We start from the raw sequence: 115,343 nt of genomic DNA, 5'->3' as shown, positions 1-115,343 counted from the left end.
AAATATGCCGAGAAAGAATGGTCTTCGAGAAATGTACCGAGTGTGATCTCGGAATCCGCCGAGTCCGGGCCGTCCAGAAGTTCGGTCGCCAGCCGATGAAAACGCTTGATATCGAGCAACATCGACACGAATCGTGGTTTGAACACCGCCGTACGTTGCGCCAGTATTCCGCGCATGCCCTGGCCGCCCGAGTACTCGAGCCCGCACCCGTCGCAGCGCACGGACATGCTCATGTCCGAATCCTGGGTGGGTACGTCGAGTTCGGCGAACAGCCGAAGCAGCGTCGGATACGTGCGGTCGTTGTGCACGATGAACCCTGTGTCGACGCCCACCGGACCACCGGGGCTGTCCACGAAGTGGGTGTCCGCATGGCCGCCGAGCCGAGTGTCGGCCTCGTACAACGTCACCGACGAGTTCTTGGACAGCGCGTATGCCGCCGTGAGGCCGGCCACCCCGCTGCCCACAACGGCAACACGGCGGGTCACGACGATTCTCCCCTGCGGCCCGTCGACGCACCGGATTCGCTCGAATCGGTTCGCACCCTCGGCTCGTCGGCGATTCGGAGAACGAAGTCACGGGTGACGCGCGACCACACGCGCGGATCACGCAGCATGAAATGGCCTCCAGGCACCGAGAGATATTCGGCGTCAGCACCGTTCGCCATCGCGCGTTCGGTCGCGCGACGGGAGGTTCGCGGGTCGGTCCACCGGTCGGCAGTTCCGTGCACCACGAGCAGCGTGCGATTTTCGTCGAACCCGTCGGCCTCCGTACCCTGCGGCCACCACGGAGCAAGCGCAACGACACCCGCGATCGACGGGTCGTCGATCAGCGCAGCAGCTGTGCGCCCGCCCATCGAGTGCCCCACGACGACCACAGGAACTCCGGGATTGCGGTCATGAATGCGGCGCAGCGCCCACCGCGCGTCCTCTACCGGCGTCCGTTCGGGGGCGTTCCAGCCGCGGAATCGATATCTCAGTTGTCGGACCGAAATATCGCGGCTGCGTCCGGCCCGCCGAAGCATCCAGGTGAAGGGCCACATTCTCAACCCCGCCAGGTGCCACGGCCTGCTGCGCGCGCGACTCACGTCCTTGCCACCGCTCAGAACCAATACCACCATCGACGGCGACGACAGCCGCTTCCCCGTGTAGAGAACTGGGGTCCGCTGGTTGCTCATGCTCTCTATTCGGCACCGAGCCCCCTCCGGGTGGGACCGGGTCGACAGCAGTGTTTGTGAAGTGTCCGACACAAAAAAAGACCGGGCCGAGAGAAAGTCTCTCGGCCCGGCCTTCACAGTGGAGCTGCCGGGAATCGAACCCGGGTCCTCTGCTGCATTGCCAGGGCTTCTCCGTGTGCAGTCCGCTATGTCTCTACTTGGATCTCCCGATCTCGCGAACAAGTCAGGATGACGATCCCAGCCACTGTTTGATGTTCCTCATCATCCCGCGGCCGGATGAATCGGTGAGCCCTCTAGCTGATGCCAGTACCCGGGCCGAGGGCAAGCCCGGACTGACAGACACGCAGTCGCTACTTAGGCAGCGAGTGCGTAGTCGCGCTGATTGGAATCGGCGCTTATAAGGTTGCGATGACGCTTACGGTGGTCTCTCGCCTGCACCGACACGCTTCCCCTGACTCAACATACAAAGTCGAAACCGTTCAGCCCCGTATGTTCCCGGACACCGTGCCCGGGCTGTTCAGTGTAACGCGTCGATCGGCCATATTCATCCCGTCAACGGCCGGCAGGTCCCTGCGCCGCGGCTGCACCGGCGTCGGACTCGACTCGATCCACTACTGTCCGCAGCATTCGACGAGCAACGGCCCTGCGTACGGGCAACGACGCGTACCACACGGCTCGCCCGGCCAGTCCGCGAGGAAAGAACACGAGTCGTTGTTCGATCGTCGGCTGCTTGGCGGTGCCACCGACCGTGAGATCCAACCACGCCTCTCCCGGCAGCCGTCGCGACGACTTCAGCCGGGTGGTGTGTTCGGTTCCCGAGGCGGACGCATCCGGCCCCGTGGCGTCACGGTGCCAACCGGCGAGCACCTCGGCGTCGGCCAATCGTTCGAGCGCAGGCCGAATGGTGCTCGAACGCGCGCCGCTTCGGGCAACCCGGGTATCGGTGTAGACGACCTCTCCAGCCCAATCAGGGTCGGAGGGAAGCGGATCCGACGGGGCCGCAGTTCCGGTGGCGTCGGTCCACCGTGTCTCGACTTCGCCGTCGTCGATCTTGCGTAGAGCCAGCCGCACCGAATCTCGGTAGCCCGTCAAACCTTCGGCCGGACGTGGAACGACGGCGTCGATATCCATCTCGTGACCGACGGCGTCGTACTGCAACGATTCGATCAGCGGCATCGCCAATCCGCGCGGAATCGGCGTCACCAACCCGATCCAGTGACCGGCCAGACGAGGCGTCAACACCGGCAGCACGATGATGCGACGCTGGCGCAGACCGGCCACGTCGGCGTAGATGTTCATCATCTCGCCGTACTGCATGACGTCCGGCCCGCCGATGTCGTACGTGCGGGATTCGGTGACCGGAGCACTCGCGGCCCCGATGAGGTAGTGCAGCACGTCGCGTACGGCAATCGGCTGAATACGGTTGTGTACCCACCGTGGGGTGGTCATCACCGGCAACCGATTGGTCAGGTGGCGAATCATCTCGAACGAGGCCGAACCGGAACCGATCACGACGCCTGCCTGCAGCACGATCGTCGGGACACCCGACTCGATCAGAATTCGACCGACCTCGGCGCGTGACTTCAGGTGTGGCGACAGCTCTCCCGTCGGCGGATGCAGGCCACCGAGGTACACGATGCGGCCGACGCCGCAATCCGCAGCGACGGCGGCTACGTTCTCGGCGCTGTCGCGTTCGGTGTCGGCAAAATCGGAATGGCCCGCGGTGCCCATCGAGTGCACCAGGTAATACATGACGTCGACGTCGCTGAGCGCCTCCTTCAGTGACTCCCGATCACTCAGGTCGCCCTGGACTATCTCGACGTCCGCCGCCCACGGAACGTTGTCGAGCTTGCTCGGGGTCCGAGCCAAAACGCGAACCCGGTAGCCCTCTTCCAGCAGACGCGGTGCCAGACGACCGCCCAGATATCCCGTAGCACCGGTGACCAGCACACGCGGCCGAGACGAAGCGTTCTCGGACGTGGGGACATCGGAGGTAGAACCGGAAGCAGTCATAAACGGGTTCATTACCCGTGCGCGGGCAAGTTCAACCCGCGAGCGCGATCATCGCGATTGCCCCGAGCGCCAACGCCATTCCCACCTTCTGTAGTGCGCCGACCCGTTCGCCGAGCATCACCATCGCCAGCAACACCGTCGCAGCCGGATACAGCGAGGCGATGACGCTCACCAACGACAGCAGACCGCCCTCGTACGCGTAGATCATCGCGGCGTTGGCGACCACGTCGAGCACGCTGACGAACGCGGCAAGTTTGAGCACGCTGCCGTGTGGCGGTACGAAATGCCCCGACGCCAACGCGACAGCCCACACCACCGCGGTGGCCGATGCTCGGGACGCCGCGAGGGGCCACAGCCCACTGCCGTCACCGATCTGATGCAGGAAAATGAACGCGAAGGCGAACGTCACACCCGACCCGACCGTCAGCCAGGCCACGGTGCGGGTGAACTTCATGTCGCGGCCGCCCGCGACCTCGCCGGTCACCTCGTCCGGTGACTCCTTGCTGACCAGCACGACGGCCACCAGGGCAACGGCGATGCCCACGAAGGCGATGACGCCGGGACGCTCACCCATCGACAACCCGACCAGAACGGGGATTCCGGCGACCAGCACTGCCGTCACCGGGGACACCACTGCCATCGGCCCGGCCGCGAGCGCGAGATAGAACCACCACACGGCGACGCCGCCCGCCACACCCGACGCCAGGCCCCACAGCATCGCGGGGAGTTCGATGGTCCCGCCGACGAACGGAGCGACGAGCAACACGATGACGAGCGACAGCGGGTAGGACACGATGACCACCCGCAGGGCTGCGACTCGACGGGACGCGACACCGCCGACGAAATCGCTCACCCCGTAGCCCACGGCAGCTACCAGAGCGAGCAGGACAGCGGTCAGCGCATGCCCTTCACTCGACGCCCGAGCTCACGAGTGACTTCGCGTTCGGCGGTGCGCTTGGCCAACGACTGCCTCTTGTCGTAGTCCTGCTTGCCCTTGGCCAAAGCCAGTTCGACCTTGACCTTGCCGTCCGAGAAGTACATCGACAGCGGTACCAACGTCAGGTTTCCCTCTTTGACCTTGCCGGCCAGGCGGTCGATCTCGCGACGATGGAGAAGAAGTTTGCGGTTTCGACGCGGCGCATGGTTGGTCCAACTTCCGAGCGTGTATTCCGCGATGTGCAGCCCGCGCAGCCAGATCTCGCCGTCGTCGACGGTCGCGAAGGCGTCGACGAGGGAGGCCTTGCCGTCGCGCAGGCTCTTGACCTCGGTGCCGACGAGCGCGACTCCGGCCTCGACGACGTCGAGTATGGAGTAGTTGTGCCGTGCCTTGCGATTGGTCGCAATGGCCTTGCGGCCCTTCTCTCTCACTGCAGGGCCCTTTCTCGAGCGTTCGATGCGTGACGCCGTATCGTCGGCAACCGCTCCAGCATAGAACCGATCGGCAACCGAATTTATTCGCGCACGTAGAGGCGCAATGTGATGTAGGCGGTGACCGCCGCCATTCCCACCCCGACGAGTGCCAGGAACGGCGAGACCAACAGCACGTCACTGTTCGATATCCGAGCCAGAATATTGGCCTGATAGACGTCGGAGAGGACGTCGTCGATGAACATGTTCTTGGCGGTGAACAGCCCGGCAATGGCCAGCGCAGAACCGACCAGAGCTGCGACCACGGCTTCGAGGAGGAACGGCAGCTGGGTGTACCACCGGGTGGCACCGACCAGCCGCATGATTCCGACCTCGGTTCGTCTGGTGAACGCGGCGATCTGAACCATGTTGGCGATCAGAAGGATCGCAGCGATCGCCTGCACGGTGGCAATCGCGAACGCTGCGTTGCGTACTCCGTTGAGGACACTGAACAATCGCTCCACCAGGTCTCGCTGGTTGAGCACGCTCTGCACACCCGGACGGTTCTCGAAGTTGTCGTTGATCACTCCGAATCGTTCCGGGTCGCTCAGACGCACCTTGAACGAGGCCGGGAAACTGTCGGCACTGACCAACTCGGCCAGTTCGGGTTGGTCCTTGAACACTCGCTCGGTCGCGTCCTTCACCGCGTCCTCGCGGTTGAGGTACTGCACCGAGACCACCGACGGTGTGTTCTCGAGATCCGAGCGCAACGTAGCGCACGTTTCCTGGGCACAATCTGCGTCGGTGGCAGAGATGTCGTCGGTGAGGAAGATCTGAACCTCCACCCGGTCGAGGAAGATCTGCTGTGTCTTTCCTGCCATCTGCACCACGAGCAATCCGCCGCCGAACAGACCGAGGGAAATAGCGGTCGTCAAGATCATGGCGATCGTCATGGTGATGTTGCGGCGAAGGCCGGTGAAGACCTCGCTGAAGATGAAACTTGCGCGCATCGCGGAATCCGAGCCCTTCGATTCGTTCGGTCGAGAAGTCTGAGCGGTCGAGTTCGGTCGTCGGCGTCAGCGGCCGACGCCGTAGACCCCTCGGGCCTCGTCACGAACGACTCGTCCGTTGTCCAGTTCCACGACGCGTCGACGCATGGAATCGACGATGTGATTGTCGTGGGTCGCCATCAGCACGGTGGTCCCGGTGCGATTGATGCGTTCGAGCAGCAGCATGATGTCCTGGCTGGTGTCCGGGTCAAGGTTTCCGGTCGGCTCGTCGGCGAGCAATACCAGCGGGCGATTGACGAACGCCCTGGCGATCGCCACGCGTTGCTGCTCACCACCGGACAGCTCGTTGGGCAGACGGTCGGACTTGCCGCCGAGTCCCACCAGATCCAGCACTTCGGGAACAGTGCGCTTGATCATCGATCGAGGCTTGCCGATCACCTCGAGCGCGAACGCGACGTTCTCCACCACGGTCTTCTGTTGCAGCAGTCGGAAGTCCTGGAACACGCACCCCATGCTCTGTCGAAGCCGCGGGACGCGACGAGCAGCGAGCCGGTTGACGTGAAAATCCGCTACGTGGATATCGCCGGACGTTGGCGTTTCTTCTTTGAGCAGCAAGCGCATGAATGTCGACTTGCCCGAACCCGAGGGCCCGATCAGAAACACGAACTCGCCTTTGTCGATGGAGACCGTCACCTTGTCCAGAGCGGGCCTGGTCGAGGTCTTGTAGGACTTGGACACATTCGAGGTGCTGATCACGGGTCGCCAGTGTAGTCCTTACCCGCCGGTAACCGCCGGAAGCGAGCGGGTGCCGCGGCGAGTCCCGAGGGCCGGTAAAGGATGCCTCAGCGCGATGACGTCGGCGCAGGCCGGGACGGGATGAGCGACTGAATCGCGGGCGGGATGGGCACGCCGAACGGGGCGGTCGTCGTGGTTGGCGGGGCGGTGGTCGTCGTCGACTGGGTCCCGGTGTCGTCGGCGCTCGTCGAGGACTCCGGTTCGGTCGTCGCGCTTGGTGTGGTGGTGGTCGACAGACGTGAGGGGGTCGGGACGTACGTCTGCGATTCGCTCGGTTGATTGAGCTCTTCCGGGCTCACCGCAACCGGACCCTGGACCGCTTCCTTGTCCCTCTCGGCGATATCTTCGCTGACCTGCCCGTACAACAGGCCGGTGAGCACGAAGCAGATTCCGAACGCCACGGTGGAGGTTCGGACGCGGCCGTAGATCTTTGCCGGAATGCGCCAATGACGCCAATTTCGTTGCGAGCGTTCGGTTCCGGTATCGGGTGTACTCACTGGTCTTCCGTCCGATCTCGTCCCGATGATTCCGGTGCAACTCCGGCCGTACTGACGTCGGGGGCAACGTTGATGCCCTCGGGCTGCAGCGCAGCGGCGACTCTCACTCGAAGCTCTCGTCCCACCTGGAACTGCTTGCCCGGCAGCGTCCGCGCGACCAGGCGCACGTTGACCTGCCCCACCTCGATGCTCTCCACGCCCATCACGGTCGGTTCGTCGAGCAGGAGCGGACGCAAGTGTGAATCTGCGAACGCATCGCGGCCGACCGCACGCAGCAGCGCGTTCACCTGAGTCAGATCGGCGGTACTGGGCACTGGCACGTCGACGACGGCGCGAGCCCAATCCTTCGACAGGTTGATCGCCTTGACGATCTGCCCGTTCGGCACGGTGATGACCTCGCCGTCGACGCTACGGACCCGCGTCACTCGGAGCGTGACGTCCTCGACGGTGCCCTCGGCATCCTCGGCGGAACCGTTGACGGCGATCTGCACCACGTCACCGAAGCCGTACTGCCGTTCGGTGATGATGAAGAATCCGGCCAGGATGTCTTGAACCACGCGTTGGGCACCGAAACCGAGGGCAGCACCGATAACCGTTGCCGGTGCCACGAGTCCACCGACCCCGAAGCCGAAGCGGCGCAACACCTCGATGGTGACCAGGATGTAGATGAGCGTGACCAGCACCCAGGTGATGACCTGAGCCAGGGCATGACGGTGTTTGGCGGCCTCCGACCGGACGAGCGCATCGCTGTGCTGATAGTTCTGGTCGATACGGGCCGTGATCCGGGAGCCGGTCCACGTGACGAACCGCGCGGCCAGCAGTCCACCGAGGATGTACAGCACGATTCCGAGTGCGTTGAGCTTGAAGTCGAGCGTCGGGTCGAGCCAGGACGTCATCGGTTACTGCTCCCCTCGCATTCGCCAGCGAATTCCCGATTCCAGGAAGCCGTCGATGTCTCCATCGAGAACAGTAGACGGATTGTTGACCTCGTACTCGGTACGCAAATCTTTGACCATCTGGTACGGGTGCAGGACATACGAGCGCATCTGATTGCCCCAGGAGCTGCCGCCGTCACCCTTGAGCGCGTCCATTTCGGCCCGCTCTTCCTTGCGCTTGACCTCCAGCAGCTTGGCCTGCAGCACGCGCATGGCCGACACCTTGTTCTGCAGCTGCGACTTCTCGTTCTGACACGTCACGACGATTCCGGTCGGAATATGCGTCAACCGGACAGCGGAGTCGGTGGTGTTGACCGACTGCCCACCTGGCCCGGACGAGCGATAGACGTCGACCCGAATGTCGTTCTCGGGGATTTCGATGTGGTCGGTGGTCTCGACGACCGGAAGCACCTCGACCTCGGCGAACGACGTCTGGCGTCGACCCTGGTTGTCGAACGGGCTGATCCGGACGAGCCGGTGCGTGCCTTGCTCGACCGAGAGCGTTCCGTAGGTGTACGGGGCCTTGACGGCGAACGTCGCGCTCTTGATTCCGGCTTCTTCGGCGTAGGACGTGTCGTAGACCTCGACGCCGTATCCGTGCTTCTCGGCCCATCGGATGTACATGCGCATGAGCATCTCCGCCCAGTCGGCGGCGTCGATTCCGCCGGCACCGGAGCGAATGTTGACGAGGGCGTCGCGGGCGTCGTACTCACCGGAGAGCAGCGTTCGAACTTCCATGGCAGCGATGTCCTCTCGGAGCGAGGCGCGTTCGGCGTCGGCGTCAGCGGTGGCGGATGCGGCGGCCTCGCCCTCTTCTCCCTCGGCCAACTCGTACAGAACCGGCATGTCCTCGAGGCGCTGCCGGAGTTCCTCCACTCGGCGAAGTTCGGCCTGCGCATGGGAGAGCTGACTGGTCACCTGCTGAGCGTGTTCCTGATCGTTCCACAGGTCGGGTGAGGCGGCCTGATGTTCCAGCTCGTCGATGCGTCGCCGCAGCTCCTCGACGTCGAGAACGGACTCGACTGTGGACAGAGTGGTGTCGAGCTCGGCGAGGTCTGCAGAAACGTCGGGATGCACGAGAGTCAAGGTTACCGGCACACGAACCCGTCCCCGACCGCCCCCGAAGACGGGTGGTCATCCAGGGGTTCGAACCGCGCTGATTCGAACCCTGTTCGGGCACCTCGCCCGCTGTTAGCTTTCGACGCGTCGACATATGCGCACGTCGACATCACTGCCGCCGCACGGTGCCAGCGACATTCGATGGACACAGGAGTCTCGTATGACCGTCACCGACCAGTACCTCGAGAACAACAAGGCATACGCCGCCCAGTTCGACGGCCCTCTACCGCTGCCGCCGTCGAAGCACGTCGCGGTGGTCGCGTGCATGGACGCCCGGCTCGACGTCTACCGGATTCTCGGCCTGGCCGACGGGGAGGCACACGTGATCCGCAATGCGGGTGGGGTGATCACCGACGACGAGATTCGTTCGCTGGCCATCAGCCAGCGGCTGCTCGGCACCAAGGAGATCATCCTGATCCACCACACCGATTGCGGCATGCTCACGTTCACCGACGACGAGTTCAAGAACGACCTCCAGGAAGAGACGGGTCTGAAGCCCAACTGGGCTGCCGAATCGTTCCCCGATCTGAACCGCGACGTTCGGCAGTCCTTGGCGCGCATCGAGCTCAGCCCGTTCGTCACGAAGCACGAGTCGCTTCGCGGGTTCGTCTTCGATGTTGCCACCGGAAAGTTGAACGAAGTCACCGGATAGGCCCGGCCACCCGTATCGCCGCGTACGAGCAGGCCCGTGCGCGGCGATAGTCTTCTGCGGTGACCGACTACTCTGCCGATCTGCATCTCGCCCTCCGGCTCGCCGACGAAGCCGACGTCATCACCCGTGGACGATTCCTCGCCATGGACCTGACGGTGGACTCGAAGCCGGATCTCACACCGGTCAGCGACGCAGACCTGGCCGTGGAAACGATGATTCGGGCGGAGCTCGGTTCGGAGCGTCCCGACGATGCTCTGCTCGGCGAGGAGTTCGGTGGCACGGCTACGTTCAGCGGCCGCCAATGGGTCGTCGATCCGATCGACGGCACCAAGAATTTCGTGCGCGGCGTACCCGTGTGGGCCACGCTGATCGCGCTGCTCGAGGACGGCGTTCCCACCGTCGGAGTGGTCAGCGCCCCGGCGTTGCATCGCCGATGGTGGGCCGCCGACCAGCTGGGATCGTGGACGAGCGTCGGCGACGAAACCGCCCGTCGAATCCACGTGTCGAAAGTCGACTCACTTTCCGCGTCGAGTCTGAGCTTCTCCAGCCTGTCCGGCTGGGCCGACCTCGGAACGAGAGACCGCTTCATCGGACTGACCGATGACGTGTGGCGAGTCCGCGCCTACGGCGACTTCTTCTCGTACTGCCTGCTCGCCGAAGGAGCCCTCGACATCGCTGCCGAGCCGGAGGTCTCCCTGTGGGATCTGGCGGCACTCGATGTTCTGGTGCGCGAGGCGGGCGGGACGTTCACCTCGCTCGACGGACGCGTCGGGCCGCACGGCGGGAGCGCGGTAGCCACGAACGGGCTGCTGCACCAGGACATCCTGGGCCGCCTCTCCCCCGCTGTGTGATTCGGTCGGCACTCACCGGAGACGGACCGTGAGAGCAGCGCGGAGTCAGAGGACTGCGGCCAGGACCAGGGCCAGGAGCGGAGTGATTCCCTGCACGAACGCGGGCCGGAAGTACTTCGCTCCGCCGGTGGCGAGTACCAGAGCCGCGCCGACGATGCTGGCGCATGCGAAGTAGACGATCGCGTCGCCGGCCGAACCGCCCACGATGAGGCCGACCACGATGCCGATGCCGAGAAACAGGTTGTAGAACCCCTGATTGAAGGCCATCGGTTTGGTGATGTCTGCGTCGTTCTGACTGGCGACACCGAACTTCGCCCACACGGCCGGCTTGGACCAGAGCACGCTTTCCATGACGAAGATGGCGACATGGAGTACCGCGGCGAGGGCGGCGAAGACCTGAGCTATCGGATGCACGGGAAACAGCCTGTCACATCGGTACGACGCAGGATACGAAAGACCCGCCACGGTGTCGTGCGCCACCAGTACTTACTCGACAGTAGACAGCTAACTTACTCGGGAGTAAGATCTGTGAAGTCCGTGCCCGACGCCGAGGAACTGGTGATCATGAGCAAGCAAGACAGTGTGGTCGACGCGAAGGCCCCCAAGGTGCCCCGCGATACTTCTGCGGTTGGCCTCAACCCGTTCAAGAGAGATGCGATCGGAACCGCCATGCGCGTTCTGACGGCCATCACCGGGTCCGAACTGGCGGAGAAGTACAACCTTCGACAGACGATCGACCGCGTTACGTACGAGAGCACCAAGACCGGGTTCAAGACCCTCGGCGCTGCCAACCGTACGTTCGCCAAGGTCACCGGAGGCGGCAAGCCCAAGCGTCTCGACGACGGTGCCGCGAAGAACCTGAGCTACTTCGACCTGACCCCCGACGACGAGCAGCGCATGATCGTCGAAACGGTCAAGGAGTTCGCCGAGGAGATCCTCCGGCCGGCCGCCTTCGAGGCCGATCACAACGCCTCCTCGCCCGAGGACCTGGTCCGCCGATCCGCCGAACTCGGCATCACGCTGATCAACGTCCCCGAGGAGCTCGACGGTGCCGCCAGCGAGCGCGGTGCGGTCACCAATTCCCTCGTCGCCGAGGCTCTCGCCCACGGCGATATGGGCCTGGCCCTGCCGATCCTCGCGCCCAGCGGTGTCGCTGTCGCCCTCACTCAGTGGGGAACGGATGCGCAGCAGAAGACGTACCTTCCGGCATTCGTCGGCGAGAAGGTGCCGAACGCAGCAGTGGTCGTCAACGAGCCCCGCGCACTGTTCGATCCGTACGCTCTGCAGACCAAGGCGGTGCGCTCGCCCAGCGGATACAAGCTCAACGGAGTCAAGAGCCTCGTACCCGCGGCCGGCAGCTCGGAGCTGTTCGTCATCGCGGCGGAACTCGAAGGTCGCCCGACTTTCTTCATCGTCGAGTCCGACTCCAAGGGCCTCGTCGTCGAAGCGGATCCGAGCATGGGTCTGCGCGCCGCGGGCCTGGGTCGCCTGATCCTCACCGACGTGGCAGTGCCCGAGTCGGCTCTGCTCGGTGATGGTGACGCCGACCAGCGCGCCGCCGAGTACAGCGCCGCCATCGGTTTGGCCCGTCTGGGCTGGGCCTCCTTGGCCGTCGGTACGAGCCAGGCCGTACTCGACTACGTCGTTCCGTACGTCAACGAGCGCGTTGCGTTCGGCGAGCCGATCAGTAACCGCCAGGCCGTGGCCTTCATGGTCGCCAACATCGCCATCGAGCTCGACGGCATGCGGTTGGTCACGCTGCGTGGCGCGTCTCGCGCCGAGCAGGGACTGTCGTTCACTCGTGAATCGGCCCTCGCACGCCGCCTGGCGTCCGAGAAGGGAATGCAGATCGGCTCCGACGGTGTGCAGTTGCTCGGTGGACACGGCTTCACCAAGGAACATCCGGTCGAGCGCTGGTACCGCGATCTACGGTCCGTCGGCGTCGCCGAAGGCATCGTTCTCATCTAGCTCGCCGACCCGAATTCCATGGCACTCACCCAAGGACACACACGATGATCAATCTTGAACTTCCCAAGAAGCTTCGGGCGCAGGCGAATCAGGCTCACCAGGTCGCTGCCGAGATCTTCCGCCCCATCTCCCGCAAGTACGACCTCGCCGAGCACGAGTACCCGGTGGAGCTCGACACCATGGCGTCCATGGTCGAAGGCATGTCCGACGCCGGTGGCGAAATCGGCGGAGCCGCTGGTGGCCGCGAGAAGGACAGCGAGTCGGCCAAGCCCAGCAAGACAGCCAATTCCAACGGCGGCAACATGTCCGCTCTGGTGAACGTCATCGAAACCTGCTGGGGCGACGTCGGCCTCACGCTGTCGATCCCGTACCAGGGACTCGGCAACTCGGCCATCGCCGCGGTTTCCACCGACGAGCAGCTCGAGCGCTTCGGCAAGGTGTGGGCTTCTATGGCCATCACCGAGCCCAGCTTCGGCTCGGACTCCGCGGCAGTCACCACTACCGCTGTCCTCGACGGCGACGAGTGGGTGCTCAACGGCGAGAAGATCTACGTCACCGCCGGTGAGCGTTCCACCCACATCGTGGTGTGGGCAACGGTCGACAAGTCTCTCGGCCGCGCGGCCATCAAGTCGTTCGTCGTCCCGCGTGACGCTCCGGGCCTGTCGGTTGCCCGCCTCGAGCACAAGCTGGGCATCAAGGCCTCCGACACCGCAGCCCTGCTGCTCGAGGATTGCCGCATCCCGAAGGACAACCTGCTCGGCACCGCCGAGGTCAATGTCGAAAAGGGCTTCGCGGGCGTCATGCAGACGTTCGACAACACTCGCCCTCTGGTTGCTGGAATGGCAATCGGAGTCGCACGTGCCGCACTGGAAGAGTTGCGGTCGATCCTGGTCGATGCCGGAGTCGACATCTCGTACGAGACTCCCGCCTACAACCAGCACGCGGCGGCCGCAGAGTTCCTGCGACTCGAAGCAGACTGGGAAGCCGCCCACCTGCTCGCGTTGCGCGCGGCGTGGATGGCGGACAACAAGGAGCCCAACTCGCTGCAGGCGTCGATGTCGAAGGCGAAGGCCGGACGCTCTGCTGTGGACATCACCCTCAAAGCAGTCGAGTTGGCCGGTACCTACGGCTACTCCGAGCGCCCGCTGCTCGAGAAGTGGAGCCGTGACTCCAAGATTCTCGACATCTTCGAGGGCACGCAGCAGATCCAGCAGCTGATCGTTGCCCGTCGCGTACTCGGAAAGTCCTCGGCCGAGCTGAAGTAAGCAGTGGCTCGTCATCGAGTCGGCACGTGATCGACAAGCGGCACCGGACTGTGCGTCCGGTGCCGCTTTCGTGCGCTTCGAAGAAATGTCGAGGGTCGGTGTCGATATCGTGATGTCTCGATCGTCGTCTTCGTGTACGGCGAATTGCGCCGCGACACCGAGGTACCGAGCCAAGGAGCGCACCATGAAGTACATCCTGTTGATCAACGCCGACACCTCCCCCGGTGCTGCACCCGGCTGCAGCAGTGTGGAGGACTGGATGACCTACGAGAAGGAACTGAAGGAGGCCGGGGTCTACGTTGCGGGGCACGCTCTGGCCGACTTGACCACCGCTACCGCGGTACGCGTCGATCCGAGCACGGGCGAACGGACCGTCACGGACGGCCCGTATGCCGAGTCGCACGAGGTACTCGGGGGTTACGACGTCATCGACGTTCCCGACCTCGATGCCGCGCTCGAGTGGGCGGCCCGCTGCCCCGGCTCCAAGGACGGCGGCACCGTCGTCGTGCGCCCGCTCGCAGAATTCTGACGCGCGGGATCGTTGGGTGAGCGAGGTCGAGGTCAGTCGAACGATCGGATCGGTCTTCCGTGCCGAGCGCTCGATGCTGCTTGCGTCGTTGGTGCAGCGCTACCGCGACCTCGACCTCGCGGAAGAGGTGACGTCGGATGCCATCGAGGCGGCTCTGACGCATTGGCCGATCGATGGCATACCGGCCAAGCCCGGGGCCTGGTTGCTCACCACAGCCCGGCGCAAGGCAGTCGACCGCCTCCGACGCGATGAGACACTGGCTGCGAAAGTGGCCTTGCTGCAGATCGACTCGGACCGCGGCAACCCGTCTGGCACGAATGCGCTCGACGACCGTATGCCCGACGATCGCCTCCAGTTGTTCTTCACGTGCTCCCACCCGGCTCTTGCTGCCCAGGACCGACTCGCCTTGACGCTGAGGTGTCTCGCGGGTCTGTCCACGGCAGAGGTGGCGCGCGCGCTGCTCATCCCTCCCGCCACGGCGGCACAGCGAATAGTGCGGGCCAAGAACAAGATTCGCACGGGGCGTTTTCCGTTTCGCGTTCCAGGACCGGACGAGCTGGCGGAGAGAGTGCCCATGGTGCTCGAGGTCGTCTACTCCATCTTCACCGAGGGGTACTCGGCGACATCCGGCGATGGGGTCGGACGCGTCGATCTCTCGGACGAAGCGATCGGTATGGGCAGAGTTCTGCACGCGGCTCTACCGGGCACGTCCGAGGTGACCGGCTTGCTTGCGCTGATGTTGCTGACCGACGCCAGACGCCGCGCTCGGATCGACGAACACGGCGAGATCGTGCTGTTGGCCGATCAGGACCGGCGCGTATGGAATGCCGCGTTCATCGCCGAGGGAACGCAACTCGTGAGCGAGGCCCTGACCCGCGGAACGGCCGGCCCGTACTCCGTTCAGGCCGCCATCGCGGCATTACACGACGAGGCTGCTGACGCCGCGAGCACGGACTGGCCTCAGATCGTGGCTCTGTACGACGTGTTGATGACACTCACACCATCACCGGTCGTCGAGCTCAACCGGGCCGTCGGCGTCGCAATGACCGAGGGGTTCGAGGCCGGGCTCGAGTTGTTGGACGCCATTGCCGCTGAGCCGGCCCTGCGCCGTTACCACCCGTTCGCGATGGCGAAGGCCGATCTGCTGCACCGACTGGGCCGGATGGACGCGGCCGCCGTGCACTACCGGAGAGCATTGGATTTCGCACGAACGGCGCCGGAGAAGCGTTTGCTGAGAAGACGACTGGCCGAGGTTGCCGACGCACGGGATCAGGCGGACAGCACAGCATCCACCTGATCGGCCGTGAGCGGTCGGTCTGCGTACACCAGCCGGATGGCCTCGGGATCGGGGTTGCCGATGTCGGGTCCACGGGATACCAGCTTCAGGCCGGCGCGCTCGGCCACGCGAGCGGATGAGAGGTTGTGTTCGAGAAGATATGCCACGACCGGCATTTCGGGCCGAGTTCGGTACGCGCACTCGATTGCGGATCACTGCAGATCTCGTACAGGCGTCGAGATCCGCATCTGCAGGCTCGTCGAGAACCAGTCGTTGGGTCTGCATTCGCACACCGGTGATCCTAGAGGGCTCGAGTCTGGTAGACCGGTGGTAGACGATCGAGCGAAGGGTGGCAGTCATGGCCGAGTGGATCAAAAAGGTCGAAGAGAACGCCAAGGGCCTCATCGCAGAGGCAGAACAGGAACTGACGGCTCTCGAGGGCGCGGACACCGTCGACCTCACCGCAGACGAGCCGGAGGATGCCGCGACCACCGACGATGATGACATTGTCACCAGTGACGATGCACGGGAGCAGGTCTCCGACTGACGTCGGTGCCCGAGCCCTCCGTGTCCGGCCGACGCACCTGGTCCACCACGACGCACGACTGGTCGATGGATGTCGATCGAGATCACCTCTCGCACATCAGAAGCCACCCCGGTGAGTACTCGCCGGGTGGAGTGCTGCACCTGGTTCTCGAAGTCCTCGCGTATGCGGTGGACGAAGCCGAGGATCAGGGAGGCGGTCACGCAACCATCACGTTCGACTCGGACGGCACGATCGATGTGACGGACCTCGGACGAGGCACCGACACACGATTCGACCGCGGACTCGCGATTCGCAAGCCCGTTGTGAGCACTGCAGATGTTCGCTTCTTCGACCGGCTGGAGCCAGTGCTGTTGGCGGACGGACATGCCCGCCGCGGAATGTCTACTGTCGCAGCGCTGTCGGACGTGCTCGAGCATACCAACCGTCGCAGGGAGGGCTCGTGGACCCGCCGGTACCAGTACGGCTTGCCCGTCACCGAATCGGTGTCGACTGCCCCTATGGATCGGACCGGTACCACGATCCGGTTCCGTCCCGATACCTCACTGCTCGCCGCAGATCATTTGAGCCCGCGCGATGTTCGCGCTCTGGTCGTCGACACGCAGTCCTTCACGGTCACGGTTCTGTAGATCTACTCGAACACGTACCAGCAGATGCTGTTTCTCCTGTGCCGGTCCTCCAACACCAGAGCCCGCACGCTGTCCGGCAGCTGTTCCCTCTGCCACTCATTTTCCGCAAACGCCGCGGCTGCTGCATTCGACGACGGTGCCGCAGCGCGAACTGCCTTGATGGCGTATGCCGCGGCTCCCAGGTCGTGTTCGGCCACGTGCGCCACGCATGCGGCCTGGCCTGCGGCGTAGGCGGCGAATCGAGCCGCTCCGCGAAGGGGACGCGCTGCGCCCATCGCGTGTCCGCCGAGGGCGCGGGTCTCCATCATCGGCAGCTCACCGCGTACCCACGCGCCGATCGCGTCGATGGCTTCCCTCGGTCTGGTGTCGGACGGAACCGAGCTCTCGAACAGGGGCAGCACGTGTTCGGCACAGGCAGCAGCCCAGAGTGCCAGGGCCCGATGATCGTCATCGGACAGCAGTCCCCCGCGCCGGGCGGTGACGAGCCGGGGATCTCGAACAGCGGGCAGGATCATCCTCGGCCGCACTCTTCGAACGAGTATCGGGCAGTCGAACGTGATTGCACGGTGGATATCAGAGCACAAAAAAGCCCGAGACCGTATGGTCTCGGGCTTTTTCAGTGGTAGCGGGGACAGGATTTGAACCTGCGACCTCTGGGTTATGAGCCCAGCGAGCTACCGAGCTGCTCCACCCCGCGTTGCATCTATGAAGTTACCCCCGCGTGTACGGCGAATGCAAATCACGTGACCACGGGGTGCCCGACGATGTCGACCGGGTTCGATATCCGCGCGTGCCGACCCTCGTAGCACGTACGAAGCCCCCAAAAATAGTGCTCCGCGTCTCTTTTCCAACGTGTTTCGAATCACATAACGGTCGGGTCACGAAGGTGAAACATTAACGCCACAATGCAGCTTGACCTGCACGAATAGGGGGCACAATCCCACTATGTGGACGGGTGGCATCCCATATCCGCACAGTGACGGTGGATGAATCCTCGACTACCTTCACGGACGGCCCTAAACCGCTGGGCTTGCACCACCCCGCCGCTTCTTTCGCTCTGCCCCGCGGGTGTGGTCCCCAATACGCACGGGGGCAGAGCCGCGACGATACGAAGTGCCTGGTCGCCACCGCCATCACCACCGGCGTAACGATTCGCAGGCCAGTCGCGCCAGTCGAGCGCGGAGAGGATTCACCCCGCATGACCACTCAGAACAACTTCGGTAAGCGCGCACTCGGATTGGCCGCCATCGCCGGCGCAGCCGTCGCCATTCCGCTCGGCGTTTCTGCCGGAACCGCCAACGCAGCCACCCACAACTGGGACGGCGTCGCACAGTGCGAGAGCGGTGGCAACTGGAACATCAACACTGGAAACGGCTACTACGGTGGCCTGCAGTTCTCGCAGAGCACCTGGACGGCCAACGGCGGAAGCGGATCGCCCGCCAACGCCTCCAAGGCCGAGCAGATCCGCGTCGCAGAGAACACCCTGCAGAGCCAGGGACCGGGCGCATGGCCCGTCTGTGGTCAGCAGCTGACCACCGGCACCTCGGCAGCCGAGCCCGAAGCGGCACCGGCACCGGCTCCTCAGGCAGCTCCGGCACCGGCGCCCGCGCCTGCCGTCGCACCCGAGGCCGCAGCAGCCGCACAGGCCGCTCAGGGCGCATTCGATGCGGCATCCAAGCTCGCCGACCAGTACGGCCTGAGCACCCAGTTCCAGCACTTCGTTGCTGCGAACGCTCCGGTGCTCGCGCCCATCGGACGCTGATTCACCGGCAGTTCGCTAGAACTGCCTCGTTCCGCTCGCAGTGATGCCCAGCGCATCCGGCTGTAGCGAACAACGACAGAGCCGCCTCACCGATTCGGTGAGGCGGCTCTGTCGTTGCAGTCAACCCGGTGGAACAGTGCCGATCAGCTACCGGCCCCGTTGTACGCGTCGACCGCCTTCTGCAAGTTCTCCAGCGCTGTGCCGAGCTGCGCCAGGTTGCCGCTCTGCTGTGCAGTGCGCACGGCGGAGAGTGCGTCGTTCAACCCGCTGACGGCGGCGTCCCTGGCCGCAGATCCGCCTGCGGACGGGGCCGGACTCGGTGACGCCGGAGTACTCCCCTCTGATCCCTCAGTGCTTCCCGATTCCGCCGGCTGCGGATTCTCCGGGGCACCGCCCGGAGCAGTAGCAGCAGAACCGGTTCCTGCCCCGAACACCTGATCCAGTGCCTCGGACAACCGAGCGGCGTAGCCGACGCGGACGCCACCTTCTGCTCCCGGCTCGCGATAGCTCACCAGAACCTTCGTCAACTGCGGGAAGGTCGACGTCGACGCGTTCTTACGTGAGGTGTACAGCGGCTCGACGTACAGAATTCCGCCGTCGGCGATGGGCAAGGTCAGCAGGTTGCCGTACTGCAGTTCGTTCGATTGCTCCAGGAGCGTTCGGTCCGACGCGACGCGTGCATCCGATGTCATGGAGTTCTGTGCCTGCTGCGGACCCTGTGTCTGAGTCTGGGTAGGCAACTGGAGAACCGTGAACTTCCCATAGTCGTCGGGATCGGAACCGACCGAGATGTACGAGGCCAGCAATTCACGATTGAACCCGACCATGGCACTGGTCAACCGGAATGACGGCTTTCCTGTTTCCGGATCACCGATGAGTACGTAGTACGGGGGCTGGTTCAATTCACTCCCCGCGCCGCTGTTACTGGTCGGATCGCTCGGCACGGACCAGAACGCGTTGTTGGTGAAGAACTCGTTGGGGTTGTCCACGTGATACTTCGCCAACATCTCTCGCTGGACCTTGAACAGGTCCTCCGGGTAGCGGAAGTGTGAGCGTAGCTCGTCGGAGATCGCGGACTCCGGCTGAACCGAACCGGGGAACACACCCATCCACGCCTTCAACACAGGGTCTTTGTCGTCGACCTGGTAGAGCGTCACCGTTCCGTCGTATGCATCGACCGTTGCCTTGACGGAGTTCCGGATGTACGACACTTCGTCTCGTGGGAGCGGTCGGCCTGTGGTCGGCTCGTTGCTGTCGACCGTGAGCCCGCCGAGAGACGCCCGCTGAGCGTAGGGATACGTGTCCAGCGTGGTGTAGCCGTCGACAATCCAGACGATCTTGCCACCGACCACTGCCGGGTAGGAATCGGTGTCGGTGGTCAGCCACGGCGCTACCTTCTGCACTCGATCGCGGGGATCGCGATCGAACAGAATTTTCGAGTCGCTACCGATTGCTCCCGAGAACAGAATGTTTCGCTCGCCGTACTTTGCCGCAAAGGCCAGGCGATTGAACCAGTTACCCACCGAGACACCGCCGGCACCGTCGTAGGTGAAGTTCGACTCGTCAGTGTCGTACTCACGATTCTCGCCCTCCGCAGCACCGACGATTGCGTAGTCGGGGTCTGCCTGAGCGATCACCTCGCCGTAGTAAATTCGCGGCTGATCCACCGGGATCACCTGGTTGGAACCCTGGGAAGCGATGTCGCTCACCGTGTAGATCGGGTAGCCACTGTTACTGCTTGCACCCTCGGCCGTCGGATCCTGCACCGCTGCGTTCACTCTGTTGGCAGGAGCAGCGACGAAGCCGTTTCCATGTGTGTACACCGTGTGACGGTTGATCCAGTCCGTCTGGTTTCCGGTCAACGACTGCGGGGACAGCTCGCGAGCGGCGACGATGTAATCCTGCAACTGCCCGTCGATCTCGTATCTGTCGATGTCGAGTGTGTCGGGGAAGCCGAAGAAGTTCTTCAGCTGCTGCTGCTGGGTGAATGTGCGGGAGAGCACGTTCGGGTCGAGCAGGCGAGTGTTTGCGATAGTGGTCCGGTCGGCCTCGCTCTCGCGCGGATTCTGCGAACTCTCACCCGAGTAGGCCTGATAATCGACGACATCGTCGCCGATTCCGTACGCATCACGGGTCGCCGTGATATTTCGCTGAATGTATTGGCTTTCTTTCTGGGCCGCGTTCGGACGCACCGAGAACTGTTCCATCACCAGCGGCCAGACCGCACCGATGAGGATCGACGACAGCACCAACAGCGCTGTGGCCAAGGCGGGGATTCTGAGGTCGCGGAGGAAGATGGCCGCAAAGAAGGCCACGGCACAGATGACTGCGATGGCCAACAGAATCAGCTTCGCCGGCAGCACCGCGTTGATGTCGGTGAAGCTGGCACCGGTGAACGTCGGCTCCTTACGACTGCTCGACAACAGCGTGTATCGGTCGAACCAGTAGGCGATGGCCTTGAGCAGGACGAAGGTGCCGGCCAGAACCGCGAGCTGAATCCGCGCCGCGCGGGTGAGCGCTCCTTCTCGGCCGGCGAGACGAATGCCGCCGAACACGTACTGCGTCACCAGGTTTGCGAAGAACGCCACCAGGATTGCAACGAACAGCCAGTTCAGGATGAAGCGGTAGAACGGCAGATCGAACGAGTAGAACCCGACGTCCAGGCCGAACTGCGGGTCGGTCTGCCCGAAGTCGCCGCCATGCAGGAACAGCTGCACGGTGACCCAGTTCGTCTGGGCGATCATGCCGGACAGGAAGCCGAACACGACCGGGATTCCGATGCCGAACAACCGCAATCGGCTCATCACCGTGGTGCGGTATCGAGCGATCGGATCGTTGGGTCCGGCCACCGGAACGAACACTGGGCGATTGCGGTACGCGACGACCAGCGCGCCGAAGACGATGAGCCCGACGACGACAGCGACGACGAGGAAAATCACCAACCGGGTCAGCAGAGTGGTGGTGTAGACGCCGCGGAAGTCGACTTCTCCGAACCACAACCAGTTCGTGTAGATATCGATCAACCGCGGACCGATGAGCAGCAAAGCTGCTACTACCAAGGCCAATACGAGCAAGATCCGGCTTCGCCGCGACAACGACGGCATACCGGTGGGGGGCCTCATGCCCACGTGCCACACTCCAACTTCGGGCGACGCCGATGGCGCCGCAGATGACTGTCACGGCGCACCTCGCGTGCGCCGCATGTCCGTTTCGCCCTACTGTACGTACGTTGATCCTACGGCTGTGACGCCCGTACTGCGGCCCCGCCGGACCGCAGGTCAGGAGCATCGACATTCGTGGAACCATTCGGATGCGAGGATAGTGCGGTGAGCAACGACAGTGACGGACTGCCCGGCCAGGAACATTTCGGAGACGACTTCGACCCCGAGTCGGGTGGACCCGACGTCGCCGAGGCCTTGGCTCGGTGCGCGCGTGAGGTGGCGGACTTCGTCGACGCGGGCGGGTGGGGCCAGTCGCCCCAGATGTTCGCGCTGGTGCCCACCGCTGCCCTCGCCGCGGCAGAACCCGGTCTGCTCGACGATCTGGCCGACGGTGCCGCACTCACACCGATCCAGCAGCATTCGTTGCCCGAGGACATCACCGGCGGCTCCCCCGCCCTCGACGAATTCCTCGCCACGTCGACGTGGCCCGAGGGCGTCGTGGGATGCGCACTCGTTCAGGAGATCGTCGTACTCCCCCCGGCTGCGGAGTCGGCGCTCGACGACGCACTGATGCCGCTGCTCGCAGATCCCGACGCGGCCGACAATGCGGCGCGATCGGCCGCCGAGAACCATCCCGAGAAGCGTGACGCGCGACTGATCGTGGCAGTGCTGAAAGACGGGCCGTCGTTGACGTTGTTGCAACTGCATCCGGACGAAGACGCCGATCCGTTCGCTCCCATCGACCTTCGCATCGCCGAGGACCTGGCACCCAACGTCGTCCACGGTCTGTACGCGACGTTCGATGTGGTCGACGACGAGTAAATACGACCGAGCGGGTCAGCTACAGGTCGGAGCGTCTTCGCCCGACCCGATCGCCCGAAGCGAATCGATCGCGTTGTCCAGCGATTCGACTCGCACCAAGCGCAGACCGTCGGGCACATTCTGTTGCGCCTCACCACAATTGGCGTCCGGCACCAGGAACGTCGTGGCCCCTGCCTCGCGAGCTGCGATCAGCTTGTAGGGAATACCGCCGATAGGGCCGACCGTTCCCGTTGCGTCGATCGTGCCTGTTCCGGCCACGAATTCGCCGTTGCTCAGCTCGCCGGGACTCAGTTTGTCCACGACCGCCAGGCTGAACATCAAGCCGGCGGACGGACCACCGACGTCGGCGAGATTGAACTTCACGTCGAACGGAACGTCCGGCTGTTCCTCGGGCGTCACACCGAGATACCCCTTGGACGGATCATCCGGCCTGGCCCCGAGCACAACGGAGCCCGTACGAGGGGCACCATCGCGCACGTAGTCGATGTCGAGCGAATCGCCGGGTGCCTTGGCGCTGACGGCCTCGCGAACCGCGCCGGCCGTCGAGACGGGGGCGCCGCCCACCGCAACCAGAGTGTCTCCGATGTCCAGCACGCCTGCGGCGGGGCCGTCCTGGGCCACGCTGGTCACCGACAGCGACACCGGGAGGTCGAGGTGATGCAGAGCGGCGAGTTCGGCACTGGATTCCGATTGCTCGAAATCGGCCTGATTACCCTCCTGCACTTCCTCTTTCGACTTGTCCGGTGGGTATACCTCCTCACGAGGTACCAGTCCCTGACGCCCACTGGCCCAGAACCCGAGAGCCTCGAAGAGATTGAGCTGATCCCGCACGGCCACCGTCGTCATGTTCAGATGGCCTGCGGTGGGGTCGACGTCGGTGCCGTCGATCTGGACTACGGGCACGCCGTCGACGTCACCGAGAGTGTTGTAGGTCGGCCCGGGGCCGAGTGCCGCGAACGGAACGGTGACGACCGAGCCGGTGACGCCCAGCACCACGACCGGTACCAGCGCTGCGACGAGTGTGGCGATCCTTCGGTTCACTCGGTAGACACTAGATCCGAACGTGCGGCGGCGTGGATACCGCCCCTGCCGGAGCCCGACGCACGATGCGACGAAGCCGTTCTGTTCGCCGTCAGCGTGACGATCTTTCGCGCTCCGAGTGCTCATGGCTTGTACCGTTGAGCCATGAGCAATTTTGGTTTCGGTGCTTCCGACGACGACCCGGACAAGAAGAAGGATCCGGACGGGTCGGGTAACCCCGCCGGTTTCGGATTCGGGGCCGAGGGCTTCGACCCTGCACAACTGGGCCAGATGCTCACCCAGTTCGGCCAGATGCTCAGCGGCATGGGTGCCGCGGGGTCGGGCGGATCGTCGGCCGGACCGGTCAATTACGACCTCGCCAAGCAATTGGCCCGACAGCAGATGGGCGATTTCAGCCCGGTGTCGGCCGGGGAGCGTGAGGCCATCACCGAGGCCGCCCACCTCGCCGAGCTCTGGCTGGACGGTGCCACCACATTGCCTGCCGGTGCCACCAAGACTGCAGCGTGGACGCCGGTCGACTGGCTGGACAACACCATCGACACCTGGAAGCGGCTGTGCGATCCGGTCGCCGAGCAGATTTCGGGCATGTGGACCTCGGGGCTGCCGCCGGAGGCTCAGCAGATGGCCGGACCGATGATGGGCATGCTGACCCAGATGGGCGGAATGGCATTCGGCTCGCAACTCGGTCAGGCACTGGGCCAACTGTCGAAGGAAGTGCTCACCTCAACCGACATCGGTCTCCCGCTCGGCCCGTCGGGCACCGCCGCGTTGCTACCGTCGGCGATCGAGTCGTTCAGCGAAGGTCTCGAACAGCCCGAGCGTGAGGTGCTGGTGTTCCTGGCCGCCCGCGAAGCTGCACACCAACGGCTGTACAGCCATGTCCCGTGGCTGCGCCAGCGGGTTCTCGCCACTGTCGAGGAATATGCTCGCGGCATCCGCATGGATTTCTCGGCAATCGAGGAAGCCGCTGCCGGGCTCGACCCGTCGGCGCTGACGGATCCGTCGAAAATCGAAGCGCTGCTGCAGCAGGGTTCGTTCGAGCCGCAGACCACACCCGAGCAGAAGCACGCTCTCGAACGTCTCGAAACGTTGCTGGCGCTGGTGGAGGGCTGGGTGGAGACCGTGGTCACTGCCGCACTCGGCGACCGTCTCCCCGGCACAGTTGCCCTCGCCGAGACCATTCGCCGTCGCCGCGCTTCCGGCGGCCCGGCAGAGCAGACGTTCGCGACGTTGGTCGGTCTCGAGTTGCGCCCCCGCAAGGTGCGCGAGGCCGCCGATCTGTGGCGCCAACTACTGGCCGCCGCGGACGTGGAGGGCCGCGACGGGGTGTGGGCACACCCGGATCTGCTGCCCGACGCATCCGACCTGGACAACCCAGCAGCGTTCATCGACCGAGTCGTCGGCGGCGGCACCTCCAGCTTCGACGACCCCATCGCGCAACTCGAGGCGATGGAGGCAAAGGAGGCCGCCGAACGAGCGGAACACGGCACGGACGACGCCTCCGGGGACGGCGACGACCATCCGGACAAGGGCTCTTCCACACCCTGAACCCGGACGGCGCACACCAATGCCGTCGGACCCGTCGAACGCCTGCTCGAAGCCCATTTTCCCCTGTGGATAACGTGCTCCGAGCGGGCGTTTGCCGTTCGACCGAGTGTCACAGTGTGCTTCATGATCACATCGACCGTGCGACTCGATCCTGCGGTGGCCATCCTGCCGCGACGGGACGGAACTGTTCGACTGGGGTGGAGCCCCGAGACCAGCGTCGTCGTCACTCCCCCTCCCGGTGCGGAACTGGGTTCGATACTCGAGATCCTGCGGCTTCTCGCTGCAGGACGTTCCAGGCCTCACATCGTCTGTCACGCAATGACGTTGGGTTTGTCCGCGAACCGAGTGTCGTCGATGCTCGCCGAATTGGACGATTCCGGCCTTCTCGTGCACGGCACGAATGGCCCGACGGCGAGCAATGCAAACGCTCCGTCGAGTGAACTGCGCGACATTCGTTCCGTGCATGTCGTGGGCCGCGGGCCGCTCTCGGATGCGCTGACCGCCGGGTTGCGGCGCACCAGCGTCGCGGTGACCAGAACGAGCCTGACCCCGACACGCTATCCGCACCTCGCCGTGAACTCGTGGCAGTACGACGTGGTCGTGCTCACCGACGACCTCGTCGCCGAGCCCCGCCTGGTGACCGATCTGGTGCGGAAAAGGATCCCGCACCTGCAGGTGCGATTGCGGGACGGGAAAGGAATCGTCGGCCCGTTCGTGGTGCCCGGACAGACGAGTTGCCTGCGCTGCGCCGATCTCACCCGCTGTGATCTCGATCCGGAGTGGCCGCACCTGTCCGCACATCTGCTCGGCACGGTGGGCCAGGCGAGTACCGCCACGGTGTTGGCCACGGCAGCGTTCGCGTTCGCGCAACTCGAAACCCTCATCGATCGCACGGACGGAACGATGCCCGAAACCACCGACTGCACGATGGAGCTGAGTTTTGCGGCAACCGGCACGTCCGTGCACAAACGGCAGTGGACTCGGCATCCGCATTGCGACTGCTGGTACTGACGACACGGTCACTCGACCACCCGCCCACCTCGGCCGGCGGAGCCACGGTTTCACCGGTCCGAGCATTTGTCGGAAGGTTCAGCCATGATGGAGCTGTGTCAGACATACCGCGCCGTGGATCCACTCGTACCGCGAAACTAGCCAGCATTCCCCTGGGAATGGCCGGACGTGCCGCGATGGGCTTCGGAAAGAAGCTCGCCGGCGGAAACCGCGACGAGATCGACGCGGACATGGCCGCCAAAGCAGCCGAGCAACTCTTCTCCGTACTCGGAGAGCTCAAAGGCGGGGCCATGAAGCTCGGTCAGATGCTGTCGGTGATGGAAGCCGCCGTCCCCGAGGAGTATTCGGAGCCCTACCGTGAGGCACTGACGAAGCTGCAGGCTCAGGGCCCGCCCATGCCGGCCAAGACAGTGCATCGCGTACTCGATCAACAACTCGGGACGGCGTGGCGATCACGGTTCGAGAGTTTCGACGACACCGCAATCGCCTCGGCAAGCATCGGCCAGGTCCACCGAGCCACGTGGGCGGACGGGCGCGACGTCGCGGTCAAGATCCAGTATCCGGGTGCGGACGACGCCCTGCGGTCGGACCTCAAGACTCTGTCTCGTTTCGCGAATCTGTTCAGCACGGTGCTCGCGGGTACGGACGTCAAGCCCGTACTCGAAGAGCTGACGGCTCGCACCGAGGACGAGCTCGACTACCGCATCGAGGCAGCCAATCAGCGCGCCTTCAGCAAGGAATTCGCGGGCGATCCTCGGTTCGCGGTACCCAAGATCGTCGCCAGCGCCCCGAAAGTGGTTGTGAGCGAATGGATGACGGGCAGGCCCCTGGCCGACGTGATCGCGCACGGAACTGCGAACGAGCGTAACCGAGCCGGCGAACTACTCGCGCGGTTCGCGTTCGAGTCTCCTGCGCGCGCGAAGTTGTTGCACGCGGACCCACATCCGGGAAACTTCATGATGCTCGACGACGGCCGAATGGGCGTCATCGATTTCGGGGCATGTGCTCCGATGCCCGACGGCCTGCCTCCGGTCCTCGGCCGGATGGTCGCACTTGCTCGTGACGACAAGTTCGACGAACTGGTCGAACTGTGCACCGAAAGTGGCTTCGTGGTGCCGGGGCGCACGGTGACGGAGAAGGAAATTGCCGATTACCTTCGCCCGTTCACAGACCCGATCCACACCGAGTCGTTTCACTTCACTCGGGCGTGGCTGCAGAAAGCGGCAGGCACTGCCGCCGATTTCAACAGCGCGCAGTTCCGCACCGTTCGCTCGCTGAACATGCCGCCGGAGTACGTGATGATCTTCCGGGTACTGGGCGGCCTGGTGGGAATCTGCGCGCAGCTCGACGCCTATGCGCCGTACATGGCAATTCTGACGGAATGGTTGCCCGGCTTCACCGAGTGAGTCACTCGGTGAAGCCGGACCTCCGGACCGAGCTTCATGCCGCGTTCTTACGCGGCCGTCCGCGAGGACGCTTGCGTGCGATGACAACACCCTGTTCCAGGATCTCGCCGCCCCATACGCCCCACGGCTCGGCGCGATCCAACGCGGCGCTGAGACAGGTACGGCGGATGGGGCATTCGGCGCACAGCGCCTTGGCCTGCTCCAATTCGGCAGGGGTGTCGGCGAACCACATGTCGGGGTTCGCCGCTCGGCAGGGCACCGACAGCTCGAGCTCCGCCGATTCGGCGAAACTTGTTGCTGCGTAGGTGCTTTCGGACTCTGGTCGGCATGTCGTCCGGATCGTGGCGGTTGACACGTCGGTCTCCTCTACTTTTCGTGCGGCGTCGTTATCGGTTCGAGGGGTGATGCGAACCATGTCGGCCTCACGCTCGGGTAGAGGATCTACCTGAACGACAAAGGCCACGGTCCGCGAGTGCGGGTCCGTGGCCTGGTGGGCAAATCGAAGCGTCTACCTACAGTGAAGTCGGTATCTGCTGTCGAACACGGACGCGCGTGGTGCGCGGTGACGTCGATGGGTGTACACAGCGGCTGCTGCCAACGCCAGGACACCGGGGGCGGAATTCGACCCGAGGGCTTCCGATGCGGACTGGTGCATCGGGCCGAAAGCGGTGGGACGAATCCACGTCTGCGCAACCGAGCCGGCGGCTACGGCCGCAGCAGCGGGCGTACCGACCAGCGCATCGCCGAAGGGCGTTGCACCGAAGACAGGGCTGAGCACGACGGTTGCTCTTGCACCGGCGATGTCGAATGTGTCGATCATGTTCTTCAGCTCCTGTTCTGGTCTCGTGGGCGGACTGGGCAGTGTGCGGTCTCCCGCGACACGAGAAACAGACTAAGCCCCCCGCCGAGATCTGCACAAGTTATTTTTGACCAGCAGTTTTACGGCAACTGTTCGACGGACGGTTACCGGTCGGAAGACCGCACCACCGTCAGCACGTCCTCGCCGAAGCGCTCGAGCTTCTTGGCCCCGATTCCCGGTATCGCAACGAGCCCACGCTCGTCCTGCGGTTGCTGTTCCGCGATAGCAGTCAACGTGTTGTCGCTGAACACGACGTATGCGGGCACCTTGAGTTCACGAGACTTGTCCAAGCGCCACGACTTCAACGCGTCGAGCAGGGCGATGTCCACGTTGGACGGGCAACTGTCGCATCGTCCGAGCATCGTGGCCGACGTGCCGATCAGCGGCTTACCGCAGATTCTGCACTTGGGCCCGGACCTCTTGGCCGCGGGTGCCGCGATGCGCGACGCGGGCGAATCCTCGGGCACCAATCCGATCAGGAATCGGGAGCGCCGACGCGACTTGCGCCCACCCTCGTTACGGGCCAGGGCCCACGACAGGTGCAGGTGGACCCGCGCCCGGGTGACACCCACGTAGAGAAGGCGACGTTCCTCCTCGACGGCGGCCTCGTTGTTCGCACTGGGATCGTTGCCGATCGCATGGGATATCGGCAGCGTTCCGTCGGCAAGCCCGACGATGAACACTGCATCCCACTCGAGCCCCTTCGCCGCATGCAACGAGGCCAGAGTCACGCCCTGCACCGTCGGTGGATGCCGTGCCTCGGCGCGAGCCGCGAGTTCACCCAGAAGTGAGTCGAGGGTCAGTTCGGGGTCGTGCACCAGCAATTCCTCGGTGAGTTGCACGAGACCTCCCAGGGAGGCCCACTTCTCCCGCGCCTGCGCACCGGTCGGCTCGGTAGCGGTCAACCCCAGTGGAGCCAGCACGGCCCGAACCAGACCGGTCAGGCCGTCGCCGGCACGAGAGCCGTCGGGTAGATCGTCTCGGCCCGCAGCCTGGCGCAGTGCATTGACTCCCTGCCGCACTTCGGGTCGAGTGAAGAAACCCTCGCCGCCGCGAACCTGATAGGGAATCTTCAGCTCGGTCAGGGCCTGCTCGTGCGCCTCGGACTGCGCATTGATGCGGTACAGAATTGCGATCTCGGCAGGCTCGACGCCTTTCGAGATCAACCTCTTCACCGCGCGCGCCACTCCGTCTGCTTCGGCGGGCTCGTCGTCGTACTCGAAGAACTCCGGCTCCGGACCGGAATCACGCTGACCGATCAGCTGCAGCCGAGTGCCCGCAATGCGACCCCGCGCGGCACCGATCACGCGATTGGCCAACGACACGACCTCAGGTGTCGATCGGTAGTCGCGTTCGAGACGGACAACCGTGGCCTCGGGATACTTGCGAGAGAAGTCGAGCAGGTAGCGAGGGGATGCTCCGGTGAACGAGTAGATCGTCTGATTCGCATCCCCGACGACGGTGAGATCGTCACGATCGCCCACCCAGGCGTCGAGAACCCGCTGTTGGAGCGGCGTCACGTCCTGATACTCGTCGACGACGAAGCAGCGATAGCGTTCGCGGAATTCGTCGGCCACCGAGGAGTGCTGTTCGAGCGCCGCGGCCGTGTGCAACAGCAGATCGTCGAAGTCGAGCAACATGCCGTCGCCGCCGCGAGATTTGAGTTCTTCGTATCCCGCGTACACCGCAGCGACCTTGGCTGCGTCCATGGGCACGTCGCGTCGGTTGCTCGCCGCTATGCGCGGGTAGTCCTCCGGAGCGATCAACGAGCCTTTTGCCCACTCGATCTCGCCCGCGAGGTCGCGGATGGCGTCCGTGGAGGTGGATACGCCGGCCCGGTTCGCCGCCTGCGAGACCACGGTGAACTTACGGTCGAGCAACTGCCATCCGGTGTCGCCGACGACCTGTGGCCAGAAATATTTGAGCTGACGCATCGCGGCAGCGTGGAAGGTACGAGCCTGCACCGGAGGGCCCTCTCCCCCGACGCCGAGTTCTCGCAGACGGCCCCGCATCTCACCGGCCGCCCGCGCGGTGAAGGTGACCGCCAGTACCTGGCCGGAGGACACGTGTCCCGCGGACACGAGATGCGCGATGCGTCGAGTGATCGTGCGAGTCTTGCCCGTTCCGGCCCCGGCGAGCACACAGACCGGACCACGAGGTGCCAGCACCGCCGCGGATTGCTCCGGATCGAGCCCGGCAGTCATCGCGTCGTCAGCCATGGGGTCCATTGTGTCAGTGCCTACCGACAGCGATGTCCGGGCCCGACGCCGCCGAGACTCGCCGAGGCGGACGTCACGGAACAATCACCTGCGCCCTGCTGTTGACTGTCTGCGTGACCACTACCGAGAACACTCCACAGACCCCGGCCGCGCTGACCGTCTACTCCACCACCTGGTGCGGGTACTGCCGCCGGCTCAAGACTCAGCTCGACGAGGCGGGAATCGCCTACTCCGAGATCGACATCGAGCAGAACCCCGAGTCTGCGGAGTTCGTCGGCAGCGTCAACAACGGAAACCACATCGTGCCCACCGTGCAGTTCGCGGACGGATCGACGGCAACCAATCCCAGCCTCGCCGAGGTCAAGCGCGCTCTGTCGCTCTGATCGGGCGTCAGGTCGTCGCTGCCCACGCCTCGAGCATTCCGCGGGCGATAGAGATGGACCCGGGAAGCAGCAATCGAGACGTCGAGTCCGATCCCCAGTCGCCCAGTTCGAGGGCGGCGACGACCTCGGTCCGCTCGAACCAGTGCGCCTCGGCGATCTCACCGTCCTGGAACGCGAGCGGCTGATCCGGGTCGGCGACGGCCGAGAAGCCGATCATCACCGAACGCGGAAACGGCCACGGCTGACTGCCCAGGTATTCGATGCCGGAGACGTCCAGCCCCACTTCTTCCTTGATCTCTCGCGCGACGCAGGTCTCAAGCGATTCGCCGGCCTCGACGAATCCCGCCAGCACCGAGAATCGACGTTCGGGCCACATCGGTGCGCGCGCCAACAGCACTCGATTCGCGCCGTCGTGAACCAGGCAGATCACCGCGGGATCGGTGCGCGGAAATTCTTCGTGACCCGAGGACGTGCTGGTCCGCGACCAGCCTGCGGCCGACGGAACGGACGGAGCGCCGTCGAGCGAGCTGAACCGCGCACTGGCGTGCCAATTGAGGATGGCCAGAGCCCCGGTGACCATCGACAGCGACACACTGTCGAGGCGCTCACCGTCGGTTCGCAGGTCTCCCAGCGTGCCCTGAAGTAGTTCGACGCGTCGGGTCCACAGGTGCCGGTCGCCATGAATTCCGAGGAAGACCACGTCCTCGGTCGGTTCCGTGGCCACGTCTGCGGCGTCGACGAAGACCAGACCACCCTCGTCTACTGCGAATCTGCCGCGACCGTCCACGTCGAGTACGCGAGCAGTGGGCCAACCGGCGGCCAGTGCCGCTGTGTCGCGGCGCAATTCCTCGGCCCGGTCGAGCGGTGATCGAGACAGTCGAGGTGGATGGACGAGCTGAAAATTCGGCACGCTCACGACCCTACTGGGCCTGCTCAGTCGGCCACGCGACGGATGTACAGCAGTCGGTCGGTTGCCTCGATCGCGTCGACCTCGGGTGATCCGACCCGGAACAGCTTGCCGCCCCGGACCACTCCCAACACGATGTCGGCCAGATGACGCGGTGAACCGCCCACCTCGTCCCGCTCCACCTCTCGCTCTGCGACAGCGAAGCCTGCCTCCGGGGTGAGAAGATCTTCGATCATCTCCACGACCGACGGAGTGGACGTGGCGATACCGAGCAGCCGTCCCGCTGTCTCGGACGAGACGACGACCGAGTCTGCGCCGGACTGGCGGACCAGGTGCGTGTTCTCTGCCTCGCGGATGGCCGCGACGATCTTGGCCTTCGGGGCGATCTCCCTGGCCGTCAGCGTCACCAGGACTGCCGTGTCGTCGCGGTTGGTCGCCACGATGATCGCCGCGGCATGTTGAGCGCCCGTGAGCCGAAGCACATCGGATTTGGTGGCCGAGCCGTGGACGGTGACCAGACCCATCGCCGAGGCCGCGTCGAGCACGGTCTGATCCGTGTCGACCACGACGATGTCCGAGGCCGAGACTCCGTCGCCGAGCATCGCGTCGACTGCGGTTCGGCCCTTGGTGCCGAAACCGATGACCACGGTGTGATTGCGCACGCTGCGTCTCCATCGCTGAATTTTGAATGCCTGCCGAGACCGCTCGGTGAGAACCGACAGCGTGGTGCCGACCAACAGAATGAGGAACAGGACTCGTAGGGGGGTGATGACCAGAATGTTGACCAGCCGCGCAGACGGGCTCATCGGCGCGATGTCACCGTATCCGGTGGTCGACAGCGACACCGTCGCGTAGTAGAACGCGTCGAGAAACGACAGCTCGCCGTTCTGATTGTCGCTGTAGCCGTCGCGATCGAGGTAGACGACGAACGCCGCGAGAAAGAGAATTCCCAACGCCATAAGAACCCGCTTGTAGATCGCGCTCCACGGGCTGGATTCGATTTCCGGAACCCGCAGCACACCTACCAGCGCGAAATCGGGCTTGTCGGTCAACGCGCCGCTGTCCCCCAGGCGCGTGCGCAACCTACCTCCCACGTCGCCCACCGAGGTGCTCACCGAAGTCGAGATCATTCACGGCACGCAGCGTAACCCCATGCCGCGCTTCCGCGTCGACAACCGACCGCATCGAGCGGACCGGATGGGCGGATGCCGCACCGTGTGGCACGGTGTGTGCATGACACAGAGACCGAGTCAGGCCGCAGCGCTGCGTCTCGCGGGATTGCTCGCCGGCGCCGGAGTACTCCATTTCGTCACGCCCCAATTCTTCGATGCGCAGGTACCGACCGCCCTGCCCGGTTCGGCGCGGACGTACACCCAGGCATCGGGAGTGGCCGAGCTCGCTGTTGCTGCCACGTTGGCCGCACCCCGCACCCGTCGAGTGGGCGGTGCGTTGGCAGCGGGCCTGTTCGTCGCAGTCTTCCCCGCCAACATCAACCTCGCATGGAAGTACGTACGCAGCTCCAAGACGTCACCGGCCTTGAAGGCCGCCATGATCGCTCGTCTCCCCCTGCAGATTCCACTGGTCACCGAGGCTCTGAAAGCTCGTCGACTGGCTCCGTAGTGCCGATGTCGTCCACGACGGATCGACCTTCGAGCAGCGCCGCCAAAGCTGTTGCGTCAGGCAGCTTTTCGGGCGAGATGGTACGGCCGCTGCGGACGTAGTGGAACGCCGCACGGACGCGATCGAGCGGTACCGGCTCGGCACGACCGACGGACATCAACTCCGCCCACGCCAGCCGGTACGCCGCCAGCTGCATCGCCACCGCCTGCTGCTCGGACGCCGACGGTTCGGCTCCGGTCTTCCAGTCGACGACGGTCCAGCCGCCGTCCGGGTCGGCGAACACCGCGTCGATCCGACCGCGCAGCACTGTTCCTGCCACCGACGTCTCGAACGGCACCTCTACCTCCACCGGGCTGCGCAGAGCCCAATCGGAGGCCTCGAACGCCCGCTGAAGAGTGTCCAGGTCCACATCGGCAGAAGCACCGGTATCGGCCGAGCCCGGCAGTTCGTCGAGATCGAGCAGGCGGGTCGCGCCGAACCGGCGCTCGATCCACGCGTGAAACGCTGTTCCCCGGCGCGCCAACGGATTCGGGGGAAACGGAAGTGGCCGGCGCAGTCGCGAGGCGAGCGCATCCGGATCTGCCGCCAAGTCGACCAGCTGAGTCACCGACAGGTTCTCGGGTAGTGCGACATCGACCCCGGCAACGGCCCGCGCCGAGCGCTCGGCCAGCAAGGTCCGGACGTCGAAGCCCCACTTCTCCGGGTCGTCCTCGTCCTCGTCTTCGTCCGAATCATGTTGGGAGCCGGCCCCGTCGGCCAAGGCCCGCAGAACCTCGGCCGCACCACTCTCGATCGCGCCTCGCCTCGGCCCGAGCGGATCTCGCGGCCAGGATGCCGTATGCGGCTCTGCCCCCAACGGGTTGACGGCTCCGGCTTCGGGGGCCGGTGCCCACTGCTCGACCACCGCAACGGTGTCCTCGGCCGTCGAGGTGTACCGGTGGAGCTCGTCGAGAAACTCGGACGGGCCACGGGGCTTCGTGGACGTCTCGTCCCACTGATGTGCCGAGACCAGCAGCACCCGTTCGGTTCTGGTGAGTGCAACGTAGAACAGTCGACGATCCTCCGCGAGCCGACGCCGAGCGAGTGCATCCTTGTGCCGCTTGACGGCGTCCTCGAGGTCCTTTCGGTTGTAGAGGTCCTCGAGCTCGAGTACCGGTACCCCCTCGGAACCTTCACCGTCGAGAGCGCGGTCACCGCGTAGCGACGGCGGCAGTTCGGCCATCGCCCCGAGCCAGGTCGACGAGGCGTTCGAGGACGGGAACACCCCGGTCGCCACGTGTGGTACGGCTACGACCTCCCATTCGAGGCCCTTCGCCGAATGCACCGTCAGCACCTGTACTCGATGCGGGGCGACCTCGACCTCGCCCGGAGCCAACCCGTCCTCGACAGTCTCCGCGGCCGCAAGGAACGACAGGAATCCGGTGACCGTGGCCGTTGGGTTGTCGGCGTAATCGGCCACCACATGGGCGAATTCGTCGAGATGCTCGCGCCCGACCGCACCATCGACACCGAACGGTGTCCGCGCCTGCGCTTCGACGCCGATGCCCATGATCCGTTCGATGTCGGCGACCAGTTCCGTCACCGGCTGCCCGATTCGGTCGCGCAACAGATGTAGTTCCCCGGCGAGCGCAGTGATGCGTCGGTGCCCGGCCTCCGAATATCGTTCGGCCGAACCTGGATCGGCGATGGCGTCGGCCAGACCGGCCTGCTCCGATTGTTCCCCCGGCAGGGCACTTTCGAGCGCGGCGTCGAGCGCCTGTGGGTCGTCGACGCGGCCCGCGGTGCCGTAGCCGCCCCGAATCTCGAGTTCCTTGGCGCGCTGAGCGAGCGCCCGGAGATCGGCGGCACCGATCTGCCACCGGGAGCCCGTGAGGATGCGCATGGCCGAGCTGCCTGCAGTCGGATCGGCAACCAGACGCAGCATCGCGATGATGTCGGCGACCTCCGGCACATGCAGCAATCCGCCGAGCCCGACCACCTCGACGGGTAGGCCACGGCTACGCAGCACCTCGGCGATCGGCTCGGCATCGGCGTTGCGTCGCACGAGTACCGCGGCACTGGGCGGTGGCCGGTCCAGTTCGAGGGCGGCGCGGTAGTGCTCGGCGATTCGGTCGGCGATCCATTCCCGTTCGTCGAGGACGGTGTCGGTGACGGCCAGCCGTACATCGCCGGGCACCGCGCCCGGCCGGGCCCGCAGGGTCGGCACCGGTACACCGACGCGGCGTAGGGGGTCGGTGATCAGATTGGCGAGAGCGAGTGCCTCGGGCGGGTTGCGCCAACTGGTGAGGAGTTCGAGCCGCGGTGCGGGAGTGCCATCCGCCTGCGGGAAATCGGTGGCGAACCGCGGCAGGTTCGCCGCCGACGCCCCTCGCCACCCGTAGATCGACTGCATCGGATCGCCCACGGCTGTCAGCGCCAGGGTGGCATCGCTACCGGATCCGAACAGTGAGGACAGCAGCACCCGCTGGGCATGACCGGTGTCCTGGTATTCGTCGAGCAGAACGAGCCGAAAACGTTGCCGCTCTGCGATTCCCACTTCGCGGTGTTCGGCCGCGACCCGGGCCGCCATCGACATCTGCGAACCGAAATCCAGTGCCCCTTCGTGCCGAAGCGTCTGCGCGAGCCGTTCCACCAAGGGCAGTAACGCGATTCGTTGATGTTGGGCATCGAGGATGTTGAGCAGCTCCTTGGTCGGCCCGCCACGTTGACGTGGACCGGGGCCGAGTGTGTGCACCAGTTTCTCGAGTTCCACATGCGCCTCGCGCAGCTGGTCGGGTTCCACCAGATGTTCGGCCAGCTGACCGGAGAGGGCGAGTACGGCCTCGGTCACCGAGGTGGGACTTCGGTCGGTGTCGAGATCGCCGTCCCAGGTGCTGACCACACGATGCGCGAGCTGCCACAGTTCGGTCTCCGACAGCAGCGTCGCGGAGGGCTCGATGGGCAGCAACAGGCCGTGCTCGGTGAGCAGTCGCCCGGCATACGAGTGGTAGGTGCTCACCTCCGGCTCGGCCGCGAGAATCCGTTCGCGCAGCGCCAGGCTCGGATCCAGCGCGCGCACCAGATCCGACCCGGCGAGCCGGGCCAGCCGAGCGCGGATTCGGGACGTCAACTGCTGCGCGGCCTTTCGGGTGAACGTCAGTCCGAGTACCTGATCCGGATCGACGAACCCGTTGGCCACCATCCACACCACTCGGGCGGCCATCGTCTCGGTCTTTCCGGCACCTGCGCCTGCCACCACGAGTGTCGGACCAGGTGGGGCGGCGATCACGGCCGCCTGCTCGTCCGTGGGTGGGTGCTTCTGCCCGAGGGCTCGGGACAGTTCGACGGGTGAGACCCGCGCGGTTGCGGTGCGCGTCGCCGAGGCGGTCACTGCTCGGTCACCTGCCGTCCTGTCTCATGCGCCGGGCAGCTGGATTTGACGGGGCAATGTCTGCACCCGTCGTTGACTCTGGCTTCGAAGACGGGACCCTGCGTCGCCGAGGCCGCCCGGTAGACGGTGTCTCGCCATTCCTCGAGCTTCTCCGGTGTCGGCACCTCCTGGATCCGCTGCGTCGCGCCGTCCTTGTTGTGCGGTTTGGCCACGAACACCAACCGGGCACCCCCGGGTTCGCCCGCGGGCTCTCCCTCGATCGCACCCGCGGCAGCGGCGACCTGATAAGTGGCCAATTGATGGTGGTTGCGCGCGTCTTCCTTGGACATCACCGTTTTGGCCGTCTTGACGTCGATCACGACCGGGCGGCCGTCCGGATCGTGTTCGAGCCGATCGATCCGGCCACGCAGGGCGACCGCAGGCTCGTCCTCGGATCGGGCGGCCAGAATGCCGTCGACCTGCACCTCGACGCCCGCCTCGGTGAGCTCGCCTCGGGTGCCCTGCAGCCAATTCTCGAACGTGTCGAGCATCGCCCCGGTTCGATCGAGCTCGTGACGCGAGAACCACTGCGATCCGAGATCGACTGCATCCCACGCCGTCTCGAGTGCCCGCCTGAGCTGGTCCGGTGGGATCCGGCCTGCCACCGCCTGCACCAGAGTGTGCACGAGAGTTCCGGTGACGGCGTGAGTGTTGGTGCCGTCGTTTCCTCCGTGACGTTCGAGCATCCAGCGCAGCGGACAGGTGGTGAGCTGTTCCACCGTCGATGGCGAGAGCGGGACCGGCCCATCGCCGAGGTGCCACAGGGGCTCGCTGGTGCTGAGGCCCGCAATCCCGAACCACTCGTCGGGATGTGCGCCTCGGACGCCGGCCTCGGCGAGTGTGGCCAGGTGCCGCGCGGCGCGTGCTCGCTTGTCCGGATCATGTTCGGCGACAACGGGATCGCAGACGACCCCGCGAAGCTCCGCGACCAACATGGGTAATGCCAATACCCGGTGCGGGGTCGGCGGCTCGGAACCTTCGGGCAGCGGGACGGCATCTGCGTCGCCGTCGACTCCCCGGAGTTCGTCGACGAATCGGGAGCGGACCAGATCGGTATCGCCCGTGCTCGAGTCCACGGCGGTGACGATCAGAGTGGAGCGCGCGCGACTGCACGCCACGAGGAAGAGCTTGCGTTCCTCGGCGAGTAGCGGTGCAGCCTTCGACAGTCGTCCGTCGAGGGCCGCAGCCGCGTCGACCTTGCCGGACACCAGATCGACGAGGGTGTCGGTTCCGAGGAGGCTGCCGCGCGCTCGCAGACCCGGCCACAGCCCCTCCTGAACCCCGGCGACCGCCACCAGTTCCCATTCGCGACCGGCTGCCGAGTGCGCGCTGAGAAGCGTCACCGCATCGGCCGGCGCGGTCGAACGGTTCGAGCTCGAGGTAGGAATCTGTTGCTGCGCAATGTAATCGAGAAATCCGCCAAGCTGCGCACGCGGCAGCCTGTCGACGTAGGCCGCCGCGGCGTCGAAGAGTGCGACCACCGCGTCGAGGTCTCGATCGGCTTGAGCACCTGCGGATCCACCCCACGCGGACGCGGCGGACCAACGCCGCTCGAGTCCTGACGCCTGCCACGCAGCCCACAGCACGTCCTCGACTCCGCGGCCTTCTCGAGCCACCGCTCGCGCCTTACGAACGACGCTCAGTGCTCGTCGCAGCGGTGCCGCTTCCACGTCCGACAGACCAGTGATCCACCCGAACTTGTCTCGCGTCTCGCCGGTGAGAACGACTCTGAGCAGCTCGGCCGAATCGCGCTCGCCGCCCGAGGCCAGTTCGAGTCTGCGGACACCGCGGCGCAGCCGCCGCAGACCCACCGGATCGGCACCCCCGATCGGGCCGGAAAGCAGAGCCAGCGCATCTTCTCCGTCGAACGACGGGTCGGAGATCGCCCGCAGCACCAGCAGCAAGCCCACCGCTCCGTGCTGGCGATGCAACGGCAACTCCGACGCCGGGGTGATCATGGGGACACCGGCCGCGTGCAGAGCGCGACGCAGCGGCGCGACGGTGCGCGGGACCGACCGCACGACGATTGCCATCTCGGACCAGGGCATTCCGTCGATCAGGTGCGCGCGTCGCATGGCGTCGGAGATGATCGCGGCTTCTTTGGCAGGCGACGACACGACGTGTACCCGCGCCTCCGGTTCGCCGAACCGAGCTGTGGCCACCGGTTCGGGACTACGGTGCCGACCGAGCCCGGGCAGTCGCCCTGCCACGATGTCGGTCAGTTCCGCCACCGCAGGCACCGATCGAAAGTTCCGCGTCAGTGCCACCCGTCGAGGCGAGTCCGCGTCGAGCAGATCGGCCACGAACGTGGGATCCGCTCCACGGAACGTGAAGACGGATTGATCGGGGTCCCCGGCGATCACAGTCGATTCGGTATCGGTGCCGATCAGCCGAATCAGCTGCGCAGCTTGCGGATCCAGGTGCTGAGCATCGTCGACGACGAGGTGCCGGATGCGGGCGCGCTCACTGCGCAGCAGATCCGGGTCGGTGGCGAACGCCATCAGTGCGCTGCCGATGAGCTCGGCCGCGTCGAGGCCCGGTGCCGTGGCCCCTGCGGCCTCGACACCGACTGCGCCGCGCAACAACATGGCTTGTTCGTATCGAGCCGCGAACTTGCCGACGGCGATCCATTCGGGTCTGCCGTGCGTGCGGCCGAGCTTGACCAGATCTTCGGGTCCGATTCCGCGTTCGGCGGATCGGAGCATCATGTCTCGCACCGCGGTGACGAATCCTGCGGTACCGAGAGCCGGGCGCAATCGATCCGGCCAGTCGATTGCTCCGTCCTCGATGTCGCCCCGCAGCATCTCGCGGACCACCGCGTCCTGCTCGGCACCGGTCAGCAGTCGAGGAGGCGGATTGCCGTAGAGGGAGGCCTGCAACCTGAGTACCGCGAACGCATACGAGTGCACCGTGCGTACCAGCGGTTCGCGCGTGGCGCGCAGCGCGTGATCGCCGCTGAACAGACCGGCGGTGATCTGCTCGCGGAGCGTGATGGACGCACGCTTCGACTGGGTGAGGACCAGGACCGATTCCGGATCGCCGGACACGATTCGGGAGACTGCGTAGTCCGCCACGAGCGCTGTCTTTCCCGAGCCGGGCCCGCCGAGCACCTGCCAGGGGTTCCATCGAGGAGCGCCCTGAGCGGCCTCCGCCGCCGAATCTGGAATCCACGCCAGCAACCGGGCAGCGGAATCGGTCCACCGGCGGGCCGGCTGCGCCACCCTCGGTGCACGGACGAGGGTGACCGTCGCGCCGTGTCTGCCGTCCGTGCTCATGCGGGACATGCAATCACGACCCACCGACACGAAGGGCCATGCCCCGATCCGGTGACCCCGCAGGCGGCAGCCGACCCGTCCATTTCGGAACGGGGGCCTTCGATGCGGCATAGTGGTTCACGTGCCCGAGTTGAATCTGCATACGTTCGGACCCGCAGACGGTCCCGAAATCCTCGCCGTTCACGGTGTGACCGGCCACGGTGCCCGTTGGTGGGACCTCGCCGAGAATCACCTGCCCGAGGCCCGCATCCTGGCTCCCGATCTGATCGGCCACGGCCATTCTCCATCCGTTCCACCGTGGGACATCGACGCTCAGGTCACCGCGCTGAAGGCCGTGCTCGACGCCCATGCGCGCGGTCCGGTGCTGGTTCTCGGTCACTCGTACGGCGGCGCGTTGGCCGTACATCTCGCACAGCGGTTCCCCGAGGTGGTGCGCGCGCTGGTGCTGCTCGATCCTGCGATTGCCTTGCCGCCGGAGGAACTGCTCGAGGTCGCCGAGGCCACTGCCAAGTCCCCCGATTACACCGACGCCGACGAGGCGCGTTCGGAGAAGATTCACGGCGCATGGGCGGACGTGCCCACCGAGTTGCTCGACCGCGAGGTCGCCGATCACCTGATCCCCGCCGACGGCGGGAAGGTCGCGTGGCGAATGTCGATTCCGGCCATCGTTGCGACGTGGGGCGAGCTCGCTCGTCCGATCGTGGTGCCCGCCGAGAGCGTCCCGACCATCGTGGTGCGGGCCATGCGCGTCGAACCTCCTTATGTGACCGAAGAATTCGTGTCCGCGCTCCGAGACAAGCTCGGTGAGAACCTGCGCACCGTCGAACTGGACTGCGATCATATGGTCGGCCAGGCCAAGCCGGCCGACGTGGCCGAGCTGGTGCGATCCCTGCTGTAGATGGCTCCGATCACCGAGGCGCAGGTGGAGCGGGTGCGCGCGTTGGTCGCGTCGATTCCCGTCGGGTCCGTTGCCACCTACGGGGACATCGCGGCGGCGGCCGACCTGTCCAGCCCCCGCATCGTCGGGTGGATCATGCGGACCGACTCCGCCGATCTGCCGTGGCATCGTGTCCTGGGTGCCAGCGGAAAGCCTGCGGCGCATCTCGCGACGAGACAACTCGAGAAGCTACGCGGAGAAGGTCTCGAAATCCGCGACGGGCGAGTGTCGCTGAAATCCGTTCGCTTCGACTTCGGGGCGCTCCCCCAGCCGCCGACGTCGACCACTAATCTCGAAGGATGAACATCGGAGATCGGCTCGGGCAGTTCGATCCACGCCCTACGTCGAAGTTCGCCCTGTCCAAGGCGAGCACTTTCGTCGCCGCAGCCGGCCTGGTGATCGACGAGGTCTCGGGCACACGGGTAGCGGGGCACATCGAGTTGACCGAGGAACATTTCACGCCCTGGGGCGTCGTGCACGGTGGGGTCTACACCAGCGCTGTGGAAAGCGCCGCGAGCATCGGTGCGAGTGAGGCGGTCAAGGACCGCGGTGAGTTCGCGGTCGGAGTGCACAACGGAACCGATTTCCTGCGCGCCAGCAAAGGTGGTCGGGTGGATGTCCTCGCGGAACCGTTGCAGCAAGGCCGCGTTCAGCAACTGTGGCTGGTCACGATCACCGCGACCGACAGCGGTAAGACCATCGCACGCGGCCAGGTTCGACTGCAGAACGTGCCGCTGCCGACGTGATGGGACCGCACCGGTGAGCGGCTCGTCGACCGACCCGATCTGCGACGCCATCGTGCTCGCGGGTGGTCGCGGCTCGCGAATGGCAGGCCTCGCCGGCTCACCATCCGCGGAGGTCGACAAGCCCGCGCTCACGGTCGGCGGACGACGACTGGTCGACATTGCGGTGGCGGCCGTCTCGGGCTGTCGCCGAACAGTGCTGGTGGGACCCACCCGCGACGCCGTATCGGGTTCGGTGGTGCAGACCCGGGAGTCCCCCGCCGGCGGCGGCCCGGTGGCAGCTCTGGCCGCGGGACTCGAATTACTCGACGGCACAGCCGATCTGGTGGCGGTCGTGGCGTCGGATATACCGCTGCTGAACGCTTCTGCGGTGCAGTCACTGATCGGTCACGTCGACCGCATCGAGACCGACGCAGTGTTCGCGGCCGACGCCACCGGCCGCACCCAGTTCCTGCTCGGAGTCTGGCGCTACAGCGCGCTGCGCTCGGCGGTGGCGGCGCTCGATACCGTCGAGGGCGCCCCGATGCGCGCACTCGTCCCGAACGAGCACCGCATCGTCACGGTGGCCGATATCGAGGACTGCGATACCCCTGCCGATCTGGTTGCCGCGCGCGCCGCAGCCGCGTCGAGATCGGAGGATGTACTCGACATCGACGCCGCCCACGAACGAATTCGACAGCGAGTAGCCGCCCTCCCGGTTCATCGAATTCCGTTGCAGGACACGGCAGGGACCGTGCTCGCGCAACCGTTGGTGGCGGCAACGGCGCTGCCCGCGGTCGACATCTCCGCGATGGACGGATTTGCCGTGAGCGGACCCCCGCCGTGGACGCTGAGGCCCGATATCGCCTACGCCGGGACGTCCGGCATCGCCCGACTCGCCGACGGCAGCGCGGTACGCATCGCGACCGGCGCAGCGCTTCCTCCCGGTGCCACTGCGGTCGTTCGCGACGAACACGCAATCACCACGCCGGACGGGGTCGTGGAACGCGCACCGACGGCGACGGCGACCGACGACACGCGTCGCCGCGGTGAGGACTGGCTTCCCGGAACGGAGTTGGTTGCCGCGGGTACAGCCATCGACGCTGCTGTTCGGTCACTCGCCGCAAGCGCGGAGCTGACCGAACTCGACGTGCGGGGGCCGGTTCGCGCACGAATTGTGATCAGCGGAAACGAGATTCGGGTATCAGGTCCGCTGGCACCCGGTGAGACCAGGGATGTACTCGGATCGGCGCTGCCGGAGTATTTGGCGCACTGTGGAATCGCCGTCGTGGACGCGCTGCTGCTCGACGACACGGCGACCGCATTCGCTGACCTGTTGGGGAGTACCGAGAACATCGACCTCGTGGTCGTGGTCGGAGCCACCGGAGGAGGCGCCGCCGATCAGCTACGCTCCACGCTCGCAGCCCTCGGTGCCGAGACCGTGGTCGGGCGAGTGCGCGTGCGTCCCGGCGGATCCCAGATCACCGCGACCCTACCCGCGGGCACGGTTGTCCTGGGCCTCCCCGGCAATCCGCTCGCGGCCGTGAGCACGGCGCTGCTCACCGCACCGGCGATCGTCGACGCGCTCACCGCTCGCATTCCGCGGTCACCACGAACGGGGTTGTTGTCCAACGCTTCCGAGGTTCGAGCCCCGGTCGCTCGAATCGTTCCCGTGGTGGCCGACGGTACCCGCTGGCGAGCCGACACCAAGGTCAGAACAGCTCATCTGGCGCACCTCGTCGGCCGTGATGCTCTCGCCGTGATACCCGCCGATGTCAGCGCCGACGAGCCGGTGACAATTCTTCCGTTGCCGTATTGAATTCCGAACCGGCCAGCAGCCGAACACCCTCGTGGTACCGCTCGACGACGAGATCGACGATGGCGGGATGCACACCGAGCGGCGCACCGACACCGTCGGCTCCCACGTCGGCCAACCGATTGTGGAAGAGCCCACGAGCCAGCAGATAGCTCGCCACGAACACTCGATCGTGCCCGGCTTCCCGCAGTCCGGACACCGCCTGCGCGACGGTCGGCGTGCTGGTGGCCACATATCCGATCTTCACCGGTGCTCGAGCCGCGTCCGCGAGCATGGCTGCTGCAATCCGATGTTCTTGCAGCGCACGAGGATCGGATGATCCTGCGGCCGCGAGCACGATGCTCTGGCCGGCTCGCCAGCCGGCGTCCCGGAGCCGATCGACCATCACTCGCGCGAGCACCGCGTCCGGCCCGAGAGCACGGGTGACGGCGACCGACGAGTGCGCACTGTCCGCGATCTCACGCGGTACGTCGGTATGGACGTGATAGCCCGATGCCAGAAAAGCCGGAACGACGACCGCCGATTCCGGAGTGTCGCGCAGCACCTCGGACGGGGACGGTCCCAGCACGTCGACGAAGGCGACACGCGTGGTACCGATCTGCTTCGAGACGGCGTCGGCGAGCGCGGCGACCATCTCCACACCGCGCGGGTTTCGGGTGCCGTGTGCAACCAACACCAGGGTGGGTTCCATCAGTACTTGCTCCCCTCACTCACGGCAACCGTCCCCGCGGGTTCGCTTGCATCGCAATCGGATTCGGTCTCGATATAGTCCAACGCGATACGATAGCCGCGTTTGACCACGGTCTGGATCGCCTTGGGTGCCCCGAGTGACGAGCGGAGTCGGGTCATGGCCGTCTCCACCGCATGGGTGTCCCCACCCCCTCCGGGCAGCGAGGCCAACAGGTCCTCACGGGAGACCACGCGCCCCGGATTACGACTCAGCGTCTTCATCAGTGCCATCCCGGCCGGGGACACGGGCCGCACCTCCCCGTCGACCACCACACACCGACCCCGAACACTGACCACGTGCCCGCCTGCGTGCAGGCGACCGGTTCTCCTGGGCAGCTCCTCGGCGATGTGACGGGCGAGCGCACCGAGCCGCGCACGAGCAGGCGCAGTGGTGGCAACCGACAACTGTTCGAGCGGGGCTGCAGTGACCGGTCCGACGCACACCGGAAGCACCCGCGAACGCAGCGACTGCAGCAGAGGCTCGAGTACGCCGTTCTCGTCGGCACGCATCAGCATCGACGCGACCGCCGGTGCCGAGGTGAAGCTGATGGCGTCGAGATCGCCGACGACGACCGACTCGATCATGCGATCCATCGGACCCTGATCGTCGGGAGCCGTCCAGCGGTATACGGGCACCGGCACCACTTCGGCTCCGGCGCAGCGCAGTACCTCGCAGAAATCCGGAACCGGCTCCCATTCGGTGGTCGCGCCGTGCAGTTGGACCGCTATGCGCTTGCCCTCGACGCCCTCGGCGAGCAGATGTTCGAGCACCTCGGCGGACGACTCGGAGGCAGGTGACCATTCCTCGCGCAGATCCGCTGCTCGAATGGCACCGGTGGCCTTGGGACCGCGTGCCAACAGCCGCGACGCTCCGAGAGCGCGGCCGAGTTCCTCGGCTCGCCCCCAACCGTCGGCGGCCTCGATCCAGCCACGAAAACCGATTCCCGTGGTGGCGACGGTGATCTCGGGTGGCGCAGCGATGATCGCCGCGGTGACGCGTTCCAACTCTGCGTCGTCGGCGAGCGGGATGATCCTGATCGCAGGCGCGTGCATCACGGTGGCCCCACGCCGCTCGAGCAAGGTCGCGAACTCCTCTGCGCGACGCGACGCCGTCACCCCGACGGTGAACCCGGCCAGAGGCATGTCCGCCCCGGCGTTTTCGGTCACGTAGATCCACCACGGACGAGCACGACACCCTCGACCGTGGCGACCTCGAACGAGCCGAGTGACACCTCCGCGTCGTCGAGGCAGCGTCCGTCGACGAGAGAGAAGACCTGCTTGAGCAGCGGCGACGCGACCGTGGGCTCGCCGCCGCGGTCGCCGACCAGACCACGCGACATCACTGCGGCCCGGCCGTAGGGATCGATGTTGCCCACGGCGAACAGTCGTCCGTCGTCGAGCAAGAACAGTGCCGCCTGGGTGCCGCCGCGCAGCAGCACCGCCACCCCGCGGCCCGGGATGAGAGCGTCGAGGGTGCAGGCCGGGGTCCAGTCTCGCGAAAGATCGTTCGGTACCGAAGTATGTGAATCGATGACAGTCATGGCGTACCTCCTGGTCAGCTATTTCACGCTGCCCGTGTTACTTGGCCGTTAAGCGGCGATTACCCACCTGTGCACATGCGCTCAGGTTCATGACCTGTCGGTTGTCAGGAACTCGTCACTCGAGCACGTCACGCGCCGATGCGCGGCATCCCCATCAGCACTGGCACCTTGCGTGCGCCGGACTCGTCGAACGCGATGGTCGGATCGGCCTCGGCCGGAGCGTTGACGAAGGACACGAACCGGCCGAGCTTCTCCTCGTCCTCGAGCACCCCTGCCCATTCGTCCTTGTAGCCGGCGACGTGGCGTGCCATGTCTGCCTCGAGTTCTGCGCCGATGCCCAGGCTGTCCTCGCAGACGACAGCTTTGAGGTGGTCCAATCCCCCATCGAGCGATTCCAGCCACGGTGCGGTGCGTTGCAGGCGGTCCGCGGTGCGGACGTAGAACATCAGATAGCGGTCGATGTAGCTGACGAGTGTGGCGTCGTCGAGGTTGGACGCGAGCAACTGGGCGTGCTTGGGCGACTGTCCACCGTTGCCGCCGACGTAGAGATTCCAGCCGCCTTCGGTCGCGATGATGCCGACGTCCTTGCCGCGGGCTTCGGCGCATTCACGTGCGCAGCCCGACACTCCGAACTTGATCTTGTGCGGCGAGCGCAGTCCGCGGTACCGGTTCTCGAGGTCGACGGCCATTCCCACCGAGTCCTGGACACCGTAGCGGCACCAGCTGGACCCGACGCAGCTCTTGACCGTACGTAGCGACTTTCCGTACGCCTGACCCGATTCCATGCCTGCGTCGACGAGCCGCTTCCAGATTTCGGGGAGCTGTTCGACGCGGGCACCGAACATGTCGATGCGTTGTCCGCCGGTCACCTTGGTGTACAACCCGAAATCGCGAGCGACCTCACCGATGACGATCAACTGCTCGGGCGTGCACTCGCCTCCCGGCATCCGCGGCACCACCGAATAGGTGCCGTTCTTCTGAATGTTGGCCAGGAAGTGGTCGTTGGTGTCCTGCAACGACGCCAGTTCACCGTCGAGAATGTGATCCGACGAGGTGGACGCGAGAATCGAGGCCACGACGGGCTTGCAGATGTCGCAGCCGGCACCCGATCCGTACTTGGCGATCAACGACGAGAAAGTTCGGGTGTTCGTCGCCCGCACGATCTCGAACAGCTCGGCCCTCGACTGAGAGAAATGCTCACACAACGACTTCGACAGCACCACCCCCGATGCCGCCAGCAGCGATTTGATCGACGGCAAGCATCCTCCACAGGTGGTGCCTGCCGTGGTGCAGCTCTTCACCGCGGCCAGATCGCACGCACCGTCGGAGATGGCCGAGCAGATCGCACCCTTCGTCACACCGTTGCACGAGCAGATCTCGGCGTCGTCGGGAAGCGCTCCGATGCCGACCTGCTCGGCCGCCGGAGAGATCAACGAACCCGGATCGCCCGGCAATTCGCGTCCGACGAGCGGCCGTAGCAACGAGTACGCCGATGCGTCGCCGACGAGGATGCCGCCGAGCAACGTCTTGGCGTCGTCGGTGACGACGAGCTTGGCGTACGTGCCCTTGGGCGCGTCGCTGAAGACCACCTCGAGCGCACCCGGAGTTGCGGCCATCGCGTCACCGAAGCTCGCCACATCGACGCCCATGAGCTTGAGCTTGGTCGACATGTCCGCTCCGGGGAATTCCGCTGCGCCGCCGAGCAATCGGTCGGCCACCACCTCGGCCGTCGAGTATCCGGGCGCGACGAGTCCGTAGCATCGGCCTTCGACCGCAGCACATTCGCCGATGGCGTAGACGTTGGGATCGGATGTAGTGCAGCCGATGTCGACCAAGATACCGCCACGCTCGCCGACGTCGAGGCCACTTTCGCGAGCCAGCCGATCCTGCGGTCGTACCCCGGCGGAGAACACCAGCAGGGCCGCGTCGATCGTGTCGCCGTTGCTCAGCTCGACCGTCAATCCGGCACTGTCGTTCTCGGTGATCGACGACGTGCCCACTCCCACATGCACGTTCAATCCGAGGTCAGTGACGAGGCGGGCCAGTAGCGCACCGCCGCCCTCGTCCACCTGGAGCGGCATCAACCGCGGCGCGAACTCGATGACGTGCGGCGTCATGCCCATCTTCTTCAACGCGTTTGCCGCTTCGAGGCCGAGCAGGCCGCCGCCGACGACCACGCCCACGGCTCCCGGTCCAGCGGCGTCGGCACGCGCGCGGATCCTGTCGAGGTCGTCGAGGGTGCGGTAGACGAAGCACGCGGGCAGGTCGTGTCCGGCGATCGGCGGAACGAACGGATAGGAACCGGTGGCGAGGACCAGCGCGTCGTAGTCCACGGTGTCGCCGGCCGAGGTGACGACGGTTCGGCCGCCGCGGTCGACACGTTCGGCGCGCACGCCGGTACGCATCTCGACGAGGGCGTCACCCGGGTAGTCGTTGCCCGCCAACGCGAGTTCCTTGTGGTCCCAGGCACCGACGTAAGACGACAGACCCACCCGGTCGTACGCCGGCAGAGCCTCCTCGCACAGGATCGTGATCTTCCACTCGGCTGCCTCGTCGCGCGCCCGCAGCGCTTCGACGAACCTGTGCCCTACCATTCCGTGCCCTACCACTACCGCGTTCTTCATTGCGGGTCCTTCCGATTTTCGTTGCCGTGCGGAGTGTTTCGAGTGCGCCTGCGCTGGGGCGTCAGACGGCTACCGGTGCGTCGGCGTCGGCAGAGTTGGTTCTGCGCAGGTAGACCGCCCACGTGACGATCGCGCAGACCACGTAGAAGCCCAGGAACACCCAGAAGGCGGTGGTTGCCGACTTCGCACTACCCGAGTACGAAGCCCGCAGCACCAGGTTGATGGCGACGCCACCGAGTGCGCCGATGGCACCCGCGATTCCGATCAGCGCGCCGGACATCTTGCGAGACCAGTGCTGCTGCTCCTCGACCGTCATACCCTGCAGTGCAACCGATTTCGCGGCGAAGATCGCAGGGATCATCTTGTACACCGACCCGTTGCCGAGGCCCGAGAGCAAGAAGAGTGCGATGAATCCGATGACGAAAAGGACCATCACAGTGCCGCTGGCCGCCCCGGGCGTCGAGTCGTCCCAGGTGCTGGCCGCTACCAGAATCCCGGTGGAGAAGGTCATGGCCACGAAGGTGTACAGAGTGATCTTCCCGCCGCCGATCTTGTCGGCGAGCTTGCCGCCGAAGGGTCGCGACAGCGATCCCAGCAGTGGCCCGAGGAACGCGATCTGTGCAGCGTGCAGCGAGGCCTGGGCCTGCTGAGCCGCCGTGGCGGGTGCCCCGTCGGTCAGTCCCGCGAGGAAGTTGATCTGGAGTACCTGCCCGAACGCGAAGCTGAATCCGATGAAGGATCCGAACGTGCCGATGTAGAGGAAGGCGATCCACCATGCGTCGGAGAACTTCAACACGTCGATCATGGAGCGGCCGTTGGTCTTCTGGTTGTCGAGGTTGTCCATGTACAGCGCGGCCCCGACGGCGGCGATCGCGATGAACACCAGGTACACGGCGCAGACGATTTCGGGCGCGGTGTTGCCGATGGTGGCGATGACCAGCAGACCGATGAGCTGGATGACGGGTACGCCGATGTTGCCGCCGCCGGCGTTGAGTCCGAGGGCCCAACCCTTTTCGCGCTGCGGATAGAAGGCGTTGATGTTCGTCATCGACGAGGCGAAGTTTCCGCCGCCCACTCCGGCGAAGGCCGCCACGACGATGTACGTGGTGTACGAGGCCGGGTTCAGCATGAAGTACATCGTCATCAGCGTGGGGATCAACAGCACCAGTGCGCTGAAGATGGTCCAGTTGCGCCCGCCGAATTTTGCCGTGGCGAACGTGTACGGAATGCGCAGGACCGCACCGACGAGGGTGGGGACGGCCACCAGGAAGAACTTGCCCGCCGCATCGATGCCGTAGACCGACAACGGCATGAACAGCACCATCACCGACCAGATCGACCAGATCGAGAAGCCGACGTGTTCGGCGACGACCGACCAGATCAGGTTTCGCTTGGCGATCTGCTTACCGCCGCCTTCCCACGCCTGCACATCCTCGGAATTCCAGTGCGCAATCCGGTGATTCACCGAGACGGGAACGGTTCCGGGCGGAACGGGGCTGGTGGCAGCAGAGCCGGTATCGGCTGAAGCGCTGCGAGAAAGGCTGGTCACGTATGGCCTCCTGGTTTGGTGAGTGAAACCAAGATAGGAAAGCCATGTTGCAGCGGCGCTGCCTGCGGTGACCCGTTGATTAACTCGGTCTCACCCGCTCGTCGACGAGCACGTGAGATCGAACGCGTCCACGGGCCGGGTCACCAGGAGTCTTCGAGCATCCGAGGTCGACAGCACAGGTAGCCGCCGACCAGCAGAATCACAACGCATCCGGTGAGCAGCGTCAGCGGCAGTCCCCAACCGCCGGACGCGGTGTGCAGGAAGCCGAACAGAATCGGGCCGGTCGCCGACACCACGTAGCCCAACCCCTGGGTGAAACCCGAGAGTGAGGATGAGCCCACCGCGGTGCGGGTCCTGAGATTGATCAGAGTCAGCGACATCGGGAAGGTCATCGTGCCGAGACCGATCAGGCACACCCAGATCACCGTTCCGGAGGCAGGCGAGAAGTGCAAGCCGGAGAACCCACAGAGGTAGCACACCGCGGCGACCAGGACGAGTCCGAACGGATTACGCAATTTCGCGCAGAGGGTCGGTGTGGCCAGTGACGTGACCAGCCCCATCGCACCGAACGCGGCGACCGAGGCTCCGGCCAGACCCTCGCCGATACCCGAGTCGATCAACAGCGTCGGCAGCCAGGTCAACATCGAATACGTGATCAGCGACGTCATCGCGAACATCATCACCATTCCCCACGCGAGCGAGGATCGGTGGATTCGGCCGCCGGACCGGGTGTGGACGGCAGCCGAACCGGCCTCGGCCGAGACGTCCTTCTCGTCGCGACCGCGTCGGGCGATCACGACACCGAGCCACGGCAGTGCTGCGGCGACACCGACGACTGCCCAGACTCCGATGGAGAGCCGCCACCCGTGGGCGTCGGCGACCGGAACTGCGAGCAGGGGCGGAATCATGGTGCTGATCTGGAGTACGCAGATGTAGATGGTGCTGACCACTGCCAGTCGATCCGAGAAGTATCGCTTGACCAGAGGTGGGATGACGACGTTTCCGATGCCCATGCCTGCGAGTGCGATCGCGGACAGTGCCAGCAACGACGCCGTGTTGGGCGCGAACGCCCGGGTGGCCATCCCGATCGTGGTCAACGCCATGGCGAGCAGGGCCGCGCGCTCGAGACCGGTGCGCTTGGCGAGAAACGGTGTCGCCAATCCGAACACCGCGAACATCGCCGGCGGCAGCATCCCGACGACGCCGATCACGGCATCCCCGAAGTGCAGATCCGTTGCGATCCTGCCGAACAGAGGGCTGATGGACGTCACGGCAGCGCGCAGCGTCAGCGCAGAGAGAACGATGGCGGCAAACACCAGTAGGCGGCCGCGAACGAGTGAAGTACCGGTCTGGGTGGTCTCGGAAACGGTAGGCGCACTCACCGCGTAATCATAGGATGACCGGATCATCGGGTGCAACGCAGTATCATCGTCGGCGCAGCACCCCGAGCACTGCACCGCCCCCTGAACGAGGAGCCTCCGTGCGCCAGGTCCACCGATCGAGCCTGATCACCCAGGTCACTGCTGCCCTGCGCGACGAGATCACGTCGCAACGATGGCCGGTCGGCAGCAGAATCCCCACCGAACCGGAGCTGTGCGAGATGACCGGCACCGGGCGAAACACGGTTCGCGAGGCCGTTCAGGCGCTCGTACACGCCGGCATGGTCGAGCGACGACAGGGGTCGGGAACGTTCGTCATGACCTGCTCGGACCTCGGCGGCACCCTGGGCAAATACTTCTCGGACGCACGTTATCGCGACGTCACCGAACTCCGGGAAACTCTCGAGGTCACCGCAGCAGCATTGGCTGCGGATCGACGCGACGAGCACGACATCCAGGAGATGAAAGACGCCCTCGAGCACCGCAATGTCGCCTGGTCGAGCGGCGACGTGCCGTTGGCCGACGCCGTACGCATCGACGCGCGCCTGCATCGCAGCATCGTCGCCGCCAGCCACAACGCGATCTACCTGGAGTTCTACGACTCGTTGCTACCGGTGATCCACGAGACGATCAGAGAACACGCCACTGCCCACGACGACGACTACGTCACCGAACACACAGCCCTCGTCGACGCGATCGTCGACGGCGATTCGGCCCGGGCAATAGCCTCCGCCCGGTCGCTGTTCCGCGAACTCTCGGCCCCTCTGGGCCGCGCGCCCGAACCTACAGAATGAGACGCACCAGATCTGCCGTGCGGGCTAGGCCGGGAAATGCCTCCGACGTCGACCGCGGATGAAGTGCGTGCACAGCCAGACGAAACATCAACGCGCGCAACAGCATCTGCGGCCATTCCGGTAGATCGTCCCACCGTCCGACCAAACCGTCATCGGCGTCTCCCCACGACAGCGCGTCCACCACAGCGACGCCCGCGGCCCACGATGCCGGCCGCCAGTACGGGGTGATGTCGCTGATCCCCGGGGCATCGCTGCCGGAGAACAACACCGTCCCGAACAGGTCGCCGTGTACCAATTGATCCGGCGATTCGACGGGCTTACGCAGTGTCGCAAGCTGTTTGACCAATTCTAGGCTGCTCTTGCCGTCACTCGACGACGGCTCGGGCGCACCCGCACCGCGAGCGGTCCGTAGCGGAACGGCCTCCCAGGCAGCCCGGTCGGCCGCAACGAACACGTCGACGTCGGCCCACGGGGCGACGGGTGGCTGCACCAAGAACCGGGGGCGTTCCAACTGCGCGGTCGCTGCGTGCAACCGCATGGACAACGAGACCACTTCGTCGTGGCGAGGCTCGGGTTCGCCCGCGACGAACGTATCTGCACGCCAACCGGACACGACGTATCGACCATCGGTCGAGCGCACCGGTCGAGCGAGGCGAACACCGTCCACAGTCAGTGTTTCTCGCACCTTCGCAGACCAGGCTGCGCGAGCATGATCGGCGACGGGCGAGAGCACGACGTCACCCAGACGCCACCCTCCGTCCCAGTCCGCACCCAGTGGCGCAGGCTCGACATCGCGCAGCCCGAACGTAGAGATCACGTGCTGAGGAGGTTCGACAGAGCTCACGAATGCCACGGTACCGCCGATCGGGCAGAGCTCTGCGGACGACGCGCGCATGCGGCCCAGCCACCACGTCAGTAGATGGGTAAGCCTGGCTCGATCTGCCTGGCCCACTCCACGATTCCGCCGTCGAGGTGGGTTGCGTCGCTGAAACCGGCACCGACGAGAGCGTCGAGAACCTCCGCGGACCTGATGCCGGTTTTGCAGTACAGGACGATCGGTACCTGCTGTGGCAGTTCGGCCAACGCCGCCCCGGACAGAATTCGCCCGCGCGGTATCAGCCGAGCGCCCTCGATGCGAACGATGTCCCACTCCACCGGCTCACGCACGTCGATCAAGGCGACCTCGCGTCCGGAGTCCAACATCGCCCGTAGCTGCTCGGGGCTGATCGATGCATCGTTGGATTCGACGGCCGGCACCACCCCGCAGAAGGCGTCGTAGTCGATCAGTTCCGTGATCGGAGTTCGGTGCGGATCACGGGCCAGTCCGACGGTTCGGTAACTCATGGCCAACGCGTCGTAGATCATCAGCCGCCCCAGCAGCGTCTCGCCGATTCCGGTGATCAACTTGATGGCTTCGGTCACCATGACCGATCCGATCGAGGCGCAGAGCACTCCCAAGACGCCGCCCTCGGCGCAGGAGGGCACCATTCCCGGCGGCGGAGCCTCGGGGTACAGATCGCGATAGTTGATCCCGACGCCGCCGGGAGCTGCATCCCAGAACACCGAGACCTGCCCCTCGAACCGGTAGATCGAACCCCACACGTACGGGATACCGACCAGCGCGGCCGCGTCGTTCACGAGATATCGGGTGGCGAAGTTGTCGGTGCCGTCGAGAACGAGATCGTAATCGGCGAACAGATCTATCGCGTTGGACGAGTCGAGACGGACCCTGTGCAGCACCACGGTCACACCGTCGTTGAGTTCGAGGATCGAGTCCCGCGCGCTGTCGGCCTTCGGCCGTCCGACGTCGGACCGCCCATGGATGACTTGACGCTGGAGGTTGGACAGCTCCACGTCGTCGAATTCCACGATGCCCAGAGTTCCGATTCCGGCGGCCGCGAGGTACAGCAGCGCAGGCGAACCCAATCCGCCGGCACCGACCACGAGCACGCGGGCGTTCCGCAACCGCTTCTGGCCGTCCGTTCCGACGTCCGGAATGATCAGGTGACGGCTGTACCTGGCAACCTCCTCGGAGGTCAGTTCACCGGTGGCTTCGACCAGTGGCGGTAGGTGGACCACGCTCAGCGACGCTCCTCGACTCGACGGGGCGACCGCGGAACTGCGTTCGCCGCCTTCGAATCTAATCCGCTACTGCTCACCCGCGTGGATAGGGCCACGGGTTGAAGCGGCAGGTCTTGCCATCCATGGGCACGACTCCCTCGGGGTCGAGCCGCGCGATGTCGTCGTTGGCCGTTCCGAACGTCTGCTGCATCATCACCGGCGCCAGACCGCCGTCGGTTTCGCACGGCTGATGCTGCTGGTAGCCGATGGCGTGCCCGACCTCGTGGTTGATCTGATACTGACGGTACGAACCGATGTCTCCCTGGTAAGAGATCGCGCCGCGCACCCATCGGGGTTCGTTCAGCACGACCCGCTCGATGCCGGGGTTGTAGCAGGACACCTCGAGTTGGATGTCGTATCCACACGCCTGCCGGATGGACATCTGCGAGGTCAAGGAGATCCGAAAATCCGGATCGCCCTGGTCGATACGCCGGAATGCGAAACGGGGGTCGTTGGTCCAGCTCTTGGGGTTGGCCAATGTCTGATCCACCAGACGGCCGAACGACTCGTCGCCGCCGAAACCGACGGTGTCCACACCGTCCTCGACCTCGACGGTGTAGGTGAACACCCGCTCGGTTCCCTGGCCGACCTGCTCGGTGGTACCGGCGACGGTGTGCCAGGTTCCTGCCCCCTGCACCGCGAACGGCCCGCCGTCGGGCAACTCACCCGAGGAGATCGTTTCCGCGAAATTGCCGTCGGCCTGCGGCGGGACCCCGATGATGCCGGTTCCGGACGTATCGGAGCTCAGCGTTCCGAAACCCGGGTCCTGCGAGGTGCCCTGTGAGGCGGTGCCGACGACCGGGTCTCCGGCTCGCACGGCGTCGACGACCACCAGCGCGGTGACGGCGATCAGAATCGGTACCGCGTACGCCCGCCAACCGTAGGTGGCGGCGAACTTTCCCAGCTTGGTCTGTTTGCGCACGTCACGCTCGGGACGGCGACTGCGGTCCTTGACCTCGCGCTGCGTCGGGTCCCACTGCGCCCGCAAGGGCTGATGCGACCCGCGACCGCCCACGCCGCGTGGAAGACCGTCCGACCGCTCGTCGAACCCGCCGTCGAGGTCGCCGGACTGCACACCGCCGCGAATTCGCGGCCCGCCTCGGTCAGTCACTCGATCACGATCTCACAATCCTGCTCGCTCGCCGCTCGGCACGCCGATGCCGGGGACGGATCTATCGGGCTCTCGGTACGGCAAACACTGTACAAACAAACCATCCGATGTGATTCGACAACGCCCCTTTCCGACAAGGATCCCCCAGGATCCCAGCGGTGCCGGCGGCCACGAGTATCGTTGCGCGTGATCTGCGCTACGAGCGGTCCGAACCGTAGGCCACCCGCCGAAAGTTCACGCCGGACCGCACGTTGTCGAACCAAGACGAGCGCAGCTGTCGACGCGGATGGGAACATAATTGATGACAGATCTCGACGACCGGAGGTCCTCCGACCGTCCGGCCACCACCGGCAACCGCCGCAGCGCCAGGCTGCCGCGTGATGCCCGTCGGGCGCAACTGCTGGCTGCCGCGAGCGAAATTTTCGTGACCCGCGGCTATCACGCGTCGGGAATGGACGAGATCGCCGAATGCGCGGGCGTCAGCAAACCGGTTCTCTACCAGCACTTCCCCGGCAAACTCGAGCTGTACCTGGCGGTACTCCAGAGCTACGTCGACACCCTCATCGCCGGGGTTCGTCAGGCTCTGCGTTCGACGACGGACAACAAGCAACGCGTCCGCGCGGCGGTTCTGGCGTTCTACGATTTCGTCGACACCGACACCCAGGGTTTCCGTCTGGTCTTCGAGTCGGATCTGATGGGTGACCCTCAGGTCAACGCCCGCGTCGAGCAGGCCACCGAAGCCTGCGTCGACGCAGTCTTCGACTTGGTCGCTCACGATTCCGGACTCGATCCGTACCGGGCACGAGTGCTGGCCGTCGGCCTCGTCGGTGCCAGCCAGTTCACCGCGCGCTACTGGCTCGAAGCAGACCGGCCGATCTCGAAGGAAGACGCCGTCGACACCACGGTCTCACTGGCCTGGGGCGGTCTGTCGCACGTTCCGTTGCAGTCTCCGTAACACCAGCCGGACGGGCTTACCTGCCCACATACGCCACACGCCCCTCGTTCGAGTAGAACGAGGGGCGTGTGTGGTTACCGGCCGTGTCAGGTGGTTGCGAACCCGACCTTGCGAGGATCGGACGGGCCGATCTCGACGTACGACACCTTGGCGGCCTGGATCAAGAACTTGCGTCCCTTCTCGTCCTCCAACGACAGCACTCCGTCCTTACCTGCGAAGGCGGTCGACACCAGCGCTTCGACCTCGGCCGGGGACTGCGCACTGTTCACGACGAGTTCACGGGAACTCTCCGACACACCGATCTTGACCTCCACGGTCAACCTCCGAACTCTCGACAACTGACGCTGTTCTCGCCAGGCTAGTGCAGCCCGCGTGCCGCAGCCGCTTCCAGGCCTGTGCTGTCAGCGAACACCGCCAGTGACCGGCCCCGCCCGGTGCTCGATCGAGCCGATCAGTCCAACCCGAGCGAGGACATCCGCTCGGCATGCTGCTCTTGCATGCGATCGAACAGCGCGACGACCCCGTTGAGATCGCCGGACGCGGTGATGACGAGATCGGTGAGTGACTCGCGCTGCGCGAGCACGAACTGGGCCTGTGTGATCGCCTCGCCGAGCAGTCGACGCCCCCACAACATCAGGCGTGCCTTGTCCTGGGAGCTCGCCCGGACCCGTTCGGACACCTCGTGGACGACGAATTCCGAGTGCCCGGTCTCGGCCAACACGTCGCGGACGATCTCCGCGACGTCGGGGGCGAGGCTGTGCGCGATCTGCCGGTAGAAATCGGCGGCGATTCCGTCGCCCACATATGCCTTGACCAGCGACTCCAACCAGGTCGACGGCGTGGTGGAGGCGTGGTACTCGTCCAGTGCCCGCACGAACGGATCCATCGACGAATACACGTCGAGGCCACGGTTGGACAACGCCTGTTCCAACGTCTCGAAGTGACTCATCTCGGCGGCAGCCATACTCGCCAGCGCCACCCGCCCCTCCATCGACGGAGCCATTCGAGCGTCCTCCGCCAAGCGGTAGAACGCGGAGATCTCGCCGTAGGCGAGCACGGCGAACAAGTCGGGAACGCCCGGGTGATCGTGTGCGATCGCGGGCTCCCCCCTGTCCGGCTCGCTCGACCCGACGACGGCGGTGGATGCAACTGCGGGCGACGACGACTCCGACGAATGGGCTCCCATTCCACGAATCGTAGACCCGTGTCCGACGCCCCGTCGCGGGGCGCGTCGCACCTGCCGCGACCTGTCGACCGTGGCGAATCGGGCCGGGCAAGCTACCATGGTGTCGATCGTTGCTCGCGGACCTGTCACACGGACCGAAAGCCGATGCGGCGATCATCGATAATGTGTGCGCACCTGATCCGGGTCGCCTCGAGAGCTTCGCCGCAGCGAATGTCACAGTTCGCGGCCGCGCTGAGGCTGACGGCGACATCACATCGGATTGAGGGCATCGACTTCGGCCGGCAATAGGCCTGTGCCCTTCCTTGTGCGTACGTTCGACCACGAGGAAGGCCAGTCCCCTGAGCAAGATAGTCGTAGACCAAGAATCCGAAACCGGCGACACGACCCTGTCGGCCCAACTGGACGACACGCACGTGCCACCGACGTTCGCCGAACTGAACGTCGACGCCGACATCGTTCGTGCACTTGCCGACATGGGCATCGAGCGCACCTTCGCCATTCAGGAGCTCACGCTTCCACTGGCCATCGCAGGCGACGACCTCATCGGCCAGGCCAGGACCGGCATGGGCAAGACGTTCGGTTTCGGCGTGCCCCTTCTGCATCGTCTCGCGACGGAGAATTCGGGGACGACACCCCTCGACGGCACGCCACGCGCGCTGATCATCGTGCCGACCCGTGAGCTGTGCGTTCAGGTCAGCTCCGACCTCGAGAACGCGTCGAAGTACCTCAGCGGCGCGAACGGCCCGGTGAAGGTTCTCTCCATCTATGGCGGCCGCCCGTACGAAGCTCAGATCAGCGCGCTCCAGAACGGCGTCGACGTCGTCGTCGGCACCCCCGGCCGTCTGCTCGACCTCGCGAAACAGAACCATCTGATCCTCGGCAAAGTGGGCGTTCTGGTTCTCGACGAGGCCGACGAGATGCTCGACCTCGGGTTCCTTCCCGACATCGAACGCATCCTGGGCATGGTCCCCGACAAGCGTCAGACGATGCTGTTCTCTGCGACGATGCCCGGCCCGATCATCACGCTGGCCCGCACCTTCCTGACACAGCCGACGCACATCCGGGCCGAAGAGGCGGAGTCCTCCGCCGTCCACGATCGCACCGCCCAGCACGTCTACCGGGCGCACGCACTCGACAAGGTCGAGATGGTCGCCAAGGTGCTCAAAGCGGAAGGGCGCGGCGCGACGATGGTGTTCACTCGCACCAAGCGCACCGCGCAGAAGGTCTCCGACGAGCTCGCCGAGCGCGGTTACTCCGTCGGCGCGGTCCACGGAGATCTCGGCCAGGTCCAACGCGAGAAGGCTCTCAAGGCGTTCCGCACCGGCAAGATCGACGTGCTGATCGCCACCGACGTCGCGGCCCGGGGTATCGATATCGACGACGTCACCCACGTCATCAACTACCAGTGCCCCGAAGACGAGAAGACCTACGTCCACCGCATCGGCCGTACCGGCCGTGCGGGGCGCACCGGTATCGCCGTCACCCTCGTCGACTGGGACGACATCCCGCGCTGGCAGCTGATCGACAAGGCTCTGAACCTGGGTATGCCTGATCCGGTCGAGACCTACTCGAGCTCGCCGCATCTGTTCGCCGAGCTCGATATCCCCACCGATGCGACCGGCACCGTACGTAAGGCGGCACCCGCGCGATCCGCTGAGCAGGCCGCCGACCGGACCCCCGACGCCGACTCCGCAACCCCGTCGGCAGAGCCGTCTGCACCGAGCAAGCCGCGCCGCTCACGCAGCCGCCGGCGCACCCGCGCAGGACAGGACGGCGACCAGGCCTCGACCTCGGCCGACTCGACCAGCGCTTCCGTCTCGACCGCGAATCCCGCTGCAGCACAGGCAGAGTCGACCGATTCGTCGACTTCGGAATCGTCGACCAAGACCGCTCCGCGTCGCCGACGACGTCGCCGCACGAGCGGATCGTCCGCCGAGACCGGGCCGTCGACGGCGAGCGCGTCGGAGTAGTCTCCAGCCGTGCTGGCTCCAGAACGTAGGTCGAGAACCGATCTCGTCGTCGCGGCAGTCATCGCGGTGACGTTGATCGTGGCCGCGAGCGTCGCCTGGCTCACCGGCGACGCTCGGGGCACTACCTCCATCACTGCCGACGAGCCTCTCGCCCCGTCCGAGTCGGCCGCCTCCGTGCCCGCCACCCTGTCCGAATTGTGGCGTGCACCGAGTCCGGCGACCGATTCGGCACGTACGCCGGTTCCGGTCGTGACCGGTTCGACCGTCGTGACCGCCGACGGCGGATCGGTCGTCGGCCACGACCCCCGTTCCGGCGACCAGGCGTGGTCGTATTCGCGAGACCTACCCCTGTGCTCGGTGATCGCTTCCTGGAACACTGCCGTCTCCGTGTACCGGGACGACCGCGGTTGCTCGCAGGTGACCACGCTCGACGGATCGACGGGCGTTCGTAAGGCGCAGCGCACCTCCGATGCCGACGACGCGGTGTACCTCTCGTCCGACGGCACCTACGTGACCTCGCGAGGCGACACTCGGATGGAACTGTGGCGCTCGGACATGGTCCGCACACTCGAATTCGGGCGCGTCGATGCTCCGGTCAACCCGGGTACTCAGCCGAGAAGCGGATGCACGCTCCTGTCCACCGCGTCGTCCAATTCGCGGACGGCAGTGCTCGAACAGTGCCCGGGTGAGCCGGCCGCACGACTGTCTCTGCTCAACCCTGCCCCCAAAGATGCGAGCGAGCCCGAGGAGTACGGATCTTCGGTGGTCCCGGATCTCGTCACCTCGGCGCAGGAGCCGACATCCGGACGCGTCCTGGCTCTGACGGGAAGCCTTGTCGCGCTCTATGTTCCGGCAGCAAACGGGGCCCCTGCGCGCGTCGCGCTCTACGACGACACCGCCACGTCCATCGCCGAGTTCCCACTTCCTGCGGGCATCGACCCCGCATCTGCACCGCCCCCTTTGCCCGCGACGAAACAGGGTTCGGTGTTCACCTGGTTCACCGGATCGGGAGTACAGGCACTGAACTCCGCGGACCTGGCACCGGCGTGGTCCGTACCCGGGGCCCTCGGCAGCGGTGCCGTCATGGCCGGCAGGCTACTGCTTCCGGTGCCCGGCGCGATCGCAGTGCTCGACCCGGCCACCGGAACCGTGTTTGCCCAAATTCCGGTCGATCGCGGCAACTACGACGGGCCGGTGCAGACCTCTGTGATCGGCGATGTCGTCGTCGAGCAGCGTGGGTCCGACGTGGTCGCGCTGGGCTGATCAGGGACGGCTGATCGAGGACGGCCGAATCGGAGGAGCTACTCGGCGGGGTCGTACGTCTTCAGCTCTGCTGCGCCCTCCCAGTGGGCCAACAAGTTCTCGGCCAGCTCGCGATACGCCTGCGCGCCCTTGTTCTTTCGGCCCGACAGCACCGTTGCGCCGGATGCACTCGCCTCCGCGAAACGCACCGTCCTGGGGATCGGCGGAGCAAGGACCGGCAGCGCGTACCGGTCGGAAACATCTCCGAGCACGTCTCGGCTGTGGGTCGTCCGAGCATCGAACAGGGTGGGCAGTGCACCCAGCAGCGCAAGGTCGGGGTTGGTGATCTGCTGCACCTCGGACACCGTCCTCAGCAATTGTCCGACGCCGCGGTGAGCGAGCGTCTCGCACTGGAGCGGGACCAGAACCGATTGCGCGGCAGTGAGACCGTTGAGGGTGAGCACCCCGAGCGAGGGTGGGCAATCGATGATGACGACGTCGAAGTCTTGAAGAATCGGTGCCAGAACACGTTTGAGCGCGAACTCTCGACCGGCGCGCATCAGCAGCAGCGCCTCCGCTCCGGCGAGGTCGATCGTGGCCGGCAACAGCACGATCCCCTCTGCGGTCTCGATCAGTACGTCCTCGACCTGTGCGTCCCCGGTCAATACCTCGTGTACCGACGAGTCGAGCTTGTCCGGGTTGTGTCCGAGCGAGAACGTCAGGCATCCCTGCGGATCGAGATCGACCACCAGGACACGTCGGTCGAGAGCGTGCAGCGCGGCTGCCAGTGAGGCGACCGTGGTGGTCTTGGCCACGCCGCCCTTCTGATTCGCTACCGCGAGAATTGTCGTCACGCCCTGATCCTTGCCTAGATTCGCCGCTCGAGCGAGGTTTGTCGGTTCCGGGCGCGTCAGTGCATCACGATCGGCGGCGCGGATTCCTGAGAAACGTGTTTGGTTCGGGGCAGGAAGAACGCGGGCACGAACGTGATGACGATGAGCACCAACGCGACCATGAAGGTGGTACCGAACGCGCGCGCCGAGATGTCGAATGCTTCGAGGGGGTTCGAGGCCGTCAGCGCCGGCTTCTGTTGCGCGGTCAACACCACCGACATCAGCGCGGTGCCGATCGATCCTGCGGCCTGCTGGACGATGTTCATCAATGTCGAACCGCGAGCGACGGTTTCGTTCGTCAACGTCTGCAGCGCAGCAGTCATGATGGGCATCATCGTCGAGCCGAGCCCCAGCCCCATGACGAACAAGGCTCCGATCAGCAACGTGTACGACGTGCTGGTGCCGACCTGGGTGAACACCGCCATGCCTGCGGTGATGAGCACCATGCCCATCAGCACGATTCGTCCTGGACCGGTCTTGTCCGCGATCACTCCGGCGATAGGCATGGCGATCATCGCGCCGATACCCTGCGGTGCAAGAAGCAGCCCGGCCGACAGCGTGGATTCGCCGCGGAGCAGGAAGTAGCTGGGAAACAGCAAGCCTGCGCCCATGAACGCGACCATGAAGAAGGTGGTCGTGATGACTGCGACGGTGAGTGAGCGGTTCCGGAAGAGCCTCAGGTCGATCAACGGATGCTCGACGCGCAGAGCGTGGAAGACGAACAACACGATCAGCACCAGTCCCACGACGACCGGAACGAGCACCTTTACGGCCAGCACGGTCTCGGTTTCGACGACCGACGACGCACCGTAGAGAAACAGGGCCAGACCGGGCGAGAGCATCAGCATCCCGCGGAAGTCGAACGATTCCGACGGGGTCGGATTGTCTCGCGGAAAGATCACGATTGCGGCGATCAGCGCGAGAATGCCGATCGGCAAGTTGATGAGGAAGATCCAGTGCCAGCTCGCGGCCTCGATCAGCCACCCGCCGAGGATGGGGCCCGCGATGGGCCCGATCAGCATCGGCACGCCGAGCACGGCCATCACCCGGCCGATCCGTTCGGGGCCGGCGGCACGCGTCATGATGGTCATACCCAGCGGCATCAACATGCCTCCGCCGAGGCCCTGCAGTACCCGGAACACGATCAACGACGTGATATCCCAGGCAAAACTGCACAGCACCGAACCGAGAACGAACAGCACCAGTGCGGTGATGTACAGACGCTTGGTGCCGAAACGGTCCGCAGCCCAGCCCGTCAGCGGGATGACGGTGGCCAGCGCGAGGGTGTAGCCGGTCATCGTCCAGGCCGCATTTGCGTACGTGGTCTCGAACACGTCGGTGAACGTCCTCAAGGCCACGCTGACGACGGTGACGTCGAGAATCGACATGATCGCGCCGAGAACGACGACACCGGCGATCTTCAGCAACGCTCCGTCGAGCTTCTCCGGGGCACCGGAGGGCGCGGGCTTCTGCAAGTCGGTCATTGTTCTCCAGATCGATGAGAAGAGCTACGAGGTCAATGCAGTGAGCACACTGACGGGCAGGACTGCGTTGCCTGCGACGGTGAAGATCCAGAAGAGAATAACCGTCCGGTAGGTCTGGACTCAATCGCGTTTTCGGACACATCCACCGGTTCGGTATGACGAAGCCCACACTCGACCGGCAGGCATGATCGTGTGCATGACCAACCACGGAGCCGTCGAGGCCGGCCGAGTCGTTCTACTCCGTCACGGGGAAACCGAATGGGCCCTCGCAGGTAAGCACACCGGAAACACCGATGTTCCACTCACCGCCCACGGTGAGCAGCAGGCGGTCGAGGCCGGCTCACTGCTGACTCTGCTGAATCTGCGCGACCCGGCTGTCATCAGCAGCCCGCGCGAACGGGCCCGTCGGACAGCCGATCTCGCGGGGCTCGAGATCGATCGGACATGGGACGCGCTGTCGGAGTGGGACTACGGAGACTACGAGGGGATCACGTCGTCGGAGATCCACGAGACAGTGCCGCACTGGACCGTCTGGACGCACCCGTGCCCGGGCGGAGAGTCGATCGGCGACATCGCTGTTCGTGTCGAACTGGTGTTGTCCGTTGTTCTTCCATTGCTCGAAGGCCGGGACGTGGTGCTGGTGGGACACGGCCATTTCTCGAGAGCACTGATCGCCGGCTGGACGGAAGCGTCCATCACCGAAGGGAAGCGCTTCGCGCTGTCCCCGGCCGCCTACTCACTGCTCGGTTTCGAGCATTCCTTTCGACAGCTCATCGCCCACAATGTTCATCCCTCGATCCTCTCTGCAGCCACCGATCGCTCGATCGGTACCGACCCGACCGGAGGTCCACGATGATCCGACGCGCCACCGAACACGATGTATCCGCCATCTCCGGGCTGGTCCACGAACTGGCGGAGTACGAGAAGGCGTCCTCGTTGTGCACGGTCCGAGACGACCAACTTCGGTCGGCTCTGTTCGGTGAGAATCCGTCGGTCTTCGCGCACGTCGCCGAGCACGACGGCGTGGTCGTGGGATGCGCTCTGTGGTTCTTGAACTTCTCCACCTGGGACGGGGTCAACGGAATCTACCTGGAAGACCTCTACGTGCAGCCGGACGCACGCGGCCATGGATTCGGAACCGCACTGTTGGCAGCGTTGGCGGCCGAGTGCGAAACCAACGGCTACACGCGACTGACCTGGTCGGTGTTGGACTGGAACACCCCGTCGATCGGCTTCTACCGAGCGTTGGGCGCGCAGGCTCAGGACGAGTGGACCACATTCCGATTGACCGACGGTGCCCTGACGGACCTGGCAGCGAAAGCTTCCTAGAGACGCGGTTCGTCGTCGACGTCGCTGTACTCGGCCGCCATCCACTGCGACGAGGGTGGACTGAACAGCAGCACCAGCACGGCAACCACGACGATTCCCAGAACGACGCCGTAGACGGTTTGATATGAACCGGTGAGCAGCGACCAGACGACCGGAAGCAGCAGCAGCTGTACGACGGTTGCCAGTGCCCTCCCCCACCGTTTGCCGAGAATCAGGGCGACGCCCGCAGCGCCGACGCCGAGGCCCAGCACCCCGAACCACCCGGCCGTGCCGTATCCGTTGGCGACGGCGTTGTCGCCCTCTCCGGAGACCGCGCGCACGACGAGAACGAAGGCCGCGACCAGTGAGACGGCACCTTGTGCTGCGACGAGGACCCCGGCGGATCGAAAAGTGGCCGGTGGGGTGAGGTTCTCGGGTTGGGTGGACACGGGACCAGCCTAGGCAACCGGGAGTGGAGCCTGCGGAACGCCCCAGGGGGCGGGAGTGGAGCCTGCGGAACGACCCGGGGGGCGGGAGTGGAGCCTGCGGAACGACCCGGGCGTGCCGGTGGAGCCTGCGGAGCGACCCGGGTGGTGCCGGTGGAGTCCGCCGAGCCGCCCGGTTAGTGTTTGTTCCTGTGCGTGCGCTGCTGATCGTCAATCCCAATGCGACTTCTACGACGGCTGCAGCTCGGGATCTGTTGGCTCATGCATTGTCGAGTCGGTTGCGGGTGACGGTGGCGCAGACGACGCATCGTGATCATGCGTCGGAGTTGGCTCGTGGTGCCCGTGAGGACGGGGTGGGCCTGGTGATCGTTCACGGGGGTGACGGCACGGTGAACGAGGTCATCAACGGTTTGCTCGGGGTTCCGTTGCCGACGTCGATGCAGGCGGTGACGATCGGCGCGATTCCGCCTATTGCGGTCGTTCCCGGTGGTAGTGCGAATGTGTTCGCCCGCTCTCTCGGAATCGAGGCAGATCCGGTAGCGGCCACGAATCAGTTGATCGGTCTGCTGGACGCGCGGGCGCGGCGGACGGTCGGTCTGGGGCATTGCGACAACCGGTGGTTCACGTTCAATGCCGGGATGGGTTTGGACGCTGAAGTGTGTCGGGCCATCGATGCGAGCCGGAAGGACGGTACGCCGGTGTCGGCGACGCGTTATCTCCGGTTCTCGGTGCAGGAGTTCTTCAAGCACAAGCGTCGTCCGGCGCAGCTGACGGTGGAGGTTCCCGGTCGGGATCCGTTCGAGAACGTGCACTATGCGTTCGTGTCGAACTCGAGTCCGTGGACCTTCTTGAACGATCGTCCGGTCCATACCAATCCCGGGACCGCTTTCGATTCGGGTCTCGGTGTGTTCGCGATGCGCTCGACGGCGTTGTTCCCCACGCTGCGGGTGTCGCGTCAGCTGTTGGCCAAAGGTGCAGAACCGAAGTCTCGCAAGTTGATTCGAGTCGACGACGTCCCGAGTGTTCGAATTACGTCTGCAGAACCGATGGGGCTGCAGATGGACGGAGACTATCTGGGTGAACGCACCGAGGCGGAGTTCTTCTCGACTCCCGACGCATTGGATGTTGTCGCGCCCGTCACGTGAGACCCACTGTGACCTGCGCGCGAAGATGCTCGATGGGCAATTTCCTGCGAAATCACGAGCAATATCTGCCGAGTCGGGGTACAAAGGAGCGCAGAAGGCTAAAGCGAGCCTAACAGAGTGAGCTTGACCACGGTCACGCGCGTATCCCTTGACTTCACCTGAGTTCGTGAAAGCATTCACAAGCAACAGTGCGGAAACATTGGTTACCCACTCGTGAAACAGAAGAGAAACGAAACGGCGCTTCGGCGCCCGGTAAGGAGCAGAGGATGGACTGGCGCCACAAGGCAATTTGTCGCGATGAAGATCCGGAACTATTTTTCCCGGTGGGAAACAGTGGTCCGGCGCTCGCGCAGATCGCCGATGCCAAAGTCGTCTGTACTCGGTGCCCCGTCACCGCAGAATGCCTGTCCTGGGCACTCGAATCCGGCCAGGACGCAGGAGTATGGGGCGCAATGAGCGAAGACGAGCGCCGTGCACTCAAGCGACGCAACGCACGTACGCGCGCACGTAGCTCCGTCTAGACGCAGACACACAACACTCGGTAGGCCCGGTATCCGCTCAGCGGATACCGGGCCTTCTGCATGTCGGACTGCATAGCGGGCGCTTCCACAGATCGGGCGTTCTCACGTCACAGTGCGGCCGGTTCGTAACGCACTGTTCACGAGCGGCCCGTCAGGCTCGCGGCACCCGACGGCCCAGTGGCACTCGCAGCATGGCGTCGGTGCCACCTCCAGGAGCCGGATGCAGGCCCAGAGAACCGTTCAGTTCGACCGACACCAGAGTGCGTACGATCTGCAGCCCCAGTCCGTCCGAACGCTCCAACGAGAACCCTGCGGGCAATCCGCGACCGTCGTCGTGGATGACGACGTCGAGCCATTTCGACGAACGATCGGCACCGATGCGCACCACGCCGACCGATCCGGCGTCGAACCCGTGCTCCATCGCGTTCTGCACCAGCTCGGCCAACACCATCACCAGCGGCGTCGCCCGCTCGGCGGAGAAGACACCGAGTTGGCCGTCCCGGACCACCCGCACCCGAGGGTTGACGGTGGCGATGTCGAGCATGATCGGCACCAACCGGTCGACTATCTCGTCGAGATCCACTTCTTCGTCGACCGACATCGACAGCATCTCGTGCACCAGCGCGATGGACGTCACGCGGCGAACGGATTCGGACAACGCGGTGCGAGCTTCCTCGTTCTCGAGCCGCCGCGACTGCAGCCTCAGCAGAGCCGCCACGGTCTGCAGGTTGTTCTTCACTCGATGGTGGATTTCGCGAATCGTCGCGTCCTTGCTGAGCAGCGCACGGTCGCGTCGCTTCACCTCGGTGACGTCTCGGACGAGTACGGCTGCGCCCGCGGATCGACCGTGCGGCTGCAGTGCCAATGTGCGCACCAGAACCGTCGCGCCGCGGGCGTCCACTTCCATTCGGTGCCCGACGTTGCCGGACAGTGACGACCGGATGTGGTCGGCCACTTCTTGCGAATCGAACGGGTCGGTCACCAGAGACCGCGTCACCGACGCGAGGTCACGGCCCGACAGTTCCGTCGTCAAACCCATCCGGTGGTACGCCGACAGCGCATTGGGGCTCGCGTAATCCACCCGTCCCTCGGTATCGATGCGGATGAAGCCGTCGCCGGCCCGCGGCGACGAGTTGACGTCGGTTCGCTCCTCCGGCGTCGGAAACGTTCCCTCGCTGATCATCAGGCACAGATCGTCCGCACATTCCCGATACGCGACCTCGAGCGCACTCGGCGGCCGAAGCTGGGCCGGATTGGTGTCGCGGGTCAGCACGGCGATGACGTGCTCTCCACATCGCACGGGAATGCTCTCGCTGCGGGTCAGAACACCACCCTGCACGATCTTTCGATGTTGCAACGCGACGAGCACTTCGGGGTGCTCGGACTCGGAGATGGTCGTCCCCACGATGTCGTGGGTGAACACCGTCGGCGCGGTGGTGGGTCTGCACTGGGCGACACACAGCACGTCCGCCGACCCGTCCGAGACATCGTCGGTACCGACCCAGAGCAACACGTCCGCGAACGACAGGTCGGCCAGGAGCTGCCACTCCCCTACGACGCGCTGCAGATGGTCCACCGCGGCACCGGGCAGATCGGTGTGTTCGGCCAGCAGGTCACTGAGGGTCGACACGGGATCTCACGCAGCCGTCGGTCAGGACACCACAGCGATGAGATCGCCCTGTTGAATGACATCCCCCACTGCGACGTCCACGGACGTGACGGTGCCTGCGGTCTCGGCGAGCACGGGAATCTCCATCTTCATCGACTCCAGCACGACCAACGTGTCACCGACCTCGACGGCATCACCGCGGGCCACGACCACCTGAAACACCGTCGACACCATCTCCGCACGAACATCCTCGGACACCGGCGAACCCCTCTCTCACGACACCTCGAACCGCGGCGGGCACACACCGGAGACCATGCCCGTCACAGTAAGCCAATCACACGTGGGAGACTGTAGTGAACAAACGAGAGGAGCCCATCATGGGAAAGCGTGGACGTAAGAAGCGTGCTCGTAAGGGCAACAAGGCCAACCACGGCAAACGTCCCAACAGCTGACGTTCTGCCACCAGCCACGAAGGGCCGAGAAGCACTGCTTCTCGGCCCTTCGTCGTCGGTACGATCAGGTTATTCGGAGTCGACGCTACGGGTCAGCACCGTGCGTCGGATTTCCACGCTGAGTCGTTCGCGAAGCCCGGCGGGCGCTTGATCTCCGCCACATTTACGGGAGATCAGCCGCTTGACCTTCTCCTCGATGCCGTACGCCTCGAAGCACGATCCGCACTCGTCGATGTGCTTCTGCAACCGTTGCCTGCTGGCCTCGTCGCACTCGTTGTCCAACATGATCCATACGTCCGCGATCACGGCCGAGCAATCCAGTCGCTCGAATTCGGCGTCGGCTCCGCCGTCGCCCACAGAACCGCCGCCGATGATGTCATCGCCGGAATCACCGGTGCGCGTCACTGGACTACCTCCTGCTCGTGCCGGTCGACTGCGCCGTCCCGGTTGAATCCACGGTCGCGGGCCACACCCGCCAGCAAACCTCGAAGTTGCTTACGCCCGCGATGCAAGCGTGACATCACCGTTCCGATGGGCGTCCCCATGATCTCCGCAATTTCCTTGTACGGAAAACCCTCGACGTCGGCGTAGTACACCGCCATCCGGAATTCCTCGGGCAACGACTGCAGAGCCGCCTTGATGTCGTCGTCCGGCAGTGCATCCAGCGCTTCGACCTCGGCCGAGCGCAGTCCGGTGGACGTGTGTTCAGCGGTCGCGGCGAGCTGCCAGTCACTGATCTCGTCGGTCGGGTACTGCGCCGGCTGACGCTGCTTCTTGCGATAGGAGTTGATGTAGGTGTTGGTCAGGATTCGGTAGAGCCACGCCTTGAGGTTCGTGCCCTCACGGAACGACCGGAACGCCGAGTAGGCCTTCACGAACGTCTCCTGCACCAGGTCCTCGGCATCTGCGGGGTTGCGCGTCATCCGCAGCGCGGCACCGTACAGCTGGTCGAGCATCGGCAACGCGTCACGCTCGAAGCGTTCGGTCAGCTGGGCCTCGGTTTCGGCTGCTCGCTGCTCGGCGATCGCCTTCTCGTCCGCTTCGGTGGGAGTCCTGGCTTCTGTCACGCTGATCCCTTCGGTAGCTTCCACCGCCCAGGCTACCGCGCCCGAAGTCGGCTTCTGCGACGAGATCACCCCCTTGATCGCCAAGGGACGTCCCGCGGTCAGCACTGCCATTCGTCATTCCTTCCGCCTGCATCCGTATCTGCCCTGTCACAACACTGCCGCGCGCCGCGGTGTTCCCGTCGCAGTCGATAGAGTCCGACGAATGGCTGCGTCGACTCCCGCTCTTGCGCTGCTCACCGCACAAAAGGTGGCGCATACCGTGCACACCTACGAGCACGATTCGCGCACGCAGTCGTTCGGCAGCGAGGCCGCCGAGATTCTGGGCGAGCGCCTCGGCGTGCACCCGGAGCAGGTGTTCAAGACCCTGGTCGTCGAACGCGCAGATCGTTCGCTGGCCGTCGCGGTGGTCCCCGTCACCGGATTGCTCTCGTTGAAAGCGGCAGCAGCCGCTCTGGACACGCGGAAGGTCGCGATGGCCGACAGAGCTGCCGCCGAACGGTCGTCGGGCTACGTGTTCGGTGGAATTTCTCCGCTCGGCCAACGAAGATCCCTGCCCACCGTCATCGACGACTCGGCACTCGAGTTCGACCGTGTGCTGTGCAGCGGGGGTCGCCGTGGCCTGGAGATCGAACTCGCTCCGGCCGATCTGATTCGCCTCACGCGCGCCGTCACCGCGCCCATCGCCACACACTGACCGCCGATGAGCGAAGATGGACCGGTGAGCACTTGGACAGCCCCCGCCGCCGATGGACCCATCGACGCGACAGTCACTCTGCCCGGATCGAAGTCGATCACCAATCGCGCGCTGATCATCGCCTCGCTCGCATCCGGCCCGTCTACCGTCACCGGCGCGCTTCGCAGCCGCGACACCGACTTGATGATCCACGCTCTGGAGACACTGGGCGTGAAGGTTGCCGTCGACCACGACGACCCGACGTCTCTCCGTGTGACCCCGGGAACACTGCACGGTGGATCCGTCGAGTGCGGTCTGGCCGGAACGGTCATGCGCTTCGTCCCGCCTCTGGCCGCGCTCGCCGACGGCATTGTGTCCTTTGACGGAGACGAGCAGGCCCGCATCCGGCCCCTCGACACCATCCTCGACGCACTGCGTGCTGTGGGTGCCGACGTCGACGGCAGCGCGCTCCCTTTCACGATGCGCGGTACCGGTTCGCTGCGCGGGGGCTCCGTCGAGATCGACGCCTCGGGGTCGTCGCAGTTCGTCTCGGGCCTGATGCTCTCGGCCGCGGCGTTCGACGAGGGAATCGAGATCCATCACATCGGTAAGCCCGTCCCTTCCATGCCGCACATCGACATGACCGTGGAGATGCTGCGCCGTGCGGGCGTCCGAGTCGACACCCCGGAATCGAGCGGAGACGCCAACACCTGGCGGGTGCATCCCGGTTCGGTCACCCCCGTCGACTGGAGCATCGAGCCGGATCTCTCGAACGCCACCCCGTTCCTCGCCGCCGCCGCTGTCACCGAAGGTGTTGTGCGAGTACCGAATTGGCCTGAATCGACGACCCAACCCGGTGATGTGTTCCGCGAAATCCTCACGCAGATGGGCGCGGTGGTCGAACTTCGCGCGGGGGTGCTGACCGTCGAAGGTCCGAACACGTTGCGCGGCATCGACTTCGATCTGCACGACGTCGGCGAGTTGACCCCCACCGTCGCAGCGCTCGCCACCCTGGCCGAGGGGCCGTCCATCCTGCGTGGCATCGCTCACCTACGCGGGCACGAGACCGACCGACTCGCCGCACTGACGACCGAAATAGTTCGCCTCGGCGGGCGAGCGGTCGAAACCGACGACGGCATTCGCATCGATCCCGCACCGCTGCACGGCGGAACCTGGCACTCCTACGCCGACCACCGCATGGCCACTGCCGGCGCGATCGTCGGGCTCCGCGTCCCGGGCGTCGAGGTCGACGACATCGGCACCACCGCCAAGACTCTCCCCGGCTTCGAGAACCTGTGGGACACGATGTTGTCCGCTTCCACACCCAGCGGGGTCGGATCCTGACCGCGCGCCGCTACGACGAGTCCGACGTCCGCATCCGGCCGGGCAAGAGTTCGCGTCCGCGCACCAAGACTCGACCCGAACACAACGACGCCGAAGCCGGCATGGTGGTGTCCGTGGACCGCGGCCGCTGGGGCTGCGTACTCGACGGTGACCCGACGCGGCCGGTCGTGACGATGCGGGCCCGAGAGCTGGGTCGAACCCCGATCGTGGTGGGCGACGAGGTCGGCATCGTCGGAGATCTGTCGGGCAAGGTCGACACTCTGGCCCGAATCGTGCGCGTGGCCGAGCGGCGAACGGTGCTGCGCCGCACCGCGGACGACACCGACCCGTTCGAACGCGTCGTGGTGGCCAACGCCGACCGACTGCTCATCGTCGCAGCGCTCGCCGATCCACCTCCCCGTACCGGCTTCGTCGAGCGCGCCCTCGTCGCGGCGTACGTCGGCGGACTCGAACCGGTGCTCTGCCTGACCAAGAGCGATCTCGCTGCACCCGACGAGTTCACCGCGTCGTTCGCCGATCTGGACGTCCCCGTCGTGCTGGCCGGCCAATCCGAGGACCTGACAGAACTGACCGCCATGCTGACGAACAAGGTCACCGCGCTCATCGGGCACTCCGGTGTCGGCAAGTCGACCCTCGTCAACAGACTGGTGCCCGACGCCTATCGCGCGACCGGGGTGGTCTCGGGCGTCGGCAAGGGCCGCCACACGTCGACGCAGTCGGTGGCGCTGCCGCTACCGGGCGGAGGATGGGTGGTGGACACTCCCGGCATCCGGTCGTTCGGATTGGCGCACATCTCGCCGGAGAACGTCGTGGCAGCATTCTCCGACCTCGCCGAGACCATCGAGGACTGCCCCCGCGGATGCACTCACCTCGGTCCGCCTGCGGATCCCGAATGCGCTCTCGACACGCTCACCGGGGATGCAGCACGACGGGTGGCTGCCGTACGTCTTCTGCTGGAAGCGGTTCGAACGAACGAAGCCTGGTAGAGACCCACAGGGTCCGTACCAGGCTTCACTGCTCGAATCGGAGGCGGTCAGGCTGCCTTGCCGACCAGTCTGCGAATTCCCTTGCGCTTCTTGGTTTCTGCGATCGCGGTCCGAAGGCCACGCCGCTTTCCGGTGTCGGGGTCGACGGCGAACAGACCTGCAGGTGCCTGTTCCCATTTACGCTCGGACGCGGTTTCCGGCGCGTCGTCGCTGGTCGCCTTCAAGTACTTGTTCGGAAGCGACAGCTTGGCGATGGTTCGCCACGACAGGAAGTACTGGTGCACGATCGAACCGGTCGTGTACGGCAGGTCGTACTTCTCCGCGAGCTCGAGAACCCGAACCTTGATCTCCCGCAGACGATTGCTGGGTAGATCGGGGAACAGGTGGTGCTCGATCTGGTAGCAGAGATTGCCGCTCATGAACTCCATGACCGGACCGGCGTTGAAGTTCGCGCTGCCCAGCATCTGACGCAGGTACCACTGCCCCTGCGTTTCGCCTTCCATGTCCGACTTGGTGAACTTCTCGGCACCGTCGGGGAAGTGCCCGCAGAAGATGACGGTGTTGGTCCACACGTTGCGCATCATGTTGGCGACGATGTTCGCCGTCAGCGTGCTCTTCCAGGCAGGTCCGGTGAGCAGTGGATGCAGGACGTAGTCCTTGCCCATCTGCTTGCCGACCTTCTCGAGGACCTCGCGACGCTTCTGCTCGAATTCCTCGCGTGGGACGCGGCCCTTGGCCACCTTGCCCAGTTCCAGATGCTGCAGCGCCACGCCGTACTCGAAGAACAGCTGCAGCAACAGGTTGTAGACCGGGTTGCCGATGTTGAACGGCTTCCAACGCTGGTCGCGGGTGACGCGCAGCAGGCCGTAGCCCACGTCGTCGTCCATGCCCAACACGTTGGTGTACTTGTGGTGAATGTAGTTGTGCGTCTGCTTCCAGTGCGCCGAGGGCCCGGTGTTGTCCCACTCCCACGAGGTGGAGTGGATCTCCGGATCGTTCATCCAGTCCCACTGGCCGTGCATGACGTTGTGGCCGAGCTCCATGTTCTCGATGATCTTCGCGACCCCGAGCATGGCGGTACCGACCAGCCATGCCGGGCGGCGGCGACTGGCGAACAGGACTGCACGTCCGCCGATGTCGAGCGAGCGTTGCAGCCGAATCGTGTTCTTCACGTACCGGGCGTCGCGTTCACCACGGGACGCCTCGATGTCTCGCCGAATTGCGTCGAGCTCGTGGCCCAAAGCTTCGATATCGGCGTCGGTCAGATGCGCGTATTCCTTGATGTCCGAAATCGCCATGGGAAACAGCCTCCTGGCAGTTGTGAACACACAGCGTGCGGTAGTGAGCCGTGTGCATTTCCGTCACCTACCGTATCGTAACTTACGGTCGCGTAGGTTACGGGCGGAAATCTGTGTGACGATTCACAATCAGGCGGTGACGTCCGATCGCCGCAGTGCCTTCGCCTGACGCTTGGCTTCTTTCTTCGCATTGCGCAGCGCCACTCGCGCCTCCTGCATCGCCGAGCGCAGTCCACGACGCTGACCGGTGAGCGGGTCGATCCGAAGTGCGTGCACGGTGGGCGAATCGCCGACGCGCCAACGACGCTCCGACGACGTCTCGGGGGCGTTGTCCGAGGTCGCACGCAACCACTTGTCGGGCAACGACAGCTTGTGGATGGTCCGCAGCGCCAACAGGTACTGCTTACCGAGCGACCCTGTCGTGTACGGCAGGTCGTACTTTTCGCACAGCGCGTGCACCTTCTCGGCGATCTCCGAGTACCGATTGCTCGGCAGGTCCGGGAACATGTGATGCTCGATCTGGTAGCAGAGGTTTCCGCTCATGAACGCCATGACCGGGCCGGCCTCGAAGTTGGCACTACCGAGCATCTGCCGCAGATACCACTCGGGACGGGTCTCGTTCTCGAACTGACCCATCGTGAACTTCTCGGCTCCGTCGGGGAAGTGACCGCAGAAGATGACGGCGTAGGCCCAGAGGTTCCGCACCAGGTTGGCCGTGGCAGTGGCGGTCAACGTGGACTTCCACGCCGGGCCGGACAGGGCTGGGAAGAGGACGAAGTCCTTGCCGACCTGCTTGGCGATCTTGCGCGCAAAAGCGCGGGCCGCCGGTGACTTGAACAGGCCCTTTTCGTGTTCCCCGTCGAGCTGCTTCTGAGCGTCGTAGTCGTGCAGTGCGATGCCCCACTCGAACGTCGTCGCCAGCACGATGTTGGCGAGGGGCTGGACGAGGTTGATCGGCTTCCACGGCTCGTCGCGGGTCATCCGCAGGATGCCGAAGCCGATGTCGTCGTCCATTCCGACGATGTTGGTGTACGTGTGGTGCGAGTAGTTGTGCGCCCGTTTCCACTGCTCCGACGGTCCGGTCTGGTCCCACTCCCACGAGGTGGAGTGAATTTCCGGATCGTTCATCCAATCCCACTGGCCGTGCATCACGTTGTGGCCGAGTTCCATGTTCTCGATGATCTTGGCGACGCTGAGCATCGCGGTCCCCACGAGCCATGCCGGCCGGTACTTGCTGCCGAGTAGCACGGCGCGTCCGCCGAGCTCGAGCATGCGCTGAGCTCGAATGGTCCGGCGAATGTATGCGGCATCGCGTTCACCGCGACTGTCCTCGACGTCGCGGCGAACGGCGTCCAGTTCGCGCCCGAACGCTTCCATGTCTTCTTCGGTCAGGTGAGCGAACTCTTTGATGTCGGTGATGGCCACCGGGTCCTCCAACAGTTGTGTGCGGCGCCCGAAATACCGGGGTTCAGCGTGGGCAACCTACGTGAGCGTAACCGAACAGCCTGAGAAGGCAGTGAGCGAAAAACAGACTTACAGTTCCAATGTGCAGTCCCCCGCGGCTGCGGAAATGCAGGTCTGGACGCGGTCACCCTCGCTGTGCTGCTTGCCGGAGCGCAGGTCGATCACGTGCCCCGCTGTCAACGGCACCACACAGGTCTGGCAAATACCCATACGGCAGCCGAACGGCATCCGAACACCCACGTTTTCGCCCGCTTCGAGCAGTGTGGTCGCCCCGTCCACAGCTGCTTTCTTGTCGGACTTGGAGAACGTGACGGTGCCGCCCGAACCGGACGTATCGGCGCGTGAGATCTCGAACCGCTCGAGGTGCAGCTTGTGCTCGATACCCTCGCGCTTCCACGTCTTCTCGATTTCCTCGAGCAGTGCGGCAGGACCGCAGGCCCAGGTGTCGCGGGTACGCCAGTCGGGGTAGAGCTCGTCGAGCGAGGACAGCGCGAACTTGCCATCGGATCGCGTCAGCTGCACGTGGGAGGTGAACTCGGGATGCGACTTCTCGAGGGCAGCCAGCTCGGCTGCGAACATCACCTCGTCCTCGGTGGGTGCCGAGTGGATATGCACGGTGTCGGGCATGTCGTCGTGGCGATCGAGCGCTCTGAGCATCGAGATGACCGGGGTGATGCCGCTGCCTGCGGTGACGAAGAGAATCTTGGCGGGCGGCGGAACGGGCAGTGCGAAATTGCCCTTCGGTGCTGCGAGTCGCACGATGGTCCCCTGCGGCACGCCGCCCACCAGGTGTGACGACAGGAACCCTTCGGGCATCGCCTTGACAGTGATCGAAATCAGCTTGTCTTCCCAGTTGGGCGGCGAGGTCAGTGAATACGACCGCCAGTGCCACCGGCCACCCAGATGCAGTCCGATTCCGATGTACTGACCCGGCTGGTAGTCGAAGTTGAAGCCCCACCCGGGCTGGATGACCAGCGTCACCGCTGTGGCGGTTTCCTTCTCCACGCGTACGACGCGGCCGCGCAGTTCACGAGCAGACCACAACGGGTTGGCAAGGTGCAGATAGTCGTCGGGCAGCAAGGGGGTGGTGATGCGGGTGAAAGCACCACGCAGCATGTTCAGCCTCGGCCGCTTGGGTGCCGAGACACCGGCCACGGGGGCCTCCAACCACTTCTTCAGATCCATCGGGTGTTTCCCCATCCCCTCGATCGACATACCGAACCGCGTGCGGGCATCGAGGTTACGCTACCGTAGGTTGAGGTCCGGGGTCACCTGTGCGGGCACCTCTACGGTGAGTACCGCCTGGTGACGACGGAGAGCAGAATCACAGCAGGTCGAGCAGAAACGGTAGCTCCTGAGGGGCGTACCACGCCAGCGTGTGGTCCTCGGCATCACCGAGAACGAATTCGGCATCGGCATCGCCCATGTCCGCTGCGTCCACGGCGGAGACAGCTTTGGCAACCGCTCCCTCGGCCCCTTCCAGATCGACGTGCACCGACGCGACCTGATCCATTCGCAGCGGTTCCTTCAGCCGAACTACAGCGTCGTCGAGATCGGGACGCAGGGTGGGATCGTCGACGTCGGCGGCAATCACCGCGCGTCGGTAGACAACGCCGTCGGCCACCGTCCCCGTGTCCGCCTCGTCGTCGACGGCCGCGGCGATCAAGCGCAGCGAGGCACGCGCGGCCTCACCCATCGCGACCTCGGACAGCTCCTCGTCGTCGCCCGACGAGTACGCCTCACGCAAGGTGGGCGTCACCGCGAATGCGGTGCGCGATACCGGACTGAACTCGCCCTCGGCTGCGAGCACTTTCAAGAACTCCAGCGTCGCCGGAACGTAGACACGCATTGCAGAAGACCTCACACTCTCGATTCGTTGCTGGCGTCGACCAACTCTTCCAGCGCCTCGTGCAGAAGCGCTGTCACCACATCCACATCGGGCATCGCTCCACGGTCGGCGTTGAGCCCGAAGAACACGAAACCGTCGTACGACGTCAGTCCGATGCTCAACGCCTGATTCTCGAACAGCGGTGACACCGGGTACATCTCGAGCATCCGGGCACCCCCGACGTACAACGGAAACTGCGGTCCCGGCGCGTTGGTGACGATCAGGTTGAACACTCGTTGCGAGAGTCGGCTACCGGCCCGCGCACCCATGGCATGCAGGCTCGCCGGAGCGAACCCACTGATCCGCATCAGCGTCTGAGCCGTCACACCGCGACTTTGATGAGAATGCGCCTCGGTTGCGTGCGCGATGTGAGACAGCCGGACGACGGCGTTCGACTCCCCCACCGGGAGGTCGACGAGGAACGAGGACACTTCGCTTCGATCGTCCTCGGCCGGCTCGCCGGACATGTCGCTGCCCTCACCGAAACCGACGCGATCGGACGAGACGTACACCGACATCGGCACCATGGCCCGCACCGTGGACGATGCCGTGACGGGTTCGCCGCGCGAGAGCAGCCAATTTCGCAGCGCGCCGGTGACGACCGCGAGCACGACGTCGTTGATCGAGCAGTCGAATCTGTCGTGGATCCTGCGGTAATCCGCCAGCTCGGTCTTGGCCACGGCGAACCGACGATTTCGTGAGATCGGCGCGTTCAGTGGGCTGGACGGGGCGCTCTGCGTCGCGGTACGCAGCACGGCCGCGACCTTGCCCGCGGCGCGCAAGGCGTCGCCCGCGAGACCGGCAACCCCGTTGACCGCGCCGCGCAACGTCTCGATGCTCTCGCCCGGACGCACCACCAGTTCGGTGAGAGCGTCGAGCACCAACACCGAGTCCTTGGGCTCACGGGCGGGCATCCACAGCTCCTCGGCCATCGGCGCGGGGTTCTTGCTCGCGTCCAGAATGACCTGACCGATGTCGAGCGCATTCTCGCCGTCGACGAGTGCCGAATGAGACTTGGTGAAGATGGCGAAACGATTCTTCGCCAGCCCCTCGACCAGGTACATCTCCCACAACGGTCGGGTGCGATCGAGCGGCCGTGAGGTCAGTCGCGCGATCAGGTCGTGTAATTGATCGTCCGTCCCCGGCTTGGGTAGTGCCGAACGACGGATGTGATAAGTGATGTCGAAATCCGCGTCGTCCACCCAGACCGGTCGCGCCAGCCCGAACGCGACTTCCCGGACCTTCTGCCGGTACCGCGGAACCAGCATCAGTCGCTGTTCGACCAACGACAGCAGTCGGTCGTAACTGAAACCGCTCCGCGGGGTCCTGAAGACGGCGAGCGAGCCGAGGTGCATGGGACTGCTGCCGGCCTCGAGAAAGTAGAACGACGCATCCTGCGCCGTCAGTCTGGTCGCCATCGCGTGTCTCGGTCCCCGTCCTCGCTCGTGGTGCGCCCCGATCGATACCGCCAGTTGCGCGGTGTGCTCGAACTCAGAGTACGTGGGTTCACGACACGAGTCCCAGTGCCGGGTGGGCACCGACGTGTCGCCGATCTCGGGAACCGAAATTAGATCGCCACCGTCAATGTCGGTGTGAGCGTCATCGAATCCAACGATCCGCCGGACACCGCGGACGACAGCCCGATACCGTCGCCGGCGGACTCTCGGCTGCGCGCCGAGCACCATTGCTTTCTGTCGCGGCCGGCCCAGTTCGAGCCGCCACTCTCGGCGGGCGCGGTGCACACCTGGGGCCGGGGTGAGAGCTCGGACAAGCCACCGGAACGCCATCCGGCATCGGTACGCAGTACTCGCTCACGCCGCCGGCCCGAGGCACCGCATCGACCCATCGTGCAAGACGTGCCCGCCGATGCGCGGGCGAGCGCCGAACGCGCCATGCGGTTGCTCATCGAGGTGATCGACCGCAGGCGCAGTGCCGAGCAACTGTCACCGTTGTTCACTGCGCCCGTGATCGACCTGATTCGCTCCATCGTCCGCACGCCCCCACCTGGACGGCGACTCGGATTCGCCGCGGTGCGCCGCGTGCACGTCGCTTATGGATCGGACACGTCGGCCGAGATATTCGGCTCGTACACCCGCGGTCCACGCACCTTCGCCTTCGCGGGCCGAATCGAGCAGGCGGTCGACCCGCGGCGGCCAGGATGGACGGTCACCTCGTTGCGAGTGGGTTGAGAACACGGGTCGCCCGGCGAGGTCGCGCCGGATCGACCCGGCCGGCTACTTCTTGCGCTTGGAGCGCGCCGACTTCTTCGGTGCTTTGTTCTGCGCTCGCGCTGCTTCGCGACGCTCGCGTCGGGTTCCCTCGGCCGCAGACTCCGCGCTCGCTGCAGCATCCGATCGCTGCACAGCCGTACCGCCGCCCTCGGCCGGGCCGGAGAACGTCAATCTCTGTTCGTCCCGCTCGTCGAGTCCTTTGGCACGCAGAGCTGTGGGAGCTGCCTGAGCTGGAGCGGCAGGGGCCGGGTCCGCCTTGGCCGCAGGCCGATCGCCCGTGGCTGCAGGTGCCGACGTTGCCGCAGCTGCCGGGCGACCGGATCCGACGGGTGAGGCCAACCCGGGGGCAACCGCGAGACCGGCGGACGCGGCCGGACCTGCCGGGGCAGGGGTTGCTTCGACCTGGAGGTTGAACAGGAAGCCCACCGACTCCTCTTTGAGGCCGTCGAGCATGCCTTGGAACATGTCGTAGCCCTCCCGCTGGTACTCGACCAGTGGGTCTCGCTGGGCCATCGCACGCAGTCCGATGCCCTCCTTGAGGTAGTCCATCTCGTAGAGATGCTCACGCCACTTGCGATCGAGGACGGACAGCAGTACCCGACGTTCGAGCTCTCGCATTCCGTTCTCGCCTGCGATGCCGTCGATCTCGGCCTCACGAGCGGCGTAGGCCGAGCGCGCGTCCTCGAGCAGCGCCTCGCGCAGCTCGTCGCGGCTCAGGTCACCCTTTTCGCCGTCTTCGTTCTCGCCCGAGAGAACCTTGTGGTCGATGCCGACCGGGTACAGAGTCTTCAGCGCCGTCCACAACTGCTCGAGATCCCAGTCCTCGACGTAGCCGTCGCTGGTCGCACCATCGACGTAGGCGGTGATCACGTCGGTGATCATGCCCTCGACCTGGCCCTCCATGTCGGCACCTTCGAGGATGCGCCTGCGCTCCTCGTAGATGACGGTGCGCTGCTGGTTCATCACCTCGTCGTACTTGAGGACGTTCTTGCGGATCTCGAAGTTCTGCTGCTCGACCTGCGTCTGGGCACTCTTGATGGCCTTCGACACCATCTTGGCTTCGATCGGGACGTCGTCGGGCAAGTTGAGCCGAGTCATGATCGATTCGAGTGCGCCGCCGTTGAATCGACGCATCAACTCGTCGCCGAGCGAGAGGTAGAACCGCGACTCGCCCGGATCACCCTGACGACCGGAGCGCCCTCTGAGCTGGTTGTCGATACGGCGTGAGTCGTGGCGCTCGGTTCCGAGAACGTACAGGCCACCGGCCTCACGCACGGTGTCCGCGTCGGCCTTGACCTGTGCCTTGACCTCTTCCAGAGCAGGCTCCCAGGCGGCCTCGTACTCCTCGGGCGTCTCCACCGGGTCCAAGCCCTGCTTACGCAGCTTCAGGTCGGCGAGGATGTCCGGGTTGCCGCCGAGCACGACGTCGGTGCCACGGCCGGCCATGTTGGTCGCCACCGTCACCGCGCCCTGTCGCCCGGCCTCGGCGATGATCGTCGCTTCCTGCTCGTGGAACTTCGCATTGAGCACGTTGTGCGCGACGCCACGCTTGGTGAACTGCTTGGACAGATACTCCGACCGTTCCACGCTCGTGGTGCCGATGAGAACCGGCTGGCCCTTCTCGTGCCGCTCGACGACATCGTCGACCACCGCGTCGAACTTCGCTTCTTCCGTCTTGTAGATCAGGTCGCCGTTGTCGACGCGGACCATCGGGCGGTTCGTCGGGATCGGAATGACGCCCAATCCGTAGATCTGATGCAGCTCCGCGGCCTCGGTCTCGGCCGTACCGGTCATGCCGGAGAGCTTGTCGTACAGCCGGAAGTAGTTCTGCAGGGTGATCGTGGCGAGGGTCTGGTTCTCGGCCTTGATCTCCACCTTCTCCTTGGCCTCGATCGCCTGGTGCATGCCCTCGTTGTAGCGGCGTCCCACCAGGATGCGACCGGTGAACTCATCGACGATGATGACCTCGCCGTCGCGGACGATGTAGTCCTTGTCCTTGGTGTAGAGCTCTTTGGCCTTGATGGCGTTGTTCAGGTAGTTCACCAGAGGCGAGTTGGCCGCCTCGTACAGGTTGTCGATACCGAGCTGATCCTCGACCAGCTCGACGCCGGCCTCGTGCACACCGATGGTGCGCTTGCGGATGTCGACCTCGTAGTGGGTGTCGACCTTCAGCATGGGGGCGATCCGGGCGAACTCGCCGTACCACTTGCTCGACGCGTCGGCCGGGCCCGAGATGATCAGTGGGGTTCGCGCCTCGTCGATGAGGATCGAGTCGACCTCGTCGACCACCGCGAAGTTGTGTCCGCGCTGCACCAGATCGTCGAGCGAGTGCGTCATGTTGTCGCGTAGGTAGTCGAACCCGAACTCGTTGTTGGTGCCGTAGGTGATGTCGGCGGCATACGCTGCGCGGCGTTCGACCGGCGTCATCCCGGACAGGATCACGTCCACCGACAGACCCAGGAAGCGGTGCACACGGCCCATCCACTCCGAGTCACGCTTGGCGAGGTAATCGTTGACCGTCACCACGTGCACACCGTCGCCGGAGATGGCGTTGAGATAAGCAGGCAGAACACACGTCAGGGTCTTGCCCTCGCCGGTCTTCATCTCGGCGATGTTGCCGAAGTGCAACGCAGCTCCGCCCATCACCTGCACGTCGAAGTGCCGCTGGGACAGCACCCGCCACGACGCCTCACGGGCGACCGCGAATGCCTCGGGCAGCAACTGATCCAAGGTCTCCCCGGACGAATACCTCTCCTTGAACTCGGCGGTCTTACCCCGCAGTTCGTCGTCGGAGAGACTCTCGACGTCCGAAGACAGGGTCGAGACGTGGTCAGCGATGTTCTTGAGCCGCTTGACCATGCGACCTTCACCAACACGGAGCAGCTTGGAAAACGACAGCGACGGCACGGGTTTTCTCGTCCTCGATCCTCGGTTCACGGGTACTGACACGAACAAATCTGTTACTCGACGCGTTACTGCTACCTGCACGAGCGCACGGGTTCGTCACCGTGACGTCCGCGCGGCAGTAACCCGAACGCGTCCATGGTAGGCGGTCTCGCTGTGGGTACCGCAGCCCCACTGTCGGTCCCCGAACGACACCACGTCGGCATTCGGACAACCCCGACACAGCACTGCAGGCTCGACGTGGGGATCGTGTCTCCGCCGTCGAGCCTGCAGTGATCGGATATTTCACGGACGGCGAACGAGCCGTTCGCCGTCACGCTCGGTCAGGTGAGCCTGATCAGGCCGTAGTCGAAGGCGTGCCGTCGGTACACCACAGAAGGCCGGTCGGTGGCGCTGTCGTGGAACAGGAAGAAGTCGTGGCCGACCAGTTCCATCTCGTACAGCGCATCGTCGACGCTCATCGGTGCCGCCGAGTGAACCTTCGTCCGAACGATGTGCCCGGGGCCACTCTGATCGTCCTCGAACGAATCCAGCTTGGTCTCGGGGTCGAGTGCAAGCGTGTCGTCCTCGGCAAGTTCAGCGGTGGCCTCGGCGACGGATACGGGTCTCTTCTCGCCGTAGTGGACCTTGCGCCGATCTTTGGTACGCCTGAGTCTGCTTTCGAGTTTCGAGGTCACTGCTTCGAGTGCGGCATAGAAACTGTCTGCGCACGCTTCGGCACGAACGACCGGGCCTTTGCCCTTCGCGGTGATCTCCACGCGTTGACATGCTTTGGCCTGACGGCGATTTCGTTCGTGCTGCAGTTCGACATCGAACAAGTAGATGGAGGGGTCGAAGCGCTCGAGGCGAGCCAGTTTCTCGGACACGTATATCCGAAAATGGTCCGGTATCTCGACGTTGCGGCCCTTGACCACAACGTCGGCATTGCTCTTGGCGGGTTCTTCCGAAGGCTTCTCGTCGAAGAAAACCGAGGCTTGTGAAGGGGTCGTCACGTGTACCTCCCGATATCGGCCACGCCCACTGTTGGACGTGGCAGGTGTGCATGCCGAATGGGGAACCTTCCGGCATCTCGAGTCCGGGGCATCACCTCACGTCCGTGTTTCTACGGGTCGTTCTACCGGTCCGCTCCATCGTGATGGAGCGTGTCCGCGACGTTAGTCGGTCATCGACGCGTGTGCCACCGTTCACCCCGAATTGGTTGTCGGCGTGTCTCGTCGACTCGCGTTCACGCGCTGGCCACCACGATCGCACCGGCCAACGAGATCCCGAAATCGGTTAGCGCTCTTGCGCATTCGGCCAGGGTCGCCCCGGTGGTCACCACATCGTCGACGAGAAGAACGGTCGGTTCGTCGGTTCGCGGCCGCGCCCGGCCGATACCTGGGCGCGACTGTCCGATCACGTCGATTCGGCCCGCCACGTTGTGCTGACGTTGACCTGCCGAGAGGCCGACCGAATCCCGTACTCCCCCGGCCATCTTCAGCAGCTCGGGAACCGATACACGCTCCGGTGCCAACTCGGTCGCTGCGTTCCTCGCACACCGCAGCACCGGGTCACCCCCTCTCGCTCGCGCTGCGCGCGCCCGGGAGGGAGCGCACACCAGAACGAGGGGACTCAGCTCCGGTGGATCGATCTCGCCCGCAGAACGTAGTTGTTGCACCGCACCGGCCAGCGCCCGGCCGAACGGCACGGCCACGGCCCGTCGGCCCCGTTCCTTCAGTGCGATCACCCCGTTGCGCCGAGGACCGGTGTACGTGCCAAGCGCCCAGCAGGGCACCCCCGGATCGACCCGCGGACGCACCCGGACAGGCGGCACCGACAGCGCCTGTTCACAACGGCGACACCACTGCTCCCCCGGCACCCCACACCCGGCACATTCGAGGGGCAGGACGAGGTCGAGAAGCGTTCTCATGACCGTGAAGTGTGCCGGTACCCACCGACACCCGCCGAACGTCAGCCGGGCAGGATCGGCACGGCCTTCACACCGGCCAGGCCGGTGACCTCGCGCCAGTACCTGTCGCCGACCGGATCGGCATTGTTGAGTGCGAACACGGCGCGGGCGTCGGCAACGTACTCGGTCTCCGGTGACGCATCGACCGCCAGAACAGGATTGGTGAGATTGCGCGACGGCAGGGCGTCCATCCTCGAGCCGTCGACCGTCACCTGGACCACCGGAGTATCGGTGGCAACCCGTGCGATCACGATGGCCTCGCCGGTGCTCCAGTCCAGGCTGGTGGCGTCACTGCCGAGTCCGATCGCGACCGCGCGCGGTGCCGTGAGCGAATAGACGCCCGAGGGATCGCGTACCACGGTGGCCACGTACACCACGCCGTCGACGATGAGTGCGGCCCGAACGCCGTCTCGGGCCAGCCGGAGTTCGGTGATGCGAGTTCCCAGGGTGGTGACCGCGCGGGCATCGACCGGTATCACCGATACCTGACCGGTCGAGGGGTCGCGGGCAGCGCGGATGACGTTGGTGCCGTCGATGACGGCCCAGGCGGCGTTGTCGTCGGCTCCCCATGTCGGGCGCGTGATCGACTGCCCCTCGGCCACCGGGAACGCGCCACCGTCGTAGCTACCGACCATCAAGGTGCTCGACGGTGCCGGAGCGGGTCTACCGGTGTCCGCGACGCCGGCCACGAGCGTGCCGTCGTTCGACAAGGCCACCGAGCGCAGATTCCGCGCCTGCCCGAAGTACCCGGGAGCGGGTGTGGTCGCGGCGTCCTCGACGCGGAGCAGTCGACCGGAGGCCAGTGCGTGCAGGCCGACCGATTCGTTGGTGGAGCCCTGCGGATCGAAGGAGTCGACCCCGGCCGTCGTCCACCCGTCCGGCTTCGTCGTGTCGATGGGTTGCCCGTCGGCGAGCAGCACGTACGGCCCGGCCACCTCCGCCGAGGCCAGAGTCCAGATCACCTGTGCGGCAAGCAATTCTCGGTCGCGATCGCCCTTGTTCTGCAGACCACCGAAGTCGATTCTGATGCCGCCGAGACCGACTCCGACCTGCGTGGTCTGCCCGTCCGCCTTCGTGATGGGCCCGCGGATACTGACGTCGTCGGACAACTCGTTGCTCACCGCTGCGGACAGCGCGGACTTGGGTCCGTCGATCAACAATTGGACGAGCTGGTTGGCGAGCTGATCCTGCGATCCGCTCGTCCACCGAACATCGGGCACCAACACCCCACCGAGTGGATCGACGAAGTAGATCGATCGCTGCTGATAGGTGTCCATGAATGCCGAACGATCGATGACCACACCCGGCGGTAGCTTCGAGATGCGCCACTGGCCGTCGACCCGCGTCATGTCGACCGCGATGTCGAACGTGTCCGATCCGGCCTGATACTCCCCGCCGGGAGCCAGAATTCCCGCGGTCGTCGACCGGATCGTGAATTGCGCAGAGTCTGCGGTTCGGGGTCCGGACAGGGTGTCGATCCGATCTGCGACGACGGTACGAGCGCCGTCGTCCCAGGTGTTCGACGAATCCTCGGTCAGGAACTGTCGGGCGGCCTGATGACGGTTGGCCGACACTGCGCTGGCCTCGAAGAAGTCGTCCAGCAGCCGGTCCGGCTCGCGTCCAGGTTCGGGGGCCGGGGCGCTGGTGGGCGCGGCACCGTCGGTCAACGTGCCGATGGCCTGGGGGCTCGAGGACTCGGGCAGGCTGGCACAACCGGAGACGAGGGCGGCGATCAGGACGCAGACGGCAAGCGAGCGAGACAGACGACGAGACGAGCGAATCACGTCGCCGACTCCGACGCGGCCCGCTGCGCACCGGCAGCCGGGATCGGTTGTCCCTGAGCGTATTTCTTGGTGCTCGGCTTCAACGGCAGAGGTGAGCCGATCACCTTGTGACCGCGTACCAGCGGCAACGTGAGCCGGAAACATGCGCCTTCGCCGACTGCACCCCACGCCTCGAGCTTACCGTCGTGCAATCGGGCGTCCTCGACACTGATCGCCAACCCGAGGCCGGTACCACCGGAGCGCCGGACGCGGGAGGGATCCGAGCGCCAGAACCGATTGAAGACCAGCTTCTCCTCGCCGGGGCGCAGACCGATTCCTTGGTCGCGCACCACGAAGGCTGCCGCGTCGGCATCCGATCTCAGGCGCAGCAGCACCGGCTTGCCTTCCCCGTGATCGAGGGCATTGGCCAGTAGGTTGCGCAGGATTCGTTCGACACGACGCGGGTCCACCTCGGCGATGACGGCGGTCTCGGGCATGTCGACGATCACTTCGGTGCCGGTTTCGCGGGCGAGGTGACGCACCGTGGAGACCGCCGCGCGTGCACACATCCGTAGGTCGAGCTGCTCGGCGGCCAGTTCGGCGACGCCGGCGTCGTGGCGGCTGATCTCGAGCAGATCACCGAGCAACGTCTCGAAGCGGTCCAGCTCGTTGACCAACAGCTCGGAGGAACGCTTGAGGGCAGGTTCGAGATCGTCACTGGCGTCGTGAATGAGATCCGCGGCCATCCGCACGGTGGTGAGCGGGGTCCGTAGTTCGTGGCTGACGTCGGAGGTGAACCGACGCTGCAGGTTTCCGAATTCCTCGAGCTGGGTGATCTGTTTGGAGAGACTTTCGGCCATTTCGTTGAACGACATCGCCAGCCTCGCCATGTCGTCCTCACCGCGAACCGGCATTCGCTCCTTGAGCCTGCCGTCGGCGAAACGTACTGCGATGCGGGACGCGGATCGAATGGGCAGCACCACCTGCCGTGCGACGAGCATCGCGATCGCGGCGAGCAGTACCAGCAACACCACGGCACCGATGAACAGCGTGCCGCGGACCAGGGAGAGCGTCCGGTCCTCGCTGGCGAGCGGGAAGATGAGATACAGCTGCAGCGCCGATATGTCGGAACCGGTGGGCGATCCCATGATGAGCGCCGATCCGGAATATCCGCCGTCACTGTCGGTCACGGTGGCGTACTGCGAGCTGATCAGGCCCTTCTTGACGAAGTCGCGCAAGCTGGCCGGTATCTGGTCGACCGGACCGACCGACGCTTCCGCGCGGGTCGCGTCGCCCTCGACGATCAGGACGGGATCGAAGGACCCCGCCGATCCCGTGGTCGACGCGGCGTCGAGGTCCTGGTTCGTCAACGCTGCTCTCGCCCGTTCGAGACGGGTGGACAGGCCGCTCGAGTCATCGGCACCGGCGAGGTTGCCCTCCACCGTGGTCCGCGACCGGTCGAGTTCCTCGGTGGCCGCAGACAGCTTCGCTTCGAGCAGCCGATCGGTGATCTGGCTGGTCAGAACGACGCCGAGGATCAAAATCACAACGAGTGACAGCGTCAGGGTCGAGACGACCACGCGCAGTTGCAGCGACCTCCGCCAGGCATGGCCCAGCGAAGTGCTCAGCGATCGAAACCAACGCAGGAGCGGGGAGAACTTGCCGTTGATTCGTCGCCGAGAGTGGGAAAAACCGATCACGGCGGTCCGGCCTTGTACCCGACCCCCCTCACGGTCAACACCACCTCCGGGTTCTCCGGATCCTTCTCGACCTTGGCGCGTAGGCGCTGAACGTGAACGTTGACCAGGCGGGTGTCGGCGGCGTGCCGGTAGCCCCACACCTGTTCGAGCAGAACTTCACGGGTGAACACCTGACGGGGCTTGCGGGCCAAGGCGACCAGCAGATCGAATTCGAGCGGAGTGAGCGAGACCAGCTCGTCGCCGCGGCTGACCTTGTGCGCGGGGACATCGATGACGATGTCGGCGATCGACAACAGTTCGGCCGGCTCGTCCTCGGTTCGACGCAGCCGTGCCCGGACGCGTGCCACCAGCTCCTTCGGCTTGAAAGGCTTCATGATGTAGTCGTCGGCCCCGGATTCGAGGCCGAGCACCACATCTACGGTGTCGGTCTTGGCCGTCAGCATGACGATCGGGACGCCCGAGTCGGCTCGCAACACGCGACAGACGTCGATGCCGTTCATTCCGGGAAGCATCAGATCGAGCAACACCAGATCGGGTCGATTCTCGCGGACGGCCGCCAAAGCTTGCGTGCCGTCTCCGACCACGAACGGCTCGAATCCCTCACCGCGCAACACGATGGTGAGCATCTCCGCCAGAGCCGAATCGTCGTCCACAACCAGAATCCGAGGCTTCATGGCTCTATCGTGTCACTTTCGGCTCGGCGGATGGCTGATTGAACATGTCGGCGGCGAGTCGATCGGGGTCGACGTCGGCGCGCACGACTCGCCAGGGCGACGCCCAGTTCGTCTCTGCGAGACGGCCGTAGACGGCCGAGGTACGGGTCTGCAGCGATCCGTCGCGTTCGTAGGCATCCCGAGTGCGAGCGGCGTCCGCAGTCTCACGGGCAGCGGCCCGCTCCGCAGCGAGAGCCACCGGTACGTCCAGAAGTACCTGCACATCGGGAACGGGCACATCGAACCGCTCGAATTCCAGCGACCGGATCCACTCGACGGCTGCACCGTCGACGGACTGCTCCAATCGCGCTGCGGTGTAGGCGGCATTGGACGCCACGTACCGGTCGAGCAATACGATGTCGTTGCGAGACAACAAGTTTCGGATCTCGTCGGCCGCATCCTTACGGTCGAGGGCGAACAGCAGCGCCATCGCGTGCACGCTGCCCGCGGTGTCTCCGTGTTCCCCCTGCAGCGCCTCGGCCGCCAGATCGGCATGAACCGACCTGCCGTACCGGGGAAACCCGACCCGGACGACGGCCAGGCCGTCGCGTTCCCACGCCGAAACGAGCCGACGGGCGAGCGTGTTCTTGCCCGCTCCGTCGACTCCCTCGATGACGAAGAGCTTTCCCAACGACCGAACTCTCGCGGTCAGTAGCGGTAGTGCTCGGGCTTGTACGGGCCCTCGACGTCGACGCCGATGTACTCGGCCTGCTCCTTGGTGAGCTTGGTGATCGAGCCGCCGAGCGCTTCGACGTGGATGCGAGCAACCTTCTCGTCGAGGTGCTTGGGCAGCCGGTAGACCTCGTTGTCGTATTCACTCGGCTTGGTCCACAGTTCGATCTGCGCGATGACCTGGTTGGAGAAGCTGTTGCTCATGACGAACGACGGGTGACCGGTGGCGTTGCCGAGGTTCAGCAAGCGGCCCTCGGACAGCACGATGATCGAGTGCCCGTCCTTGAACTGGAACTCGTCCACCTGCGGCTTGATGTTGATCCGCGTGACGTCGGCTGCCTTCTCGAGGCCGGCCATGTCGATCTCGTTGTCGAAGTGACCGATGTTGCCCAGGATCGCCTGGTGCTTCATCTTGCGCATGTGCTCGAACGTGATGATCTTGAGGTTGCCCGTCGAGGTGATCACGATGTCGGCCTGCTCGATGAACTCGTCGACCGTGCGCACGTCGAAGCCGTCCATCAGTGCCTGCAGGGCGTTGATGGGATCTGCTTCGGTGACCGTCACGCGAGCGCCCTGGCCCTTGAGTGCCTCGGCGCAGCCCTTGCCCACGTCGCCGTAGCCGCAGACCAGCACGGCCTTGCCGCCGATGAGAACGTCGGTGCCACGGTTGATGCCGTCGATCAACGAGTGGCGAGTGCCGTACTTGTTGTCGAACTTGCTCTTGGTGACCGAATCGTTGACGTTGATGGCCGGGAACGACAGCTCACCGGCTGCAGCGAACTGGTACAACCGCAGCACACCGGTCGTGGTCTCCTCGGTGACACCCTGCACGGACGCGGCGATCTCGGTCCACTTGGTCGTCGACGCCTCGAGGGAGCGACGCAGCAAGCCGAGGAACACCTTGTACTCGTCGGAATCCTGGTCGTCGTCGGTCGGCGGCACGACGCCTGCCTTCTCGAACTGAGCGCCGCGCAGCACCAGCATCGTGGCGTCACCGCCGTCGTCGAGGATCATGTTGGCAGGCTGATCGGGCCAGGTGAGCATCTGCTCGGCGGCCCACCAGTACTCCTCGAGGCTCTCGCCCTTCCAGGCGAACACCGGAACGCCCTTGGGCTCTTCGACGGTGCCGTACGGGCCGACGACGACGGCCGCGGCAGCGTGGTCCTGGGTGGAGAAGATGTTGCACGAGGCCCAACGCACCTCGGCACCGAGTGCCACCAGCGTCTCGATCAGCACAGCGGTCTGCACGGTCATGTGCAGCGATCCGGATACTCGCGCGCCCTTGAGCGGCTGAACGTCGGCGTATTCGCGACGAAGCGCGATCAACCCGGGCATCTCGTGCTCGGCCAGCCGTATTTCCTTGCGGCCGAATTCTGCGAGTGACAGGTCTGCGACCTTGAAGTCGATTCCACCGCGGTGTTCCACGGTGAGTGCCGATCCTGACGTAACTGAGGTCGTCATCTTGCCTCTCCTGTTGACTTGAATGTCTTCGTCCAGGCTATCGGGTCACGGCGCGCGGCGACCGCCTGCCCGGCGAATCGGTCCGATGCCCGGGAGACGGCTCGTCGAGTGGCGTCCCGGTCACCCGCGTTGCTGGGCTCGCGCCAGAATCCGATCGCGCTTTCGGGGCAGGATGTTGGCCCGGAGGAGATCACCGTCGTAGTGATCGAGCACCCGCGGGTCCATCACCCGACGCCACAGCGGCGGTACCGCTGCCAGTACAACCATCGTCGCGTACCCGGCAGGCAACTGCGGGGCCTCCTCGCACGAAAGCAACGTCTGGTACCGCTTCCCCGGATTGGCGTGATGATCGCTGTGTCGCTGCAGGTGGTAGAGGAAGATGTTGGTGCACAGCCGGTCGCTGTTCCAACTGTGCCGCGGCGCACACCGCACGTATCTGCCTCGCTCGTTCGTCTCGCGCAGCAGTGCGTAGTGCTCCACGTAGTTCACCATCTCCAGGAGCACGAATCCCACGACGGCTTGTATCAGCAGATACGGCGCGATCGCCCAGCCGAAGACGACCATCAGCGTGACGAAGAGAACGGCGCTGAGCAGCCAGGTGTGCAACAGGGCGTTCGACGGGTGAGACACGGAGTGGCCCTTGCGACGCAGCCGCCGAGCCTCGAGCTTCCAGGCCGAGGCCAGGCCGAGAAGAGCGCTGCGCGGCACGAACGTCCACACGCTCTCCCCCAGCCGGGCACTGGCCGGATCCTCCGGAGTGGCGACCCGCACGTGGTGACCGCGGTTGTGCTCGACGAAGAAGTGTCCGTACAGGGTCTGCGACAAGGCCACCTTCGCCAGCCAGCGTTCGTGCTGCTCGACGCGGTGGCCCAGCTCGTGGGCGGCGTTGATTCCGGTTCCCGCGACCAGGCCCACCGTCACTGCGAGCCCGATCTTGTCCACCACGCTCAGACCGCCGTACGCCCACATCCAGCAGGCGACGATCAGACCGATGAATTGTATGGGCAGGAACAGGTAGGTACACCAGCGGTAATAGCGGTCGTTCTGCAGCTTTTCGGCGGCAGACGCATCCGGGTTGTGACCGTCCTCGCCCGCGAGCAGATCGATGATCGGAATGATCACGAAGAACACCAGGACGCCGCTCCACCAGAACACCGGCATGCCGGTCCAGTACACCAATTGGGACGGCAACAGTGCCGATGCCGGTGCCAGCAGACCCAGCATCCACAGGTATCGCTTGTTGTCCCACCGCCGAACCGCAGGTGCAGCCCCGGCCGAATTCCGCTCCCCGAAAGCGACACCCGAAGCCTCCGATGAGGTGATCCGGCCGTCCACGCTCACACTTGCCACACCCTCTCACCGAAAGTTTGCAGTCCTAGAAGTTTGTTTTCGAGGGTATAACATCCCGGGCGTTGGGACCGAGGGGTGTGACGTACACCCCGGACACGTCAGGCCCGAGAAAACCGGCCCCGCCCGCACAGTCGACGGTCGGGGCCGGCCTCGCAGGACGACTCAGCGGCGTTTCACTCGGATCGCGACTCGGCCTTCTTCGCCTCGAGCAGTCCCATCACCGAATGGCGTCGGCCGTACAGCACGTAGATGACGACACCGGCTGCCATCCACACCAGGAAACGCAACCACGTTTCGACCGACAGGTTGAGCATCAGCCACAGGCACGCGGCCACTGCCAGGATCGGAACCAGCGGAACCCAGGGCACGCGGAATCCGCGTTCGAGATCGGGACGCGTCCTGCGGAGTACGAGGACACCGGCAGACACCAGAACGAACGCGAACAGCGTGCCGATGTTGACCATTTCCTCGAGCGTGCCGAGCGGGACGAACGCGGCCAGCAGTCCGACCACCACACCCACCAGGATCGTCGTTCGAACCGGCGTGCCCTTCTTTCCGGTGTGCGCCAGACCGCGCGGCACGAGGCCGTCTCGCGACATGGCGAACAAGACGCGGGTCTGCCCCAGCATGAGAACCATGACCACCGTCGTCAGACCGGCCAGTGCGCCGAACGAAATGATGTTCTTGGCCCACGTCAGCCCGTTCAGCTCGAAAGCCGTTGCCAGCGTGGCACTGTCGCCGGCCAGATCCGTGTACTTCACCATCCCGGTCAGCACCAGAGTGACCGCCACGTAGAGCACGGTCACGATGGCCAGAGATCCGAGGATGCCGCGCGGCAGTGCTTTCTGCGGCTCCTTGGTCTCCTCTGCCGTGGTCGCGACCACGTCGAAGCCGATGAACGCGAAGAACACCAGCGACGCCGCCGCCAGCAGTCCGTACCAGCCGAAGGTGCTACCGCCGGCACCGGTGACGAAGGAGAAGAGGGACTGATGGAGCCCTTCACCGGTGGACGCCGGCTCGGACGGCGGAATGTACGGGTCGTAGTTGGCGACCTTGATGTAGAACGCACCGAGCACGACGACGAACAGCACCACGATCACCTTGATCGCTGTGATCACCAACGACACTCGCGAGGACAACTTGGTTCCCGAGGCGATGAGAACCGTCAACACCACCACGATGAGCAGTGCGCCCCAGTCGAAGTTCAACGAACCGATCTGCAGTACCGGGGCCGACGTACCGAGCAGGTCTCCCAGGTAGAGCGACCACGCCTTCGCCACCACCGCCGCGGCGAGTCCGAATTCGAGAATCAGATCCCAGCCGATGATCCAGGCGATGAACTCGCCGAACGCGGCGTAGGAGAACGTGTAGGCACTGCCGGCGACCGGAACCGTGGAGGCGAACTCGGCGTAGCACAGGGCCGCGAGTCCGCAGGCGATGGCCGCCAACACGAACGCCACCGAAACAGCCGGTCCGGCAACGTTTCCGGCAGTCCTCGCCGTCAGCGTGAAGATGCCGGCTCCGACGGCGACCGCGACACCGAACACGGTCAGGTCCCACGAACCGAGCTCCTTGCGTAATTTGGTATCCGGTTCGTCGGTGTCCTTGATCGATTGTTCGATCGACTTGGTCCGGAACCACCCCGTCGTACGCGGGGCCTTCCTGGGCCGGTCTGCCTTGGTCATCGGACCTCCGTATCGCCACTTCGCTTCTGCAGACGGCCGTTCCGATCGGACACACCCGTCCCAGACTTCACTGTGACATCACCCTATTGGTTGCGGGCACCCGTGTTGCACACTTCGACCACTCGACTTGCAGCGCGTTACGACTAACGTGATCCGACTGCGGCCACGAATACTTCGGCCCCCTCGGAGTCCGCGGTGACGGTGACGGATCGGTCGGCAGCGGGAATCCACGCCGAACTGCCCTGGGCCACGGTGAGCTCGGCAAGTGTGTCACCGGTCGTCGCGAGCACCGAACCGCTGGTGCACAACAGTATTCGCGGACCGGTTCCAGGAATCTCGACGGTCTCACCCGAGCCGATCGTCGTCCGGGTGAGGGCGAATTCCGGGGCCGGCGTCGGGTATCGGTAGGTGGGCCGGTCGTTCTCACCCGGCGTGATCGGCGAGATGTCGGCGGGCTCGAAGTCCAGCACCCGCAACAACTCCGGTACGTCGACATGCTTGGGCGTCAACCCTCCGCGCAGAACGTTGTCGGAGTTGGCCATGATCTCCACTCCGGTTCCGCGCAGATACGCATGGAGATTGCCCGCATCCAAGTACAGGCCCTGACCTGGAGTCAGGGTGATCCGGTTGAGAAGCAGGGCCGCCAAGACACCGGCATCACCGGGATACGACTCCCCCAGCTCGAGCAGAGTCCGTGCCTCGGCGGCGAATCGGCCGCCGTCGGAACGGGCGGGCCCCGACAGATAATCGATGCAGCCCTGGGCAACTGCAGGCAAGAGGTCGTCCAAAGACTGTCCGGGCAACGTGATCCACGAGGTGAACACGGTTCTCAGGCCCGAAGCGTCGGGCTGAGCGGCGAGCAACGTGCGGTACCCCGCGAGCGACGGCACGGCCAATGCATCGAGAAACTCGACCGTCTCGGCCGGTTGCCGAAAACCTGCCAATGCTTCGAACTCGGTGAGCGCGACGATCAGCTCGGGCTTGTGATTGGGGTCCCGGTAATTGCGCACCGAAGAATCGATCGGCACACCTGCGGCATTCTCCCGCGCGAAGCCCTCACGCGCCTGCGTGCTGCTCGGATGTGCCTGCAACGACAGAGGTTCCTCTGCGGCAAGCAGTTTCAACAAATACGGCAGCCGCGACGAGAAGTCCTGTGCAGAGCCGCCCAACTGCGTATCCGGATCCCCGTCGATGAGTGTCAACAACGGCGTGCTGCCACCCTCGTGGACCACGTGAGCAGAATCGGCCGGGTGTGCACCCAGCCAGATCTCCGCCTCGGGATGATCGGACGGTACCGGCCGGCCCTGGATACGAGCCAGTGCTGTGCGCGAACCCCAAGCGTAGGACCGGACTGCGCCTCGCAGGAGTTGCACTAGCTACCGCCCATCAAAGACAGATACGCGGCAGTGGTGTCCAACCGCGTCGCCAACACGGACATCGTGTCGAGCATCGAGAGTGTAACCGGATCCGATGACGCCGCGCGGGCCTCGAAACCCGAACCCACGAACTCTCCGCCCGACATCGCCTCACCGGCTTCGGTCAGTATCAGATCGGAATTCGGAACACCGGCGATGCGTCGTTCCGTGAACGCGCGATCGGATTCGGACGCCACGACGAAAATCCGCATCGGCTGCTCCGGAGCCGGTCCGTCGAGCTGCTCGTCATGAAAGATCGAGTCGAATGTGCTTGCCGGACCGGATGATTCGACCATGGACGCACGGATGGACGCGGCGATGACATCGCCGAGCTCACCCGCGGCCACAATGAGACCGGCCACCCGCAGCAACACCTCGCTACCGTGCCGCGCCACCTCGACCGCAGCCGGCCCGGCACCGCTGATCACCACACGTCTACCGCTGAACCCACTGGCAAGAGCTTTGGCAGGGTTGTGGAACACCTCGTTGGACGGGCTGTTGCGCACCGCCTCGGCGTCGAGCAGATCGGCCAATCGAGAAAGGTTGGGCAGCAGCGCCTTCCACGAACCGCCGGAAACCGCACCGAGGACGGCCACGAAGGCGGCAAGGTAGCGCATCAGCGCGTTGTGGTCACGAACGGCTATTCGCGGCGGCAACCACATGACCCTCGCACCGCGCACGGCACGCAAGGGGCCCTCTTCCGGGGCCACGACCACGACCTCGGCACCACGACGCGCGGCCGCATCGACCGATTCGGCCAGACGCGGATCGCCTGCATCGTCGCCGGCCACCACGACGACGTCCAACGGCCCGATCCACGGCGGAGTTCCGGTACTACGGACGAGGGGTACACCCAGATGATTTCCGAGAGCAGCGACAAGGAGAGACGCGGCCCGGCTGCTACGGCCGTCACCGGTCACGATCACCACGCTGCGAGGTCGTAGGTCGGCCAGGCGCGCGAGCACCGACTCTTCGACCGCAGTGGCGACAGCGCGTACTTGCGCACCCGCGAGCGCGGCGCTGCGGAGCGCGCCCTCCCGATCGGCGGCCACGATCGCGCCGGCGTCGTCGAGATCGACCAGAGACGTCACTGCCCTCATGACCTCGGCACCTTCCCTTGCGTCACCGACTCGAAATGCCTGTGTACCCACTAGTGAACTCTAGGTAACCACTATTCCAGTCCGGCGCGAACGACGCTCAATATCTCGGTCGACAACGCGTCGACCTCGGTCCGGGTGCGCGCCTCGACATTGAGTCTGAGCAACGGCTCGGTGTTGGACGCGCGCAAGTTGAACCACGCACCACCCTCGAGGTCGACGGTCACCCCGTCGAGACGGTCGATGCCGGTGGTCCGATCGGCGAACGCGTCGAGCACGGCCTGGGTGCGCTCGGCTGCGTCGTCGACCGTCGAGTTGATCTCACCCGACGCGCTGTACGTCTCGTACGAGGCCATCATCTCCGAGAGCGGCCGATCCTGTGCACCGAGGGCAGCGAGTACGTGCAGCGCGGCGAGCATGCCGGAATCGGCACCCCAGAAATCGCGGAAGTAGTAGTGAGCGGAATGTTCTCCGCCGAAGATCGCACCGGTGTCGGCCATCTGCTGCTTGATGAACGAGTGCCCCACTCGGGTGCGGACCGGCTTCCCACCGAGCTCGGTGACCAGTTCCGGCACCGCACGCGAGGTGATCAGATTGTGAATGATCGTCGCACCGGGCTCCTTGGCCAGTTCGCGTTCTGCCACCAAGCAGGTCACGGCCGACGGCGACACCGGATCGCCCTTCTCGTCGACGACGAAGCACCGGTCAGCGTCTCCGTCGAACGCGAGCCCGATATCGGCACCGGTCTCGACGACGAAGCGCTGCAGATCCACCAGGTTCGCCGGATCCAGTGGGTTGGCCTCGTGATTGGGGAAGCTGCCGTCGAGTTCGAAGAACAACGGTTCGATCGTCACCGGGAGCGGAGCGAACACCGCGGGGACGGTGTGCCCGCCCATGCCGTTGCCCGCGTCGACGGCGATCTTCATGGACCCGATGCCCGAGAGATCGACCAGATCTCGGACGAACCCGGCGTAGTCGGCCAACACGTCTCGCGACGTTGCCGTACCGGCCGGACCGTCGAACTCCGGCACCCCGTCGATCAGTTCCGATTTGATCGTGGCCAGTCCGGTGTCCTGCCCCACCGGCTTGGCACCAGCGCGACACAGCTTGATTCCGTTGTACTTCGCGGGATTGTGGCTTGCGGTGAACATCGCACCGGGGCATTCGAGCAGGCCCGACGCGAAGTAGAGCTGATCGGTCGAGGCGAGACCGATGTGCACGACGTCGAGTCCCTGCGCGGTGACGCCGTCCGCGAAAGCGCGGGACAGGCCCGGCGAGGAATCGCGCATGTCGTGTCCGATGACGACTGTGCGCGCCGCGCCCTTCTCGTCGCGGACCAAACGGGCGAACGATGCACCGACGTCTCGGACGAACGCCTCGTCGATCTGTTCACCTACGACGCCACGGACGTCGTAGGCCTTGATGACGGCGTTGACGGACTCTGCGGTTCGGGCCACGAAGATTCTCCTGATTGTCGGTCGTCCGGTGCCGCACATCGGCGTCGGACATCCAGCGTTGGGTACGGGGCGATCACCACCGAAGCTCGGCAGACCGGCTTGTCCGTTTCGGTACTGATGCAAACCTTGCCAGACGCCCGGTGGACAGGCCAGCCGACCCGTCGTTCGTTCGGGCGAACGCAGCGTCGCATCCGCCGCGGGGTTCCGAGCAGGGGTCTAGGACGTGGGATCGGGTAGCACTCTGAGGTGTCCGCGTCGGCCGGTTCGGACGGCAGGCGCGGCCCGTCGGTCGGTGTCCTGGTGACGAGCGGGCGACCGGTCACCACTGTCTCGCTCCTCGGAGCGCGTTCGGTCCCCTCGACCGGCTTCGCGTACGGCCTCGGCCAGTGCGGTCAGATCGTCCTCGTCGGGGGTCGACGTCGAATAACCACCCTCGTACCGCACGAGCTCCCAGCCCTTGGGTGCCGTGGTTGTCGACGCATGGACCTCGCACAGGTCCCAGGAGTGCGGCTCGTCCACGGTGGCCAGCGGACCGACGACCGCAGTGGAGTCGGAGTAGACGTATGTGAGCGTCGCAACGGCAGAACGGTTGCAACCAGGCCTGCAGCAGCCACGCAGTGATCTCACGAGTGCAGAGTATCCGGTACGTGCAACCGACCGAACGACCGACACACCGGACAGGCGCGATAACCTGCCCCCATGCCTCAGTTCTCTTCCGCGCGCAGGATCACGTCGCGGTCCGTTGCGCGGCACGGCCGCGGAATCCGCGGACCGGTGCTGCCCGAGGACCTACCGGCCCGGCGATCACGTGCAGAGAAGTTCGACCGGCTGGTACTCGACGCGTTCGCGCGCATCGACCACCGGTGGCACGACAAGCTCTCGAAGCTCGACATCGCCGTCGACGACGTGCCCAAGATCAGGGCGTTGGACCCGGAATCGGTCACGTGGCCACCCGAGGTGGTCGCGGAAGGACCGGTACCCCTGTCGCGGCTGGTTCCCGTCGGGATCGACAAGCGCGGAGAGACGACACGCGCCCGTGTGGTGCTGTTCCGGCGTCCGCTCGAGCGGCGCGCGAAGCACCCGGAAGATCTGGAGGACCTACTGTTCGAGGTCCTGGTGGAGCAAGTGGCGACGTACTTGGGAATCGACCCCGACGAGGTGGACCCCGCCAGCGCCGAGCCGTGACTCGGTGTCGGGCCGTGACGCAGTGTCGGCCCGTGGGTGAATCACCCGGAACGCGTTCGGCTCAGCCGATCCCGCGCTTGAGCCGACGACGCTCACGCTCGGACAGACCGCCCCAGATCCCGAATCGCTCGTCGTTGGCGAGAGCGTATTCGAGGCATTCGTCCTTCACCTCGCAACCGAGGCAGATTCGCTTCGCTTCGCGGGTCGAGCCGCCCTTCTCGGGAAAGAAGGCCTCGGGATCGGTCTGAGCGCACAGGGCGCGCTCCTGCCACTGATCCTCGATCTCCTCGAACATCTCGTCGAAACCCGCCACGAGACTGAGGAACGGCTTCGCGGGTGGAACCGATTCCGCCACGAACGGCATCGAATCGGCGTCGTTGTCCGAATCGTCGATATCGACATCATCGACGTCGGGGATCTCGATGTCCTGATCGATTCGCACGGCGTCACTCGAGAGTTCGCTGTCGACCGAATCGTTCGACGGGGTCACGTACGCAGAACCGGCGTCGACGGAGACGCTCGAATCCACGCCGGAATCGGACTCGGTTTGCGGCGCGTCGTCGACAGCGCTGAGGTGTGCAGTGGGTCCGCCCCGCTGATCACGTGTCACGTGCTGGTCATACATCGCTTCCGCCTCCTCACCTGTGGTAGCGCAGATACTTTCGGTCCTCGTAATCTCGAATACCTTGCCCCGCGCCGGTATTCGATCGAGCTGGTACGTCCGAGCCGGCTCTCCACCCGTCCAACTCTCGACCTCTACTCGACGTCCACTCAGGAACGAACAGGAAGGGAACGAGTGTTCGAAACCAGGTTCGCTGCAGTCGAACTCGTGCCGCGAACGCTGAATGACATACCTGTGATTAGACACGTACAGGTGTGTCGCGGTCAAGCCGATCGCACAAATCCAATACCATCCCATGCCCGAAATCGGCTGTCTCCCCGAATCGGAGCGCGTCCTGTGCGTGTCGCGGCGGTTCTCGGGCTCGGATCCCGGCCCCACGGACGGTCCGGGTGGGCGCTCACCCGGACCTGCGGCAACCGCACTAGGCTCGCATGTTGTGAAAGTTACTGTTCTGGTCGGTGGCGTCGGTGGCGCACGGTTCCTCCAGGGGCTCAAATCCCTGTTCGGCGACTCCCTTCTCGGCGACGAACCCGAGAACGAGATCACTGCGGTGGTCAACGTCGGCGACGACGTCTGGATGCACGGCCTTCGCATCTGCCCGGATCTGGATACGTGCATGTACACCCTCGGGAACGGGATCGACACCGAGCGCGGCTGGGGCCGGGTGGCGGAGACATGGAACGCCCGCGACGAGTTGGCCGCGTACGGAGCAGATCCCGACTGGTTCGGGCTCGGCGACAGGGACATCGCCACGCACTTGATCCGCAGTCGCATGCTGCGCACCGGATTTCCGCTGTCGGCCGTCACCGAGGCGCTGTGCAACCGGTGGCAGCCCGGGGTTCGATTGCTGCCGGTCACCGACGACCGCTCGGAAACACACGTCGTGGTCACCGACCCCGACGACCCCAGCGGCGAGCAGCAACGCGCAATCCACTTCCAGGAGTGGTGGGTTCGCTACCGCGCGCAGATTCCCACGCACAGTTTCGCTCATATCGGTGCCGAACAGGCCACTGCTGCACCGGGAGTCGCCGAAGCGATCGCCGAGGCCGACGCGGTGATCCTGGCCCCGTCCAACCCGGTGGTCAGTGTCGGCGCAATTCTTGCCATACCCGGCATCCGCGGCGCACTGCGCACCACCGCCGCCAAGGTCGTCGGCCTGTCCCCGGTGGTGGACGGTAAACCGTTGCGCGGCATGGCAGACGAGTGCCTGTCGGTCATCGGCGTCGAGACGACGGCCGAGGCCGTCGGCCGCCTCTACGGAAGCCGAAGCGGCACCGGCATTCTCGACGCCTGGCTGGTGCACAGCACCGACTCGGCGGTGGTCGACGGAGTCGACGTGCAGTCGATTCCGTTGCTGATGACCGACCCGGAGACCACAGCGGTGATGGCACGCACCGCCCTGCGCGCGGCCGGACTCGAACTGTGACCGCCCCACGCGACGTGGCGTCGATGCCAGAGGCTCCCGGTGACCACGCACCGGGCGGATCGATCGAAATCCTGCCGGTCACCGGACTTCCCGAGTTTCGTCCGGGCGACGATCTCGCCGCAGCGATAGTCGACCGAGCGCCCTGGCTGCGCGACGGAGACGTCCTCGTGGTCACCAGCAAGATCGTCTCCAAGGTCGAGGGACGTCTGGTGCCCGCACCGCAGGACCCCGAGCAGCGGGACGCAGCCCGCCGGGTCCTCGTCGATCAGGAGGCCGTTCGCGTCGTCGCCCGAAAAGGCCGGACGCTCATCACAGAGAACCGCCTCGGCATCGTGCAAGCCGCGTCGGGAATCGACGGGTCCAACGTCGACGGCAGCGAACTGGCGTTGCTCCCGGAGAATCCCGACGCCAGTGCTGCGGCTCTTCGGCAAGCACTGCTCGAGTCGGCTGAAGTCACCGTGGCTGTCGTGATCACCGACACGATGGGCCGGGCCTGGCGGATCGGTCAGACCGATGCCGCGATCGGGTCTGCCGGCCTGGCGGTGGTCCACCGATACGCCGGGGCTGAAGACGGGCAGGGCAACGAACTGATCGTCACCGAAGTCGCGATCGCCGACGAGCTCGCTGCGGCAGGCGATCTCGTGAAGGGCAAGCTGGGTGGTGTTCCGATAGCCGTCGTCCGTGGCCTGTCACCGGTCGACGACGGGTCCACCGCCGCCACCCTGCTGCGCGGCGGCGAGGACGACCTGTTCTGGCTGGGAACCGCCGAGGCACTCGAACGTGGTCGACGCGAGGCCCTGCTTCGCCGACGGTCGGTTCGATCGTTCTCCCCCGATGCAGTAGACCCGGACTCGATTCGGAGCGCCGTCGCGGACGCCCTCACCGCCCCCGCCCCGCATCACACCCACCCCGTCAGATTCGTCTGGATCAGAACACCCGCGGTGCGTCGCCGACTGCTCGAGACCATGCGGGAGCAGTGGCGAGCCGATCTGGCCGGCGACGGACTGACCGAGGACCGCATCGCCGCCAGGCTGAGCCGCGGTGACATTCTGTTCGATGCGCCGGAAATCGTGATTCCGTTCTGTGTGCCGGACGGGGCGCACACCTATCCCGACGAGAGGCGTCGGGCAGCCGAGGACACCATGTTCACCGTGGCGGTCGGTGCCGCCGTTCAGGGTTTGCTCGTCGCCCTGGCCGTTCGCGATCTCGGTAGCTGCTGGATCGGTTCGACGATCTTCGCCGCCGATACCGTCCGCGCCGAGCTCGGCCTGCGTGCGGACTGGAAAGCACTGGGGGCCATCGCAATCGGACATCCTAGTGAACCGCTGACGGTACGAGACCCGGCCGCGCCCGGGTCCCTGCTGGTGGAGCTCTGATCGGCGATGTCCGCTACCTCGCTGTGGCAGTCCGCAGCCCAGACGCTCGACCGATGGGCACCGACCGACTCCAGGGACGAATCCCTTCGGCACACCGTGATCGCCTTTCTGCACAGCAATCCCGACGCGTGTCTTCGCGCCAACGAGGCCGGCCACATCACGGCGTCGTCGCTGGTGCTCGACGCGTCGGGACGGCACGTGCTGTTGACCCTGCATCCCAGGGTGGGCCGGTGGATTCAGCTGGGCGGTCACTGCGAGCCCGAGGACGAGACGGTCGTCGCCGCGGCACTGCGCGAGGCGACCGAAGAATCCGGAATTGCCGATCTGTCGATCGATCCCGAGTTGCTCTCTGCGCACACTCACCCGATCACGTGCTCGCTGGGTAAGCCGACCCGGCACCTGGACCTGCGGTTCCTGGTGCGCGCCCCGGACGGCGCGCGCGCCGTGCGCAGCGAGGAATCGACGGACCTGCGTTGGTGGCCGGTGGACGAACTACCCGACTCGGCCGAGCGCGAGACCATCGACCATCTCGTCGCGCTCGCCGCGCATCGCTGATCGGCCCGGGCGGCCCCGCTCAGCCCCTCGGGACGACGATCAGACGTCGGTGGAGAAGCGCACTCCCCCGTCGGGCAGCTTCACTCCTGGCCATACCCGTGCCCCACGCAGCAACTCGCAACGAGCTCCGATATCGGCACCGTCACCGATGACGGCGTCACGCACGAGTGCCCGCGGTCCGATGCGAGCTCCGAAGCCCAGGATGGACCGTTCGACCACGGCCCCCGCTTCGACGATCGCACCGTCGAACACCACCGCGCCGTCGAGACGAGCGCCTGCGCCGATCTCGGCACCACGCCCGACGACGGTTCCACCGATCAGCAGTGCGCCCGGCGCGACACCCGCTCCGGGGTGAACCAGGGACTCACCGCGATCTCCGTGCAGTGCGGGCGACGGCGCAATCCCGCGAACGAGGTCGGCCGATCCCTTGACGAAATCCTCGGGCGTACCCATGTCGCGCCAGTACGCACTGTCGACGTGCCCGTAGACCTTCTTGTTCTCGGCGAGCAAGGCAGGGAACACCTCTCGCTCCACCGACACCGGCCGGTCGGCTGCGATGGACTCGATGATCTCACGCTTGAACACGTAGCAACCGGCGTTGATCTGGTCGGTCGGCGGATCCTGGGTCTTCTCCAAGAATGCCGTGACTCGGCCGTTCTCGTCGGTCGGTACACATCCGAACGCTCGGGGATCGCCGACCCGAACGAGATGCAACGTCACGTCCGCGTCGGTCGTGCGGTGCGTATCGAGCACTGCTGTCAGATCGGTACCACCCAACACGTCACCGTTGAACACCATGACGTTGTCTGCCCGCAGTCGCGGCAACACGTTTCTGATTCCGCCGCCGGTGCCCATGGGTTCGGTCTCGAACACGTACTCGAGTTCGATGCCCAACGCCGACCCGTCGCCGAAATGTTGCTCGAACACTTCGGCTTTGAACGACGTTCCAAGAACCACGTGTTCGATGCCCGCAGCCTTGATCCTGGCCAGCAGGTGGGTGAGAAACGGGAGTCCTGCAGTCGGGAGCATCGGCTTGGGTGCCGACAGAGTCAACGGGCGCAGTCGAGTTCCCTTGCCGCCGACCAAGATCACTGCATCCGTACGTGCGGCGACCGATGGGGAACTATCCGACATGTCCAGCCTCTGTTCTCTCGTCCGACGGTCGTTCTTCACGAGCTCGGGCCCGAAGCGCCGAAGTCACAACGACCTTCGAGCGAAGACCGAGACCAGCGCGCAACGCCCATCGTAGTGGAGCCTGCCACACCCGGTCGTGTCTGTCGGCCTGGAATCGGTAGGCGCTGGTGTGGTGCGCGGGCAGCATCACTTCCGGATGCCGTCCTGCCGCATGGCCTTTCGAGTGCGTGACCTCGACATCGGGTACGTAGACGTTCTGCCAACCCGCCCGGCCCAGCCGGTCACCGAGGTCCACGTCCTCCATGTACATGAAGTAGCGCGAATCGAATCCGTCGATGGAGTCGAACGCCGCGCGGCGAAGCAACAGGCATGACCCCGACAGCCATCCCACCGGCCGCTCGGACACCGTCTCGTTCTCCTGGCGGTATCGCCGAGTCCACGGATTGGTCGGCCAGAGCTTGCCCAGAATTGCGTGGCCGGCCCCGGACGTCAGATCGGGCACCGATCGCGCGGACGGGTATCGCGACCCGTCCGGCTCACGAATGAGGGGGCCCAGCGAACCTGCGCGCGGCCATCGCGCCGCGGCGTCGAGCAATCCGTCCAGGGACCCGGGGTGCCACCTGACATCCGGATTGGCGACCACGACGAATTCGACCTCGGGGTCGACTGCGGCGATCGCCCTATTGACGGCAGCGCCGTAGCCGATGTTGGCACCGGTGCGCAGCAATTCCGCTTCGGCGAACGCAGCCTCGGCTGCTTCCGGAGTGCCGTCGACCGAGCCGTTGTCGGCCATGATGACTCGCACGGGCCGAGTCGTGGCCTCGCGAAGAGACGTCAGGAATTGCTCGAGGTATTCGCCGGGGGAATAGGTCACCGTCACCACGGCCAGGTCGGAACTCACGCGGGCAAGACTAGCCCGAGGCGGGCATCGATCCCGCATCACGACCGAGCAAGAGCCGCCGTCAGAGCGTCGGACCAGGGGCGGGGCGCACCGAGCCCGGCCGCGGACCACGCATTCGGTGACAGCACCGAGTATGCGGGCCGAGGTGCCGGGACAACATACTCTGCGCTCGAACACGGTCGCACCCGCTCGGGGTCGGCACCGATTCCCGAGAACACTGCCCGGGCCAGGTCGTACCAACTCGCCTGCCCGGCATTGGTGAAGTGGAGGGTCCTGCCGGTCACCGTCTCGTCGGCTTCGATCTCGAGCAGACCGGCCGCCAGGTCGAGGGCGAAAGTGGGCGATCCGATCTGGTCGTCGACCACCGAGACGGTCTCCCGCTCGCCTTCGAGTCTTCGCATCGTGGTGACGAAGTTCTTACCGGTGTTGTCGTAGACCCATGCGGTGCGCACGATGACGGCCTCGGGAAGTTCCTCACGCACCGCTGTCTCTCCGGCCAGCTTGGTGCGTCCGTACACGGACTTCGGCGCGGTCGCCGCATCGACGTCGTACGGTTCGGTCGCTGTGCCGTCGAACACATAGTCGGTGGAAATGTGAATCAGACGGGCACCGACACGCCCGCACGCCCGCGCGAGATTTCGGGGACCATCGGCATTGACGGCCATGGCCCTCGACTCGTCGGATTCCGCGGCATCGACGGCTGTGTACGCGGCGCAGTTGACGACGGTCGCACCCGCGGTCACCACGGCGTCGACGGCACCGGGGTCGGTGATGTCCAGGTCGGCGGACGAATAGCCGTGCACCTCGACGTCGGAATCACGCTCGGCGGCGAGCGAGACCACCCGTCGGCCCAACTGGCCGTGTGCACCGGTCACCACGATCGCATTCACGGTTGCCAAGTGTGGCACGCCGCGCTCGGTTCGGCGAGAGCGCGGCCGATCGCCAGTAACCTTCGACTCGGGGGGAGTGAACGTCAGTCGGTGGGTGTCCAAGCCTGCCGGAAACGAGGAAAGGGTCGAAGGTGCCACGAGATTCAGGCACGCACGGAGGTGAGCGCACGCCCCCACCACACCGGCGCACCTCGCGGCGAGCCGACGGCGACGGCCTGCGCGGCGACCGACGCGACCGTGACATCGACCCTCGCGCGTCCCGCGGGCGCGACTCTCAGGATCGACCTGTACGTCCCCCCGCAGACGGCGAACCGGGCGTGCATCGCCGAGGCGGCGTACGCGGCGACGAACGACGAACCACGGCCGGCCGTGCACGACGACCGCAGCGCGAGCCCCGAGACGACGGCCGAGGATCCGACGCAGGCGAGGTGCCCCGCCGACCGGGTGCCGGCGGCCGCTGGCCGGCGACCCACGTTGCGGTGGCCGTACTGTCGGTGCTCGTCCTGTTGGTGACCGGCTTCGCGTGGCGCAGCGTGGACAGTCTGCGGTCGAACATCGCCACTGCGGGCGGCCTCGGTCTGGGCGGCGCAGCGGACGGCGCCGTCGACATCCTGATGGTCGGCACCGACAGCCGCACAGACGCCCACGGCAACGCGCTCTCACCGGAAGAACTCGCCTCGCTCAACGCCGGCGAGGAAGTGGCGTCGAACACGGACACGATCGTGTTGATCCGCGTCCCGAACGACGGCTCGTCGGCCACTGCCATCTCCATCCCGCGCGACTCGTACGTCGAGGTGCCCGGGATCGGAATGTCCAAGATCAACGCCGCGTACGGAGCGACCAAGGAGAACAAACGGCTCGAACTGGTCGAGCAGGGAGTCTCCGATGCCGACGCCGAACCGCAGGCCACCGAGGCCGGACGTGAAGCGCTGATCGATTCCGTCGCCAACCTGACCGGCATCACGGTCGATCACTACGCAGAGGTCGGTCTGCTCGGTTTCGTTCTGCTGACCGACGCCGTCGGCGGAGTAGCGGTATGCCTGAACAATCCGGTTCAGGAGCCGTTGTCGGGTGCGAACTTCGCGGCCGGTGAGCAGAACCTGTCCGGTTCGCAGGCGCTGAGTTTCGTGCGGCAACGACACGATCTGCCCCGCGGTGACCTGGACCGGATCGTGCGCCAGCAAGTCTTCATGGCCTCCCTCGTGCGCAGCGTGCTCAGTGCCAAGACGTTGAGCAATCCGAGCAAGCTCGGTCAGCTCAGTACCGCGGTGCAGCGGTCGGTCACCCTCGATTCGGACTGGGACATCCTGCAGTTCGCCACTCGCCTGCAGGATCTCGCCGGCGGCAAGGTCAAGTTCGAGACCATTCCCGCGGTCGACATCAATGCGACGACCGACTACGGCGAATCCATCGTGCAGGTGGACCCGGCAGCCGTGAAGAAATACGTCGCCGGGTTACTCGAGGACGGGAACTCCGCCGAGACCAATGCCGAGAATTCGGATGCCCCGGCCGTCGATCCGTCGACGGTGACGGTGGACGTCGCGAACGACAGCGGTATCGAAGGACTCGCCAACGGCGTGGCCGGATCGTTGGCGGCGCTGGGATACGTCGGTGGCACCATCGGCAACTACGAGGGCTCGTCCATCTCGACGAGCCGCATCCAGGCCGCCGACGCGGACAGCGACGCCGCTCGCGCCGTGTCGGCAGCACTCGGTGGCCTGCAGGTCACCGCCGACGACACCATGCCTGCCGATGCCGTCCGGGTCGTGCTCGCCGACGACTACGCCGGCCCCGGCTCGGGCCAGGCCGCGACGGCCGAAACCGTTGCGCCCGAAGCAGGTACAGCAGTACCCGAGGAGCCTGCGGCACCGATCGACGCTGGTTCCACCGGCCCCATGTGCGTGAACTGACAGAACGAACGCCGCGCGGAGATCGAGCCGGGTCGGCGTCGACTAGGGTCGAGGTGTGGCATCGAACCTGACTCAAACCCTGCTCGAGCCGATCCTGGCGGCAGATCCGGCCGGTCCCCGCATCACGTACTACGACGATGCCACCGGCGAACGGGTCGAGGTGTCCGCCGTGACACTGGCGAACTGGGCGGCCAAGACTGCCAACCTGCTCCGTGACGAGTTCGCACTCGATCAGGGCGCGCGCGTGTGCGTGTTGTTGCCGGCGCACTGGCAGACCGCTGCCGTACTTCTGGGAATCTGGTGGACGGGCGGCGAGGTGGTGCTCGGTGCCGACGACTCCGCGGATCTCGCCCTGGTGCACGGCGATCGCCTCGAGGATGCTCCCGACGTCGACGAGGTCCTGGCGCTCTCGCTCGATGCCTTCGGTAAGGCAGTCCCCGATCTGCCCCTCGGGATGACCGACTACGCCACCTCGGTTCGCGTACACGGTGACCAATTCAGGGCGACCGGATCGGGGGCCGCGGCATTGGACGGCCGCTCGGTGGACGACGTCCTCGCCGCAGCGAGAGAACGCGCCGAGGCTCGTTCTTTCTCGGCCGCGGATCGAGTGTTGTCCGGTGCATCCTGGACCACCGCCGACGAGTTGATCGACGGACTGCTCTCGGTGCTCGCGGCCGGAGCGTCGTTGGTACAGGTGGCCAACTCCGACGAGAGCAAGAAAGAAAGACGCATCGACACCGAGAAGGTCACGACGACCCTCGACTGAACCGCCCTCGACTGACTCGCCGCCTCATCCGGTCGGTCGGTAGCCGCCGTCCGCGAGTCCTGCTTCGATCTCGAACCGATTGGCGCTGCCGCGGTGCCGCGCCTCCTCGACGAGGTAGCGGAACGGAAAGGTCAGCCCGAACCTCGCCCACTGATCGGCGTGAATCGCCTCGTGTCGCAGCACCCGACGAGCGGTGTTGTTCGCCGTCAGGTATGCCCCACCGAATGTGGTTCCGCCGCGGCCGAATCCGCCGCGCAGGCCGGAACAGACGAAAATCGAGAACTCGTCGTCGAAGCGTGCCGTTCCGCCCCACAGTTGCGAGTAGCGCAGTGCCAGCCGGGTCACCAGCACCGACTGCCACCGGCCGCGACCGGCTCGTCGTATCTGCTCGCGCCGCGACAGCACCGCACTCATCCCAGCAGCGTGGTACGCAGCGCTTTGTCCTTTTCCAGCACCATGGCCTCGAGGGAGGACTGGAAAGCCGACATCTGTTGCTGCAGAACAGGATCAGACGCCCCCAGGATTCGGACGGCAAGCAATCCCGCATTGCGAGCACCACCGATGGAGACCGTCGCAACGGGCACACCGGCCGGCATCTGCACGATCGAGAGCAGCGAGTCCATGCCATCGAGGTATTTCAGCGGAACCGGAACGCCGATGACCGGCAGTGGCGTCGCCGACGCCACCATGCCCGGCAGGTGCGCCGCTCCCCCGGCACCGGCGATGATCACCTTGATTCCGCGACCGGCGGCCTCGCGGGCGTAGTCGAGCATCCGCTGCGGGGTGCGATGAGCCGACACGACGCCGACCTCGAAGCGAATACCGAACTCCGCCAACGCTTCTGCGGCGGCTTCCATGGTCGGCCAGTCGGAATCGCTGCCCATGATCAGGCCTACTACAGCGGTACCGGGTTCGTCAGTCATGGTGCGGGTCCCATCCGTCGGTCCATTCGGCGTGCGACATCCAGTGCGCTGCACGTTCGGCTCGTTCGCGTACGGCCGCCACGTAGGCCGGGTCGGTGAGCGATCCGGACCTCGCGCCCAGAATGTTCACGTGACCGATCTTTCGGTCTTTCCGCTCGGTCTTGCCGTACAGGTGAACCTTCGCGTCGGGCATGCGAGCGAACAGGTGATGCAGGCGTTCGTCCATCGTCATCTCCGGCGCTTCGGGCGCACCCAGGATGTTCGCCATCACCGTCAACGGTGCCAGTGGATCGGTGTCACCGAGCGGGTAGTCGAGCACTGCACGCAGATGCTGCTCGAACTGCGAGGTGCGGCAGCCGTCCATGGTCCAGTGACCGGAGTTGTGCGGACGCATGGCCAGCTCGTTCACCAGAAGCTTGCCCGATGTGGTCTCGAAGAGCTCGACCGCGAGGTCTCCGACCACACCGAGTTCGCCCGCGATATCGAGCGCCAGCCGGCCTGCGTACGTGGCGACGTCCTCGTCGAGGTCGGGAGCCGGGGCCAGGACCACCGCACATTGACCGTGCCGTTGCACGGTCTGCACGACGGGCCACGCTGCACCCTGACCGAACGGCGATCGAGCGACCATCGCCGACAACTCGCGGCGCATGGCGACCTTCTCCTCGACCATGAGCGGCACGCCGAGGTCGAGCTGGGCGGTGACGATCTCCTCGGCTTCCTCGGCGTCGGCGGGCATCCAGACACCGCGGCCGTCGTAGCCGCCGCGGACCGCCTTGAGGACGACCGGCCACCCGTGTTCGTCACCGAACGTGATGGCGTCCTGCGCCCACGAGACCTCCGCGTACGCCGGTCCGGGTGCGCCCAGCTCTTCGAGCTTGCGACGCATCCGCAGTTTGTCCTGGGCGAAGATCAACGCACTCGGCGGCGGCTGGACGTTGACACCTTCGGCAACCAGAGTGTCGAGGTGCTCGGTCGGGACGTGCTCGTGGTCGAACGTCAGGGCGTTGGACCCCGTCGCGGCCGTACGCAGCGCCTCGAGGTCGTCGTGATGCCCGAACACGACGTCGGGGCTCACCTGGGCGGCCGGCTCGTCTGCGCCCGCGGCCAACACGCGCAGCGTTTGGCCGAGCTCGATGGCCGACTGATGGGTCATGCGGGCCAGCTGACCTCCGCCGATCATCGTCACCACGGGCATTCCGGTCGACGACGGGCGCGCAGCGGTGGGGCGCGGTTCGGTACCTGTCACGGCTCACCATGGTGTCATGTCCCGCTGGTTCGGTCCGAACCGGCAGTCGCACGAGGGACGGCACTGTCGCGAAGACTGTGGAAGCACTGTTGCCGAGACTGTGGAAACGCTGATGAACAGAGCGTCGGTTCGCCGGATCGGGCGTTCGTTTCGTAGACTTCACCGTTGTGCCGACGATCGACAGCGTGCTTCGACGCTTACCCAAGCCCATCAGGGACCTTGCGATCCGGCACAGCGAGTTGATCAAGTTCGCCATCGTGGGCGGTACGACGATGGTGTTCGACCTCGTCATCTTCTACTCGTTGAGCCTGACGGTGCTCGAGCAGAAGCCGGTGATCGCAAAAATCATCTCGGGCGTACTGGCCACCCTGCTGAGCTATTTCCTCAACCGTGAGTGGGCCTTCAAGCACCGCGGCGGGCGTGAACGCCATCACGAAGCGCTTCTTTTCTTCGCCATCAGCGGCGTCGGCGTGCTCATCGCCGCCGGTCCGCTGTGGATCGCGAACAACATCTTCGACATCCGCGACGCCAACGAGTCGCTGACGATGGTCGTCGTCATCGACTTCGTGTTGAACTACATCATCGGCAACCTGCTGCAGATGGCGTTCCGCTTCTGGGCGTTGCGCCGCTTCGCCTTTCCCGAGGACAACGCGCGCACCATCCTGGAAGTGGACGCCGAGCGCAACGAGGATCCGACCGACGCATCGAGCGCGCTCGACTGACCCCTGGTTCTGTCAGTGCGGTCAGCGTGGTTCGCGCCGCGAGAGCGCGGGCGACGATTCGCGCCAGGCGGGCAGGAACACCGAGAACAGAGCCGGCCGTCTGCGTTGTAGTTCCAACCGTCCGCCGTCGGCCTCGATGAGGGCCCGGGCCAGTGCGAGACCGACTCCGGTCGAACCGGCTCCGGAGAAGCCGCGGTCGAAGATGTGGGGTGCCAGCTCGTTGCTCACCCCTGGACCCTCGTCGGACACCTCGACACAGACCAGTCGCTCTCGCCTCCGGTCCGTGCCCTCGGCAGCGGAGACGGCGCGTACGGCGACGGTGCAAGCACCGTCGCCGTGCACCAGAGAGTTGTCGACCAGTACCGACACGGCCTCGCGCAAACGCGATCCCGTCACCGATGCCTTGAGGTCTGCGTCGCCCTTGAGCACCAGACTCCGACCTGCATCGTCGAAATTTCGCTGCCATTCGACCACCGTGCCGGTCAGTTCCTCGATGACCGATACCTCGTGCGCATCGGCGGCACCGTCGCTGCGGGAGGATCGAACGAGTTCGTCGATGGCCAGGGTCAACCGGTCGACTTGATCCATCGCCTCGTTCGCCTCGTCGACCACCGCGGGATCCGGATGGGTGGAGATCTCGTCCAAACGCAGTCGAACGGCGGTCAGGCGGCTACGGAGTTGATGCGATACGTCGGCAACCAACGTGTGTTCGCGTTGCAGCCTCCCGGCGATCTCGACGGTGGCCGAGTCGAGAACCTCGGACACCCGGTCCAGCTCGGCAATGCCGTGGCGACGGGGATCCGGTCGAAAGTCGCCCTCGGCCAGTCGAGCGGCCCGCCGAGCGACGTCCTGCAATGGATCGGCCAGTCGTTTGGCCGTCACTACCGCTACCACTGTTCCGGCCAGGGCGGACGCCAGGACCACCAATGTCACCGCCCCGAGGGCCTGCCGCTGCAGTGAGCGCATGTCGTCGGACGGCACTTCGAGTCGGAGCGATCCAGAGGTCCCCATCGACAAGGATTCGACGAGGGGCCGAGGGACGGATGCCTGGCCGATGTCGGCGCGGGACGCGGCGTCCTCGGGCGTCGGATAGATGACGACCAGGCGGCCGCCCTGCGGAATCGCAAGACGCAGCGAACCGATGTCGAGTTGGCCCTCGATCAGGCCGGCCGAGCCCTCTTGCGAAATGATCTCCGCAGCCATTCGGTCGAGGCGCGCCTGCAGATCGTTTCGAGTGAAGTCCTCGACCCACAGCCAGGCCGTGTACATCAGCGGCAGCCCGAGCAACAGTGCCGTCATGATGACGACAGCGAGGATCGAGACCAGAATTCGACGCCGCATCGACGGCTAGTCGCTGTTGATGCGGAATCCGACACCGCGAACGGTCGCGATGCGACGCTCCGCCACCGGTCCTTCGTCACCGATCTTGCGGCGCAGCCAGGACATGTGCATGTCGAGTGTCTTGGATCCGCGCAATTCCGCGTCGCCCCACACCTCGCGCAGGATCACCTCTCGCGAGACCACCTGACCGGCATGATCGAGCAGCACCTTGAGCAACTCGTACTCCTTGTTCGCCAGTGAGATCTCGGTACCTCCGACGAGTACCCGTCGGGCCGCCGGTTCGAGACGAATCGCACCGACCTCGATGGGAACGTCCTCGCCGGCACCGCGTCGACGCAGGAGCGCTCGAACCCGAGCCATCAGCTCGGCGAGCCGGAACGGCTTGCCCACATAGTCGTCGGCACCGGCGTCGAGGCCGACCACGAAGTCGACCTCGTCCGTACGCGCGGTGAGCATCAACACGGCCACCTCCGACCGGTTGGCGCGGACCTGACGGCACACTTCGAGGCCGTCCATTCCGGGCAGCCCCAGGTCCAGGATCAGCAAGTCGAATTTGCCGTCGAGAGCACGCTGCAGCGTGGCGGGCCCGGTCTGTTCGACGGTCACGGTGTAGCCCTCGCGCCCGAGGGCACGAGACAGTGGTGCGGCGATAGCTTCGTCGTCTTCGGCAAGCAGAACATCGGTCACATGGGCAACCCTACGGTTCGAATGTGAGAACAGCCTGTGTTACCTGCGTTTACCCGCGCGCCAACCGGGCTTGGACTCGGCCGGTGCATCGTCGGCCATCGGCTCGAATGCTCGGTCCCGATCGTGAGCGGACTCGCGACGAAACTCCATCGAGTCGAATACTTGCTGGTAGAGCAGCGAATGGACGCGTTGCACCTGAGGAATGTCGTCGAACTCGAGTGGGTCGTCCGACGCCGACGCGATGATCAGGGTGCCGGTGCCGAGCATCCTGTCCAGCAGTCCGTGTCGAAACTGCACGTTGCTGATGCGGCTCATGGGGATGTCGATTCCGGAATGCGTGAGTACGCCCTGCCGAACGAGCACCCGACGATCGGTGACGATGAAGTGAGTGCACTTCCAGCTCACGAGCGGAACCAGGCATCGCTGCCCGACGATCGCTGCCCACGCCACCAGCGCGGCAATCGTGGCCACATCGGCAGCGGTGGATTCGAGTCGGGCACCTGCGACACCGAGGGCGACGCCGGCGAGACCCGTGGCGAGTACGAACGTGATCGACGGCAGGATCAACATCTTCCAGTGCGGGTGACGATGGAGGAGTAGCTCTTCCTCGTCGGCCAACGCATCCTGTGGGTAACCCACGTCCACTCCTGACTATTCGCGCCGGATCTGCCCGGGTGAAGATGGTCTCACGAGACAGGTCGAAGATGAGTCACGTCGCCGGCGGCGACCGCGAGCACCGACGGCGATGCAGAGCCTGCACGTTCGACCTCGATGACGATCCGGCCGTGTTCGTCCACATCGACAGCGGTTCCCACTTCGTTCTCACCCCCGGGCAGGTCGACCCGCACCCGCTGTCCGATGGTGCCGCACCGATCTCGATATCGGTGCGCCAGCGTGTCGGTATCCCAGTGCGCATCTCGCCATGAATCCACCTCCGCGGCCACCCCGCGCAGAATCGCACGCACCAGGGTGTCTCGATCGAGCACCGCGGCCTGTTCGAGCGCGAGTGACGTCGCCGTGGGCACCGGCAGCTCGGCCTCGGTCATCGAGACGTTCACTCCCAGGCCGACGACCACCGTCGGACTCGCTCCATGGACGGCTACCTCGGCCAGAATGCCCGAGACCTTCCGACCGTCGATCAGAACGTCGTTCGGCCACTTCAACCGCGCATCGACCTCGGCCACGGTACGCAGCGCATCGACCAGAGCCACGCCGGTCATCAGCGGCAGCCAGCCCAGCACCGCCGGGTCGATCCCCGGGAACTTCAGCAGCATCGACAGCAATATCTGCGATCTCGGAGCACCCGAGAACGGACGCGAATGCCTGCCCCGACCACTCCCCTGATGTTCGGCTATCAAGGCCGTCCGGTCCGCCCGGTCCGCCGCCGCAGCAACGAGGTCGGCATTGGTCGAACCGGTCTCGGTCACCACGTCCACCCGGGACCACGAGGCCTGCGGTCCGTCCACCAGGGCTCGACGGAGTGCGCGGACGTCGAGCGGTGGGCGATCCAGATTGGTCCACATGACCACCAGCATATGGGTTCGGCAAGAACCGACGTCGGCCCGTGAACCACCCTCGGTCGGGGCGCAGATCACACTCGCAGTTAAAGTGTTGCCCCATGACCAGCGTCCAGGATTCCACTGCACCCGGGTCGGCAGATGCACCCGATATCCATACCACTGCGGGTAAATTGGCCGATCTTCGTAAACGTCTGGGGGCTGCGGAGATGCCGTCGGGTGAGGCGGCGGTGGAGCGGGTCCATGCGAAGGGCAAGTTGACTGCGCGGGAGCGGATCACCGCCCTGCTCGACGAGGGCTCGTTCGTCGAGCTCGATGCGTTGGCGCGGCACCGATCCCAGAATTTCGGGTTGGGTGACAATCGCCCCTTCGGTGATGGTGTCGTCACCGGCTACGGCACGGTCGATGGCCGTGATGTGTGCGTGTTCTCCCAGGACGCGACCGTCTTCGGCGGCAGCTTGGGTG

At 65.4% G+C, this 115,343-nt stretch carries 110 protein-coding genes, 1 tRNA gene and 1 other RNA gene (1 of these 112 running past the window's edge); 39 read left to right on the top strand and 73 right to left on the bottom strand.

What is annotated here, in order from left to right:
- The 11 genes from E4P29_RS08475 to prfB form a co-directional block, all read right to left on the bottom strand.
- Window positions 1-491 carry the 5' portion of an FAD-dependent oxidoreductase gene (locus tag E4P29_RS08475; protein WP_135043791.1) on the bottom strand. 784 nt of this gene lie to the left of the window's left edge, so 491 of the gene's 1,275 nt are visible here — the first part of the coding sequence; the start codon lies at window positions 489-491; the stop codon falls past the left edge of the window.
- Window positions 482-1,174, bottom strand: a complete 693-nt coding sequence (locus E4P29_RS08470) for an alpha/beta fold hydrolase (RefSeq protein WP_135043789.1) — start codon at window positions 1,172-1,174, stop codon at window positions 482-484. The genes E4P29_RS08475 and E4P29_RS08470 overlap by 10 nt, the downstream gene beginning before the upstream one ends.
- A 116-nt stretch (window positions 1,175-1,290) precedes the next feature.
- Window positions 1,291-1,661: a transfer-messenger RNA gene (gene ssrA / locus E4P29_RS08465) on the bottom strand.
- 65 nt (window positions 1,662-1,726) lie between these two features.
- Window positions 1,727-3,187, bottom strand: coding sequence for an SDR family NAD(P)-dependent oxidoreductase (locus E4P29_RS08460; RefSeq protein WP_135043787.1), 1,461 nt, complete (start codon window positions 3,185-3,187; stop codon window positions 1,727-1,729).
- Window positions 3,188-3,218: 31 nt separating this feature from the next.
- A complete protein-coding gene (locus E4P29_RS08455; RefSeq protein WP_135043785.1) occupies window positions 3,219-4,073 on the bottom strand; it encodes a DMT family transporter in 855 nt (284 codons plus the stop codon).
- A gap of 8 nt (window positions 4,074-4,081) precedes the next feature.
- A complete protein-coding gene (gene smpB / locus E4P29_RS08450; RefSeq protein WP_027496576.1) occupies window positions 4,082-4,555 on the bottom strand; it encodes an SsrA-binding protein SmpB in 474 nt (157 codons plus the stop codon).
- An 83-nt stretch (window positions 4,556-4,638) separates the two neighbouring features.
- Window positions 4,639-5,544, bottom strand: coding sequence for a permease-like cell division protein FtsX (gene ftsX, locus E4P29_RS08445; protein WP_032366335.1), 906 nt, complete (start codon window positions 5,542-5,544; stop codon window positions 4,639-4,641).
- A 66-nt stretch (window positions 5,545-5,610) separates the two neighbouring features.
- Window positions 5,611-6,300 carry a cell division ATP-binding protein FtsE gene (ftsE, locus tag E4P29_RS08440; RefSeq protein ID WP_027496574.1) on the bottom strand — a complete coding sequence of 230 codons (690 nt, stop codon included), beginning with the start codon at window positions 6,298-6,300 and terminating at the stop codon, window positions 5,611-5,613.
- Between the two features lie 86 nt (window positions 6,301-6,386).
- Window positions 6,387-6,836 (bottom strand): hypothetical protein, encoded by a 450-nt coding sequence (locus E4P29_RS08435; RefSeq protein WP_135043783.1) that lies wholly within the window; start codon window positions 6,834-6,836, stop codon window positions 6,387-6,389.
- Complete coding sequence (locus tag E4P29_RS08430) at window positions 6,833-7,732, bottom strand: mechanosensitive ion channel family protein (protein ID WP_094663134.1); 900 nt, start codon at window positions 7,730-7,732, stop codon at window positions 6,833-6,835. The genes E4P29_RS08435 and E4P29_RS08430 overlap by 4 nt, the downstream gene beginning before the upstream one ends.
- 3 nt (window positions 7,733-7,735) lie before the next feature.
- Window positions 7,736-8,848 (bottom strand): peptide chain release factor 2, encoded by a 1,113-nt coding sequence (gene prfB, locus E4P29_RS08425; RefSeq protein WP_027496571.1) that lies wholly within the window; start codon window positions 8,846-8,848, stop codon window positions 7,736-7,738.
- Window positions 8,849-9,050: 202 nt separating this feature from the next.
- Between prfB and E4P29_RS08420 the strand changes: the two genes are divergently transcribed.
- Entirely contained in the window at window positions 9,051-9,542 is a 492-nt protein-coding gene (locus E4P29_RS08420; protein WP_027496570.1) for a carbonic anhydrase, read from the top strand.
- 59 nt (window positions 9,543-9,601) lie between these two features.
- Window positions 9,602-10,393, top strand: a complete 792-nt coding sequence (hisN, locus tag E4P29_RS08415; protein ID WP_135043782.1) for a histidinol-phosphatase — start codon at window positions 9,602-9,604, stop codon at window positions 10,391-10,393.
- 45 nt (window positions 10,394-10,438) lie between these two features.
- Here the strand turns inward: hisN and E4P29_RS08410 are convergent, their stop codons facing one another.
- Window positions 10,439-10,807 carry a DUF1304 domain-containing protein gene (locus tag E4P29_RS08410; protein WP_027496568.1) on the bottom strand — a complete coding sequence of 123 codons (369 nt, stop codon included), beginning with the start codon at window positions 10,805-10,807 and terminating at the stop codon, window positions 10,439-10,441.
- Window positions 10,808-10,951: 144 nt separating this feature from the next.
- Here E4P29_RS08410 and E4P29_RS08405 point away from each other — a divergent pair, with 144 nt between their 5' ends.
- The 4 genes from E4P29_RS08405 to E4P29_RS08390 all read left to right on the top strand — a co-directional run bounded on the left by E4P29_RS08405 (window position 10,952) and on the right by E4P29_RS08390 (window position 15,452).
- Window positions 10,952-12,361 (top strand): acyl-CoA dehydrogenase family protein, encoded by a 1,410-nt coding sequence (locus E4P29_RS08405; protein ID WP_032366564.1) that lies wholly within the window; start codon window positions 10,952-10,954, stop codon window positions 12,359-12,361.
- Between the two features lie 44 nt (window positions 12,362-12,405).
- Window positions 12,406-13,626, top strand: coding sequence for an acyl-CoA dehydrogenase family protein (locus E4P29_RS08400; protein ID WP_032366333.1), 1,221 nt, complete (start codon window positions 12,406-12,408; stop codon window positions 13,624-13,626).
- 184 nt (window positions 13,627-13,810) lie between these two features.
- The gene (locus E4P29_RS08395; protein ID WP_027496565.1) at window positions 13,811-14,155 is read left to right on the top strand and encodes a YciI family protein; all 345 of its coding nucleotides are present in this window, start codon (window positions 13,811-13,813) and stop codon (window positions 14,153-14,155) included.
- A gap of 16 nt (window positions 14,156-14,171) precedes the next feature.
- A complete protein-coding gene (locus E4P29_RS08390) occupies window positions 14,172-15,452 on the top strand; it encodes an RNA polymerase sigma factor (RefSeq protein WP_280634534.1) in 1,281 nt (426 codons plus the stop codon).
- Here E4P29_RS08390 and E4P29_RS08385 read toward each other — a convergent pair.
- Window positions 15,425-15,598 (bottom strand): hypothetical protein, encoded by a 174-nt coding sequence (locus tag E4P29_RS08385; RefSeq protein WP_200937336.1) that lies wholly within the window; start codon window positions 15,596-15,598, stop codon window positions 15,425-15,427. The two genes, E4P29_RS08390 and E4P29_RS08385, sit on opposite strands and share 28 nt — an antisense overlap.
- 191 nt (window positions 15,599-15,789) lie before the next feature.
- On the opposite strand from E4P29_RS08385, the gene E4P29_RS08380 reads away from it, so the two are divergent.
- Both E4P29_RS08380 and E4P29_RS08375 read left to right on the top strand, forming a co-directional pair.
- On the top strand, window positions 15,790-15,978 hold the full coding sequence (locus E4P29_RS08380; RefSeq protein ID WP_032366331.1) for a hypothetical protein: 189 nt from the start codon (window positions 15,790-15,792) through the stop codon (window positions 15,976-15,978).
- A gap of 5 nt (window positions 15,979-15,983) precedes the next feature.
- Complete coding sequence (locus E4P29_RS08375; RefSeq protein ID WP_135043778.1) at window positions 15,984-16,604, top strand: ATP-binding protein; 621 nt, start codon at window positions 15,984-15,986, stop codon at window positions 16,602-16,604.
- A gap of 2 nt (window positions 16,605-16,606) precedes the next feature.
- Here the strand turns inward: E4P29_RS08375 and E4P29_RS08370 are convergent, their stop codons facing one another.
- Both E4P29_RS08370 and E4P29_RS08365 read right to left on the bottom strand, forming a co-directional pair.
- On the bottom strand, window positions 16,607-17,119 hold the full coding sequence (locus E4P29_RS08370) for a putative immunity protein (RefSeq protein ID WP_135043776.1): 513 nt from the start codon (window positions 17,117-17,119) through the stop codon (window positions 16,607-16,609).
- 105 nt (window positions 17,120-17,224) lie between these two features.
- A tRNA-Met gene (locus E4P29_RS08365) sits at window positions 17,225-17,301 on the bottom strand.
- Between the two features lie 501 nt (window positions 17,302-17,802).
- On the opposite strand from E4P29_RS08365, the gene E4P29_RS08360 reads away from it, so the two are divergent.
- Complete coding sequence (locus E4P29_RS08360) at window positions 17,803-18,366, top strand: transglycosylase family protein (protein ID WP_135043774.1); 564 nt, start codon at window positions 17,803-17,805, stop codon at window positions 18,364-18,366.
- Between the two features lie 143 nt (window positions 18,367-18,509).
- On the opposite strand, the gene E4P29_RS08355 is transcribed toward E4P29_RS08360, so the two are convergent.
- Window positions 18,510-21,494, bottom strand: a complete 2,985-nt coding sequence (locus E4P29_RS08355) for a UPF0182 family protein (protein ID WP_209205336.1) — start codon at window positions 21,492-21,494, stop codon at window positions 18,510-18,512.
- Between the two features lie 288 nt (window positions 21,495-21,782).
- Between E4P29_RS08355 and E4P29_RS08350 the strand changes: the two genes are divergently transcribed.
- Window positions 21,783-22,349: a PPA1309 family protein gene (locus tag E4P29_RS08350; protein WP_094695495.1), complete on the top strand. Its 567-nt coding sequence runs from the start codon at window positions 21,783-21,785 to the stop codon at window positions 22,347-22,349.
- Window positions 22,350-22,364: 15 nt separating this feature from the next.
- On the opposite strand, the gene E4P29_RS08345 is transcribed toward E4P29_RS08350, so the two are convergent.
- Window positions 22,365-23,390 carry a PDZ domain-containing protein gene (locus E4P29_RS08345; RefSeq protein WP_135043768.1) on the bottom strand — a complete coding sequence of 342 codons (1,026 nt, stop codon included), beginning with the start codon at window positions 23,388-23,390 and terminating at the stop codon, window positions 22,365-22,367.
- A gap of 144 nt (window positions 23,391-23,534) precedes the next feature.
- Between E4P29_RS08345 and E4P29_RS08340 the strand changes: the two genes are divergently transcribed.
- The 3 genes from E4P29_RS08340 to E4P29_RS08330 all read left to right on the top strand — a co-directional run bounded on the left by E4P29_RS08340 (window position 23,535) and on the right by E4P29_RS08330 (window position 27,355).
- Complete coding sequence (locus E4P29_RS08340) at window positions 23,535-24,938, top strand: zinc-dependent metalloprotease (protein ID WP_135043765.1); 1,404 nt, start codon at window positions 23,535-23,537, stop codon at window positions 24,936-24,938.
- A gap of 123 nt (window positions 24,939-25,061) precedes the next feature.
- On the top strand, window positions 25,062-25,949 hold the full coding sequence (locus E4P29_RS08335; protein ID WP_135043762.1) for a hypothetical protein: 888 nt from the start codon (window positions 25,062-25,064) through the stop codon (window positions 25,947-25,949).
- Between the two features lie 95 nt (window positions 25,950-26,044).
- Window positions 26,045-27,355, top strand: a complete 1,311-nt coding sequence (locus E4P29_RS08330; RefSeq protein WP_135043759.1) for an AarF/UbiB family protein — start codon at window positions 26,045-26,047, stop codon at window positions 27,353-27,355.
- A gap of 34 nt (window positions 27,356-27,389) precedes the next feature.
- Here E4P29_RS08330 and E4P29_RS26190 read toward each other — a convergent pair whose 3' ends face one another.
- The 3 genes from E4P29_RS26190 to E4P29_RS08315 all read right to left on the bottom strand — a co-directional run bounded on the left by E4P29_RS26190 (window position 27,390) and on the right by E4P29_RS08315 (window position 30,442).
- The gene (locus E4P29_RS26190; protein ID WP_027496555.1) at window positions 27,390-27,710 is read right to left on the bottom strand and encodes a WhiB family transcriptional regulator; all 321 of its coding nucleotides are present in this window, start codon (window positions 27,708-27,710) and stop codon (window positions 27,390-27,392) included.
- 153 nt (window positions 27,711-27,863) lie between these two features.
- A complete protein-coding gene (locus tag E4P29_RS08320; RefSeq protein WP_135043756.1) occupies window positions 27,864-28,175 on the bottom strand; it encodes a hypothetical protein in 312 nt (103 codons plus the stop codon).
- Window positions 28,176-28,318: 143 nt separating this feature from the next.
- Window positions 28,319-30,442 carry an ATP-dependent DNA helicase UvrD2 gene (locus E4P29_RS08315; RefSeq protein ID WP_135043753.1) on the bottom strand — a complete coding sequence of 708 codons (2,124 nt, stop codon included), beginning with the start codon at window positions 30,440-30,442 and terminating at the stop codon, window positions 28,319-28,321.
- Window positions 30,443-30,546: 104 nt separating this feature from the next.
- On the opposite strand from E4P29_RS08315, the gene E4P29_RS08310 reads away from it, so the two are divergent.
- A complete protein-coding gene (locus tag E4P29_RS08310; protein WP_032366324.1) occupies window positions 30,547-30,816 on the top strand; it encodes a mycoredoxin in 270 nt (89 codons plus the stop codon).
- A gap of 7 nt (window positions 30,817-30,823) precedes the next feature.
- Here E4P29_RS08310 and nudC read toward each other — a convergent pair whose 3' ends face one another.
- Window positions 30,824-31,726, bottom strand: a complete 903-nt coding sequence (gene nudC / locus E4P29_RS08305; protein ID WP_135043750.1) for an NAD(+) diphosphatase — start codon at window positions 31,724-31,726, stop codon at window positions 30,824-30,826.
- A 23-nt stretch (window positions 31,727-31,749) separates the two neighbouring features.
- On the bottom strand, window positions 31,750-32,817 hold the full coding sequence (locus tag E4P29_RS08300) for a potassium channel family protein (RefSeq protein ID WP_027496550.1): 1,068 nt from the start codon (window positions 32,815-32,817) through the stop codon (window positions 31,750-31,752).
- A 139-nt stretch (window positions 32,818-32,956) separates the two neighbouring features.
- Between E4P29_RS08300 and E4P29_RS08295 the strand changes: the two genes are divergently transcribed.
- A complete protein-coding gene (locus tag E4P29_RS08295; RefSeq protein ID WP_135043747.1) occupies window positions 32,957-33,343 on the top strand; it encodes a hypothetical protein in 387 nt (128 codons plus the stop codon).
- On the opposite strand, the gene E4P29_RS08290 is transcribed toward E4P29_RS08295, so the two are convergent.
- Entirely contained in the window at window positions 33,306-36,713 is a 3,408-nt protein-coding gene (locus E4P29_RS08290) for an ATP-dependent DNA helicase (protein ID WP_135043744.1), read from the bottom strand. The two genes, E4P29_RS08295 and E4P29_RS08290, sit on opposite strands and share 38 nt — an antisense overlap.
- Window positions 36,710-40,027 (bottom strand): ATP-dependent DNA helicase, encoded by a 3,318-nt coding sequence (locus E4P29_RS08285; protein ID WP_245154222.1) that lies wholly within the window; start codon window positions 40,025-40,027, stop codon window positions 36,710-36,712. The genes E4P29_RS08290 and E4P29_RS08285 overlap by 4 nt, the downstream gene beginning before the upstream one ends.
- 121 nt (window positions 40,028-40,148) lie before the next feature.
- On the opposite strand from E4P29_RS08285, the gene E4P29_RS08280 reads away from it, so the two are divergent.
- The 4 genes from E4P29_RS08280 to E4P29_RS08265 are packed head-to-tail and all read left to right on the top strand — an operon-like array spanning window position 40,149 to window position 43,505.
- Entirely contained in the window at window positions 40,149-40,925 is a 777-nt protein-coding gene (locus tag E4P29_RS08280; protein ID WP_135043739.1) for an alpha/beta hydrolase, read from the top strand.
- Window positions 40,926-41,267: an MGMT family protein gene (locus E4P29_RS08275; RefSeq protein WP_135043737.1), complete on the top strand. Its 342-nt coding sequence runs from the start codon at window positions 40,926-40,928 to the stop codon at window positions 41,265-41,267.
- On the top strand, window positions 41,264-41,710 hold the full coding sequence (locus E4P29_RS08270) for a PaaI family thioesterase (RefSeq protein WP_245154221.1): 447 nt from the start codon (window positions 41,264-41,266) through the stop codon (window positions 41,708-41,710). The genes E4P29_RS08275 and E4P29_RS08270 overlap by 4 nt, the downstream gene beginning before the upstream one ends.
- A 13-nt stretch (window positions 41,711-41,723) precedes the next feature.
- Window positions 41,724-43,505: an NTP transferase domain-containing protein gene (locus E4P29_RS08265; protein WP_280634533.1), complete on the top strand. Its 1,782-nt coding sequence runs from the start codon at window positions 41,724-41,726 to the stop codon at window positions 43,503-43,505.
- On the opposite strand, the gene E4P29_RS08260 is transcribed toward E4P29_RS08265, so the two are convergent.
- The 6 genes from E4P29_RS08260 to E4P29_RS08235 all read right to left on the bottom strand — a co-directional run bounded on the left by E4P29_RS08260 (window position 43,462) and on the right by E4P29_RS08235 (window position 51,327).
- Window positions 43,462-44,196 (bottom strand): sirohydrochlorin chelatase, encoded by a 735-nt coding sequence (locus E4P29_RS08260; protein WP_135043734.1) that lies wholly within the window; start codon window positions 44,194-44,196, stop codon window positions 43,462-43,464. The two genes, E4P29_RS08265 and E4P29_RS08260, sit on opposite strands and share 44 nt — an antisense overlap.
- A complete protein-coding gene (locus E4P29_RS08255; protein WP_135044196.1) occupies window positions 44,193-45,374 on the bottom strand; it encodes a uroporphyrinogen-III synthase in 1,182 nt (393 codons plus the stop codon). The genes E4P29_RS08260 and E4P29_RS08255 overlap by 4 nt, the downstream gene beginning before the upstream one ends.
- Before the next feature lie 20 nt (window positions 45,375-45,394).
- Window positions 45,395-45,772, bottom strand: a complete 378-nt coding sequence (nirD, locus tag E4P29_RS08250; RefSeq protein ID WP_027496542.1) for a nitrite reductase small subunit NirD — start codon at window positions 45,770-45,772, stop codon at window positions 45,395-45,397.
- 128 nt (window positions 45,773-45,900) lie between these two features.
- Entirely contained in the window at window positions 45,901-48,396 is a 2,496-nt protein-coding gene (nirB, locus tag E4P29_RS08245) for a nitrite reductase large subunit NirB (RefSeq protein WP_135043731.1), read from the bottom strand.
- Between the two features lie 61 nt (window positions 48,397-48,457).
- Entirely contained in the window at window positions 48,458-49,861 is a 1,404-nt protein-coding gene (locus E4P29_RS08240; protein ID WP_135044193.1) for a nitrate/nitrite transporter, read from the bottom strand.
- Between the two features lie 224 nt (window positions 49,862-50,085).
- Window positions 50,086-51,327 carry an MFS transporter gene (locus E4P29_RS08235; protein ID WP_245154220.1) on the bottom strand — a complete coding sequence of 414 codons (1,242 nt, stop codon included), beginning with the start codon at window positions 51,325-51,327 and terminating at the stop codon, window positions 50,086-50,088.
- Between the two features lie 98 nt (window positions 51,328-51,425).
- On the opposite strand from E4P29_RS08235, the gene E4P29_RS08230 reads away from it, so the two are divergent.
- Window positions 51,426-52,118: an FCD domain-containing protein gene (locus tag E4P29_RS08230; protein WP_135043725.1), complete on the top strand. Its 693-nt coding sequence runs from the start codon at window positions 51,426-51,428 to the stop codon at window positions 52,116-52,118.
- Here E4P29_RS08230 and E4P29_RS08225 read toward each other — a convergent pair.
- From E4P29_RS08225 to E4P29_RS08215, 3 genes are all read right to left on the bottom strand, one after another.
- Window positions 52,108-52,962: a TIGR02569 family protein gene (locus E4P29_RS08225; RefSeq protein WP_027496537.1), complete on the bottom strand. Its 855-nt coding sequence runs from the start codon at window positions 52,960-52,962 to the stop codon at window positions 52,108-52,110. The two genes, E4P29_RS08230 and E4P29_RS08225, sit on opposite strands and share 11 nt — an antisense overlap.
- A 68-nt stretch (window positions 52,963-53,030) precedes the next feature.
- Window positions 53,031-54,197 (bottom strand): adenylyltransferase/sulfurtransferase MoeZ, encoded by a 1,167-nt coding sequence (gene moeZ / locus E4P29_RS08220; protein ID WP_135043722.1) that lies wholly within the window; start codon window positions 54,195-54,197, stop codon window positions 53,031-53,033.
- A gap of 76 nt (window positions 54,198-54,273) precedes the next feature.
- Window positions 54,274-55,350 carry a DUF3152 domain-containing protein gene (locus tag E4P29_RS08215; protein ID WP_135043719.1) on the bottom strand — a complete coding sequence of 359 codons (1,077 nt, stop codon included), beginning with the start codon at window positions 55,348-55,350 and terminating at the stop codon, window positions 54,274-54,276.
- A 301-nt stretch (window positions 55,351-55,651) separates the two neighbouring features.
- Between E4P29_RS08215 and E4P29_RS08210 the strand changes: the two genes are divergently transcribed.
- Window positions 55,652-56,305 (top strand): TetR/AcrR family transcriptional regulator, encoded by a 654-nt coding sequence (locus tag E4P29_RS08210; protein ID WP_027496534.1) that lies wholly within the window; start codon window positions 55,652-55,654, stop codon window positions 56,303-56,305.
- 86 nt (window positions 56,306-56,391) lie between these two features.
- Here E4P29_RS08210 and E4P29_RS08205 read toward each other — a convergent pair whose 3' ends face one another.
- Window positions 56,392-56,619: a DUF3107 domain-containing protein gene (locus E4P29_RS08205; protein ID WP_209205334.1), complete on the bottom strand. Its 228-nt coding sequence runs from the start codon at window positions 56,617-56,619 to the stop codon at window positions 56,392-56,394.
- A 137-nt stretch (window positions 56,620-56,756) separates the two neighbouring features.
- The gene (locus tag E4P29_RS08200; protein ID WP_245154219.1) at window positions 56,757-57,491 is read right to left on the bottom strand and encodes a ferritin-like fold-containing protein; all 735 of its coding nucleotides are present in this window, start codon (window positions 57,489-57,491) and stop codon (window positions 56,757-56,759) included.
- A 413-nt stretch (window positions 57,492-57,904) separates the two neighbouring features.
- Here E4P29_RS08200 and E4P29_RS08190 point away from each other — a divergent pair, with 413 nt between their 5' ends.
- Window positions 57,905-59,461 (top strand): DEAD/DEAH box helicase, encoded by a 1,557-nt coding sequence (locus E4P29_RS08190; protein ID WP_245154218.1) that lies wholly within the window; start codon window positions 57,905-57,907, stop codon window positions 59,459-59,461.
- A gap of 9 nt (window positions 59,462-59,470) precedes the next feature.
- The gene (locus E4P29_RS08185; protein ID WP_135043708.1) at window positions 59,471-60,724 is read left to right on the top strand and encodes a PQQ-binding-like beta-propeller repeat protein; all 1,254 of its coding nucleotides are present in this window, start codon (window positions 59,471-59,473) and stop codon (window positions 60,722-60,724) included.
- 38 nt (window positions 60,725-60,762) lie between these two features.
- Here E4P29_RS08185 and E4P29_RS08180 read toward each other — a convergent pair whose 3' ends face one another.
- Entirely contained in the window at window positions 60,763-61,557 is a 795-nt protein-coding gene (locus E4P29_RS08180; protein ID WP_135043705.1) for an AAA family ATPase, read from the bottom strand.
- Window positions 61,558-61,613: 56 nt separating this feature from the next.
- The gene (locus tag E4P29_RS08175; protein ID WP_135043702.1) at window positions 61,614-63,080 is read right to left on the bottom strand and encodes a DHA2 family efflux MFS transporter permease subunit; all 1,467 of its coding nucleotides are present in this window, start codon (window positions 63,078-63,080) and stop codon (window positions 61,614-61,616) included.
- Between the two features lie 196 nt (window positions 63,081-63,276).
- On the opposite strand from E4P29_RS08175, the gene E4P29_RS08170 reads away from it, so the two are divergent.
- Window positions 63,277-63,936, top strand: coding sequence for an acid phosphatase (locus tag E4P29_RS08170; RefSeq protein ID WP_245154217.1), 660 nt, complete (start codon window positions 63,277-63,279; stop codon window positions 63,934-63,936).
- The gene (locus tag E4P29_RS08165) at window positions 63,933-64,409 is read left to right on the top strand and encodes a GNAT family N-acetyltransferase (RefSeq protein WP_135043696.1); all 477 of its coding nucleotides are present in this window, start codon (window positions 63,933-63,935) and stop codon (window positions 64,407-64,409) included. The genes E4P29_RS08170 and E4P29_RS08165 overlap by 4 nt, the downstream gene beginning before the upstream one ends.
- On the opposite strand, the gene E4P29_RS08160 is transcribed toward E4P29_RS08165, so the two are convergent.
- Window positions 64,406-64,837, bottom strand: coding sequence for a hypothetical protein (locus E4P29_RS08160; protein WP_135043693.1), 432 nt, complete (start codon window positions 64,835-64,837; stop codon window positions 64,406-64,408). The genes E4P29_RS08165 and E4P29_RS08160 overlap by 4 nt on opposite strands.
- A gap of 188 nt (window positions 64,838-65,025) precedes the next feature.
- Between E4P29_RS08160 and E4P29_RS08155 the strand changes: the two genes are divergently transcribed.
- Window positions 65,026-65,979 (top strand): diacylglycerol kinase family protein, encoded by a 954-nt coding sequence (locus E4P29_RS08155; RefSeq protein WP_027496525.1) that lies wholly within the window; start codon window positions 65,026-65,028, stop codon window positions 65,977-65,979.
- A gap of 266 nt (window positions 65,980-66,245) precedes the next feature.
- Window positions 66,246-66,500, top strand: coding sequence for a WhiB family transcriptional regulator (locus E4P29_RS08150; RefSeq protein WP_032366305.1), 255 nt, complete (start codon window positions 66,246-66,248; stop codon window positions 66,498-66,500).
- 151 nt (window positions 66,501-66,651) lie between these two features.
- Here E4P29_RS08150 and E4P29_RS08145 read toward each other — a convergent pair whose 3' ends face one another.
- From E4P29_RS08145 to E4P29_RS08130, 4 genes are all read right to left on the bottom strand, one after another.
- Entirely contained in the window at window positions 66,652-68,130 is a 1,479-nt protein-coding gene (locus E4P29_RS08145; protein WP_135043690.1) for a PAS domain-containing sensor histidine kinase, read from the bottom strand.
- 21 nt (window positions 68,131-68,151) lie between these two features.
- Entirely contained in the window at window positions 68,152-68,367 is a 216-nt protein-coding gene (locus E4P29_RS08140) for a biotin/lipoyl-binding carrier protein (protein ID WP_027496523.1), read from the bottom strand.
- A 263-nt stretch (window positions 68,368-68,630) separates the two neighbouring features.
- The gene (gene rsrA / locus E4P29_RS08135; RefSeq protein WP_027496522.1) at window positions 68,631-68,918 is read right to left on the bottom strand and encodes a mycothiol system anti-sigma-R factor; all 288 of its coding nucleotides are present in this window, start codon (window positions 68,916-68,918) and stop codon (window positions 68,631-68,633) included.
- Window positions 68,919-68,962: 44 nt separating this feature from the next.
- Window positions 68,963-69,739, bottom strand: a complete 777-nt coding sequence (locus E4P29_RS08130; RefSeq protein ID WP_230591196.1) for a sigma-70 family RNA polymerase sigma factor — start codon at window positions 69,737-69,739, stop codon at window positions 68,963-68,965.
- 91 nt (window positions 69,740-69,830) lie between these two features.
- Here E4P29_RS08130 and ybaK point away from each other — a divergent pair, with 91 nt between their 5' ends.
- The 3 genes from ybaK to rsgA are packed head-to-tail and all read left to right on the top strand — an operon-like array spanning window position 69,831 to window position 72,631.
- Window positions 69,831-70,322, top strand: a complete 492-nt coding sequence (gene ybaK / locus E4P29_RS08125) for a Cys-tRNA(Pro) deacylase (RefSeq protein WP_135043687.1) — start codon at window positions 69,831-69,833, stop codon at window positions 70,320-70,322.
- 6 nt (window positions 70,323-70,328) lie between these two features.
- Complete coding sequence (gene aroA / locus E4P29_RS08120) at window positions 70,329-71,645, top strand: 3-phosphoshikimate 1-carboxyvinyltransferase (RefSeq protein ID WP_135043684.1); 1,317 nt, start codon at window positions 70,329-70,331, stop codon at window positions 71,643-71,645.
- Window positions 71,597-72,631 (top strand): ribosome small subunit-dependent GTPase A, encoded by a 1,035-nt coding sequence (gene rsgA / locus E4P29_RS08115; RefSeq protein WP_209205333.1) that lies wholly within the window; start codon window positions 71,597-71,599, stop codon window positions 72,629-72,631. The genes aroA and rsgA overlap by 49 nt, the downstream gene beginning before the upstream one ends.
- A gap of 47 nt (window positions 72,632-72,678) precedes the next feature.
- Here the strand turns inward: rsgA and E4P29_RS08110 are convergent, their stop codons facing one another.
- The 5 genes from E4P29_RS08110 to E4P29_RS08090 form a co-directional block, all read right to left on the bottom strand.
- On the bottom strand, window positions 72,679-73,929 hold the full coding sequence (locus E4P29_RS08110; RefSeq protein WP_032370715.1) for a fatty acid desaturase: 1,251 nt from the start codon (window positions 73,927-73,929) through the stop codon (window positions 72,679-72,681).
- Window positions 73,930-74,058: 129 nt separating this feature from the next.
- Entirely contained in the window at window positions 74,059-75,354 is a 1,296-nt protein-coding gene (locus E4P29_RS08105; protein ID WP_135043681.1) for a fatty acid desaturase, read from the bottom strand.
- A 108-nt stretch (window positions 75,355-75,462) separates the two neighbouring features.
- A complete protein-coding gene (locus E4P29_RS08100; protein WP_135043678.1) occupies window positions 75,463-76,578 on the bottom strand; it encodes a ferredoxin reductase in 1,116 nt (371 codons plus the stop codon).
- A gap of 139 nt (window positions 76,579-76,717) precedes the next feature.
- Window positions 76,718-77,242 carry a hypothetical protein gene (locus tag E4P29_RS08095; RefSeq protein ID WP_135043675.1) on the bottom strand — a complete coding sequence of 175 codons (525 nt, stop codon included), beginning with the start codon at window positions 77,240-77,242 and terminating at the stop codon, window positions 76,718-76,720.
- A gap of 11 nt (window positions 77,243-77,253) precedes the next feature.
- Window positions 77,254-78,699, bottom strand: coding sequence for a wax ester/triacylglycerol synthase family O-acyltransferase (locus E4P29_RS08090; RefSeq protein ID WP_027496513.1), 1,446 nt, complete (start codon window positions 78,697-78,699; stop codon window positions 77,254-77,256).
- Window positions 78,700-78,873: 174 nt separating this feature from the next.
- On the opposite strand from E4P29_RS08090, the gene E4P29_RS08085 reads away from it, so the two are divergent.
- A complete protein-coding gene (locus E4P29_RS08085) occupies window positions 78,874-79,470 on the top strand; it encodes an Rv3235 family protein (RefSeq protein WP_135043672.1) in 597 nt (198 codons plus the stop codon).
- Between the two features lie 45 nt (window positions 79,471-79,515).
- Here E4P29_RS08085 and secA read toward each other — a convergent pair whose 3' ends face one another.
- The 14 genes from secA to E4P29_RS08015 form a co-directional block, all read right to left on the bottom strand.
- On the bottom strand, window positions 79,516-82,419 hold the full coding sequence (gene secA / locus E4P29_RS08080) for a preprotein translocase subunit SecA (RefSeq protein WP_135043669.1): 2,904 nt from the start codon (window positions 82,417-82,419) through the stop codon (window positions 79,516-79,518).
- 320 nt (window positions 82,420-82,739) lie between these two features.
- Entirely contained in the window at window positions 82,740-83,408 is a 669-nt protein-coding gene (raiA, locus tag E4P29_RS08075; RefSeq protein ID WP_135043666.1) for a ribosome-associated translation inhibitor RaiA, read from the bottom strand.
- 233 nt (window positions 83,409-83,641) lie between these two features.
- Window positions 83,642-84,325 carry a phosphoribosyltransferase family protein gene (locus E4P29_RS08070; protein ID WP_135043663.1) on the bottom strand — a complete coding sequence of 228 codons (684 nt, stop codon included), beginning with the start codon at window positions 84,323-84,325 and terminating at the stop codon, window positions 83,642-83,644.
- A gap of 41 nt (window positions 84,326-84,366) precedes the next feature.
- Window positions 84,367-86,148: an MtrAB system accessory lipoprotein LpqB gene (gene lpqB / locus E4P29_RS08065; protein WP_245154216.1), complete on the bottom strand. Its 1,782-nt coding sequence runs from the start codon at window positions 86,146-86,148 to the stop codon at window positions 84,367-84,369.
- A complete protein-coding gene (mtrB, locus tag E4P29_RS08060; protein WP_135043660.1) occupies window positions 86,145-87,827 on the bottom strand; it encodes an MtrAB system histidine kinase MtrB in 1,683 nt (560 codons plus the stop codon). The genes lpqB and mtrB overlap by 4 nt, the downstream gene beginning before the upstream one ends.
- Entirely contained in the window at window positions 87,824-88,501 is a 678-nt protein-coding gene (mtrA, locus tag E4P29_RS08055; protein WP_027496508.1) for an MtrAB system response regulator MtrA, read from the bottom strand. Before mtrA ends, mtrB begins: the two co-directional genes overlap by 4 nt.
- Window positions 88,502-88,505: 4 nt before the next feature.
- Window positions 88,506-89,171 carry a dTMP kinase gene (locus E4P29_RS08050; protein WP_135043657.1) on the bottom strand — a complete coding sequence of 222 codons (666 nt, stop codon included), beginning with the start codon at window positions 89,169-89,171 and terminating at the stop codon, window positions 88,506-88,508.
- Window positions 89,172-89,188: 17 nt separating this feature from the next.
- The gene (gene ahcY, locus E4P29_RS08045; RefSeq protein WP_135043654.1) at window positions 89,189-90,673 is read right to left on the bottom strand and encodes an adenosylhomocysteinase; all 1,485 of its coding nucleotides are present in this window, start codon (window positions 90,671-90,673) and stop codon (window positions 89,189-89,191) included.
- Between the two features lie 120 nt (window positions 90,674-90,793).
- Window positions 90,794-91,897: an alkane 1-monooxygenase gene (locus E4P29_RS08040; RefSeq protein ID WP_135044187.1), complete on the bottom strand. Its 1,104-nt coding sequence runs from the start codon at window positions 91,895-91,897 to the stop codon at window positions 90,794-90,796.
- A gap of 299 nt (window positions 91,898-92,196) precedes the next feature.
- Window positions 92,197-93,708: an amino acid permease gene (locus E4P29_RS08035; protein ID WP_135043651.1), complete on the bottom strand. Its 1,512-nt coding sequence runs from the start codon at window positions 93,706-93,708 to the stop codon at window positions 92,197-92,199.
- Between the two features lie 143 nt (window positions 93,709-93,851).
- The gene (manA, locus tag E4P29_RS08030; protein ID WP_135043648.1) at window positions 93,852-95,081 is read right to left on the bottom strand and encodes a mannose-6-phosphate isomerase, class I; all 1,230 of its coding nucleotides are present in this window, start codon (window positions 95,079-95,081) and stop codon (window positions 93,852-93,854) included.
- Window positions 95,081-96,223, bottom strand: a complete 1,143-nt coding sequence (locus E4P29_RS08025) for a tobH protein (protein ID WP_135043645.1) — start codon at window positions 96,221-96,223, stop codon at window positions 95,081-95,083. Before E4P29_RS08025 ends, manA begins: the two co-directional genes overlap by 1 nt.
- Before the next feature lie 71 nt (window positions 96,224-96,294).
- Window positions 96,295-97,677 (bottom strand): phosphomannomutase/phosphoglucomutase, encoded by a 1,383-nt coding sequence (locus tag E4P29_RS08020; RefSeq protein ID WP_135043642.1) that lies wholly within the window; start codon window positions 97,675-97,677, stop codon window positions 96,295-96,297.
- Between the two features lie 216 nt (window positions 97,678-97,893).
- Window positions 97,894-98,304, bottom strand: a complete 411-nt coding sequence (locus tag E4P29_RS08015) for a DUF3499 domain-containing protein (RefSeq protein WP_209205332.1) — start codon at window positions 98,302-98,304, stop codon at window positions 97,894-97,896.
- A 72-nt stretch (window positions 98,305-98,376) separates the two neighbouring features.
- Between E4P29_RS08015 and E4P29_RS08010 the strand changes: the two genes are divergently transcribed.
- Window positions 98,377-98,862 carry a metallopeptidase family protein gene (locus E4P29_RS08010; protein WP_135043639.1) on the top strand — a complete coding sequence of 162 codons (486 nt, stop codon included), beginning with the start codon at window positions 98,377-98,379 and terminating at the stop codon, window positions 98,860-98,862.
- A 61-nt stretch (window positions 98,863-98,923) separates the two neighbouring features.
- Here E4P29_RS08010 and E4P29_RS08005 read toward each other — a convergent pair whose 3' ends face one another.
- Window positions 98,924-99,157 (bottom strand): WhiB family transcriptional regulator, encoded by a 234-nt coding sequence (locus tag E4P29_RS08005; RefSeq protein ID WP_027496498.1) that lies wholly within the window; start codon window positions 99,155-99,157, stop codon window positions 98,924-98,926.
- 763 nt (window positions 99,158-99,920) lie between these two features.
- Here E4P29_RS08005 and cofD point away from each other — a divergent pair.
- Genes cofD through E4P29_RS07990 form a run of 3 tightly spaced genes read left to right on the top strand, consistent with a single transcriptional unit; the run spans window position 99,921 to window position 102,841 of the window.
- Window positions 99,921-100,910, top strand: a complete 990-nt coding sequence (gene cofD / locus E4P29_RS08000) for a 2-phospho-L-lactate transferase (protein WP_135043636.1) — start codon at window positions 99,921-99,923, stop codon at window positions 100,908-100,910.
- 23 nt (window positions 100,911-100,933) lie between these two features.
- On the top strand, window positions 100,934-102,286 hold the full coding sequence (locus E4P29_RS07995; protein ID WP_135044183.1) for a coenzyme F420-0:L-glutamate ligase: 1,353 nt from the start codon (window positions 100,934-100,936) through the stop codon (window positions 102,284-102,286).
- A gap of 6 nt (window positions 102,287-102,292) precedes the next feature.
- On the top strand, window positions 102,293-102,841 hold the full coding sequence (locus E4P29_RS07990) for an NUDIX domain-containing protein (RefSeq protein WP_135043633.1): 549 nt from the start codon (window positions 102,293-102,295) through the stop codon (window positions 102,839-102,841).
- Window positions 102,842-102,880: 39 nt separating this feature from the next.
- Here the strand turns inward: E4P29_RS07990 and E4P29_RS07985 are convergent, their stop codons facing one another.
- The 4 genes from E4P29_RS07985 to E4P29_RS07970 all read right to left on the bottom strand — a co-directional run bounded on the left by E4P29_RS07985 (window position 102,881) and on the right by E4P29_RS07970 (window position 106,239).
- Window positions 102,881-103,975: an NDP-sugar synthase gene (locus E4P29_RS07985; protein ID WP_027496494.1), complete on the bottom strand. Its 1,095-nt coding sequence runs from the start codon at window positions 103,973-103,975 to the stop codon at window positions 102,881-102,883.
- Window positions 103,965-104,876, bottom strand: coding sequence for a glycosyltransferase family 2 protein (locus E4P29_RS07980; RefSeq protein WP_135043630.1), 912 nt, complete (start codon window positions 104,874-104,876; stop codon window positions 103,965-103,967). The genes E4P29_RS07985 and E4P29_RS07980 overlap by 11 nt, the downstream gene beginning before the upstream one ends.
- A gap of 38 nt (window positions 104,877-104,914) precedes the next feature.
- Complete coding sequence (gene rfbD / locus E4P29_RS07975) at window positions 104,915-105,766, bottom strand: dTDP-4-dehydrorhamnose reductase (RefSeq protein ID WP_135043627.1); 852 nt, start codon at window positions 105,764-105,766, stop codon at window positions 104,915-104,917.
- A gap of 143 nt (window positions 105,767-105,909) precedes the next feature.
- Entirely contained in the window at window positions 105,910-106,239 is a 330-nt protein-coding gene (locus tag E4P29_RS07970) for a hypothetical protein (RefSeq protein WP_135043624.1), read from the bottom strand.
- Window positions 106,240-106,245: 6 nt separating this feature from the next.
- On the opposite strand from E4P29_RS07970, the gene E4P29_RS07965 reads away from it, so the two are divergent.
- Both E4P29_RS07965 and E4P29_RS07960 read left to right on the top strand, forming a co-directional pair.
- Window positions 106,246-107,676 carry an LCP family protein gene (locus tag E4P29_RS07965; protein WP_135043621.1) on the top strand — a complete coding sequence of 477 codons (1,431 nt, stop codon included), beginning with the start codon at window positions 106,246-106,248 and terminating at the stop codon, window positions 107,674-107,676.
- Between the two features lie 55 nt (window positions 107,677-107,731).
- Window positions 107,732-108,442, top strand: coding sequence for a TIGR03089 family protein (locus tag E4P29_RS07960; RefSeq protein ID WP_135043618.1), 711 nt, complete (start codon window positions 107,732-107,734; stop codon window positions 108,440-108,442).
- Between the two features lie 24 nt (window positions 108,443-108,466).
- Here E4P29_RS07960 and E4P29_RS07955 read toward each other — a convergent pair whose 3' ends face one another.
- Genes E4P29_RS07955 through E4P29_RS07945 form a run of 3 tightly spaced genes read right to left on the bottom strand, consistent with a single transcriptional unit; the run spans window position 108,467 to window position 110,611 of the window.
- Entirely contained in the window at window positions 108,467-108,856 is a 390-nt protein-coding gene (locus E4P29_RS07955; RefSeq protein ID WP_209205331.1) for a hypothetical protein, read from the bottom strand.
- The gene (gene purE, locus E4P29_RS07950; RefSeq protein WP_135043615.1) at window positions 108,853-109,365 is read right to left on the bottom strand and encodes a 5-(carboxyamino)imidazole ribonucleotide mutase; all 513 of its coding nucleotides are present in this window, start codon (window positions 109,363-109,365) and stop codon (window positions 108,853-108,855) included. Before purE ends, E4P29_RS07955 begins: the two co-directional genes overlap by 4 nt.
- Window positions 109,358-110,611: a 5-(carboxyamino)imidazole ribonucleotide synthase gene (locus tag E4P29_RS07945; RefSeq protein WP_135043612.1), complete on the bottom strand. Its 1,254-nt coding sequence runs from the start codon at window positions 110,609-110,611 to the stop codon at window positions 109,358-109,360. The genes purE and E4P29_RS07945 overlap by 8 nt, the downstream gene beginning before the upstream one ends.
- 167 nt (window positions 110,612-110,778) lie before the next feature.
- Here E4P29_RS07945 and E4P29_RS07940 point away from each other — a divergent pair, with 167 nt between their 5' ends.
- Complete coding sequence (locus E4P29_RS07940; RefSeq protein ID WP_135043609.1) at window positions 110,779-111,333, top strand: GtrA family protein; 555 nt, start codon at window positions 110,779-110,781, stop codon at window positions 111,331-111,333.
- 21 nt (window positions 111,334-111,354) lie between these two features.
- Here the strand turns inward: E4P29_RS07940 and E4P29_RS07935 are convergent, their stop codons facing one another.
- The 4 genes from E4P29_RS07935 to E4P29_RS07920 are packed head-to-tail and all read right to left on the bottom strand — an operon-like array spanning window position 111,355 to window position 114,884.
- Window positions 111,355-112,674, bottom strand: a complete 1,320-nt coding sequence (locus E4P29_RS07935; protein ID WP_135043606.1) for a HAMP domain-containing sensor histidine kinase — start codon at window positions 112,672-112,674, stop codon at window positions 111,355-111,357.
- A 6-nt stretch (window positions 112,675-112,680) separates the two neighbouring features.
- Entirely contained in the window at window positions 112,681-113,361 is a 681-nt protein-coding gene (locus tag E4P29_RS07930) for a response regulator transcription factor (RefSeq protein WP_027496484.1), read from the bottom strand.
- Window positions 113,362-113,400: 39 nt separating this feature from the next.
- Entirely contained in the window at window positions 113,401-114,000 is a 600-nt protein-coding gene (locus tag E4P29_RS07925) for a PH domain-containing protein (RefSeq protein WP_135043603.1), read from the bottom strand.
- Between the two features lie 47 nt (window positions 114,001-114,047).
- Window positions 114,048-114,884, bottom strand: a complete 837-nt coding sequence (locus E4P29_RS07920) for a biotin--[acetyl-CoA-carboxylase] ligase (RefSeq protein WP_135043600.1) — start codon at window positions 114,882-114,884, stop codon at window positions 114,048-114,050.
- 95 nt (window positions 114,885-114,979) lie between these two features.
- Between E4P29_RS07920 and E4P29_RS07915 the strand changes: the two genes are divergently transcribed.
- A partial coding sequence (locus tag E4P29_RS07915) for a carboxyl transferase domain-containing protein (protein WP_280634532.1) occupies window positions 114,980-115,343 on the top strand: 364 nt, incomplete at its 3' end.

The sequence above is a fragment of the Rhodococcus sp. 1R11 genome (genome assembly GCF_004563845.1).
GTDB lineage: Bacteria > Actinomycetota > Actinomycetes > Mycobacteriales > Mycobacteriaceae > Rhodococcoides.
The sequence above is the reverse complement of the archived record's forward strand: the minus strand, read 5'-3'. Positions and strand labels throughout refer to the sequence as shown.

Excerpts from the sequence above, each read along its gene's own strand:
- E4P29_RS08380 (WP_032366331.1), top strand. The coding sequence starts at position 15,790 with ATGGCCGAGTGGATCAAAAAGGTCGAAGAGAACGCCAAGGGCCTCATC.
- E4P29_RS08170 (WP_245154217.1), top strand. The coding sequence starts at position 63,277 with ATGACCAACCACGGAGCCGTCGAGGCCGGCCGAGTCGTTCTACTCCGT.
- mtrA (WP_027496508.1), bottom strand. The coding sequence starts at position 88,501 with ATGAAGCCTCGGATTCTGGTTGTGGACGACGATTCGGCTCTGGCGGAG.
- E4P29_RS08040 (WP_135044187.1), bottom strand. The coding sequence starts at position 91,897 with ATGCTGGGTCTGCTGGCACCGGCATCGGCACTGTTGCCGTCCCAATTG.
- purE (WP_135043615.1), bottom strand. The coding sequence starts at position 109,365 with ATGACTGACGAACCCGGTACCGCTGTAGTAGGCCTGATCATGGGCAGC.
- E4P29_RS08470 (WP_135043789.1), bottom strand. The coding sequence starts at position 1,174 with ATGAGCAACCAGCGGACCCCAGTTCTCTACACGGGGAAGCGGCTGTCG.
- E4P29_RS08270 (WP_245154221.1), top strand. The coding sequence starts at position 41,264 with ATGAACATCGGAGATCGGCTCGGGCAGTTCGATCCACGCCCTACGTCG.
- E4P29_RS08315 (WP_135043753.1), bottom strand. The coding sequence starts at position 30,442 with ATGGACCCCATGGCTGACGACGCGATGACTGCCGGGCTCGATCCGGAG.
- E4P29_RS08010 (WP_135043639.1), top strand. The coding sequence starts at position 98,377 with ATGCCTCAGTTCTCTTCCGCGCGCAGGATCACGTCGCGGTCCGTTGCG.
- E4P29_RS08275 (WP_135043737.1), top strand. The coding sequence starts at position 40,926 with ATGGCTCCGATCACCGAGGCGCAGGTGGAGCGGGTGCGCGCGTTGGTC.
- E4P29_RS08130 (WP_230591196.1), bottom strand. The coding sequence starts at position 69,739 with ATGGCAGTGCTGACCGCGGGACGTCCCTTGGCGATCAAGGGGGTGATC.
- E4P29_RS08430 (WP_094663134.1), bottom strand. The coding sequence starts at position 7,732 with ATGACGTCCTGGCTCGACCCGACGCTCGACTTCAAGCTCAACGCACTC.
- ftsX (WP_032366335.1), bottom strand. The coding sequence starts at position 5,544 with ATGCGCGCAAGTTTCATCTTCAGCGAGGTCTTCACCGGCCTTCGCCGC.
- E4P29_RS08340 (WP_135043765.1), top strand. The coding sequence starts at position 23,535 with ATGAGCAATTTTGGTTTCGGTGCTTCCGACGACGACCCGGACAAGAAG.
- E4P29_RS08295 (WP_135043747.1), top strand. The coding sequence starts at position 32,957 with ATGACACAGAGACCGAGTCAGGCCGCAGCGCTGCGTCTCGCGGGATTG.
- E4P29_RS08035 (WP_135043651.1), bottom strand. The coding sequence starts at position 93,708 with ATGACCAAGGCAGACCGGCCCAGGAAGGCCCCGCGTACGACGGGGTGG.
- E4P29_RS07985 (WP_027496494.1), bottom strand. The coding sequence starts at position 103,975 with ATGTCGGATAGTTCCCCATCGGTCGCCGCACGTACGGATGCAGTGATC.
- E4P29_RS08360 (WP_135043774.1), top strand. The coding sequence starts at position 17,803 with ATGACCACTCAGAACAACTTCGGTAAGCGCGCACTCGGATTGGCCGCC.
- E4P29_RS07990 (WP_135043633.1), top strand. The coding sequence starts at position 102,293 with ATGTCCGCTACCTCGCTGTGGCAGTCCGCAGCCCAGACGCTCGACCGA.
- E4P29_RS08200 (WP_245154219.1), bottom strand. The coding sequence starts at position 57,491 with ATGGGAGCCCATTCGTCGGAGTCGTCGTCGCCCGCAGTTGCATCCACC.
- E4P29_RS08395 (WP_027496565.1), top strand. The coding sequence starts at position 13,811 with ATGAAGTACATCCTGTTGATCAACGCCGACACCTCCCCCGGTGCTGCA.
- E4P29_RS08095 (WP_135043675.1), bottom strand. The coding sequence starts at position 77,242 with ATGCGTGTCTACGTTCCGGCGACGCTGGAGTTCTTGAAAGTGCTCGCA.
- E4P29_RS08255 (WP_135044196.1), bottom strand. The coding sequence starts at position 45,374 with ATGCCTCTGGCCGGGTTCACCGTCGGGGTGACGGCGTCGCGTCGCGCA.
- E4P29_RS07920 (WP_135043600.1), bottom strand. The coding sequence starts at position 114,884 with ATGTGGACCAATCTGGATCGCCCACCGCTCGACGTCCGCGCACTCCGT.
- E4P29_RS08460 (WP_135043787.1), bottom strand. The coding sequence starts at position 3,187 with ATGACTGCTTCCGGTTCTACCTCCGATGTCCCCACGTCCGAGAACGCT.
- E4P29_RS08025 (WP_135043645.1), bottom strand. The coding sequence starts at position 96,223 with ATGAGGGCAGTGACGTCTCTGGTCGATCTCGACGACGCCGGCGCGATC.
- E4P29_RS08210 (WP_027496534.1), top strand. The coding sequence starts at position 55,652 with ATGACAGATCTCGACGACCGGAGGTCCTCCGACCGTCCGGCCACCACC.
- ybaK (WP_135043687.1), top strand. The coding sequence starts at position 69,831 with ATGGCTGCGTCGACTCCCGCTCTTGCGCTGCTCACCGCACAAAAGGTG.
- E4P29_RS08370 (WP_135043776.1), bottom strand. The coding sequence starts at position 17,119 with ATGATCCTGCCCGCTGTTCGAGATCCCCGGCTCGTCACCGCCCGGCGC.
- nirB (WP_135043731.1), bottom strand. The coding sequence starts at position 48,396 with ATGAAGAACGCGGTAGTGGTAGGGCACGGAATGGTAGGGCACAGGTTC.
- E4P29_RS08420 (WP_027496570.1), top strand. The coding sequence starts at position 9,051 with ATGACCGTCACCGACCAGTACCTCGAGAACAACAAGGCATACGCCGCC.
- aroA (WP_135043684.1), top strand. The coding sequence starts at position 70,329 with ATGAGCGAAGATGGACCGGTGAGCACTTGGACAGCCCCCGCCGCCGAT.
- E4P29_RS08320 (WP_135043756.1), bottom strand. The coding sequence starts at position 28,175 with ATGATCGACACATTCGACATCGCCGGTGCAAGAGCAACCGTCGTGCTC.
- E4P29_RS08070 (WP_135043663.1), bottom strand. The coding sequence starts at position 84,325 with ATGAGAACGCTTCTCGACCTCGTCCTGCCCCTCGAATGTGCCGGGTGT.
- E4P29_RS08150 (WP_032366305.1), top strand. The coding sequence starts at position 66,246 with ATGGACTGGCGCCACAAGGCAATTTGTCGCGATGAAGATCCGGAACTA.
- nirD (WP_027496542.1), bottom strand. The coding sequence starts at position 45,772 with ATGACTGTCATCGATTCACATACTTCGGTACCGAACGATCTTTCGCGA.
- ahcY (WP_135043654.1), bottom strand. The coding sequence starts at position 90,673 with ATGACGACCTCAGTTACGTCAGGATCGGCACTCACCGTGGAACACCGC.
- E4P29_RS08165 (WP_135043696.1), top strand. The coding sequence starts at position 63,933 with ATGATCCGACGCGCCACCGAACACGATGTATCCGCCATCTCCGGGCTG.
- E4P29_RS07995 (WP_135044183.1), top strand. The coding sequence starts at position 100,934 with ATGCCAGAGGCTCCCGGTGACCACGCACCGGGCGGATCGATCGAAATC.
- E4P29_RS08005 (WP_027496498.1), bottom strand. The coding sequence starts at position 99,157 with ATGTTCGAGGAGATCGAGGATCAGTGGCAGGAGCGCGCCCTGTGCGCT.
- E4P29_RS07955 (WP_209205331.1), bottom strand. The coding sequence starts at position 108,856 with ATGAGTGCGGTGCTGTCGCGGCGCGAGCAGATACGACGAGCCGGTCGC.
- E4P29_RS08090 (WP_027496513.1), bottom strand. The coding sequence starts at position 78,699 with ATGGCGACCAGACTGACGGCGCAGGATGCGTCGTTCTACTTTCTCGAG.
- E4P29_RS08400 (WP_032366333.1), top strand. The coding sequence starts at position 12,406 with ATGATCAATCTTGAACTTCCCAAGAAGCTTCGGGCGCAGGCGAATCAG.
- E4P29_RS07935 (WP_135043606.1), bottom strand. The coding sequence starts at position 112,674 with ATGCGGCGTCGAATTCTGGTCTCGATCCTCGCTGTCGTCATCATGACG.
- E4P29_RS08335 (WP_135043762.1), top strand. The coding sequence starts at position 25,062 with ATGATCACATCGACCGTGCGACTCGATCCTGCGGTGGCCATCCTGCCG.
- E4P29_RS08110 (WP_032370715.1), bottom strand. The coding sequence starts at position 73,929 with ATGGCGATTTCGGACATCAAGGAATACGCGCATCTGACCGACGCCGAT.
- E4P29_RS08285 (WP_245154222.1), bottom strand. The coding sequence starts at position 40,027 with ATGAGCACGGACGGCAGACACGGCGCGACGGTCACCCTCGTCCGTGCA.
- E4P29_RS08100 (WP_135043678.1), bottom strand. The coding sequence starts at position 76,578 with ATGGATCTGAAGAAGTGGTTGGAGGCCCCCGTGGCCGGTGTCTCGGCA.
- E4P29_RS08175 (WP_135043702.1), bottom strand. The coding sequence starts at position 63,080 with ATGACCGACTTGCAGAAGCCCGCGCCCTCCGGTGCCCCGGAGAAGCTC.